This window comes from Chryseobacterium sp. CFS2, assembly GCF_036543225.1.
GTDB classification, from domain to species: Bacteria; Bacteroidota; Bacteroidia; order Flavobacteriales; family Weeksellaceae; genus Chryseobacterium; species Chryseobacterium culicis_A.
Window position 1 is genome coordinate 115,343 of record NZ_JAZHQU010000006.1, and the last position, 115,343, is coordinate 230,685.

The window sequence follows — 115,343 nt, forward strand, 5'->3', positions numbered from 1 at the left end:
TATGAAAGTAATCTTTTGCTTTTTCAACGCTGTCAAAAGTCACATCATCCGAGTTACTTAAAAAGTTTCCACAGAAATAAACCTGTGGAGAAATATTATATTTTTCTTTAAGGATTATGGATGAATGTAAAACATCCAGATAGCCTTTACTTTCAATAAGATTAGAAAGATACAAGATCACGGGTTTGTTGTGATTGTATTTTTTCTCTATCGGCTCGTCATTATCAAATTCAGGAATTCCATTAGGAACTACTTTAACTTTTCCTTTATAATTATCTACAAAATCAAAAAGGTCAATATACACTCTGGACAAAACAATAATACAGTCACATTGGCCATATGTCTTTTTGATAATCTTTTGAAGGAAAGGAGATTGTTCCAGATAGAACGTTTTAAAATTGCCTCCATGCAGATGGGCTACGATTTTCTTTCCAAATAATGCAGAAATCCAGACGAACACGAAATCCCTGTAAAAGCCCAGTTTGGATTGTGCAACTGCAATGTAGATCATCTTCGACTTACCTATTGTCATCATATAAAAGTAAATCAGCTTGATGCATGCTGTAATATATTCCAATATCTTCTGAAAATTACTGTCAGTATCTACACTTACGGTGATATATTTGAACGGAATCATTTGCTTTTTCAGTTCGTCCAAAAGCATATCAAAACATATAGACTGACCACTTATATTTTTAGGAGAGGATTTTACTCCCATTAAAACAAATTTCATCTTTGTAATTTTATATTACCCGGGCTAAAAATTCTGATAATAACAAATACAATTACCAGGGTAATAGAGTTAATAATAATATTAAGGAAACCAATATTCGAAAAGGCAACAGATCCAGAAATAAAGAGCGTATAGAAATAAATATACTTAAATCGTCCTTTCTTGCATCCCTGATAGAGTGTATTGGCAATTCCTCCAAGTAAAAAGTAAGCAATCAGTAAACCTATTGCTCCAAAGTTCATATAGGCTGCATAATTACCTACAGGAAAGGAAGTCATATAATCATCATCTACACGATAAGGTTTATCAATAAATCGTTTTTCGTTCGACATTACTGCGAGGTAAAGGCCATCATCTCCTTTTGGAAGCTTACTTACATCACTTCTTATAATAGGATGAAGTAAAATTTTTACGACATCTACATATCCTTCTCCATACCAGAAGCCATGTCTGTCAAACATATCTATGATAAATAAATACCTATCCAGTCCACTCATGTCAGAAAGCAGCTGATAAGACTGATAAGAGTTTTCGTCTTTAGTTGTCATCACAGATACCAATCCTTCATTATTCCAGGCGGCTGTTCCTCTGAATTTTGGGATGATGTACATTACTCCGAAGAAAAGTGCTATCAGTAAAATATATTTAGGCTTAAAGAATTGTTTAATGGATGCTGGTCTTTTTATTTGTATAACAATAAAACAGAATATAAGCATGTATAATATCTGAGTACGTCCTCCAGTAAGCAGAGAAGATAGCAGGAATGTAATAAAAAACGCTCCCAAGTTGATCTTTTGTACCAAGTTTAACCGGTCTCTTAAAAGATAGAGATATAATACATAATACCCGATAACCTGCTGGGTAAAATAGATATATCCCAGTTTACTTATATTTTCATTTCTATTGATAAAAATTTGAAAAAGATTATCAAGCTGTAAGGATTTAAAGTTATAAACAGAAAGTAAGTAAAATATAATACTTAATAAAAATAACAAATTCTTACTTTGCCCCACTGTAATTATATCCAGCTTTCCGATCAAAGAACTTAACATTTTTTTCATAAAAGATACAGTACCTATAATAAAAAAAATAATACAGCCTATGTGCAAAAGAATATACTTGAACAGTAAGTTATCTAAATTATCAGTATCAACAGGAGTATAGATAACATCAGGATGTTTCACTATATAAAACATATAGGGAGTAGCTAATACTGAAAAAAACAATATAATATTTATGGGTAAAAGAAAATCATACTTTTCATACCCAAAAAGTCTGTGATTCTTCTTAAAAAAGAAAAATACCAGAGTAAGAAATATTATATATAATATTATAAAAAAAGTCATCTAAGCTGTTTTAGAATTTTCTCATTGATAGAAAGAAACGCTGGCCATGAATATTTTTCTTCTGCCAGTTTTCTACATCTTGCAGGCATTCCATCCTTTTCGGAATTATTTAATATTTCCAACACTTTTAAAGCTATATTTTTAGGATCTGTGGTAGATATTCCGCCTACATTTTCATTACAATAAGTATCCAGGATCATAAATCTTTCTTCGTCATTATCTGCAAGCATAATAACCGGAACTCCCGAACTGAAAGCCTCAAGTGTTACCAATCCTAAATTAGGACCGTCTACAGTCTGTAGGTAAAGATCAAACATAGGAATAACCTCATTAACATTATCTATAAATGGTCTCAAAAAGACTTTATCTGATAATTTATAATCTTTTATCATACCAAGCAGTTTTTCTTTTTCAGGACCTTCTCCATAGATGACACCTATTGTATCTTCGTCCTCGATATGTCTGAAGGCTTCTACAAAAAGATCAACTCTTTTTATGGGGTAAAGTCTGCAACATATTCCAACAATTTTCTTATTGAGAGGTAAATTAAACTGTCCTCTGTTTTTTTTATCAGAAACATTAAATTTATCGATATCTACAGGAAGCCTGTTAATTATTACTTTGGAAGAATCGACTTTATTTTTTTGCTTTAGCTGTAAAGATAAGTATTCACTCAGTCCGATAAAAATATCTGTATTTCTATTAGGGAGCTTAGTTTTCCATATAAGTTTTTCTTTGGCATCTGCATTTTCATATACATGCATGGTAATATATATGATTTTAATTCTTTTATAAAAAATTTTCAATAACCAAAAAACCAGTGCGGAATCAGGCTGGCAACAGTATATTGTATCAATATTATGTTCTTTAAGGTATTTTTTTACTTTAAAGATCTTTGAAAGCATTTTAAAAGTACTGGTCTTATCAGAATCATCAAACTGAAATATTCTTTTTCTATCAATAGCCGGGAAACGGTCCAGTAAATCCATATTGCCGGAAAAAACAGCATAATGAAGATTATCATACTGCTGATCCAAATTTTCGAATAACTGTGCAGAAAAACTTTCTGCCCCTCCAAAACAAAGTGTATTAGAAACAATCAATATGTTATTCATTTCCTTTTGAAATTTGTTTATTAATAATATACATAGAAATACCAAATAAGCTACCACACCAAAGTATATTATATCCTAAAAAAGCAATTACAGACCCCGTAAGACCAAAATAAAATGTAAACGGATAATATAATAATGCCGCAACAATGATCATAAAGACTGAAAAGTATAGGGCCACTTTATTTTTATCCATCACCGTAAATAGATAGTTGTAAGGGATCTGAATGAAATAAACCAAAATTGAAATTAAAGATAGTTTCAATAACCACAAGTGGTTCATATCAAAATTCTTGAAGAGATAATTGATGTAGTCTGAGACAAAATAAGAAACCAATAAAATAACAAGTCCTGCCGCAAATAACGGAACCGCAAGTTTTATTGAATTTATTTTTAGCCTTTGAAGTGACACTTTATACCATTCTACCTGTTTATTAATCAGAAAGCTACTGATTGCACTTGTAAAAATAGAAAATATCCCCAGAATAGTAATAATTATACTAAACAGACCAAAATCTTCTGGACTGCATATCTTTTTTACAATAAATAAATTCAGTCTTGCAGATAATAAATATATCGTACTGCTCATTAACAGTGGTAATGTTCTTTTAAAAAGATCAGTCTGATAAGTATCAAGAAAAATGATTTTTTTGGCAATTCCTTTTTCAAAAAAAAGAAGAATAAAATTGACCAAACACCAGATTATACTGTTAAATAAAAATATATAGCTGATCTGATGCAGATCAAATCCTTTATAAATTCCAAGAACTACAAAAGATATAAGACTGATATAGTGTAAGCTTTTTAATATTGAAAATTTTAAAATTTCCTCCTTAGAAAGCAACGTATAATAATAGGTTTCAGACAAAGAATCGATTCCTCGGGAAACTATCATTAGCAATACAATTTCACTGAAAATATCCAGTTTCAATAGTACAAACGAAATAAGAAATATAGAGAATGAAATCAGGATTCTAATGATATATAAAGATATGGCATACTTATCCCTAAGTCTTGTTTTCAGTACAAAATCACGCCGCATTGTTGTTAACAACGCAACAGCTAAAACACTGGAAACCAACTGCCCCACAGTATTAGCAAATGTAAGTTCTCCAATTTCTGCGAGAGATGCCTTCTTGGAAAAAGAAATAAGGATAACAAAAACTGAAAATCCGGCAATATATTCCGGAGCAGACATCAATAGCATATTTTTGAAAGCTTTAATTTTATGTTTCATAAATCTTCTATTTAGTCTGATTTCTCGAAATATTCTTTTGCAGGATTACCTATTACAGTTTTATTATCTCCAATATTACCAACCACATTGCTTCCTATACCTATAAGACTTCCATTGCCTACTTTTACGCCATTTTTGAAATTTGAAGAAGCTCCTAAATAGCAGTTCTCTCCGATGATGACATCTCCACAAATAGTATTATTCGCTGCAACCAGGGTATAATCCCCAATTTTAGAATCATGGTGAACAACAGTATTGGGCAGAATACAAATATGATTTCCTATCTCTGCATTGGCAGTAGCTACTACTCCAGCCATAATAAGGACGTTCTTTCCTACCTTTACATTCCGTCCGATAACAGCTTTAGGATGTATAAGAGTTGTAAATCTGTTACTCTCTATTTCAAGTCCATCAATTATCTGTTTTCTTTTTTTATAAGAATCAGGACTGCCATTGACAGCCAAGATTTTGGCTTCAGGAAATTCCTGAAACGCCTCTCTGCTATAGATTTTAATGCCATACTGTTCCATTCCGATCATCGAAGGATTATCAGAAATAAAACCTATACAGCACTGTCCTTCAGACAGACAGTCTAGTGCCTCAATGCCAGTCCCGCTATAAGGAAATATTAATATTTCTTCTTTAGTTTTCAATAGTTTTAAAGTATTCAGCTGTTCTTAGGATACCTTCTTCCAGATCTACTTTTGCTTCAAAACCTAAAATTTCTTTTGATTTTGCTACACTTGGGATTCTCATTTCAATGTCTGCACTAAGGGCATCTTTGAAGATGATTTTACTGTTGCTCTTCAGTACTCTGCATACAGATTCAGCAAGTCCTAATGTTGTAATAACTGTTCTCTGATTACCCAGGTTGAAGCTTTCTCCAATAGCTTTCGGATCTTCAATACATCTGATCAGACAGTCTACGAAATCATCAACAAAGCACCAGGCTCTGATTGCCGTACCGTCTCCGTAGATATAGATATCTTCATCTTTAAGGGCTTTCTTAATGAAAATCTGTAGAGCACCTTCCCCGGTTTGTCCAGGACCATATACGTTGAAAGGTCTTACAGTAACCACTGGAAGTTTATGCTGCTTGTAATAGGCATGAGCCAAATGTTCTCCGGCTAGCTTACTTACTGCATATACCCATCTTGCTTCTCCTACGCTTCCTGCAACCGCAGTGTCTTCTTCTCTACTTTTGAAAGCGTGGCTACCAAAAATTTCAGAAGTACTGAAGTCTACAAATCTGTCTTTTATTCCGTTTATTTTTGCTGCTTCCAACGCATTCGCAGTTCCTATCATGTTTACGCTCATTGTTCTTACCGGATCTTTGATTACAGTATCAATACCTGCAATACCTGCTGCGTGAACAACAACATCAGCACCTTTCATGCTTTCTGTTAAAAATGGTAAGTCTAAAACATCTCCTTTGATGACCGTCAAATTCTGGTGATTTGCTAACCCACTTGAGCTTAATGTATCTCTGTGAAAGTTATCATACACCACAATTTTATTATTTTCTATGTAATGTTTAATCAGAGTATTGGCAATAAATCCTGCTCCTCCGGTAATAAAAATCGTTTTGTTAGTTATCATTTTAAATAATTTTTTTTGATTCGTTATATAGTTATATTCTGTTGACTATTTGTGAGATTTTGAAGACTGTATCTTCTGTAAGTTTTTCATACAATGGTAAAGCAATTCCCTTAGAGTATGCTCTGTAAGCATTCGGGAATTTTTCTTTATAATCCAGATCGTATTTGTCTACATAATATTTCATGGCAGGAATACATTGAGCACCATAGTTTGCCCCAATTTTGTTGCTTCTTAAAAACTCCAGTACCTGACTTTGCTGTAAACTATCGCCAATTAAGACATGAAAAGTCTGCCATGTATGATTTCTTCCTTCAGGTACTACGGGTAAGGTGATCTTTGGGTTTATAATTTCCGATAAATACACATCTGCCAGAGTTTGTTTCATCGTAAGGATATTATCCAGCCTCTGGATCTGGCTGTGAGCCAGTGCTGCCTGAAAGTCTGTCATTCTATAGTTGTATCCTGCTTCTACAAATTCCATTCTGCCATCCTGCATTTCAATACCATGATTTCTAAGTATTCTTACCTTCGCAGAATACCCGGCATTATTCGTTGTCAGAATTCCTCCCTCACCGCTGGTAATACTTTTACGGGGATGTAACGAGAATGAACCGAAATCACCAAATGTCCCTACTTTCTTATTATTCTGAGTTGCTCCCAAAGCACATGCAGCATCTTCAATGACATACAGATTATGCTCCCTGGCAATATTCATTACATTTTCTATATCGCAGGCTAAACCAAACTCATGAACCGGGATAATAGCTTTTGTATTCGGAGTAATAGCTTCCTTTATTTTATTGACATCCATATTAAATGTATTTTCATCAATATCTACAAAAATACATTTTGCACCCACAAGTTCCACTACATTGGCTGTAGCCACGTAACTGAATGCAGGTATAATGACTTCATCACCAGCACCAATTCCTAATGTAATTAATGCAAGATGTAAAGTAGAAGTTCCGTTACTCAGAGCTGAAGCATATTCTGCTCCCAAATAATCAGAGAAAAAGTTTTCTAATAAGCCTACATTCTCTCCCTGCACCAGCATTCCAGATTTTAAAACATCCACAACACGGTTAATATCTGTTTCATTAATATCCGGACTTGCCAGTGGAACAAAGTTTGACAACATAATTAGTTTTTTAATTGATAAATCCTTTCAATGATATCTACTACTTTTAACCCTTCCAAAGCATTGGTTGTAATAGTATTTCTTCCTTTTAATACATCTACTACATTTTCAATAATATAGTGATGATTGGCAGCAGAACCTTTATAGGCACCATAATCATTCCCAGGGTTTGTAGGTGGCAATTCTGGCATTATATAATCTTTCACATTGCACACCTCAACTTTATCCATATATTGGCCTCCAATTTTTATAGCACCGTTCTCTGCGATAATTGTCATTGAACTTTCAAGGTTCTGATTCCATACTGAAGTAGAATAGTTTAATGCTCCCATCCCACCGTTTACAAAATCGAAACTAATAAATCCTGAGTCTTCAAAATCGGTAAGAGTCTGGTGGTTAAAATCAGCAAATTTTGCCTGTATATTTGTTATATCACCGAACAACCAGTACATAATATCTATAAAATGAGAAAACTGAGTAAATAATGTACCACCATCCAGATCTTTCTTTCCATGCCATGATTCCGGCTTATAATATCTGTCATCACGATTCCAGTAGCAGTTAAGCTGAACCATGTATATTTCACCTAATTTTCCGTTTTCTACCATCTCTTTTACCCAGGCAGATGGTGGAGAATAACGGTTTTGCATTACAGCAAAAACCTGTTTGTGTTTGTGCAGGGCCTGAAAAATAAGTTTTTCCGCATCCTGCTTATTCAAAGTCATTGGTTTTTCCACAACAATATGCTTTCCGGCATCAATTGCTTTATAAGATTGTTCAAAGTGGAATCCGTTGGGAGTAGCGATATTGATAACATCTACTTCTATTCCTGATTTCAAAAATTCATCTAATGACTCAAAGAAAGGAATATCATAGCTTTCAATTCCTAAAGCAGATTTATCCTTTATGTCTATAAGAGCTACAAGCTCACATTCTGAATTTCTTGTGATCATTTCGGCATGTCTCTTTCCGATATGCCCGCAGCCCACTACTGCAAATTTTATTTTTTCACCCATTTGCATATTTAAATTTTTGAAACTTTATTATTTTCTAATTTGTATTTTTCTCCACTTTCTTCACAAATGGCCATATTTTCTGAGTCAAATTGAAGCCTATGTCCGAATTCGCTCATCCATCCCATTTGTCTGGCAGGATTTCCTACTACCAATGCATAATCCAGAACTTCTTTTGTAACCACAGCACCTGCACCGATAAAAGCATACTGACCTATATTATGGCCACAAACAATCGTTGCATTAGCTCCTATGGAAGCTCCTTTTCCTACATGTGTTTTAAGATATTCATTCTTTCTGTTTACAGCACTTCTTGGATTTATTACATTGGTAAAAACCATTGAAGGTCCTAAAAAGACATCATCATCACATGTTACTCCTTCATAGATAGAAACATTATTCTGGACTTTTACATTTTTTCCCAAAACTACCTGGGGAGAAATAACAACATTCTGTCCAATATTGCATTTTTCACCCAAAATGCAACCTGTCATAAGATGTGAAAAGTGCCAAATTCTGGTTCCGTTTCCTATTTGACATCCTTCGTCAATAACGGCTGTTTCGTGTGCAAAAAAATCCGACATATCTGTTTTATATTAATTAAAATAATTTTTAATTTCTGTTATAATATGATCCAGCACTTCCTGGTCAAATTCTGTATGTACAGGAAGAGAAATAACTTCTTTGCATAGTTGCTCCGTAACCGGAAGACTAAAGCCAACCTCTACATATTGATAAAAAGCTTCCTGTTTATACAGGGGCAAAGGATAATATATCATACTTGGGATATTCTTATCTGCCAAATATTTTTGTAATCCATCTCTTTTTCCATTCTTCACTCTAAGGGTATACTGATGAAATACATGGGTAGAATTTCCAGCTCTCTTAGGAGTCCGAATTTCAGCTATACCCGTAAGATTTTTATCATAATAGTCTGCCATTCTGTTTCTTGCAGCTGAATACTCATCCAAATGTTTAAGCTTAACTTTCAATACAGCGGCCTGAATGGTATCCAATCTTGAGTTACAACCTAAAACTTTGTGATAGTACTTCTTTTCCTGACCATGGTTGGCAATCATTCTGATTTTGAAAGCTAATTCATCATCATTGGTCATCAAAGCTCCTCCATCACCATAGCATCCCAGATTTTTTGACGGAAAAAATGAAGTGCATCCGATATGTCCGATAGTTCCAGTTTTTTTAACGGTTCCATCTGAAAACGTATAATCAGAGCCGATTGCCTGAGCATTATCTTCTATAACAAAAAGGTTGTGTTTTTTTGCAAATGTAAGAATTTGTTCCATATCAGCACTTTGTCCATATAAATGAACAGGAACAATCGCTTTGGTATTGGGTGTAAGATATTTTTCAAGATCTTCCGGCTGTATATCAAAAGTATCTTCGTTTACGTCTACCATTACAGGTTTTAATCCTAAAAGACCAATAACTTCCGCAGTCGCTACATAAGTGAAAGCAGGGCAGATTATCTCGTCGCCGGGCTGCAGATTAAGCGCCATCATGGCAATTTGAAGAGCATCTGTTCCATTGGCACATGGAATAACATGTTTTACTCCGAGATATTTTTCGAAATCATGCTGAAATTCTTTTACAGCAGGGCCATTGATAAATGCAGTATTGTCTATGCATTCCTGAATACCAGCATCTATGTCTTCTTTTATTTTCAGGTATTGACCTTTAAGATCAACCATTTGAATTTTCATATTTTAGTTTTTTGAGTGCGTATAGAGGTGCGTTTTTAACTTATGACAAGTTCACTGATTTTATTTCCTATGGAAAGGCAAGATGTAGCCGCCGGAGAGGGAGCATTTCTAACGTGGATAATATTTCCGTTTTTCACGATGTCAAAATCATCAATTAATCCTCCATTTCTGTCGCAAGCCTGGGCTCTTACCCCTGAACCTCCCGGCACAAGGTCATTTTCCTGTATTTCCGGTAAAAGTTTTTGAAGTGCTTTTGTAAACGCAGATTTGGAAAGTGAACGATGCATTTCTCCCATTCCTGTTTTTCCGTATTTCGCTACAATTTTTCTAAATCCCGGCCACAGCATCGTCTGCATAGCTTCATTGAAATTGAAATCGAAAAAATGGTATCCTTCTTTTTTAAAAGCCAGCACTGCATTAGGACCAGCTTCAATATTACCATCAATCATTCTGGTAAAGTGAACTCCAAGAAACGGAAAACTAGGGTCAGGTACAGGGTAAATAAGGTGTTTTACCAAATACTTTTTTTCATCCTTAATTTTATAATATTCTCCTCTGAAAGGAATAATGACCACATCATTTTTTTCATTGGTCATTTTGGTTATCTTATCAGAATATAATCCTGCACAGGAAATAAGTTTTTTAGTCTTAAATTCGGAAATATTAGTGCTGACAATAATTTCAGATCCTTTATCAGTAATGTTTTTTACTTCATGTTTGAATCTTACTTCACCACCTGCTTCTTCAAAAAGTTCTTTTATTTTTTTCGCTATTCCCGGGTAGTCGATAATTCCGGTTTGTGGAACTTTAATTGCTTTTACGCCTTCACAGTGGGGTTCAATTTCACGGAATTCTTCTCTGGAAAGATATTTTAAATCCTGAAGTCCGTTTTCAACTCCTCTTTTATAGATATTATCTAGAAGAGGTAATTCTTCCTGTGAAGTAGCTACAATGATCTTCCCGCAAAGGTCATATCGTATGCCATGTTTCTCAGCAAAGTTGATGACTGAGTTATACCCTTCAATACAGTTTTTAGCTTTAAGGCTTCCCGGTTTATAATAAATCCCGCTATGGATTACTCCACTGTTATGTCCCGATTGGTGCAATGCCACATCGTTTTCTTTTTCCAAAATCAGAATCTTAGAATCAGGATTTTTCAATTTAGTCTGATAGGCTGTAGCCAATCCTACCAGACCCGCACCAATGATTATGATATCATAGTTCATTATCTATTATAATCTTGCATCAACCAGATTTCTGTCCAAACATGCTTTGGTATCGAAAACCACAGCATTTTCTTTTTTAAGCTGATCCAGATCCATTTCCAGAAACTCGTTGTGAGATACCGCAATGATTAAAGAATCATATTTTTTGCCTTCCTGAAGAGTTTCGAGAATATCAATTCCATATTCATGCTTTACTTCTTCTTTGCTTGCCCATGGATCATATATTTCTACATTTATACCATAATCAGCAAGCTCCCGGTAGATATCCACTACTTTGGTATTTCTGACATCCGGACAGTTTTCTTTGAATGTAACTCCTAAAATCAGGGCATTTGAATTTTTAATCACTCCTCCTTTTGCAATAAGAAGTTTCACTACTTTAGCCGCAACAAACTTTGCAATGGAATCGTTTACACGTCTTCCAGATAAGATAACATCTGGATGATATCCCAGCTGTTCAGCTTTGTGTGCCAGGTAATAAGGATCTACGGAGATACAATGTCCACCTACCAATCCTGGTTTATATTTAAGGAAGTTATATTTTGTTCCAGCAGCTTCTAATACATCATTGGTATCGATACCTACTCTGTCAAAAATTAATGCTAATTCGTTAACAAAAGAAATGTTTACATCTCTTTGTGCATTTTCAATAGCTTTTGAAGCTTCTGCAACTTTAATGCTGGGTGCTTTGTGAGTTCCAGCTGTGATGATTTTTTTATATAAATTATCTACTTCTTCAGCAATCTTTTCGGTAGAACCTGAGGTTACTTTTTTAACACTGGTAAGAGTATTCACTTTATCTCCAGGATTAATTCTTTCCGGAGAATATCCTACAAAAAAGTCTTCGTTAAAAGTAAGTCCTGAATATTTTTCAAGAACCGGTACGCATTCTTCTTCTGTACATCCTGGAAAAACCGTAGATTCATAAATAACAATATCTCCTTTTTTAATGATTTCTCCTAACATCTTTGAGGCTGAAATCAGTGGATTAAGATCAGGAGCATTATATTTATCAATAGGGGTAGGAACTGTTACAATGAAAACATTAGCTTCCGCAATATCAGATAACAGGCTTGTTGCTTTATAGCCTAAAGAACCATTTGATTCATTATATTTTTTCAGTCCGTTATTTAATTTATCAACATCAGCTTCAAGCGTTATATCCTTTCCGTTATTAAGCTGTTCAACACGCTGTGTATTGATATCAAATCCAAAAACAGGATAGTGATCTGCAAATTCAAGAGAAAGAGGAAGACCCACATAGCCCTGGCCTATAACCGCTATTTTATATGTTGTTGTCATTAACTAAGTTTATTTTTTATTTTTTGAAACCAAGATTGTTCTGTATGCTGGTTATAACCATAACCATATTTGTTACTATATCCTAAATTTTCCCTGCTCACATCGTTAAGCACAAATCCTACATTTGTAATTTTTTTCTGATCAATATTACGGTTGGCAAATTCCAACAATGCTTTTTCTGTGTATTTAGATCTGGAAACGTAAATAGTTACATCAGAAAGTTCAGCAATAAGGAAAGTGTCGGTTACAAGAAGCAATGGTGCTGTATCCAGAATAATATATTCATATTTTTCTTTCAATTCTGCAAGAAGGATCTCATAACGCCCGTTAGATAGCAATTCTGTTGGGTTTGGAGGAATCATTCCTGAATAGATAACATCCAGGTAAGGATTAAAAGATGATACATGAATAATATCTTCAAGCTTAGTCTCATCATTGTAAAGATACTCCGTAAGCCCGGCAAGTCCTTTTCTGGCAGGATTATATCGCTGAAGCTGAGGGTTTCTGATATCAGACCCGATGATAATTGCTTTTTTCTTTGGATTCGCTAATGTCAAAGCTAAGTTGACAGATGTAAATGTTTTTCCTTCTCCTTTTACCGTTGAAGTAACAAATACTACTTTTCCTTTTTTCTCTTTTGAAAGCATGAAATTCATATTGGTAATAAGAATTCTGAATGCTTCCGCCATAGGAGTAATATCATTCATTTTAACAATCTCAGAATCTCCTTTTTCAAGACTTGGAAGTTCACCAATAATAGGTGCATGTACTAGCTTTTCAAGGTCATGTTTTGTAACAATCTTATTGTTGAAAATAGTAGATAGGTAGATAATCAAAAATGGAATTAAAAGTCCCAAAAACAATGTTGAAATAAGGACAATCTTTTTATTAGGTGCAATAGGATTTGATAATGCATATGCTTTATCTATTATTCTCGCTTTAGGAGCTGTAATAGATTCGGCAATTGCTGTTTCTTCTCTTTTTTGAAGTAACAACAAGTATAAATTTTCCTTGATCTGCTGCTGTCTTTCAATACTTCTGAACATTTTCTCAATAGAAGGAAGTTTAGATATTTTATCTGAAACTTTATTCTGCTCACCAAGATATTCATTTCGTGCCAGCTCAAGACCTACTCTGTTTCTTTGCAAACTCTGCTCAATAGACTGACGCATTGTATTGATCTGTTTGGTAATATCTACCACTGTCGGGTTTTCTACAGTTGCAGACTCTAAAAATCTGTTTCTCTGAAGAACAAGCTGATTATAAGTAGAAATTCCTGCAATGGCTTCAGGATTTTTTAGTCCTACATTGGATGGTAAAGCCTGATACTGACCCTGTCTACTTACAAAACTGATCAAAGCATTAGTAAGTTCCAGCTGTGCATCTACATCAAGCTGTTTTGCCCTTGCAGCGGCAGAACTTTCCAGACTAATTTTTGCCTCTGTTTCAAGATCTGTAAGGTTATTTTTAGATTTAAATATTTCTTTTTGACTTTCTACATCTCCAAGTTCTCCTGTAAGCCTTTTAATTCTGTCTTCGATAAAGTCAAGTGTCTTCTTAGATTCCGAATTCTTATCTAAAATAGCGTCATTGTTATATGCTACAACCAAAGCATTAAGTACATCTTGCGCTTTTGTAATCTGAGGATAGTTCATATCCAGTTTTAATACAGTAGCATCTTTATTAATTAAGCTTACTGCCAGCGTGTTTTGCAGCATGTCTACTTTACCATCTACTGTTGCAATGTAAAGTTCAAGATCATTCAGATTTACTTCTTTTAAAGCAGTCGGATTATACTTAACATTTTTAGTGATGATAATATTAGCAAAAGGAAGTCCTATTGTCTTACCATAACCGGTAACAATTTCTTTTTGAGGCTTGTCTGTACTTACAATAAGTTTCTCCCCTTCTATTTTAAGCAGAACAGGAGTGAAAATCCCACCCGGCTTCTCATTAATTACCCTTACTTCAATGGGTGAAGTATCCTTATAAAGTTCAATTTTTCTGAGTTTAGACTTTGCAAAAATATCGGTCTGAAGGTTTTTATTAATGACTACTTCTTTCATTAATCTTTTTGACTTCAGCATCTCAATTTCATTAGCAATACTGTTTGTTTTCAGACCTCCTAAATTCGAAAAGTCAGGTAAAACGCCTAAATCATTGTTTATGGGAGACGATGAGTTTTTGGCATCTTTTACAAGTACTGTTGTCTGTACATTGTAAACAGGAGTCATAAACTTCAATGCAACATAGCCTATTACCAAAGCGATAAAGGCACTTAGAGCAAACCATGGCCATTTTCTTAAATAGGGTTTTACTATTTCATTAATATCAATATTCCTTGAACTATTTTCTACTTCTAAAGGTGTTGAAGACTGTTGGGTGTTCATTAATTCTGTTATTTCTTAAATAAACTTATTACTACTGCTATTGCTGTGATAGCTATAGAAGCTGCCGTAAGGTAAAGAGTTGTATTTGGATTTTGTTTTGCTAAAACATCTTTGGTATTGCTTGAGGAAACAATAATGGCATCCCCTTGCTTAAGATTATAATATGGAGAATTAATTAAATTAGCATCCTGAATATTGATACGGCCATGAGAAACGACACCATTTTCTGTTCTTATAACCAATATGTCCTCTCTTTTCCCGTATTGTGTCAGATCACCAGCCATACCTAATGCGTTTAAAACAGTTGCCTGTCCGTTGGCTATAGTATAGTCTCCCTGCCTGTTGACTTCTCCAAGTACTGTAACTTTAAAATTCGAGAGTCGGATATTAATTGTCGGATTAATAACGTATCTGGTCATTTTTTCTCTAAGTTCATCTTTAAAAGCAGTCAAACTTTTGTCTGAAGTATTCAGTTTACCTAATATAGGAAAATCAATATCTCCATTTGCATCTACGATATAAGTGGGTCCTGAAAGTACTGTTGATCCCTGATTAGGAGTATTTCCGCCGGCCATAGCATTTGTCTGGATAAGTTCTGAGGAAGAATAATTCTGATTAAAAGGCTTTACAACATCCATATCTTTGGCAGTAATCAGAATAACCAACTGATCTCCAACCTGAATTGTGTTTGTTGAATTTTTAGCAGAGGCATTAATTGCAACCTGTTCGATATTCTGCATATAATTTAAATCATTCTTAGCATTAGGATTTACTTTACAGGAAATCACTAATGAAGATGCCAAAACTACTGCTAATATTTTTCCTTTCATTATCTTGTTAAATTATGCAAATATACATTTATATTTTATCTATTTATCGAGGGCCTCATAGATTGAATTATTGCTTCGGAATTCCGGCACTATTGTTTTAAGAATCCTTACAACTTCCACTTTATCTCTTCGCAGGGAAGCCTTGGTAATTTCTTTAGTAAGCCTGTCTATATCTTCAAATCCCATTGAAGGATCTTTAGAAATCATAATTTTATCATTATGAGTAGGAAGTGTTTTTGCATCATCACTCAAGAGTTCTTCATACAGCTTTTCTCCCGGTCTCAATCCAGTGTAGATGATCTTAATATCTATATTAGGTTCGAATCCTGATAATTTTATCATTCTTTTGGCAAGATCAATAATTTTAACGGGTTCCCCCATATCAAAAACAAAAATTTCACCTCCCTCTCCCATTGTTCCCGCCTGAAGTACCAGTTCACATGCCTCAGGAATCGTCATGAAATATCTTACAATCTCCGGATGGGTAATGGTTACCGGCCCTCCAGCTTCAATCTGCTTTTTAAAATGAGGAATTACAGAACCGTTGGATCCTAACACATTTCCGAATCTTGTTGTAATAAATTTGGTAACGTTTCCTTCTACATTCTGAAGTGATTGCACAAAAAGTTCTGCAGCACGTTTGGAAGCTCCCATTACGTTAGTTGGATTTACAGCTTTATCTGTAGATACCATTACGAACCTGTTTACTTTATACTTGCTGGATAGTTTTGCAACAATCTTAGAGCCTAATATATTAACAAAAATAGCTTCATGAGGGTTTTCCTCCACTAAAGGTACATGCTTGTAAGCAGCTGCATGGTATACCATTGAGAAATTATACGTCTGGAACAGAGATTCCATTCTGTGATGATTGGAAACATCTCCTAAAACAAATTTGAAAGCGATATGAGGAAATTTCTCTCTCATTTCAAGTTCAATTTCATAAAGCGGAGTTTCTGCCTGATCTAAAACGACAATCAATGAAGGATTGAAAAGAGCAACCTGTCTTACAATTTCACTTCCTATGGATCCTGCTCCACCGGTTACCAATACTGTTTTATCAGAATGTCTGCTTTTGACTTTTTCGTTCTGAATTTTGATAGGCTTTCTATTTAACAAATCCTCAATTTGAAGATTTCTGATAGATCCACCCAGATCACTGTCTCTAAGCTTTTGTACAGATGGTGCTTTAAAGACGTTAAGATCTTTCTCTAAAAACAGATTCACCCATGAATTCATCTCATCTCTGGCCATCATTTCTTTAACAACAAGAACGCCGTCAATGATAAGATCTTCTTTGGTGTTTTCTTCTATTTTTTCCTTTTCATAAATAGGCTTTCCCAGCAGGGACGCCCTTTTGGAGTCTGTTCTTTGTGTCAAAAAGCCTACTACCTGATAGGGAAGACTTGGATTATCAAGAATAGCACGTGCAATGGCAATAGATTGTTCATCAATTCCCAATACGAGAATTCTTTTTTTCAGTGCACTTCTTCTGTATTCCCTTACAATATGAAAAAATTCTTTCACATAAAGTCTGAAAAGAAATAGTCCCATAAATGAAATTACAAAATAAAGCATCAGATAAGGAGTAAGGATAAACTTACTTCCTGTGATCCAGAAATAGCAGATATTTATTGTTCCGATAGCCAGCATTGTGCAAAAACAGGAAATCAGAAGCTTAAATAAGTCTATAAATGTGGAATGGCGGATAATCCCGGCATAGGTCTTGAAGGCATACATAAAAGCAGCATTTACAAGAATAATAAAAGCAAAAATCAGACTTTTATCATCATGATATATAAATTCCTGCTTGGTAATTTTTGCGATAATGTAAGTAGAAAGAAATAAAGATATTACAAGAATAATAATGTCTATTACAAGAATTATCCATCTAGGAAGATATCTTACGTCTGAGAGATTGACAACATTATCCCCTCCAAATATTGTTTTTCTAAGAGAATTGTACATTGTCTGTATTGGTGTTCATATTTAATTAAGGTATAATATCTAATTATCCAGTCAAAGATAATTTTGACACAATCATACAAAAATAAATAAATTTATTTCAATATGCTGAAATCAAAAATAAATTTGATGTTATATTTATAAAATCTAACAATTTCATTGTGGTACAGCTAAAGCCACCGACAAAAATCATACCATAAGAATACTTATAAAAATGACATTTATTTGTGAATATTCTTTATTTCAGCTGTTTTTAAAAAAATTATTTATTAAATCTTTATGTATCAATCTTTTTCAATGAACTGATTATTTTTTTACGAAAAGTCATAAGTCAAGTTTTTTTTTAAATTCGTTAATATTCAGTCAAAAATATCAATTATTTTTTCATATTCAAAACCTTTACTCATTAAATGTTTTATTGTTTTGGTTTTTTTTTGATATTCTTTCAAGCCAGTTTGTCTGGAATAGTAATCTTCAAAAATCTTTCTGATCGTCTTCTCATAGTCTGAATCATCAATCTCATCAAAACATGAGTTGATTAACCTTTCAGAAATCTGTTTCTGCTTCAGATTCATTTTAATTTTGGTCTTTCCCCAGTGCTTGATATAAAACTTACCTCTGATATAGCTTCGGGTAAATCTTTCTTCGTTCAGATAATTTTCTTTCAGGAGAAATAAAATAATATCTTCTTTCGCTTCCTCAATAAGGAGAAACTCTCTCATCTTCTGCTCCACTTCCGCATGACAACGATCCTGGTAAACACAGTAATTTACCAGTTTCTGTTTAATTTCGTCAAAAGTATAGGATTTCTTTTCCATTTGAATAAAAAAAGAATGAGCAGTCTGCCCATTCTTTATATGATATTGGAATGCCTGTTAGTAATTAAACAGGGCTTTACCTTCCATTAATTCGTTTACCTTTTTTCTTACAGATCCAAGAACCTCTTCATTTTTGATATTGTCTACTACATCAGAAATTAGTCCGGCAATAGTATCCATATCATTTTCTTTTAATCCTCTTGTTGTAATGGCTGCAGTTCCCAATCTGATACCCGATGTTGTAAATGGAGATTTATCATCAAAAGGAACCATGTTTTTGTTACAAGTAATATCAGCAAGTACTAATGCTTTTTCAGTTTCCTTACCGTTTACTCCTTTGTTTCTAAGGTCTACCAGCATCAAGTGATTGTCTGTACCTCCACTAACGATATCAAATCCTCTGTCGATCATCGCTTTTGATAATGCCTGAGCGTTAGATTTAACCTGTTTTGCATATGTTTCGAACTGTACATCCAAGGCTTCACCGAAAGCTACCGCTTTACCAGCAATCACATGCTCAAGCGGTCCTCCCTGAATACCCGGGAATACAGCACCATCCAATACCTGGCTCATCATTTTGATTTCTCCTTTTGGAGTTTTGTGGCCGTATGTATTTTCAAAATCTTTACCCATCATGATCATCCCTCCTCGTGGTCCTCTAAGGGTTTTGTGAGTAGTGGTAGTTACTACATGACAGTGTTCGAATGGTGAGTTTAATAATCCTTTTGCTACTAATCCAGCCGGGTGAGCGATATCTGCCCAAAGAGTTGCTCCAACTTCATCTGCTACCTCTCTGAATTTAGCATAATCCAAATCTCTTGAATATGCTGAGAAACCTGCGATAAGCATTTTTGGTTTTTCTCTTAGTGCAACTTCTCTCATTTGGTCATAATCAATAAGGCCTGTTTCCTGCTGAACTCCGTAAGAAACTACGTTATACTGAATACCAGAAAAATTCACTGCAGAACCGTGAGTAAGGTGCCCTCCCATTGAAAGGTCCATCCCCATGATTTTATCACCTGGTTTCAAAACGGCAAGATAAATGGCAGCATTCGCCTGAGAACCGGAATGTGGCTGAACATTCACATAGTCTACTCCGAAAAGCTCTTTAGCTCTGTTAATTGCTAAAGTTTCAACCTCATCTACTACTTCACATCCTCCGTAATATCTTTTTCCGGGATATCCTTCAGCATATTTATTTGTCAGTACACTTCCCATTGCTTTCATCACGTTTTCAGAAACAAAGTTTTCTGATGCGATAAGCTCTAATCCATGAGTTTGTCTTTGTCTTTCCTTTTCAATCAGGTCGAAAATAATATCCATTTTACTTTTAGTTTTTGAAATTTTCACCCCAAATGTACGGAATTTTCGTTGAGATTTCTCTATTGAAAAAATGATTTTTAAACACTAAAAAATGAAAACGCACATGAATAAATCCAATATTATGATGGTTATAACGGTATAAAAAAGTCTTTAAAATTCTTCATCCGAAAGCTCTTTATTAACGACAGCACCAGCAAAACTTCCCTGTGCAACTGCATTGGCTACAGAACGCATCATGGTCACATTATCTCCACACGCAAAAACTCCTGGAACATTTGTTTTCTGCATCATATCTACTTTAATAAATCCCTGTTCTGTCAGTTCACATCCCAGATCATCGGATACATTGATATTTTGTTCAAAAGGAATTTTGGCATATAAAGCCTGTAAGGGAACTTCTTTTCCATTTTTGAAAATAATTTTCTGAATGGATCCGTTTTCATGTTTTATTTCTCCAATTTCCTCCTCGTTCAGAATGATTTTATTCTGCTTCAGTTTTTCAATCTGTTCATCAGTAAGAACAGCTTTTCCATTGGTGAATAAGGTGAGGCTTTTGGTCAGATTAAAAATCAGTTTTGAAAATTCGTAGGCCATGTCTCCATTGGAAAGAATTCCGGTTACTTCATTTTTCACTTCATAGCCGTGGCAGTAAGGGCAATGTATAACAGAGATTCCCCAGCATTCTGCAAATCCGGGAATATCCGGCACAAGATCTTTTACTCCTGATGCCAGGATTAGTTTTTTAGCCTGAAATTTTTCACCGGATGAAGTTTCAATTTCAAAACCTTCAGTTGTTTTTACTGTTTTGACTACTGTTCCATTATAAAACCGGACCGTACTGTATTTTTCTACATCTTCTTTTGCCAGCTTTGCAATTTCTGCGGGTGTTTTGCCATCGTGAGTAACAAAATTATGGGAATGTGGCGTTTGTCTGTTACAAGGTTTTCCGTTATCAATAATGAGAACATTTCTTAAAGATCTTCCTAGTGACATTCCTGCTGATAATCCTGAATAGCTCCCTCCTATTATGATGGCATCAAAGTTTTTGTTTTCCATAGTTCAGTTGATAGTTGATAGTTGATAGTTGATAGTTGATAGTTGATAGTTGATAGTTGATAGTTGATAGTTGATAGTGCAAAGTTAACATAAAATCAACTAATGCAATAAGGTTGCAATAGCATTTATCTATTAACTTTATCCTGTCTACAAATCATCATTTTTTATTCTTATCGAAAACTACTTCCACTCATTTTTGACTTCATCAATTTCGTCCTGAATTCTTTTATTGACATCTATTTTAGCTCCCTGCAAACTGAAAATTGCGGTACCTCTTTCTCTTGCATATGGATTGGCAATGGAATCTTTTAATCGGGCAACTTCAAAGAAAGAACCGGATTCATTCAGTTCTTTTCCTGCTTCGGAAGCATCTTTTACCCTTATAACATTTTTATATTTTTTACTCAGATCTATCCAATTGATATAGTCTGCATGAAATGACATTGCTTTTACGTCAATTTTTGAATAATAATTAATAGCTCCTGTCTGTCCGTAATTATCACACAATACCATGGTATTTCCGGACTTTGACAATTTAGAATATTCTTTATCCACTTTTTGAGCCAGTTCTTTCCAGCCCTGCATATCGGCAAAATCCTGTGGTAAAGGATGATCTTTTCCATCTTCCCAGCGAAGCAATCCTAATTTCCTGTACTGTTCCTGATGGGATTCAATATATTCGGGACTTTTATTTGGAAAGGCGACATGATATAAAGGGAGAAATAATAGTATGGGAATGAGAATACTGACAGGTTTCAAGAATCTCTTCCAGCCGTTTTCAAATACATTTCCAAGAAAAACAGCTCCAAAAGCAATATATACCGGATAAAGTCCTATTGCATAATAATCTTTTGCTTTAAAAAACAAAAACAGGGTGATCGTGATAATATAGCTCCAGAAGAAAAATCTGAACTTCTCAAAAGGTTTATACAACAACAATGCTCCCCATCCTGCAATAATTACAAAAGCAACTCCAATGAAGAATAATACCTGAGATTTCATAAAATCCATCCTATTTACATGGACAAGCTGTTTTTCTGAAAGCTCTTTCATATGATGAATAACCGGAAACTGGTTCTGATACTGCCAGAGAAGATTAGGAAAAATAATGATTAAAGCTAAAAGCGATGCCCAATACACATGGGGCTGCATAAAAATCTTTCTCTGCTCTGTTAATAATAATGCGGGAACAAGCCCCAATAATGAAAAAGCAATATTGTATTTGTTTAATATTCCAATTCCGAAAATAACGGCTCCTATGTAAATCCATTTTACTTTTTGGGAATCAAAATATTTAATCAAACTATAATAAAGAAACAGCCACAGAAAAATTTCTAAAGACGTTGGCTGAAAGAGCATATTTACCCTGAGAAGTACTGAGAATAGAATCCCTGAAGCGGCAAGTATTTTAGCAAACAGGCTTCCATTAAGTTCTTCAACGATCTTCCATGTCAGCACAATGGTTAAAGCTCCGAATAAAGCGGGAAAAAATTTAACCCAAAATATAGAATTCCCCAGCATTTTAATGATCCAGGCCAGCCAGGAATTAACCGGAGGAACTGAGAGATATCCCCATGCAAGATGGTTCGCCTGATCAAGATGCAGGTATTCATCTCTGTGCAGCTCATACTCAGGACTTATCAGTGAGTATTGGAGCGCAAACTTGGCAATGATAAAAAGAATCAGAATCCAGTAGTCTTTTTTCATGGAGGTATCGTTTGGAGTTTAAAAGTAAGACAGTTTAAATCTCTTTTTTGTTACACTTACATTATTTCAAAGCTATTATTACTCATTTCAGTTTTAATCTTCTGAATATTGCCAGACCAATACTTAATTTCTTCAATCTTCTTAGGACATTCTTCCAGAGGAATCTTCTGACAGGCTACTAAATATTTCTGATATGTTTTCAAAATAGTATTCAGGTAGGTTTCGTAGTCTTTAGGATTTTTAGGAATATAGCCTATTCCATCACAGCCACAGCTATGAAAGCATTTTCCAGTTTTAAAAAGACTTTCTATGATTTTCCATTCTTTGACCGCTGTTTTTTTAGGAGCCTTGAAATCTTTTCCAAGATCAGCCATCACACTCGTGCATTCAGGACATTTTATCGTTCTGTTTTCAATCTCTGAAACAATTTTCTGTAACTCTTGTGTTTCTGTTTTTGTAAAAACGTATCCTATTTTACGAATTGATTTCCCACTCGGTTCATGATATATTTTCTCTTCTTCAATCCGACGTAAGATATCAGCATTATCAGGTTGTTTAAATGATTTTCGGCATTTAAAACATACATAGTGTGATTTATAAGTTTTCGCAGCGTATCTGCACATTTTTATGGATTTATCTGATTCAAATATAGGAATTTACTCCTGTAAAAGGTTTTGATATAAAAAAAGAATCCCGGAGAACAAAAATTCTCCAGGATTCACAGTTTAAAAGTGTATAGTGTAGTTTATTATTTTTTATTCGCTTTTTCTTTTAGTTCTTCTTTGTCTTTATCAGAAGGGTTCCAAACTTTTATTTCAGTGTCTTTTGTAATGTTTGATCCCGGAAGAATCTGAACGTTGATACCGTCACTTGCTCCCAATTTCAAATATACTTTCTTGAATTTCCCATCTTTTTGTTTTACTTCCACGAAAGCTACATCTTTTCCTTGTTTCTTTTCATACTGAACTAAAGACTCATCCAATAATAAAGCATTTTTCTGAGAACTTAAAACAATTTCACCATTTGCAGAAAAACCTGCTCTAATATACTCATTATTAGGATTAGTTACGTTCCCTTCTACCGGAAATTTGATTGTTCCTGCATTATCTTTTCCTTTAGGAGCAATCATCGTCAGTTTTCCCGGGAAAGTTTTGTTTTGCAGGGCACCGATTACGATATTCATATCCATTCCCTCACTCAGTTTTCCAGCTTGTGCTTCATCAATTTCACCTTTAAAGATCAGAACATTCAGATCTGCTACGGAACAGATTGTAGTTCCTGCGTTAAAGTTATTGGCTTCAATTACCTGGCTTCCTGCTTTTACCGGAACTTCAAGTACAGTACCTGAAGCTTTGGAACGGATTTCAGTGGTCGCTAATCCCTGCCCTTTAAGTTCAGGAGTCGCTCCTGTCTTAGCGATCTGTAATCTTTTTTGAGCAGTATTCAATTGCTGTTGGGCATTTTTCAAAGTTTGTTGTTGAGAAAACAACTGCTGCTGAGCGTTCAGATACTCCTGTTTAGATGCTACTCCCTGCTTGTATAGTCTTTCCTGCATTTCAAACTGCTTCTGCATATTTCCTACATTCATCTGAGCATTACTGATCTGAATCTGCGCATTCTGAACTTCCTGTTGAGATGCGTTTACTTCAGAGATGCTTGGAACGATTTTAACGGTAGCAATCAACTGTCCTACTTCTACTTTATCTCCTTCTTTTACTAAGATTTTATCTATAATCCCTGCGATATTGGGTTTAATTTCAATTTCTTCTTTGGGAACAATTTTTCCCGTCGCCATTACCTTATCATCCATATTCTGAACAGTAGGTTTACGGGTAAGGAACTCCTCACCTTCTTTAGAGTTTGATTTTATAAGATAGCCAAGCCCCGAGAACAATGCCACTGCAAATAAAAGCCCCAACACAATATAAATGGCTTTTTTCCAGGTGAATTTCTTTTTCATATGTATAGTTTATTTTTTATTAAATAGATTGAAAAATTTAAAGATTAAAAGATTGATTCTGTGTATTTATTAATCATTTATCTTTATTTTCAAATTGTTTGATTTTCAAATTAATTACTCTGTTCTTAATGCTTCAATAGGTCTGATTTTTACGGCTCTCTGTGCAGGAATCATCCCGATTATCAGTCCCAGAATCACCATTACAGCCATCGCAGCAAATACATTCCCATAGTTGACTGTCGGATTATAGAAAGGAAATGAATCCTGTCCCTGGGTAACCGCATTAAGAATCATCAGCACAAAAATTCCAAACATAAAACCTAATAATCCCGAGGAGAGTGTGATAACCACACTTTCCAGCAAAATCTGATTTCTTACTTCTGCCGGTTTTGCTCCCAATGCTCTTCTGATTCCGATTTCTTTAGTTCTTTCTTTTACGGTAATCAACAGGATATTCGAAATGGCAATTACTCCCGCCAAAATGGTAAGTGTACCCACGATAATTGTTAACAACTGCATTCCCGTAAGAAAACCTGTCAGTTTTTTAAACTCTTTTCCAAGGTTGAAACTTCCGAAAGCATTGGTATCTTCAGGTGAAACTTTATTTTTTGTTTTTAAAACCTGCTTTACATCTTCTTCTACAGAGTTCACATTGGCATTGGGCTTACTGACAATGGCAAACAAGTCAATCTGATCTCCTGCATTATACATTTTTGTATAGGTAGAAAGCGGAATGAAAGCCGTTTGGTCATTTTCAAATCCTCCTCCTTTTTTCACTCTGAAAACTCCAATTACATTAAAGAATATCCCTTTAATATTGATTGATTTCCCAATGGGATTTTCTTTTTTCTTGGCATCAAAGAAGTTTTTATAAATTTCTTCTCCAATAACTACTACATTTTTATTTCCAGAAACATCAGCATCATTGATATAGCGTCCGAAGATCAGTTTCTTTTCCGAAATCTTATTTCCTACGGAGTAGTCTCCGGTAAGTGAATAGGTCCCGTTCTTCCCGTTTCTGGACATAGATTCTCCCGGTGTTCCGGTAAAGCTTCCCCTTGCATTTTGTGGTGATATATAGTCTATGGCTGTCACTTTTCTTTTCAGCATTTCCATGTCGTTCAAGTTCAGGTGAACTTCCCGTCCCTTAGGAAATCCTTCATAAGGAATAGAGGTTTTCTGTGCCCAGAGAAATATTGAGTTGGTGGCAAAACCGGAAAACAATTTATCAAAACCATTCTCCATTCCTTTGGCTGCTCCAAGAAGGCTTACATACAAAAACATCCCCCATCCTACGCCGATCATGGTAAGAAATGTTCGGAGTTTATTATTCCTCAATGAATAATAGATCTCCTGCCAAGTATCTTTTTTAAATATGATATTCACCTTTTTGAATTATAAGTTATAAATTATGAGTTATGAATTTCATTAATCCGTTTATCTTTTTTCTGTAAATTACTCTGTTCTCAATGCTTCAATCGGTTTGATTCTTGAAGCTCTGTATGCCGGAACAAATCCTGCAATTAATCCTGAGAAAATCAGGGCAATGAATGCCATAATAATGGCTCCCCAGCCTACACTTGGACTTTTGATGAAGAATTCTTCAAGACTATCACCAATAAGGCTCAATGTTAAAACTCCTACTCCTACTCCAATAAGTCCGGATACCACTGTGATTACAACACTTTCCTGAACAATCAGACCTACAATACCGCTTGGTTTTGCCCCAATAGCCTTTCGTACTCCAATCTCCTTGGTTCTTTCTTTTACGATATACACCATAATGTTACTGATCCCAATAATTCCGGCAAGCAACGTTCCCAGGCCAATGAATCCAACAATTGCTGTAAGAACCGCCATAAACATAAATGTGTCATTCATGTTTTGGGCATTATTCCATACCCGTATCCCTTTTTCATCATCAGGAGAAACACTTTTTCTCGCTTTTAATTTATCTTTAAGCTCATCACCATATTTAATGGCCTGTTCCGGAGTCAGTTTATCATTGTATGTAATATAGGCTATATTTACTGTATCAGAACCTTTTTTCATCTGCTGTAAAGTCGTAATAGGAACAGTAATATGTCTTTCATCCCGATCTCCTCCATCATCTGAAAAAACTCCAATAACCTTATACATCGTTCCATTAATATCGAGTTCTTTTCCTATCGGGCTCCCATTTTTGATCAAATCCCTCTGAACCATTCTTCCAATAACTGCAACATTTAATTTCCTTTCCAGATCCATCGCTGTCAGATACCTGCCATCAATCATTTTTCTGTTTTCAATGACTTGCTCTCCTGGTTCAGCCCCATTAATCTGATAAAGACCACTTTCTTTTCCATATTTCACCATTAAACTGGCAGTATATCTAGGGCTGGAAGGTCCGGCTTTTTCCTTATCTGCATTAATTAAAAAGTCATAGTCTGAGTTATTCATTGTTATACTTCGATCAGACTGAAGGCCTTTATAAGCTAAAGAAGTTTTTCCTGTAGAAAAAATAATAAGATTTTTAGCATCTCCTGCAAACCCTTCAGAAAATGCATTCTGAAGTCCTTTTCCAATTCCAAAAAGTACAATGAAAATAAACAGCCCCAAAGCCACAGTAAAGCCTGAAAGCACCGTCCTAAGTACATTACTCCGGATAGAACTGAATATTTCCTGCCAACGATCTAGGTCAAACATAGTTTTTATTTTTTTACCTTGTAAAAAAGTCAATTAGCTGCGCTCTCAATTTTCTTCGAAGTCAATTAACGTTGTTGTCAATTTTATTCTTCACCAGACTTTAATTACGACCTAATTACTTTTTACATTTCTAATCTCTTTTCAACATTTTACTCAATAAAATAAATGTCGTTTTTATTAAATTTTCAATTTTTGTCAATCCTTGTCTTTCAATATAATTACAATCTATAACAATATCAAAACAAGAATCCAACTCAATAACCGATCCTCTGGCAATTTCAAAATACCTTTTCCTTTCCAGTTCAGATTTTCTTGAACATCCTTCAGTAATATTTGATACTACAGAAGTAGAAGCTCTCCTTATCTGGTCGATTATATTAAACTTTTCATTATCCGGAATTTTTGATAAAATTTTATAACATTCTATTCTTAATTCTCTGGCTGACTGATAAACATCAAGCTTATAATGGTTCAGATTTAAAAACATTTTTATTTTTTTTCATATTCATTTGTGTGTGCATTTTATAAATTATTTGTCCTCCTCATTGTAAAATTCATTTGCGAAGCAAAATTGACCATTCACTATTCACTTATAGTACAATCTGCTTAATAAACTCATCACTTTCAATAATCCCGTCTTTCAGTACTACATTTCTTTTGGTTTGTGCAGCAACATCCGGTTCGTGGGTTACAACGATAATTGTTTTTCCTTCATTATTGATATCCTGAAGAAGCTTCATAATATCATGAGTGGTTTTGGAGTCCAGTGCTCCTGTAGGCTCATCTGCCAGCACTACTTTTGGATCGGTAATTAAAGCTCTTGCAATAGCTACCCTCTGTTTCTGCCCTCCGGAAAGTTCACTTGGAAGGTGATTGGCCCATTGTGCCAATCCTACTTTCTCCAGGTATTCCATCGCTTTCTGATTTCGCTCTTTTCTCGGTACATTCTGATAGTACAGAGGAAGGGCTACATTTTCCAACGCCGTTTTATAATTGATAAGGTTAAAAGACTGAAAAATAAATCCTAAAAACCTACTTCTGTATTCCGCAGCTTTTACTTCAGATAAATGTTCGATAGGAACTCCATCCAATTCATAGGTTCCTGAATCTTTTTCATCCAGAATACCAATAATATTAAGAAGTGTAGATTTTCCGGAGCCGGAACTTCCCATAATAGAAACAAACTCTCCTTCAGAAATATTCAGATTAATTCCTTTAAGGACATGAAGTTTGCTTTTCCCTGTATCGTATGACTTATTTAAATCCTGAATTACTAACATTAAGTGATGTATGTTTTATACCCAATAAGTAGATGATATTTTCAAATTGTTACAAGAATAAAAATTTATTCAAATATTTTTTTGTTTAACACTATAAGCCTTTATTAATAATACTTTACAATATTTTGTTTAACTGTAACTTGGTATTTCCATCTATTTATCCCCAGGATTGCTGTCCAGCCTATTATTCGAGCCCCTTTCATGTAAATGTGGAAAACTTTTCAAGCTAAAAGTCAGCCTATTAGTATTTACCTCTTTCAAAATCAGTTCTTTTTTTCGAACTTTGCTGTTAGTTCTTTACAAGAAATACTGATTGAGGAAAGTGAATAACTTTAATTCACAATATACAGACAAACAAAAAGTTAAGTATTTCCGGAACGTTATCCACAAGGATCTAAATTATTTAATTATAAAGATATTTAATATGGGAATTTTTGATAAAAGAGTAAGCTATAAGCCATTTGAATACCCGGAGGTTCTTCAGTTTGTAGAAGCCATCAACAAATCGTTCTGGGTGCATTCGGAAGTGGACTTTACTGCAGATGTTCAGGATTTTCATTCGCAGTTGGAACCACATGAAAAGCATGCTGTGAAAAATGCGCTGTTAGCCATTGCACAGATCGAGGTGTCTGTAAAGACATTCTGGGGGAATTTATACAACCACCTACCAAAGCCGGAATTCAATGGATTAGGATCTACTTTTGCAGAGTGCGAGTTTCGTCATTCTGAAGCATATTCCCGTTTATTAGAGGTACTAGGATATAACGACGAGTTTCTTAACGTAATCGAAATTCCTGCTGTAAAAGGAAGAATCGAGTTCTTAGGAAATGCGCTAAAGCATGCTAATTCTGCGACTCCGAAAGAGTATGTTTCTGCTTTATTGTTATTCAGTATTTTAGTGGAAAATGTGTCTCTTTTCTCGCAGTTTGCGATTATCCTTTCTTTCACAAGATTCAAAGGATTCATGAAAAATGTTTCCAATATCATCGCATGGACTTCAGTAGATGAGCAAATTCACGCGAATGCAGGAATCTACCTGATCAACAAAATCCGTGAGGAACAACCTGACTTATTAACAGACAGCGATATTGAAGATATCTACACCTTAGTAGACGAATCTATCGCAAGAGAAGGGGATATCCTTAGCTGGATCTTTGAATTGGGAGAAATCGACAACGTTTCTAAAGAAGATCTTCTTAACTTCATGAAATACCGTGTAGATGACAGCTTGAAGAAAATCAATATGAAAACAAGATACAACATCACTCCGGAACAATACAGACCAATGGTATGGTTCGAGGAAGAAGTTTTTGCCAATTCATTAGATGATTTCTTTGCAAAAAGACCTGTAGACTATACGAAGCACGATAAGAGTATTACTGCAAACGATTTGTTTTAATACAGAGGCGCGAGCGAAGCGAGCGTCAAAGCAGTCAGTATTAGGATTACCCTTTTTCTGACAATATAGTGGAATTGCTGTTCATGAATAAAGCACAAATACAAAAGAAATGATCAATGTAATAGTAACCTATACGGTAAACCCCGAATTTGTTCCAAACAATAAAACCAATATCCAAAAGTTTCTGGAAGATTTCAAGAATTTAGATACTTCCACCTTTGAATATAAAGTTTATGTAAAGGAAGACGGTGTTACTTTTGTACATTATTCAAACTACATCAATGAAGAAGTTCAGCATGAAGTTTTGAATGTTCCGTCTTTTAAAGAATTTCAGAGATTAAGAGATGAAAGCGGGCTGAACGGTTCCCACAAAGTAGAAATTTTACAATCAATACTATAAAAAAACAAAATTCCGGAGTGATTCTCTCATTCCGGAATTCGAAAATATAACATCTATGGAAGAGCAAAATTCAAATATATGGTGGCTCAATGAAGAGTCTGAGCAGATGCTGAACAGAGGATATCTGTTGAAAGGTGAAACGGTAGACGGAGCTATCGACAGAATTACCACTGCCGCTGCAAAAAGGTTATACAAACCTGAACTTCAACCGGCATTCAAAGAAATGATCACAAAAGGATGGATCAGTTTCTCTTCTCCTGTATGGGCGAATATGGGAACAGAAAGAGGTCTTCCTATCTCATGTTTCAACACTCACATTCCGGACAGCATTGAAGGTATTACTCACAAAATGGGTGAAGTAATCATGCAGACTAAAATCGGAGGAGGTACTTCAGGGTATTTCGGAGAATTGAGAAACAGAGGAACCGCTGTAACGGATAACGGAAAATCTTCAGGAGCAGTTTCATTCATGAAGCTTTTCGATACGGCAATGGATGTTGTTTCTCAGGGAGGTGTAAGAAGAGGTGCTTTTGCTGCTTACTTAGATATTGACCACGGAGATATTGAAGAATTTTTATCCATTAAAGATATCGGTAGCCCGATTCAGAACCTGTTTACCGGAGTATGTGTACCAGATTACTGGATGCAGGATATGATTGATGGTGATATGGAGAAACGTAAAGTTTGGGCAAGAGTATTGGAAAGCCGCCAGCAAAAAGGTCTTCCATATATTTTCTTCACAGACAACGTAAACAGAAATAAACCTCAGGTGTATAAAGATTTGGGAATGACGGTAAACGCAAGTAACCTTTGTTCTGAGATCATGCTTCCATCTACAATGGAAGAATCTTTCATCTGCTGTCTGTCTTCTATGAACCTTGAGTTGTACGATGAGTGGAAAGATACAGATGCTGTAAAATTAGCAGTATACTTCCTGGATGCTGTATTATCTGAGTTTATTGACAAAACTGAAGGTAATTATTATCTGCAGGGAGCAAGAAACTTCGCCATGCGTCACAGAGCTCTTGGATTAGGAGTTTTAGGATACCATTCTTATTTACAGAAAAATATGATTCCGTTTGAAAGCTTCGAAGCAACTCAGTTCAATGCAAGAGCATTCAGACATATTAAAGATCAGGCTGAGCAGGCTTCAAGAGAACTTGCCAACATCTATGGAGAACCGGAAGTATTGAAAGGATATGGATTAAGAAATACCACCACAATGGCTATTGCTCCTACCACTTCAAGTTCTGCAATCCTGGGACAAACTTCCCCTGGAATTGAGCCTTTCTCTTCAAACTATTATAAAGCAGGTCTTGCTAAAGGAAACTTTATGCGTAAGAACAAATACCTGGCAAAACTTTTGAAAGAAAAAGGACTGGATAATGAAGAAACGTGGAGAACCATCATGTTGAACCACGGATCTGTACAACACCTGAATGAGCTTACTCCTGAAGAAAAAGCAGTATTCAAAACATTTAAAGAAATCTCTCCAATGGAGATTATTTCTCAGGCGGCACAGAGACAGCAATATATTGACCAGGCACAATCACTGAATCTTCAGATTCCTTCTACAATGCCTGTAAAAGATGTCAACTATCTTTATATTGAAGCTTGGAAAAAAGGAGTAAAAACACTTTACTACCAAAGAAGTTCATCAGTTTCAAAAGAAATGATGGTTAACTTCGTTTCATGTTCAAGCTGTGAGGCATAGGACCAAGTAATAAACACGCTATATTTACAAAAGCATACCGAAAGGTGTGCTTTTGTCGTTTTCAAAGAAATGCTCTGAGATTTTTGGTTTATATTTGTGTTTATTGTTTAATACCAAAACTACAGATATGAAATTCGGACAAGTAGAAGACCCTTCAAAAATAGATTTCACATTACCTAAAGATCATCCCAGAACTAAAGAAATACTGGCACTCAATAAAAAAGGTCTGGAAAACATTTCTATCGGATGTGCAAAATGGAACAAAACAGACCTTAAAGGGTTTTATCCTAAAGGAACTAAAGACGAACTGACCTATTATGCCACTCAGTTTAATTCTATCGAACTGAATGCTACATTCTACGGAATGCCAACCCCTGAACAGGTAACAACATGGAAAGAAAAAACTCCGCCAGACTTTAAATTTTTTCCAAAGATCACCAATACGGTTTCCCATTTCAGAAGACTGATTGATGTAACAGATCCGGTGACGCAATTTGCATCTTCGGTGATCAATTTTGATGAAAAACTGGGAATGGCTTTCCTGCAGCTTCATGATAATTTTAAACCTAAGGATTATGACAGGCTGGAAAAATTTGTAAAGGAATGGCCTAAAGAAGTTCCTCTAGCAATCGAACTCCGAAATACGGAATGGTTTACTGATGAGGAAATCCTGAATACTACCTGTGAGCTCTTTGAAGCCCATAACATCACCAATATCATTGTAGATACTGCCGGAAGAAGAGATATGCTTCATATGCGCCTTACAACCCCCAACGCATTTATCCGCTATGTAGGAGCCAACGCAGAAAGTGACTACGAAAGACTGGATGACTGGTTGAAGCATCTCACAAAATGGAAAAAAGAAGGACTTCAGAATCTTTACTTTTTCGTACATCAGAATATTGAAAAAGCCTCTCCTTTATTATCTGCTTATTTCATCAAAAAAGTGAATGAGGAATGGAAAACGGATATTCATATTCCACAAATGGCAACGGAGAGTACAGGAACCCTTTTTTAAATTTAAATGGAATAAATTCGGTATAAGTAACTTCCTTTTCATCATGAAAAAATTCGTACCTTAGAGTATAATGTTTTCCAATAATCATTATACTTTAAAAAACATAAATCATGGAAAAGGAAATTTGTACAATCAGTATTGCCAATAACTGGCTTGGTGATGAATATATCTTTTATGAAAATCATACCATAAAAAGAGTATATGATAATCACAGTTTGAATTCCAATAAGAGCGAATGGCTCGAACCTAAAGAAATCAGTAAACAGAATAAGGATAAGCTGATCAAAGCCTGTCCTGAAGAATTTAAAGAACGGATTATGCAGATTCTGGATTATCCTTAACAAAAAAGGTAATGAGTATTTGAAACTCATTACCTTTTTTATTTATTTTTTCTAAGAAGCAATACCAGATTGAGAAATATAAGCAGAAAGTCCAGTGTAATCCAGATTCCTAATTTTGTATTCTCATAATTATAAGCATCTACCTGCTTTTTGGCGGCATCAGAAAGTTTCATACTTTGATTAATATAATTCTGTACTTCTACAATCTGATCGATATTCTTATTGGGTACGGAATGCTGAGAAAAGTACACCAGGTTTTTCTTTCCAAGATAGCCTGCAATCCAGTATTCATCAGACTTATCCATTTTCAGGTATTCTATCCTGTAATATTCCGGACGTATTTTCCCTATATGCTTAGGTTCAAGGTTTGTATTTTGCTCTGTTTTGTTTACTTTGATCAGGTAAAAATCCAGTGCCTGCGGAAGTTTATTAATCACCTGCAGCCCTACAGAATTATCCACAAATGCCACAGCACTTTTCTTGATAAACCAATACGTAAAAACAGAAATTGAAAAAACTACTGTTACGATACGAAACAGCTTCGCCCACTTGGCCACACTTCCTGATTTAACCTTAAACAGGATCAGAGAAAGAACACAAGCCAGAAATATTATAAAAATAATGAGTGTCATATTCTACAAAGATACTTCTTCTCTCTATTTTATCTATATCTGAGGTCATTTTTTTAATTTTACCCCATCATGAAAAAGAGCTTTTTCTCTTTCTTTTTGTTCGGATTATATTTTCTAATCTACATTCCATTCTTTATAAAACTGATCGAGGAAATTCATCATATACTGATGTCTTTCTTCTGCCATTTCCTTTCCTTTTTCAGTATTCATCATATCTTTCAGAAGCAATAACTTTTCATAGAAATGATTAATAGTTGTCCCATTAGATTTTTTATATTCTTGTTTGGACATTCCCAATTTGGGTTTCATATCCGGGTGGTACATCAGGTTATTTTTAAAACCTCCAAAGTTGAATGTTCTGGCAATTCCGATAGCTCCTATCGCATCAATACGGTCGGCATCCTGTACAATCTGAAGCTCAATGGGAGGATTCTCCGGTGCCTGATCTCTGTTTTTAAATGAAATATTTTCAATCACAAATAATACCTTACGGATGATTTCTTCAGAAACGCCCTGTTCTTCAAGAAATGCTCTGGATATTTGGGGAGCAATGGTTTCATCACCGTTATGAAATTTAGGATCGGCAATATCATGAAGAAGAGCAGACAATTCTACTACTTCTTTGTTACAATCTTCTGTTTCTGCTATTTTAGCGGCCAGCTTCCAGACTCTTTCAATATGAAACCAGTCGTGTCCTGCTTCTGCTCCTTCTAATTTTTCTTTTACAAATGCTATTGTGTTGTTAATCGTACTTTTCATTTATCTATCAGTTCATTTAAAATAATATCCCAAAGCTTGTTGTTGTAACTTCTAAAAAAATTGACATGTCCTATTTCTTTTTTATCAGATTCTGAAACATTTACTAACCGGTAAGTTGGTTTAAGATTAGGATAGGTGTCATTTAATAAACTCAACACACCTTTCTCTGTCAGCCAGACATCATCTTCCGCCCGAATTACAAATACTTTCTGGGTCAAATTTTCAGAAAAGTTATCAATTTTCTCCAACAATCTGTTGGTTGATTTCTTGTTTAAAATTAAGGTTCTCCAGTCATATGCGCAATTTTTTGGAAGACTTTCTCCCAGTCCGAACCAATGGGCGGGAAAATATCCTAACAATGAAGTCGTTAACGGTTGAGCAATTCCAAAGCCTAAATAGGCTTCAACTTTTGTCATCCCTTTAAGGTTTCCAACAAAGGCATTTTGGGTTCCCACAAAAACAAATTCTTCGAAGATGTTGGAATCTTCATTCATTCCCAGAATCAATGCGCCTACAGAATGGCCTAAACAGTATTTTTGGTGCTCTTTAAAAGTTGATTTAATATATTGAGTTACCGATTTATAATCTTTGGAACCCCATAACCTCATAGAAGCATGAAATCCTCTCATATCTTTCGGTTTGGAAAGACCAATTCCCCGGTAATCATAAGTAATGACAGTAAATCCCTGTTCAGAAAAATAGCTGGCAAAAGAAAAATACACCTGCTGTTTTACCCCTGTTGCTGAATTAATCAGTAGTAATTTCCCATTATCTTTTTCCGGTTTAAACAAATGGGCGGTCAGCGTGACATGATCTTCTGTGGTTAGTATTAGTTTTTCCATAGTATAAAAAGAAAAAATCCACTATAAAAGTGGACATTTTACTTATATTTTTATGTTAAGTTTCAGACTTTTGATATGTCGTAAATAGCTTTAGGAAAAGAAATCTGAGATTCTCGGAAGTCCTGTCTGAGAGCCTTTACCTCCGGAAACTCTTGATGAGACTTCATTTCCGAATTTTACACATTCTTCGATAGAATTCCCATGGCACATCGCAATGGCAAATCCTGACGTAAATGCATCACCCATTCCCATTTTATATACTTTTTCATCCTTATCGTTTCTGTAATATTTCATTTCTGTACCATCAAAATAAATGGTGGAATTGGTATCATCTCTTACAAAAACTTTATTGAAATATTTTTTAAGAACCTCTTCTCTTTTTTCTTCCCCGAAAATAACGTACAACTCATTGCTTTTAGCAACAATAAAGTCAACCAGTTCTAAAATTTCTTCACTGACTCTCATTGCAGGTGAAGCGTATAATCCTACTTTTTTTCCGTATTTCTTGGCTTTTCTAACGGTATGCTCTACAACATCCATAGAAACCTCAAGCTGTACCAGCACAAGATCTGTGGTATGAAAATACTTATCTGCCTCGTCTATATGTAATTTGCTAAGGTATTTATTGGCTGCCGGTACTACAACAATAGCTGCATTTCCGTGGGAAGTGGTTACATAGGCCGTTCCCGTAGCTTCTTTATCTGTTTCGTGAACAAATCCTACATTCACATTTTCACTTACCAGATTTCTCATAATCTGCTGCCCAAGAGGATCCATTCCTACACATCCGATAAAGTATACACTTGCTCCCAGCCTGGCTGTACCTACTGATTGATTAGCGCCCTTACCTCCAAAATAACTATCTGACTTAACGGCTAAAACCGTTTCATTAGGCAAAGGGAATTTTTCGGTTTCAAGAACCAAATCTATCGATGAGCTGCCCACAACAATAATACGGGGTTGTTCTGATGAGAAATTCATTGTGTTTTGTATTAGCTTTAAAATTTATAACTGACAAAAATTGCGTCTCAAAAATAGCTAATTTAAAATTAACTTATTTCTATAAATTCAGTAATTATTTTCACTGGCTGCTGATCTTTGTTATACGCTATATAGCTGGCATAAAATCCTTCTCCATATCCGGTTTCAAAAGCAAATATAGTTCCGGGATGTTCCTTTGCAGGTTTAAGAAAGGCATACTGATCTATTGCGCCCTTTTCATCAAAGAAGTAGTCATGGAAAAATTCTTCGTAGATTCCCATAAAATCACCTCCTTTATTTTGATACAACCTCTGTTCAAGTTCGTTCAGACTGTTTTGGGTATCCACATCCATGAAACATCCCATCCCGCTTTCTACAGGATATCCGAACACTTCTTCTTTCGCAAGATCTTTTATATTCTGTCCTGCTGTAGTGGCCATTTTCCATTCTTTAATTTCAGAATTACTGAATATAATTTCGGCATAGGCTACACAGTTGCTCTCTCTTTCTTTATGTATCATTACAGAAAAATCTCCTTTGGGAAATTCCGTGGTAAAAGGAAGCATATCATTAGTGATCAAAGGATCACAGGTAACAATCTTTCCACTTGAAAGGTAGATCTTCCCTACTTCAAAACTTTCCAGCAACGGACTTTCTACAAAGTCTTTCGAGAATAGTTTTTGTATGTTTTCTATATGTGTCATTTTTATTTATTCTTTTAAACCATCAGGCTGGATACAATTTTCATCTGTACCCAGCCTGAGATTTCTGACAAATTTATTGTCTATATTTTACAAACTTTTCAGTTTCTCTTCAAGGATAAAAATATCTATACTTTTTACCAACTGCTTGTTTCATCAAATATTTTAAATAATCCTTCTCTATATGGTTGCTTTAGCTGCTTTATTCTGTTTTTCAAAACTTCCCAGCTTTCTTCTGAATATGATTCCAAAACAGCTTTCAATTCCTCTTTATTATTATTAACATAGTCTACAGGAACTGGAAAAAAGTTATTCCAGTGGGGCTTTTCTTCAGAATTTTCATAAAGAGCAACTGTTCCTATCCTATCATTGAGTTTTCCTTTTCCTTTATAAGGTAAAACCTTTATGACAGGAAACTTACCTCCAAAACCTTTGGATAGATTGGTAGTAACAGCAATCATTTTAGGTTTTTCAGAAATGACTATTGCTCCGTTAGAATCTCCATATTTAAAATGTTCTTTTTGCCTTCTCCAATAAAAAATATTTACAAGTAAAAGAATAATAAAAGCAAATCCTCCCCATAGCCATGAAACATCCCATGCAAAAGCTAACGAAAACAATAAAGCAATTAACAAATAAATAGGTTTATAGATGTATTTTATCAATACAAATGGCATTACTCTAACCCTTCCAGGATTTGAAGCAACTGTTCTACTATCTAATGTTAAAATATCTCTATTGTCATCCATATTTTAAGGAGTATTAAATATTTTACAGACTTTTCAGTTTTTCTTCAAGGATCGCAATCTTATCCTGAGCATCTTTTTGCTTCTTACGTTCTCCCTCTACAACTTCAGGCTTAGCATTCGCAACAAATTTTTCATTGGAAAGCTTTTTTTCTACTGAAATTAAGAACCCTTTTAAATATTTTACTTCTTCTTCAGTTTTAGCTTTTTCCTCACCTAAATCCAAGTTTTCACTTAAAGGAATAGAAACTTCAGTAGCTCCTACCAGGAATGTAAAGCTTGGCTTATCTGTTTTCTGCCCGAAGTGAATTTCAGAGATATTTGCTAATTTTCTCACTACATCTTCATTGGCAAATTCAGTAGCATTGGTATATACCTCAGCGGCTTCTCTTGGTGAAATTCCTTTTGTCTGACGGTAATTTCTAACTCCTGAAATCAATTCTGCTGCAGTTTCAAAATTCTTAATAATAGTCTCATCAAACTTTCCAGCTTCTTTCTGCTGAGCAATCACTAAAGCTTCATCAATACTTCTTTCCGAAATAGTCTGCCATAATTCCTCTGTAAGGAAAGGCATGAACGGGTGAAGTAACTTCATCAGCTCTTCAAAGAAATATATTGTTTTGTTATAAACATCCTTAGAAATTCCTTCTCCATAATTTGGTTTGATCGCTTCAAGGTACCACCCACAAAAATCATCCCAAATTAATTTATAGATCAAATGCAGGGCATCAGAAATTCTGAATTTCTCGAACTGGTCATTAATTTCGGCAATTGTTTTATTCAGTTTATTTTCAAACCATTCAATAGCCTGATTATCTGTAGCAATAGCTGGCTTATCTTCATGATTCCACATGTTGATCAGACGGAATGCATTCCAGATCTTCGTCATGAAGTTTCTTCCCTGAAGCATTAAATCTTCATCAAAAAGAAGGTCATTTCCTGCTGCAGAGCTCAATAGAATTCCTACACGTACTCCATCTGCTCCATATTTATCCATTAATTCAAGAGGATCAGGAGAGTTTCCAAGAGATTTTGACATCTTTCTTCTCTGCTTATCTCTTACAATTCCTGTAAAATAAACATTCTTAAATGGAACTTCTTTTCTGTATTCCAATCCGGCCATAATCATTCTGGCTACCCAGAAGAAAATAATATCAGGACCTGTAACCAGATCAGATGTTGGATAGTAATAGTTGATATCTTTGTTTTCAGGATCAAGCAATCCGTCAAATACAGACATTGGCCATAACCAAGATGAGAACCATGTATCCAATGCATCATCATCCTGTCTAAGGTTTTCTATCGTCAGAGTTGAATTCCCTGTTTTTTGTTTTGCCAGTTCTAAAGCAGCTTCTTTAGTTTCTGCAACTACAAAATCTTCATCACCTTCTCCATAATAGTAAGCAGGAATCTGCTGTCCCCACCAAAGCTGACGGGAAATATTCCAGTCACGGATGTTTTCCATCCAGTGCTTATAAGTATTTTTAAACTTCTCCGGATAGAACTTCACTTCGTCATCCATTACTACATCCAAAGCGGGTTTAGCAATTTCAGCCATTTTAAGGAACCACTGTACTGAAATCTTAGGCTCAATAACAGCTCCTGTTCTCTCAGAAGTTCCTACTTTGTTTACATAATCTTCTGCCTTTAACAAAAGATCTTTCTCTTCAAGTTCTTTAGCGATCTGCTTTCTTACATCAAATCTGTTCTTTCCGGCATAATGTAAACCATGTTCGTTAAGATTTCCGTCATCATCCAGTGCATCAATCATTTTCAGCTGATGTTTCTGTCCGATTTCGTAGTCATTGATATCGTGGGCAGGTGTAATTTTCAAAGCCCCTGTTCCGAATTCTATATCAACATATTCATCCTCAATAATTGGGATTACTCGGTTAACGATCGGTACAATTACATTTTTACCTTTCAGGTGAGCATATCTTTCATCATTAGGATTGATACATACGGCGGTATCCCCAAAAATAGTTTCAGGACGCGTAGTCGCTACTGAAAGGAATTCTTCTGAACCTTCAATTTTATATTTAAGGAAATACAATTTCCCGTTCTGTTCTTTAAAGATTACTTCTTCGTCAGAAATATTGGTTTTCGCTTCCGGATCCCAGTTGACCATTCTGTAACCTCTGTAGATTAATCCTTTATTATAAAGGTCTACAAAACTTTTGATAACCTGCTGCGAAAGTTTGTCTTCCAAAGTGAAGCGGGTTCTGTCCCAATCACATGAACATCCTAACTTTTTCAACTGCTCAAGGATGGTTCCGCCATATTTATTGGTCCAGTCCCAGGCATGCGTTAAAAATTCTTCACGGGTAATATCTGACTTATTGACTCCTTCAGACTTCAGTTTAGCAACAACTTTAGCTTCAGTAGCAATTGAAGCGTGATCTGTTCCCGGAATCCAACAAGCATTAAATCCGCGCATTCTTGCACGACGGACCAGAACATCTTGAAGGGTATTATTCAACATATGCCCCATGTGTAATATCCCCGTCACGTTTGGCGGAGGAATGACCACGGTATACGGTGGTTTGTCATTAGGCTCTGAATGGAAAAATTTGTTTTCCAACCAGTAATTGTACCATTTTTGTTCTGTTTCCTGTGGATTGTACTTTTCTGAAATCTGCATAAATTCTATTTCTTTGGCTTGCAATTTGCAAAAATAGTCTAAAGAAAAAAATTTTTAAGTATGAATTAAAATAATTTTTAACTTTGTTTCACAAAATTTATCTAACAAACGTATTAACATTCAAGAATATGAAAAAATTAATTGCAGGAATTGCACTATTCGGGACATTTGCTCTGGCATCTGCACAAACAATTACATTTGATAAAACAACTTTCGATTATGGTACTATTAAGCCTAATGCTGACGGTACAAGATTCTTTACGGTAACGAACTCAGGTGATAAGCCTTTGATCCTTTCAAATGTAAAACCGTCTTGTGGATGTACAACTCCTGAATTCAGCCAAGATCCTATTATGCCTGGGAAATCAGCTAAGATCAAGGTTGGATACAACACCGCTATTCCTGGCCCTTTCAACAAAATGATTGAGGTTTTTTCTAACGATCCCGCTAACAACAGAAGTGTAATCTACATCAAAGGTAACGTAGATGCTAATGCTCCTGAACCAAAAGTATTGACTCCTGCTGAGCAGAAAGAAGCTGCTAAAGCTGAGAAAAAAGCTGCAAAACTTGCTAAAAAAGCTGCTGCGAAGTAATCTCTACTCAAAAAAAATAAAAGAACCGTCTCCAATGAGGCGGTTTTTTTATTACATTTATGTTTGATTAGGTGGCAGATGATAGGTAATAGATGGCAGTAAATGTATTGACGTTTATCAAATATATTATCTAGGTTTTAGCTGAAGCCTTCGGATTTTTTTTAAATGGCTGGGCCAAAGCCCCCCTTATTGAATTTAAAGAACAAGATCTTTTAATCTTTTAATCTTTTAATCTTTTAATCTTTTAATCTTTTAATCTTAAAAATATATGGATACCGATTTCTCAGATGACTTTAAGGTAAATGGAAAATTTTCGATAAAAAAAACGTCAACTTCTTATAAAGGAAAGCTTACTAAAGAAGAAGGAGAGCAAATGCTGATTCAGGAGAAAGAAAAACTTCGTGAACTGCAGGAAAAATTATATGCTGACGGAAGCCAGTCTTTGCTTGTTGTATTACAGGCTATGGATGCGGCAGGAAAAGACAGTATGATAGAGCATGTTTTCGGAGGAGTGAATCCTCAGGGATGCAATGTGACCAGTTTTAAAACCCCAAGTTCCAAAGAATATTCCCATGATTTTTTATGGCGACATTATCTTGCATTACCACAGAAAGGAATGATTGGAATTTTCAACCGTTCTCATTATGAAAGTGTTCTGGTTTGTAAGGTGCACCATGAATATAATTTGAGCGAAAAAACATGGTCTTCCGTAAAAGACTTTGACAGCAAATTCTGGGAAAACAGATATGAAAGCATCCGGAATTTTGAAAAACACCTTTCACAAAACGGAACTACAATCGTTAAGATCTTTTTGTATGTTTCCAAGGATGAACAGAAAAAAAGACTTCTGGACAGAATTGACGAACAGGAAAAAAACTGGAAATTCTCTGCTGGAGACCTTCCGGAAAGAGCATTATTCGATCAATATATGGAAGCTTACGAAAACGCAATCAACGAAACATCAAAAGACCATGCTCCCTGGTATGTGCTTCCCGCTGACAGCAAATGGTTTGCAAGAGTAGCTGCTATCCAGATTATTATTGATACGCTTGAAAAAATGAATCTTAAATATCCTACACTTTCTGATAAAGACAGACAGGAACTTCAGGAATCTAAAAAACAATTGGAAAGCGAATAAATGAGGTTGGAAGATGGAAGCATCAAGATGGAGGTTTTAAAAACTTCACTCTTCCAGCCTCTGACTTCCAGCTTTTTAAAAAAAAATCACGAGAAAATCTATAAGCCGGATTCTGTACTTCCGAAGAAGCGCCTGTTATTTATCTACGTGGTACATTGCTGCAACACTTGAGCTGATTACCCCTCGGTTTTCAGGACGAGCCGCCCCTATTTCCATTGCTGAAAAGAACCGATATACTTACCATTGCACCGCAAAGAGTTTACCTGGTTTCACTACAGCCGAACTGTACTTGCTTTCTGTTGCACTTGTCCTACCCTCACGGGTGACGGATGTTATCCGCTTTGCTGCTCTATGGTGTCCGGACTTTCCTACCTCCCGTAAAACGGGAAATCAACAAGCCGATTTTCTCGCGGAGGCAAAGGTACGCAAATTTTGCGGTAAAAAGGTAAAAGTTCAGAAAGCCTCAATGGTTTTAAGCGCTATGTAAATGAGTAGATATATAAATATTTTTCTTTTGTTTTTGATGAGAATATAAATTACATGCTACAAAATTCAAAGCATGTTCACTATTCTATGGTTTAGCTTTTACGATTTTTTGTTATAATTTTCACCAATTACCACTTTATTATTATCTTCGTGCCATTATATATCTATGGATTCCAGAGAAAAAGAATTTGCGCAGCTTATCAAGGATAATCAGGGACTGATTATTAAAGTATCGCGTCTGTACACAAATTCTCTGGAAGATGAAGAGGATCTTTTCCAGGAAATTGTGTTACAACTCTGGAGAAGCTATGATTCCTTTAAAGGAAATTCTAAAATTTCCACATGGATGTACCGTGTAGCGCTCAATACAGCCATTACCCTCTTTAGAAAAAAAAGCAAAAGCCTTCCTACGAATGAGCTGGACATCAACCATAAAGATTTTGTGGAAGATGACGATGAAAAACAGCAGCAGGTATCACTTTTGTATACTGTAATCAAGACTCTTCCGAATGTAGAAAGAGCCATTGTCATGATGTATCTTGACGATCTGCCTTACAAGGACATTGCAGAAAACCTCGGAATCACTGAAGTCAATGCACGCGTGAAAATGAACAGATTAAAGAAAACCCTTAAAGAACAGATGGAAAAATATGCCTGAATTTGATTTAGATAGCTTTAAGAAAACATGGCAGGAACAACCTGTACAAGATAAATATGACAACACTGAGATTCTTCAGATGCTGAATAGAAAATCACGTAACTATGTGAAATATATTTTCTGGATCAGTGTTATAGAATTTCTGTTCTTTTCGGTATTGGGACTGTTTTACCTTTTCCCGGAAGAGGAATCAGACAGCTTCCGTAAAATGCTGGAGCGATTAGGGGCTCAGGAATCTCCTGAAGCTGAAAACAATTTTGGTCATGCTTATCTGGCTATAAAAGTCTTAAGTTTATTAATTACAGCTTATTTTGTATTGAAATTCTATCAGAATTACCGAAAAATAAAGATTGAGGAAAATCTGAAAGGGCTTATTACCCGCATCATTAAATTCAAAACAACAGTCAATGCTTTTATTCTCATCAGCATTGTTTTATTGTTAATATTCACTTTTGTACTGATCGCTTTCATCTTTTATATATTAGATTCTCAGAATATACAGCCTAATGGCTCCAACCTTACGATTGTTATTGTTGGAATTGCCGTAAGCTCATTGCTTGCAGTCTCTATGATCTGGTTTTATTACAGACTGGTATATGGAACAATTATTAAAAAACTTGATAAAAATCTAAAGCAGCTTAAAGAAATAGATTCTCAGGAAAATTAATATACATAGGCATAGTTCGGGATATAATTGCTAATTTTATTCCACCAAATCTTAAACTATGCCCTTATCTTATGTGTATGGAACTTCTGAGGTTTCATTATTAGGACAGACTATCGGAGCGAATCTTAAAAGTACTGTCGAAAAATATCCCCATCAGGAAGCATTAGTCTGCGTTCATCAGAATTACAGAGCTACTTACCAGGAATTTTACAATCAGACAACAGCTGTTGCAAAAGCTTTATTGTTTTTAGGAGCAAAAGCGGGTGACAGAATCGGAACCTGGTCTTCCAACCGTTATGAATGGGTACTTTTGCAGTATGCCACTGCAAGAATAGGAACTATTTTAGTGAATATCAATCCAGCCTACAGAACTCATGAACTGACCTATGTTCTCAATCAGTCTGAAGTTCGTTTTATTTTTTCTTCTTTAAGTTTTAAATCCAGTAATTATAAAGAAATGGTTGAATATGCAAAAGAAGTGTGTCCAACCCTTGAGCACGAAATATTCTTTGATGAAAACTGGGAAGAATTTGTTAATAACGGCCAGGAAATATCAGATGAAATGCTTCACAGTTTTGAAGAACATGTACAGTTTGATGATCCTGTTAATATTCAATATACTTCCGGAACTACCGGTTTCCCGAAAGGCGTTACCCTTTCCCATCATAATATTCTCAACAATGGTTATTTCATTGGTATCAGGTTAAAATACACTCAGCAAGACCGTGTTTGTATTCCGGTCCCTTTTTACCATTGCTTCGGAATGGTGATCGGAAATATGTGCTGTACGGCACACGGAGCGTGTATGGTGATTCCCAATGACAGTTTTGATCCGGAGATTACTTTAAAAGCTGTTTCGGACGAAAAATGTACTTCTTTGTATGGAGTACCAACCATGTTTATTGCTGAACTGGCAGTAAAAGATTTTGACACCTATGATTTTTCAAGTTTAAGAACTGGTGTGATGGCCGGTTCCGTATGCCCGCCGGAAATCATGAAGAAAGTGGAAAATCTCATGAATATTAAAGAAATGAGCATCTGCTACGGAATGACGGAAACTTCACCTGTATCTACTCAGACTTTAATAGGAACACCTCTGGAGAAACAGGTGAGCACTGTAGGAACTGTTCAGGATCATCTAGAGATAAAAATTGTTGACGAAAATGGCAGGACTTTAAAACGTGGAGAACATGGTGAGCTCTGCACACGAGGCTATTCCGTAATGCTGAAATACTGGAATGATCCAGAAAATACGAAGAAAGTACTGGATGAAGCCCGCTGGATGCATACCGGAGATATGGCAGTAATGGATAAAGACGGCTATATTACCATTTCCGGAAGGATAAAAGACCTCATCATTCGTGGCGGAGAAAATATTTCGCCTAAGGAAATTGAGGACTTTTTATATACCTATACCCATATTCTGGATGTTCAGATCATAGGGGTTCCGAGTGAAAAATTTGGAGAAGAAGTTATGGCGTGGGTAAAAGTGAGAAAAGGATTTACCCTCACTGCAGAAGAACTTCAGGAATACTGCAAAGGAAGAATTGCCCACTATAAAGTTCCGAAATACTGGAAATTTGTAGATGAATTCCCAATGACTATTTCCGGAAAGATAAGAAAGGTAGAAATGAGAGAAATTTCTATGAGAGAACTAGGACTGGAAAATGTAAAACAGATTTGATGGAAAAGTAAAAGATTCCATGCCCAAAAGGCAAAGAACGAGTCCATCAATTTATTATAAAAAGCAAAAAGCATTTCAGATTGAAATGCTTTTTTATATTTTAAAGTTCTTTTCTTAACCTTGCTACAGGAATATTGAGCTGTTCACGATATTTGGCAATCGTTCTTCTGGCAATATTATAACCCTGTTCTTTCAGAATAACTACTAATGCATCATCTGTAAGCGGTTTTCTCTTATTTTCCTTATTGATAACTTCCTGAAGATGGGTTTTGATCTCTTTGGTAGAAACTTCTTCTCCATCATCATTCGTTAAACTGTCTGAGAACAGATCTTTAAGATATACAATACCATTAGGGGTATCTGCATACTTACTTTTTACGACTCTTGAAATGGTAGAAATATCAAATCCTGTAATATCTGCAACATCTTTCAGGATCATTGGCTTCAGTGATTTTTCGTCTCCTGTGATAAAGTAATCCTTCTGGAACTTTACAATCGCTGTAATGGTCTGTAATAAGGTATTCTGACGCTGATTAATCGCATCGATATACCATTTTGCAGCATCCAGTTTTTGTTTAATAAATAAAGCAGCCTGCTTGTGCTCCGATGAGTTCTTATCATGGGAATACGTAGTCAGAATATCTTTATATTCTTCAGAAACTCTTAAAGTAGGTGCATTTTTACTGTTCAGCATAGGAATTACCTGGCCGTCTTTCACCTGAATAACAAAATCCGGGATAATTTCCTGATTGATTGTAATCGTCTGTGTATCAAAGTTCCCTCCTACTTTAGGAGATAGTTTTGAGATTTCATCCAGGGCATCTTTCAGATCATCTTCTTCAATATCATATTTCTGAATGATTTTGTTATAATGCTTATTGGTTAAAGCTTCAAACTGATGTCTTAAGATATTGGCAGCCAAAGAAACCGCTTTATCTGAGCTTACTTTCTTTTCAATCTGTAATAGCAGACATTCCTGCAGACCTCTTGCTCCCACTCCGGGTGGATCCAGTTTCTGAACATAATTCTCAAGGATATCTTCCACTCTTTCTTTTGTGGTATAAATTCCCTGCGAGAAAGCTAAATCGTCAACAATAGACTTGATTTCTCTTCTCAGATATCCGTCTGTATCTAAATTCCCGATAAGGTATTCTGCAATCTTCAGATCTTCAGCACTGATATTCACCAAATGAATCTGTTCTCTAAGATAATCATATAAAGACTGTCCTTCCGTTAAAAGACTCTCGTTATCAAATTCTTCATCATCCGGAGAATAGTTGCTGGATGCGGTTTTATAGCTTGGCTCATCGTCATAGATATATTCATTGACGTCGAAATCTGTTTCAATGCTTTCCGTACCCTCATCCTGATAAGCGTCTTCAAGGGAAGAATATTCATCTTCCTTAGAATCTTCTTTTGCAATTTCCAAAGCTGGGTTTTCTTCTAACTCTCTCTCCAACTCCTCTTCAAATTCAAGAGTATGAAGCTGAATAAGCTTCATCAACTGGATCTGCTGAGGGGCCAGCTTCTGTCCTAATTTGAGTTGTAAGTGTTGTTTAAGCATATTCTTATTTGCGTTTTAACATAACATATTCTACGAATTTAATAAATTTATTTGATAAAAAACGCATTTAGCATGATTTTTGCATTACTTATCCTAATATAATAAACTATTAAATAATAAAAAAAGCCTTAACTTGTGATTAAGGCTTTTTTTATTGTGTTAGAATTCAGCGCTTTTCGGCGTTCTTGGGAAAGGAATTACATCTCTGATATTCGTCATTCCTGTTACGAAAAGAACTAATCTTTCCAGTCCTAAACCAAAGCCTGCATGTGGCACAGAACCGAATTTTCTGGTATCAAGATACCACCAAAGTTCATGCTCATCTACGTGCATATCTGCCATTTTCTGTTTTAAAACATCTAGTCTTGCTTCTCTTTCTGATCCACCGATGATCTCACCGATACCAGGGAAAAGAACATCCATAGCGGCAACGGTTTTGTTATCATCATTCAGTTTCATGTAGAAAGCTTTGATTTCTTTCGGATAATCAAATAAGACTACCGGGCTTTCAAAATGTTTCTCAACAAGGTATCTTTCATGCTCAGACTGAAGGTCAGTTCCCCAACTTTCAACCGGGTAAGCGAATTTTCCTTTTTTGTTTTCTTTAGAGTTCAATAAGATTTCGATGGCTTCCGTATAGCTTACACGTTTGAAACGCTTAGCCACTACATTCTGAAGTTTTTCGATAAGTCCTTCTTTTGCTCTTTCTTTCTCAGGTTTTGTTTTTTGCTCTTCTGCAAAACGGTTGTCTAAGAATTCAAGATCATCTTTACAGTTATCCAATACATACTGGATCACATATTTTAAGAAATCTTCCGCAAGATCGATATTGTCTTCAAGGTTGTTGAATGCCACTTCCGGCTCAATCATCCAGAATTCTGCAAGGTGTCTTGTTGTGTTGGAATTTTCAGCACGGAAAGTAGGTCCGAAAGTATAGATTCTTCCTAATCCCATGGCTGCAGTTTCTCCTTCAAGCTGTCCTGAAACGGTAAGGTTTGTTTTTTTACCGAAGAAATCCTGTGAAAAATCAATTTCTCCTTCTTCAGTTTTAGGCATGTTGTTCAGGTCAAAGTTGGTTACTCCGAACATTTCACCTGCTCCTTCTGCATCTGCTCCTGTAATAACCGGAGTGTTGATATAGAAGAACTGGTTTTGGTTGAAGAATGAGTGAACTGCAAAACTTACAGCGTGACGCACTCTGAATACAGCTCCGAAAAGGTTAGTTCTGAATCTTAAGTGTGCCTGCTCACGAAGCTTTTCAAGGCTGTGTTTCTTAGGCTGAAGAATCGTACTCTGAAGTTCTTCTGTAAAGTTATCTCCTAAAACAATAATCTTTTTAGCGATAATTTCCACAGACTGTCCTGCTCCCTGGCTTTCCACCACTTCACCTACTACTTTCAGAGAAGAAGCAGTACTGATATTCTTGATGATCGCTTCATCAAAATTTTCGAAATCAACAACTATCTGCAAATTATTAATCGTAGAACCATCATTAAGCGCAATAAAGCGATTTGCACGGAAGGATCTTACCCATCCGTAAACGGTAATGTCATGATGTAATACTTTCTTGTAATCCTTTAGGACTTCTTTGATCGTTTGCTTTTTCATTTGTTGATGATAAATTTTTTATATAAAAATTAATGTCTGCAAAGTTACAAAAAAACAGCGCAACTTAATGATTGCGCTGTCTTTAAAAATCATTTAACAGGTATTTAGACTTTCAGTTCAGGAAATTTACCTTTTTTCATCTGCCAACCCTTCTTCATTTTCAGGTTACATTTCCACTCAATATTGTCCTGAACTTCAATAAAATCCGTATTGACCCGGAATGAACACACTTACATTATCACCTTTAGAAAGAATAAATTTGATTTACTCTGAGCTTTCATGGAATTAGTTTTATTGAAATGGTTATTAGTTTTTAAGTGCTAAGTTCGTGGTAAATTACCAGGTCATACATCCATTTTTAGACTATACTATACTTTTAAACATTGTTGTGGATTCAACGGATTTTAATTTTAACTGTTTACGATTTTTTAAATGATCACTACACTTTTACATCTCTAAATTCTGAACAAATATTTCATTCTTTACATTTTGTTTTTTACTGGTTATTATTTCTCATTTCTACCAGCTTCGTTAATAATTTTGTTATCCAGTTCCTAGCCCTGATCTTTTAATTAACCATTAGTTTGGAATGATATCTTGTACTGTGTACATACAAAATAAAAGGTTGTGTTTTTACCTGAAGCAAAGATGCAGGAAGTAGAATAACGATACAAGTGAATGCTTTATAGATTCATAAATTTATATACCTAAAATCATGAATTTATAAATAATAAAATATTAAAAATCAATTAATTAACCCTGATTCAAAGACATGTTTTCGATTTCTTTCAGATAGATAGAAAGTGGTGTTCCGGTGCGTTTTTTGAAGGCTAAAGTGAAGGCCTGTTCATTATTATATCCTAATTCTTCGGCAATAAAAGGAATTTTATAAGACCTGAATTTTCTGTCATTGGCCAATCTGCTGATGGCATAATCAATACGGAGATCGTTGAGATAAGTAGCAAAGTTTTTTCCTTTGTAAGTATTGATAATTTCCGACAAATATTTCGAGTTTGTTTTTATTTTTTTGGCAAGACTTCCCAATGTAATTCCCTTGTTCAAAAACTGATCATTGTTTTCAAATATTTCAAGTTCTTTTAAAATATTCTGTGCAATATCTTCAGAAATAGTTCTGGATGTCTTGTCCTCAGAATTTTCCGTATTTGTTACCGGAAGAATCTCAGAATGAATTTCGATTGGGGTTTCCGGCTCTGCATTTTTCCCTACCCTATTTTCATTAACGGACTGAATAAGATCCTGAGCAATCTTTTTATAATTTTTCTCAGATTTTTTATATTTAAAATAAACGTTGATAAACAACAGGTGTGATATCAGTAAAAGACTCAGCACAATATAAAACAGACTCTTTCTTTTAGTCAGTTCATTGGTAATACTTTCTTTCTCCTGCTGTAGTTCCGGAGTATCATATCTTCTCGGAAGTTCTCTGGAAATATATCTGAACTGATTATCCAGCACTTGATCCACCTTTAAAAAGCGATCTACATAATACAGCTGTTGTTCTTTATCACTGTTTGCTTTATAATAATCAATCAGATAAGTGTATACATCCCTCAGCTCCGGATAGATATAACTTGTTTTAAGAACCAGAGAATCTATTTTCCTGAAAAAGCCTACTGCTTTTTCTTTTTCCTGAAGCCCCGCATAGGATTTCCCCAAATATAAAAGAGTATAATTCTGATCTCTTCTATCATTATTATTGGTAAAGAAATATTTTTTACACTCTAATAAACCGTCAATAGCTTTCTGATAATTTTTTGAATGCAGATTATAATATCCTAATAATCCAAGATTCTGATGATAACGGTAAACATCTCTATTTTTCTTGGAATCCTGTAAACCTTCCTGTATCAATGTATAAGCAGAATCCATTTTACTGATCTCGATATAGGCATCTGCCAGATTCAGTTTGAGAGAATTTATCTCATCTTCATTCATATAATCAACATCATAAGCATAGTGCCTCAGGACTTTTGCTGTCTCCTCATGTTTTCCTATATAATTATTCAGATAGGCAATATTGATATGTGCCATGGCAATCTGCCTTTTATTTCCTTTTTCTTTTGCATATTTCAGTCCCAAAATATAATTATTCAATGCAGACTGGAGATTATCATTTCTAAAATAAAGGTTTCCTTTTAAAAGATAAGTTCTTGCCGGATAGGTATTTTCTTTAGAATTTTGTGTAATATGTTGTAAGCTGTCAAGATATTTTAAAGCATTAGGTAAGTTCTCTTCGAAATGAAGCATAACATATCCCTCAGCAATCTGAGTTGTATTTTTTTCAGATTTTGCCTTTTTAAGATAACAATTGGCAATACTTTTACTGTTTCCTTCTCCTATACGGCTTTTATAGAATTCTTTACTCAACTCTTCATAAGTCCGTTTCTCTGGAATATTCTTTTCTATATTATTGGTCTGTGCCTTAAAGAACACATTTCCAATAATCAAAAACAGTAGTAAAGATTTTATTTTCATCATTCATCCTAGCTATATTACAAAAATATTATTTTTCTTCAGTAGATACACTACTCCTTTTGCTTTTTTCCATGTATTCATCCATATTTTCATTAAAATTTAAAATAATTCAACAAAAAGTGAATACATGTTAAAGATTATACTCATTTCAAATATCATTTCCATTCTACTTTACCTTCCAGATAATATACTTTTCCATTGTTTTCATACAAAAGATCGTATCCCTGAGATGTCAGGTAGAAATGACAGACTTTCATCTCGCCGTTTCTGTCTTTAAATTGAATAATAACAGGACACATTTTCGCGCGGTCCAATCTTTTTACAATCAGATCAAAATTTTTCCGGATATTTTTTTTACCGTAGAGAGATAACATTCTGTCATCAATAAAACGGACATACTTCAAAGAGGAAAGCGGGTAAGTAATTAACGTAAAAGGTTGTCCCGCCAGCTTCGCCGCATTCTCATTAAAAAAGTTTGTGATTGAAATACTATCCTGTGTAATTTTTTTTACCACACTTGATTCATATTTTTTCCCGTCATTAAACTCCATACTGTAGATGGCTTCCATTTTAATAGCAAAACCTTTCCCTGATTTTCTTAAATCTGTAAGGTCTGTAAATTCTTTTCCCTTTTTGATCACAATCAAAACATTTCCTTCTCCAAAATCACAGTCATAATATTTTTTATAATCAAAAGACTCTTCAATATTGGTCTTCAATGTATCTGTTGCAGTATTTTGTGAAAAAATAAGTACCGGAAACATCAATAAAAATAGGATCAGTTTATCATTTTTCATGGCTGAAGTATTTAATGGTTTAAAATCATTTACTTAATTTTTTGAGATATTGATAGTGGGAAACAACAGCTTTCACAATACTTTTCTCATGGTATGGAAAATTATTCCTGGCAGCTGCTTTTCGGATCGCCGGAGTAATAATGGTATAAACCGTGTGTGGTAAACCGGGAAAAAGATGATGGGCTGCGTGGGAATTGAATCCACCAAAAATCCAGTTAGCTAATCTGCTGGTTGGGTAATAATCCAATGAAACGGCTAACTGATGTTCATAATAATCATATGGCAGATACCCTTTATCATCCGCTTTGGGAAAATCTGTTTCAAGACTCAGGTGAGAAATGATCAGGGTCAGCACAAAAAACAATGAAATTGTCACATGCATGATGATAAAAGATGCAACAATCGTCATCACCGGAATATCAGTAAAAAGCACAGGCAAAATCAACATATAGCTGAAGTAAGCTAATTTCAACAGGATAACTTCAGCCACAGACAGTATAGAATGTCTCTGATTTCTGAGATTGGCCAATTCTTTTTTTCTGACATATATAAAATCTTTGATGACAATCCAATGCAAGGTGTAAAAACAATACAGTATGGTAGCATATAAATGCTGATAGGCGTGGATTCTCCTTTTGGGATGATGTGCAGACAACCGTAAAAAAATATTATCATCAATATCTGCATCACAGCCATCTACATTAGGAAATACATGATGGGATGCAATATGTCTTGTTCTCCACAATCTTGCATTCACTCCCTGCATGTTAAAGGTGATATAATAAATAATCTGATTCACCTTTTTATACCTGGAAAATGTGTTGTGTACACAGTCATGAGCACAATTAAAAGCCAATAGTATTCCCGTAAGACCCAGGACAACATAATTCAAAGCTACAGCCCAACTCTTATCTTCCATATAAGGATTAAAAAGATTAGCATATAAAAACAGGAAGCTCAAAGAATAAAACAGAAATTTCACAATCATCAATCTGCCGGCCTTTTTTGTCACTTCATCTGTCAGTAATACTTTCACCTCTTCACGCAATTCTGAATAAAAGGGAGAGGTTGCCTTTTTAAATCTGATTTTTGGTTTCATAATCATTGTATTAATTATTTAAAAGACGAGATTAATTCCCAAACCATATCGGAATCCTTTAATAGGAAAAGGCTTATAGGTGTTATATTCAAAGTTGTATCCGAATTCTGCACACAAGAAATGGTAGAAGTTGATTCCTGCTTTAGGCGAAACCGCATAAGGTGAAACTCCCACACCTGCATATAAGGCTGATATTTCTACCCCATCTTCAAAGGAAACCACTTTTCTGAAATAATCAAATTCGGGAATGACCAGCAGCCTTCTTTCGTCCCACCAGTTAAAGTGGCCTCTTAAGCTGTAATAATTCTTATCACCATCAGTAAGTTTTGTTCCTATTGACAGGAATGCCTTATTATCCAGTGAAGTTCCTTCAATTCTGGTGCTGAGAAGAATGACCAGCCATTTTTTCTCTTTGATTTCTTCAAATTGGGCTTTCAGAAAGCCACATAGAAATATTGCGGTGATGACAACGAGCCTTTTCATAACGCCTGATTTGTTTTTTGTTTCTTAAAATTCCAGTTGATAAGAGGGAGTTTTCTCCTTCCGTTTTCATTCCATCCGCCAATCTGTATTCCTCTGAAATCTTTGCATTTATTATACAAACCGATCTGTATTCCTCTGCATTTCTGCCCGATATTGGCTAATGGTGCTACAGAAACCCCTTTCATCTCATGATGCAGATTAAAAAATGGAGAAACAGACATGCCGTTCGTTACCGCATAAGTATGCACATTACTCGATATATTGATCTCAAGACCATTGGTGACCGTGGGTTCCATGTTGATCAATGAAAGCTGAAGTCCGTTAATGGTATTCATCTTTTCGCGGGGAAGAATTACATAATCATTATTAAGATTCCAATGATCCGGCTGTAAAGTAAAAAGCATTAATGGAGGAAGGAAAATACCCATAACGTTGAATCCCATTCCTAATCCATTTACTTTTTTAGGTTTAAAATGATCTTCTTCATCATAATATTTAAATAGAATCCCATTGATGTTCCGGACATTCTTTGAAGGCGAAGCTGCAATCAATCTTGGTTTCAAAGAATCTGCTTTTACACTGTCTGATGCATACATCAGGCTACTGAATAAAAGAACTGCTGCTAATAAAATTCGTGTTTTCATAACTCGTTATTTTAAAATTACAGTTCAAAATTATCAGCGAAGGGCTCAGTTCCGAATGTGAAAAAAAATTAAAAAAAATACTACATTTGTGAAAATCACAAAACTATGCACCAGGAAGCTCTCCTCAAGGAAATCCGAAGAAAAATCGGTGAAAAATCTTTAAATGATGAAATTGCCAACATCCTTAATATCAGCTATGATGCAGCTCACAGAAGAACTTCTTTGAAAGCGAAGTTTAGTTTTGAGGAAGCTCTGGAACTAGCCAAATACTATCAGATCTCACTGGATCAGTTTCTGGGAAAGGAAAACCAGTTGGTAGTCAAAAGAACACAGCCTGTAAAAACTACCGAAGATCTTCTCAACTATTTCGAGAACTCTTTACAAATTTTAAATGTTTTTCAGAATATTACCAATTCTAAAGTATTTTATTCAGCAAAAGACATCCCGTTTTTTTATACGATTTCAGATTCAGTGCTGTCCCGTTTCAAATTTTATGTCTGGATGAATCTACTGAATCAGGATAAATTCTTAAGTCCTTTTCACGAATTTAATATGGAGTACCATTCTGTAAAAAATGAAATGCTGAAAGATCTTTATGATAAACAAAATGTAACGGAAATATGGAATGACACCACCATTATGAGTGCATTGAGGCAAATTTCATTTTATTATGAAATGGGATTGTTAAAAAAGAATGATGTGGATCTCATTCTGGAGGATCTGAGAAAATTACTGGAAGGACTCGAAATCAAAACACTGGAAAAAACTAATTTCCAAATATATGTGAATGATTTAGTAATTTTAAACAACAGTATTTTATTCAAAAATGAAGAGCAATGTTCTTTTTTTGTTCCTTTCAGCATGTTCGGATATATGATGACCAATGATAAAATCACCTGTGAAGATTCTCTGAGCTATTTTGAACATCAGATCAAAAACTCAAGATCACTGAATGAATCCGGGAACAGAGAGAGGAAAATGTTTTTTAATAAAATGTATGAACAGATTGACCGATTAAAACAAAATTTATCATGAATACGCTTCGTAACGGCGAATATTTTGGAGAAACCAATCAAATGGTCAATTTAGAAGGATTAACCATCACTGATACGGAATATACACATCCTTACGTAGACTGGCATTATCATGAGAATGCTTACTTTACCTTCCTGCTTCAGGGCAATATGAAGGAAGGAAATAAAAAAGAAACTTACAGCTGTTCTGCCGGAACATTATTGTACCATCATTGGGAAGATCCGCATTACAATAGTAAACCTGATGTTTTTACAAGAGGTTTTCATATCGAGCTCTCCCAAAGCTGGTTTGACCGTTTTGATATTCAAAAAAATAAAGTGGAAGGCAGCATTAATATAAAAAATCCAGCCTTGAAACTATTGGTGTATCAGATGTTCAAAGAAACCAAAACTTACGATATTTCTTTTGAACTGGCCGTTAATCAGCTGTTAGTAAACCTTTTCAGCCAGTTAACCCATCAGAAGGAAAGTTCGGAAAGAAAACCCGTGTGGGTAAGCCAGATTAATGAAATTTTACATGAAAGCTTTACAGAAAACCTCAGTCTCACTGAACTTTCCAATATACTGGACATTCACCCTATTCATCTCAGCAGGGATTTCCACAAATATTTCCACTGTAATCTTGGCGAATACCTAAGAAAATTAAAACTTAATAAATCTCTGGAACTTCTTGCGCTACCTCATACTTTAACAGATGTTGCTCTGGAATGCGGTTTTTCAGACCAGAGTCATTTTATCCGGTGTTTTAAGGAAAACATTGGAATTACCCCTTTGAAATACAGGAATCTTTTGAAAATTCATTAAAATTTATCTGAATTTAAATGATATAAAATTACCATTCACGATTTGGATACATCATTCCCCGATTCGGCTACATTTACCCTTCTGTAAGTTTCCATCTTTGTACCATCATTTAAACAAAAAAATATTTACAAATGGAAACAAAAAAAGTATGGTTCGTGACAGGAGCTTCAAAAGGCTTAGGATTCGAGTTGGTAAAAAAATTACTATCCGAGGGATTTCAGGTTGCTGCCACAAGCCGTACCGTTGAATCCCTGATCTCCACTATCGGAGAAACATCAGTAAGCTTCCTTCCACTCAGCGTCAACATTACAGACAATAATGATATAAAATCTGCCATTGAAAAAACGGTTGAACATTTCGGACGAATTGATGTGGTTGTCAACAATGCGGGATATGGACAGATCGGAACGCTGGAAGAACTTACCGATGAAGAAGCAAGAGAAAATTATGCTGTGAATGTTTTCGGAACATTGAATGTGATCAGAAATGCTATGCCTTACCTTCGTGAACAAAGATCAGGAAACATCTTCAATATTTCTTCTGTTGGGGGATATTCTGCTAATTTTCCGGGCTGGGGAATTTACTGTTCTACAAAATTTGCAGTGGCCGGATTTACGGAAGCACTGGCCGAAGAAGTAAAAGATTTTGGAGTTCATGCCACTGTGGTTTATCCCGGATATTTCCGTACCGATTTTTTAACTAAAGATTCTGTAAAAACACCTTCAAATCCTATTCAGGCTTACGAAGCGGCAAGAAATTCTGAACAGGCACACCTCAATGAAATCAACGGAAACCAACCCAATGATCCAGAAAAGGCAGCTGATGTTCTCATCCAGATCAGTAAAGAGAAAAATCCTCCTGTACATTTATTATTGGGTGTAGGAACGATGGAGTTTCTCAATAATAAAATTGATATTTTAAAGAAAGATGCTGAGAAATGGGAAAGTTTGACTGTTTCTACTGCCATTTAATTTGATACTATCCTTCGACTCCGCTCAGGGTGACATTCCTAATACTTGATGTTTCAATTTATACAGATGAATTAAATATAAAGTGTTACAAAAGTCAGTCAGCGCGGAGCCGAAGACTTTTTAAGATCATGCAATACACTTTTTACAAAAACAACTAACTTAGCTCTTATGAAACAACCCGTTCGTTTTAATTCTATATCAGATTTTCATACTTTCTGTGGGCTTCCTAATCCTGAGCATCCGTTGATCAGTGTGATAGATTACAGCAAGGTTCGTTATATCGTTGACAATGAAGAGCTGAAGTGGATTCAGTGTTTTTATTCAATTGGTTTGAAAAAGAATGTCACTCCAAAATTCAATTATGGACAACAGCAATATGATTTTGATTCAGGAGTGTTGTGTTTTGTTTCGCCACAGCAATATTTAAGTCTTGAAATCAATCCGGATATTGAGGTAGAACCCACAGGATTTTTATTGCTCATTCATCCTGATTTTCTGTGGAATACTTCGTTAACCAGAAAAATAAAATCATATGATTTCTTCAGTTATCAGGTAAAAGAGGCACTTTTCCTTTCTGATAAGGAAGAGAAAATCCTTGTAGAGATTTTTAAAAATATTGAACGCGAATATCAGTCCAATACGGATAAATTTACCCAGGAATTGATTATCGCCCAGATTGAATTATTGCTGGTTTACTCTGACCGTTTTTATGAACGTCAATTTTTCACCAGAAAAAAATCAAGTCATGAATTATTGTACAAATTCGAAGATATCCTTTCTCAATATTTTGAAAACGGAAATCTCCTTGAAAATGGTATTCCATCTGTAAAAACCATTGCCGAACAAATGAATATCTCTCCAAACTATCTGGGAACACTGCTCCGTTTGCATACGCAGCAAAATACACAGCAGCATATTCAGAATAGATTAATTGATTCTGCCAAAGAGCGTTTGAGTACCACAAACTTATCGGTAAGTGAAATTGCTTATGAACTGGGATTTGAACATCCGCAGTCTTTCAGTAAACTCTTTAAACAAAAGACGAATCAGTCTCCGGGAGAATTTAGAAAACTGTTCAATTAGAATAGATCGCAAATAATAAAACAGTAATGTTAATTTCATTCTATTTTACCATGAAGAAGTTTGTTACTTTTGTTTAAATACTTCTAGCAATGAAACCTGTTCTATTATTGATCTTTATTTTTACATTTTATCTTTATCACGGACAAAACAAAAACATAGTCAATCCAGAGAAAACTGAGAATCCGATTCAAAAAAATAATGTTGGTAAGATTGTTTTCGTTAATAAAACTATAGCTCTTGAAAATCTGAAAGATTCGGATATTCTTAATTCTACAATATTTCATGAAAACGGAGATCTTGCCATTCATGCTTTCTTTGATAACTCTCTTGTCAACAATCTGCATCAGCTTGAACCCAACTGGACAGCAGAAGAACTTCTCAAAAAAGGAAATTATCAGTTCTCATTTTATGTGGACGGAAAGCTGATTTATACAGAAAATCTCAATACAGGAGCAGGTACAGCAGAAAATAAAAAACTCAAAACGACATTGCGAATTCCTCTTCTCAGCAGTAAAAATGAAGATTCATGGGGAAGGTATTTATGGATGCGTTTTTATATGGCCCATAATGGAATTGATGCACTTTCACCGGGAAACCATGTTCTAAACATTGAAATCCGGACTTATCTCCATGTTTCCACAATCAAAACAGGACCTGTTATTGCAGAAGGACAAATCAATCTTACTGTTCCTTCTCAAAATATTACGGAGCAGCAAATCGCTATTCAGCCTATTCAATCCAATAGCGGATGGAAGATTTCTCATGAGAAAATCAATACGGAGATCATCAAATCTCTGAACAGGAAAATTGCAGAAAACAGGTTTAAAAACATAACAGGAATTGTCATTATCAAAGAAGGAAAATTACTTCTTGAAGAATATTTCAACGGCTCCGGAAGAGATTCTCTGCAGGACACCCGCTCAGTAGGAAAATCATTTTCTTCGGCATTAACAGGAATTGCGATCAAAGAAGGATATTTAAAAAGTGAAGATCAAAATCTGAAGGAATTCTATAACCTGAATCAGTTTAAAAACAATTCTTCTCAAAAAGAAAATGTTACCCTAAAAAGCTTATTAACCATGAGTTCCGGATTTGATGGAAACGATGAGAATTATGATTCTCCCGGAAATGAAGAAAATATGTATCCGACTGAAAACTGGGTAAAATTTACTCTGGATCTGCCGATGACTGAGAATACGATAGGAAAAAACTGGAGTTATTTCACAGCCGGAGTTGTGTTAACCGGAGATATTTTAGATAAAACAGTTCCACAAGGTCTGAAAAACTATGCAGATAAAAAACTATTTCATCCTCTTGGAATTACGAATTACAAATGGCAGTTTACTCCACAGCAAAAGCCTTCTCTGGCCGGAGGATTACGCATGAGAGCTCTTGATTTTGCAAAATTCGGGCAGCTGTATAAAAATAACGGAATCTGGAATGGGAAAACGATTCTGACTCAGGATTGGATTAAGAAATCTTTCACCAATTACTTCACAGATAATCCTGATTTTGAAGGATATGGATATTTATTCTGGAGAAAAGTTTATACAGTAGGAAACAATAATTATGAAGCTTTCCAGTCCAGTGGAAATGGAGGGAACAAAATTATTATTTTTACGAAAATTCCTGTTGTCATCGTGATTACAGCGCAAGCTTACAACAAGCCTTATGCCCATCAGCAATCCGAAAAAATAGTACAGGATTATCTTTTACCCGCATTAAAAATGAGTAATGAATAATCAGTAATGAAAATAGTAATGTGAAAATAGTGAAAGAATAGCTTATTGCTTATTGCTTATTGCTTATTGCTTATTGCAAAACTATTCGTCTTTCTTTGAAGGAATAAGAAAAACATCAATAAGACCTTCAGGAAGTTCCATTTTGATGGTTCTTTCTTCTCTGTCAACTTCAAGAATCCAGTCTTTGATCATAGGAATAACCACTTCTTTTCCATCCAGATTGGTAATGAAATATACCTGTGCTGTCTGATCGTTTACAGATCTGATCACCCCACAGTTGCTATCATTTTGATCAAAAATTTCAAATCCGATGATCTCGTGGTAATAGAATTGTTTTCCTGAAAGTTTAGGCAGTGAAGTAAGCGGAAGGTAAACACTTTTACCCAACACCTGATCCACCATAGCCTCAGAAGAGTTTTTGAATGCAAGATTCAGAGCATCCAGTTTGCTCCATGATGATTTTTCAATAAAAAATGGAACCAATAATCCGTTGATTTCAACGAATATTGATTCCAATTTATTGTAAAGCTCGGGTTGATCGGTATCCAATTTAAGGATTACGTTACCCGCAAGTCCATGTCTGCGTGTGATTTTACCTAAAAAATAGCAATCTTCTTTACGCATAACAGGGTTTGTTCTTAAGCTTCAGTGTTTTCTTCAGTTTCAGCAGCAGGAGCTTCTCCTTCTGTAGCTTCAGCAACAACTTCTTCAGCAGGTGCGTTGGCAGCTTCTTCAGCAGCTTTAGCATCAGCTTCAACTTGTGCAGCAGCAGCAATTCTAGCTTCGTTTACTTTTACTTCAGCTTCTAAAGCAGCTTTCTTAGCGTCAGCTTTAGCAGTTGCTAAACCTTCTACTTTACCTTGTACTTTAGAATCTTTAGCTTCTACCCAAGCATTGAATCTTTTTTCAGCTTCAGCTTCGTCAAAAGCACCTTTAGCTACACCACCTTGTAAGTGTTTTTTGTAAAGAGCACCTTTGTAAGATAGAATAGCTCTAGCAGTATCAGTAGGCTGAGCACCGTTGTTTAACCACTGTACAGCAGAATCAACGTTCAATTCGATAGTTGCCGGATTAGTAATTGGGTTGTAAGTTCCTAGTTTTTCGATGAATCTACCATCTCTTCTAGCTCTAGAATCTGCAACCACGATGTGGAAAAAAGGTTTTCCTTTTTTACCGTGTCTTTGTAATCTGATTTTTACTGACATAATGTTTGAATTTTACGGGAACTCGTCCCAGTTAAATATTTAAGAGTGCAAAGATAAACAAAAATTCTAATTTAACAATTAATAAATATAACAATTTATCAATCTAATAGGGAAACAATATTTTGGTCCTTTTTTTAACTGATTGTTACATTGGTAAATTTTCAGATTGTTATATTAAAACCATATTATATTGTTCCCATATAGAAAAGTCCCAGACATTTCTGGTTTTCTTCAATGGTTAAAGAGTTTTTCAACTCCTCTACAATTTTAGGAGAACTCCAGTAGCATCCGATATTATTTGCAGTACAGGTAAGATACATGTTCTGAACTGCCATTGAGGTAGCCGCTATTTCTTCCCACTCAGGAACCATTCCGCTGAAATTGACAACAATGGAAACTACAGCATCAGCTTTATTGATTTTAAAACCAATATCGTTGTATTTTTTCTCTAAGAAAAGCTGTTCTGATGTAACTGCCTTATAGATGGCCTGCATTTCTGAAGCCAACTGTGCTTTTTCTTCTCCTTTGAATATTTTGAAACGCCAAGGTTTGGTACGTTTGTGATTGGGAGCAAATGTGGCAGCATTTAAAATTTCCTCCAACACTTCCTGAGATATCTCTGTATCAGTATAATCTTTTGGAAAAATACTTCTTCTTTGCTCTATGATTTCTTTTAAAATGGATGCATTATTCATACCTGCAAATTTACAACATGGAATTCAATCTCTTCCATTTAAAATGTTAAGTATTTACTTCCTGATGATGATTAACGTTTTCAGGATAAAAAAGACTAAAAAAAGAGTATAGAAAACCATTTCTCATAAGGTTTCCTATTCAAAGCCTGTATATAAAGATTTATATTCTACAATACTTCAACAATCTTCTGATGGATTTTGTTTAAAGTAAATTCATCACCGCTCTTTCTGCCCATCATCTCCTTAGCCATAGGACTTTCCGGAGATATGGCATAGAACCTGTCTCCTTCAAAAAAGAATTCTCCCAGTGACACAGAAATATAAAATCTGGCTTTATTGGTAATAACCAACGAACCGAGCTGTACTCTTTCAGTGGCCGTATTGAGAACTTTTGCCATATTTCTTTTAAGATCATTCAAAGCTCCCAATTGTCGCTGCATCTGATAGATCTCCTCCTGCATTTCTTCTCTCATGCTGTCATATTTCGGAGTTTTTTTGATGTCACGGCTGGCTTCCAGGGTAAATTCGATAAAGTTTTTCAATTTTTCAATTTTCTCTGCGATGGTAGTCTTTACAAAGTCTCTGATATCACTTTTTTCAAATACAATCTTCTCCATACAATCTATTCTTTATATAAAGATAATATTTTTAGAATAATATTTCTTTGGCTTTACAAAAATAACGCTTACAAAAATAAAGGAGAAAGAAAATGGGATTCAGTTCCAATAATGGACTGCAATAAAAAAGCCTTGTAAACTTTACAAGGCTTTTTATTATTTTTCAGCAAGTTTTTTCAGATCGCCCAGCCCCTGGCTGAACATTTTGTCCATATTGCCATTCATCAAAGGTTTCATAACCTTCATCATGGGAGTCAGTTCATTATCTATCATCCAGGTTACTTTGGTACCACTTCCTTCAGGAACCAACATGAAATTAGCTTTCATATCTCCTTCAAAAGGTTTTATAAAGTGAAGTTTTGTACTCATTTTCTGGTTCGGTATCAGTTCAGTAATGGATTGCTCTCCTTCACCTACATTTTTATCTCCTTTCCAGTGATAGGAATCTCCTACTTTATCTCCGTTTCCGGAATAGGTAATGACAATGTTTTTATCCGCTTTGGAGAAAGGATCCCATTGGTTATATCCTTTTAAATTCCCTGTATAGCTCCATACTTTTTCCTGTGGTGCATTGATTACAATAGATTTTTCATAGTGGTAATCTTTACTGAAAGTGAGCATGGCAATGACAGCATAGATAATAATCAGTACGATGATGGTACCAATAATTTTTAAGAGTGTTTTCATAGTCTATACATTTAAGGTTATTTATTTTAATGATGACTTTTAAATCTGTTCTCAAAATTAAATATTCCCACATCACTCCCTCTTTCCATATGACAAGATTAAATAAAGATAAGGTATTTTTGTCATAACCCGCCAGTGAGGCATTATTTTTGCGCGTTTCAGCTTTGATTCCCAATGAATCATTAAATTTACCTTATATAAAAAGATCAAAAATGAATATTTTAACAGAAAAATTTAACACTCCATACCATTCGGCACCATTCAATGCCATCAAAAATGAAGATTATCTTCCGGCATTTCAGGAATTGATTCAAAAATCTGAAGAAGAAATTGAGGCCATTGTCAACAATCCTGAATCACCTACTTTCGAAAACGTAATTGAAGCACTGGCCTATTCAGGAGAGCAGTTGGATGTAGTATCCAATATTTTTTTCAACTTAAATTCTGCGGAAACCAGCGACGAAATTCAGCAAATTGCTCAGGAAGTTTCCCCGATCTTAACAGAATATTCTTCAAAAATCTCTCAAAACGAAGCCCTTTTCAACAAAATCAAAAAAGTATATGATGAAAAGGAAAATTATAATCTCAACGAAGAGCAGGAAATGCTTTTGAATGAAACCTACAAAGGTTTTGTAAGAAGCGGAGCTTTATTGAATGAAGAAGACAAAGAAAAATTAAAGAAAATCAGTATGGATCTTTCTTTAAAGTCTTTACAGTTCGGACAAAATGTACTGGCTTCTACCAATGCCTATTTTAAACATATTACCAATAAAGAAGATCTTGCAGGAATTCCTGAAGCCATCATTGATCAATATGCGGAGGAAGCAAAAGAAAGAAATCTTGAAGGCTGGGTAGTGACGTTACAGTATCCAAGCTATATTCCGTTTATGACCTATGCCGAAAACCGTGAACTGAGAAAGGAACTCGCCTTAGCCAATGGTAAAAAATCTTTTGACGGCGGAGAATATGACAACCAGAATCTGATTAAAGAATTGCTTACTCTTAAACAACAGAAAGCTGAGCTTATCGGATATAAAAACTATGCAGATTTTGTTCTTGAAGAGAGAATGGCTAAGTCTCCGGTAAAAGTTATTGACTTTTTGAATGAACTTCTAACCAAAGCAAAACCTTATGCTGATAAAGAAATTGAAGAATTAAAATCTTTAGCAAAAGCTGACGGAATTGAAGAAATGCAGAGCTACGATCACGCATTTTATGCTGAAAAACTTCGTAAAGAGAAATATGACCTGAATGATGAGGAACTGAAACCTTATTTCCCGTTAGATCAGGTACAGGATGCTGTATTCGGGTTGGCAGAACAACTTTTCGGATTAACTTTTGAGGAAAGAAATGATATTCCGAAATACCACGAGGATGTAAAAGTATATGAAGTAAAAGAGAACGGGACTTACAAATCTCTTTTATACGTTGATTATTTTCCAAGAAAAGGAAAAAGAGCCGGTGCATGGATGACCAGCTACAAAAATCAGTACAAACAAAACGGTGAAAATTCCCGCCCGCATATTTCCATTGTCTGCAACTTCAGCAAACCGACAAAAGATATCCCTAGCTTACTGACATTCCAGGAAGTGACTACTTTGTTCCATGAATTCGGGCATGCTCTTCACGGAATGATGGCGGATACCCAATATCCTACCCTTTCCGGAACATCTGTAAAATGGGATTTTGTGGAACTTCCATCACAGTTTCTGGAAAACTTCTGTTATGAACCTGAGTTCTTAAAAACGTTTGCAAAGCATTATAAAACAGGAGAAGTACTTCCTGACGAAAAAATTGAAAAGATTGAGCAGTCTAAAAACTTTATGGAAGGCTACCAAACATTAAGACAATTAGGCTTCGGACTTCTGGATATGAACTATCATACGAAAGTTGAAGAATTACAGAATGAAAGTGTAAAAGAGTTTGAAGATAAGTATACCAAAGCAACCACACTTTATCCTTCAAATTCAGAAACGGCAATGAGTCCAAGTTTCTCTCATATTTTCCAGGGAGGATATTCTGCAGGATATTATTCTTACAAATGGGCAGAAGTTCTGGATGCTGATGCTTTCCAGTATTTCAAGGAAAACGGAATTTTCAATCCTGAGATTGCGGCCAAGTATAAAGTATTGCTGTCTTCAGGTGGAACAAAAGATCCAATGGAGCTTTATAAAAATTTCAGAGGCAGCGAGCCGAAAGTAGAGAGCTTATTGAAAAGAGCATTTGGATAGGATGTATATATTCAGATTGTGACAGAAAAAATAAATGTAAAAAGGACGGCGATTGCTGTTCTTTTTGTTTTAAATTAGTCGATCAATAATCTCAAACATTTCCTTATTTCATATGAATACCCAAGAACAAATCCAAAATTATATCCATAGCCAGCCAGAACCAAAACGTAATGATATGCAGGAACTTCATCAAATCATTCTTGAGCTCATGCCGGAATGCCAGCTATGGTTTCTTGATGGTAAAGACAGTGAAAATAAAACCGTTTCTAATCCTAATATCGGATATGGATTGTATACCTTGCAATATGCAGGTGGAAAAACAAGGGACTTTTACCAGATCGGAATGAGCGCCAATACAACCGGTATCTCAATCTATGTTATGAACATCAGTGATAAAAAATATTTATCCGAAACGTATGGAGAAAAAATAGGTAAAGCCAGCGTAACCGGATATTGTATTAAATTTAAATCTCTGAAAGATATCAACATTGAAATACTGAAAGCAGCGATACTGGATGGACTTAAAGAATAAAAAATACTGAAATTCTTTTTACTCTTAAAAAAACAGCATATCTATTCTAAGAAAGCTAAATTTGTACTTTATAAATAAACATCCATTCTGTAATTTTAAATAATGAGCAGCATAACACTAAGATTAGAAAACGTAAAAAAACTTCAGGCTAAAAGATGGGAAAATGAAGACCATTGGGACACCTTAAACGATCTATTGGTCAAAGAATTAGATGAAATTTTGCTTATTGAGCCTAAAAATACGGCAGCTTTAATTAGTATTGGTGCTGTTTATTCTGATATGGGTGAAAATGAAAAGGCCCTGGCCTACTTAAAAATGGCATTAGATTTGGGTTCTAAAGACAAAAATCTTTTTGTAAACCTGGCCATTGTGCTTATTTATATGGAGAAACATCAGGAAGAGTATCTGGAATATCTTGAAGAAGCCGAGGATACCATTGAAGATCCTCTTACTTTTAAAGCGTATTTTGATCCTCAGTCCCGGTAAAAAATCAGTTCAATTAAAAACTTAAAATCATGTTACTAGCCATATTACTTCCTTTCTTATCTTTCATGGTCCGTGGAAAAGTTCTCACCGGAATTATCTGTCTGATTTTACAGATCACTCTGATCGGATGGCTTCCTGCTGCAATCTGGGCAGTACTTTCTTTAAATAATGCAAGAGCTGATCAACGAAATGATAAACTCATTAAGCAATGCGGGAAAATAAACGCTAGACGCATGATCTGCAATTGAAAGTTCTATAATTTAAGGACTTTATTTGAATGCTGTACTTCCTTTTAAGTAACAGAAAAATTGCAAGCTATGAAAGAAAATAAATACGACCAGCCGTCATTTTTCGACCAATATGAAAAAATGCTTCGTTCTCAGATAGGATTGGAAGGAGCCGGAGAATGGCACACATTGAAAAATATGCTGCCGGATTTTCAAGGAAAAGATGTTCTTGACCTTGGCTGTGGTTTCGGATGGCATTGCCGCTATGCGATAGAAAACGGAGCTCAATCAGTCATCGGAATTGATCTTTCAGAAAAAATGCTGGCTAAAGCTCAGGAAATTAATAATATGAAAGGAATTCATTATGAAAGAAAAGCTCTGGAAGAAGTGGATTATCCTGCTGAAAAATTTGACATCATATTAAGTTCTCTCACCTTACATTATGTAGAATCATTCGATACCATCGCTCAGCTTATTTATAAATGGCTTATTCCTGGCGGATCATTTGTATTTTCAGTAGAGCATCCTGTTTTTACCGCAGAAGGTGGCCAGGATTGGCTATATGATAAAGACGGTCAGAAAATATGCTGGCCTGTCGACCGATATTTTATAGAAGGAAAGAGAAACACTACTTTTCTGGGAGAAAATGTAATCAAATACCACCGTACTTTAACTTCTTATTTAAATACATTATTAAAACATGGCTTCACCCTTAAAGAAGTTATTGAACCTGAACCAGTTCAGGAAATGCTTAAGGAGATTCCGGAGATGAAAGAGGAACTCCGCAGACCTATGATGTTAATCATCTCTGCTGTAAAATAGTTTTTAAAATATCAATATCATTTTTTTCAGGACACAATTACAAACAACTATATTGTATAACATAGTAATAAAAATAAATCATATCTTTGTATAACAAATTACATACTTATGATTATTAAAAAATTGATAACCGCTTTTGTTTTGCTGCCATTTTTAACTCAAACAATGGAAGCACAAACAAAAGGATATGAAAAGAAAATTGACAGTATTATCCAGACTGAATTTGGAAATAAAGAGGAACCGGGAGGTGTTTTTTTAATTTCTCAAAACGGAAAAAGTCTCTATCGTAAGGCATTTGGAAAAGCCAATCTCGAACTCAATGTCAATATGACATCGGATCAGGTTTTCCAGATCGGATCAATGACCAAACAGTTTACTGCTGTGGCGATTCTGATGCTTGAACAGCAGGGAAAACTTAATGTTAATGATCCCGTTTCGAAATACATCAAAGATTATCCTAACGGAGATAAAATTACCATTCACCACCTTCTGACCCATACTTCGGGAATTAAAGATTTTACGAAAATAAAATCTTTGCCTTCTATTGCTCAAAAAGAAATGAAGCCTGAAGAAATGGTCAATTTTTTCAAAAACGAACCTGTCGACTTTGCACCAGGAGAGAAGTTTGATTACAATAACTCCGGGTATGTCGTGTTGGGATACATCATTGAACTGGTTTCCGGAACTTCTTATGAGGATTTTATTAAGAAAAATATCTTTGATAAAGCAGGAATGAGCCATTCTTATTACGCTTCCGACAGAAAAGTAATTCCTCAGAGAGCTTACGGCTATCACAAAAAAGAACAGGGGTTTGTGAATAAAACCGTGATTAGTTTCAGTGTTCCGTTTTCTTCCGGTTCGTTGATGTCTACCGCAGATGATATGCTGAAATGGCAGCAAGCTCTGAATCAAAATACTTTACTGAATTCAAAAGAAACCCAAAAAGCTTTTCAAAAATATAAGCTGAACAATGGTGAAGAGTTTACCTATGGATACGGATGGCATCTGAAAGAAATTAACGGAACACCTGATCGTGAGCATGGAGGAAGTGTATTTGGATTTAAAAGCATGGGAGTTTACATTCCAGGTGAAGATCTCTATGTGATAGGGCTCAGCAATTGTGACTGCCACTCTCCTACAGAAGTTACCCGAAATATTGCTAAGGCTGTTTTACAAGAAATCAAAACCTCAGCAAAAAAACCTTAGTTTTATTTCCTGTTTTTCATTTCAGGAAGAACATAGTCCGGAACCTTAAAAATACAGGCCACTACAAAAATCAAACAGAGAATATTAATCAGTAAAGTAACGGAAAAGGCATTGTGATACTGCTGTACGGAAGGTTTTGTTCCCAGAAAATAATAGAAAATACTTCCTACAGCAACAATCCCGACTATAGCAGCAATCTGTTGAAAAGTATTATAAACCCCGGAAGCATTTCCAACAAGTTTTTCAGACATTCCTGACAAGGCAATAATCGCCAGTGAAGGAATAATAGATCCTATTCCCAGCCCATGCAAAAATAAAAGCAGGCAGAAAACAGGAAAACCAGTCTCCATTCTGAATAAAAATAACTGAAGCATAAGAATCAAAATAATAAAGCTAAGCCCTGCCATCAGGGCCTTTTTCCCATATTTCAAAATGAGTTTTACAGAAATGACTGAAGCTAAAATAAAACCCAATCCCTGAAAAACAATGATCTCTCCTGCCTCTAATGGACTCATCTTTAGTCCATCCTGAAAAAACAGAGACAGAATATAAAAATAGGAATCCAGCATAATAAAAAAGAAAGAAACCGCCACAATTCCCAAATTGAAATTTTGATAACGGAATACTTCAAAATCAATCAGATAGGAACGTTCATTTTGGATTCTCTTCTTCTGATTTTTTATAAAACTGAATAAAATTCCACCAGAAATAATCATTAATGAAACATTTTTGAAATGAAGACCTTCATGTTCAGACATTGTTAAAGCATAAGTTGCACAGAACAATCCTGCAGAAAGAATGAGAACTCCACCAGCATTGAAAGATTGTTTTACAGGCGTTTTAGATTCGTTCAATAATTTCAGGCTAAGAAAAATAGCGGGTAAACAGATGGGAATATTCATCAGAAAAATAAGTCTCCATGGCTCTTCCATAACAGTCAAAGATGAAAAGTATCCTCCGAGAAACTGTCCCAAAACGGTTCCAATCCCGATAGTAATTCCATACCATCCCATCGCCTTGGTGCGTTCCTGATGACCGGGAAATAAAATCTGTATCATGGAAAGTACCTGAGGCGCCATCATGGCAGCACTGATTCCTTGTACAAACCTTGAAATTACCAGCTGACCAGCTCCTACAGAAACTCCGCAGGCAATAGAACTTATCATAAAGGCAATCAATCCGAAAATATAAATCCTTTTTCTTCCGTACAGATCTCCCAATCTGCCTCCTGTAATCAGTAAAGAAGCAAATCCTATAAGATAAGCGGCAATCATAAACTGCATTTCTCCATGAGAAGCATGAAGGTCACGTTGTATGGAAGGTATAGACACATTGATGATAAAAATATCCATGATTGTTAACAACTGTCCCAACAGTATCACTAATAATTTCAAATACTTATGTTTCATTTTTATATAGATATATCTATTTTTAAATAATTAAAAAAAATTAGGGCAATAAACCCTGAACAATTTTTTTTATCTCGTCAAAAGAATCAGTTTGTTTGTTGATCGTAGAGGTAACAACAGCTCCTTCGATTAACAGAAAAATATGATCTGCTATTGAATCTGTGTCAGCCAGCTTTGCCTCTGTTCCATATTCATTGGCAAGTGTTCTGATCAAATCCTTTTGCTTTTCTTTATGCTGTATGGCAAAAGTGGAAACAGAAGGATTGCCCTCTCCTATTTCGGAGACAATTTTAATGAAATGACAGCCTGCAAATTTTGAGGCCTGCTGCAATTTTTTTCTGTAGTCAATAAGGGCAAGAAGTTTTTCTTTCGGGTCTGAAATCCTGGATATACTGTCTTCATATCCTTCAAACCAGCCAAGCTCCTCTTTGATAAGATAGGCCTGAAGAAGATCATTTTTGGATGAAAAATGATTGTACAAAGATCCAATGGCAATATCCGCTTCTGCAATAATCTGATTGATTCCCGTAGAATTATACCCTTGCTTATAAAATAATTCTGAAGCAACCCTGATAATCCTCTCGCGTACTTTTTCTTTTTTCATCGTGAAAATTTTTACAAATGTAGATAAAAAATAGATAAGTCTATCTATTTTTGAAATTGAGATAAAAACTTTATTTTAGATTCAGGAAATACCATCTGCCATTTAAACTTCCAATCATGAAATCACTGTCGCTCTTTTTGATATTTATATTGCTAACCGTATCTTGCAGTCAATCACAGAAACCTAATGCTTTAAAAATATGAAATCTTCCAATCCTGTCGTCTACTTTGAAATTCCCGTGCATGATCTGGCGCGAGCTGAAAAGTTCTATTCTGCTGTTTTCAACTTTAGTTTTGAGAAAGAAATCATAGACCGCTATGAGATGGCATTGTTTCCATTTGAAGAAAAAAACAGTGGCATTACAGGTGCATTAGCCAAAGGAGATGTCTACAAACCTTCCAAAAATGGTGTTATTATTTATTTTAAATCAGAAAATATTGACCAAACATTGGAAAAAGTTCTACAACAGGGAGGTTCTGTTCTTTACCCCAAAAGGATAGATGAAAAATACGGTTTTGCAGTAGCAGAATTTGAAGACTCGGAAGGCAACAGAATAGCGCTGCATGAAACAGTAAAATAGCCATACCATTCATTGCATATTATTTTTTTTCATGTGGTTGAAGCATATTTTGTATATTTAAATAACCATTTGAAATCTAATTTGGTAAATACCTATGGCGGAAGAACTGTATTTCATCAAAACCAATCCCATTATTGCCAAAATAAATTTGTACAATAAGCTCAGCCGTGAAGAAGAAAATATTCTGAAATTCCTTGCGCCTGAAGCGAAAAATACCCTTGAAACAATTAAAGAAAAAGTAAAAGATTCTGTTGAAGAACTTAGCCAGGAAGAACTTCTGCTTATTTTTCAATGGTTTCATAAGGTGTATTCTTCAGATCATGAGGAAACCAAAACACAGCTTTTCATCAATGGTATTGATCTTTTTTATGAAATTCCAACTAACATTCATGCCGAAAATTTCCTTCAGATTCTTTCAGATTATGAAAAACTTCTGAAGCAGGATATGAATTATATTGTAGATTCCAAAAATTTCAATCAATTCCTGATCTATGGGATTTTTCTGACAGAGATTATCAACAGAGAACAGCATCCGGATAATATCCTTTGTGAATATCTGAAACCGGATAACCAGTCTTTATATCTTCTGGCTGAAGACCAGTGTAATTTGAAAGATTTTGATCCTGCCATCATCCCGGATCTTCAGCATTATTTTACTGATCTGTATGATCTGACTAAGTTTTACAAAGGTTCTATCATCAAACTTGAGAATCAATAAAAAGAGGCTTCTTAAACCTCTCGCAGCATTTCAGGATTTTTCATGAGATACTCTAAAGCTTCTGTCACAGCCTGTTCAGGACTTTTAGGATTGAATCCTAATTCATTTCTCGCTTTAGAAATATCAAAATCCTGTTGTAATCCTGAAAACATGGCAATATCTTTTCGGGTAAGTACGGGTGGTTTTCCACTCAATTTTGCGGTAAGTTCCATGAGACCAGCAATCGTAAACAGGATTCCTTTGGGAACGGAACGGGGAATATTCAGCTTCAGTTCAGGATAGAGGGTATTGGCGAGAATAGTTGTATCCGTGATCGTCATGCATTTTTCATTGGCAAGAATATAACGTTCACCCGAACGTCCTTTTTCAGCGGCCAAAAAGCATCCTTCTGCAACATCCTTCACATCAATCCAGTTCAGCGTAATTTTAGTGTCTACCGGAATTTTTCTATTCAAAATTAATTTGAGAACTCCATAGGAAACATTTAACGGTAAAAATGCCTTACTACCAATCATCGCAGAAGGCATCACCGAAACTAATTCTATTCCTAGTTTTGAAGCCAGGTCAAATGCCAGTTTCTCCCCGTCATTCTTAGAGTTATAATACATATCTCTGCGATCCGGATTATAACCATTGCTTTCTCTGGTAGGTAAATTTGTATAATTGAGAGCAGCAATAGAACTTACATATATTATTTTTTTTACGCCTGCTTCTGCGGCTGCTTCAATAGTATTCCGGGTACCATTGATGTTTACTTCATAGATTTCCTTTTTAGGATCTTTAGCCCATAATTTGAAAGAAGCGCCTACAGCATAGAATGTTTCCACTCCCTGCAGTGCTTTTACAAAAGAAGCTTTATCGGTAATATCCGCTTGTACCAGCTCGCAATCCAATCCTTCAAAAGGTTTTTTGTTTTTTGTATTTCTTACAGCAGCTCTTACCGGAATCCCTTTTTCAAGTAAAAATCTGACTAAATTATTTCCCAGATGTCCATTGGCTCCTGAAACAAGACTTACATTATTCTTTGTCATTACATTAATTTTAATGCTGCAAAGTTCATCTTCCCTATTCCAGAACCACTTGACTTTTGTTAGTTAATTATTTTCCTCCGGATTCTGCTCAGGCTTTCCGGCTTCATTCCTAAAAATGATGCGATGTATTGAATAGGAACATTTTGAATGATGCCAGGATAATCATTCATGAGTTTCAGGTATCGCTGTTCAGCATTTAAAACAGATAACTCTCTGGAACGTTTTTCATTATAGGTAATCGACTGTTGGAAAATTGAAATACTAAAATCCTTCATCGCCTGGCTTTGGCTGATCAAATAATTCAGGTTTTCTTGGGAAATTCTCAAAAGTTGAACATCGGTGATCGCTTCTAAATTATTTTCAGAAACTGTACTGTTGATATAGTCTGAATAAGAAGTAAAAAATCCAGGCGGACAATTGATATGGGTGGTTACTTCATGACCATTTTCATCGGTATAAAAAAGTCTGAGGTAGCCTGAAACAATATAATATAGATATTGAGGTATTCTTCCCGCCTCTTCTATAATCGTATTTTTTGAAAATGATACAGGCTCAAAATATTTTTTGACTGCTTCCGTTTCTTCCTGACTCAAATCATGGCCGGAATAAATATGTTGTAAAAGCTTGTCATGCATTGAACTGAGTATGTTTTAATCTTTCACAAAAATACCAAAAGAAAACTTCAATATTTATGAACTTAAAAAATATTTACCTGTCTATGTAACATACTGGATTCAACAATTGTCTTCTATACATAACCGAAAGAAAATCTGCTGCTGAAAAAGGAAATAAAAACACTACAGGAACGAGTACAGAACCAGGATAAAAACTATAACACAGCCAGCAGTCTCCTTTTACGATGTGGAACTGTTGGCTCTTTTATTACCCTTCCGGAGAATAAGAAAGTAATATCCCATTCCACCTGCAAAATAAGCCACGCCATCCCAAAAATCTCCTGTAAAATGAGGGGATAGTTTCGGGCAAAGCACTTCAAACAAAAAAGACAGATAAAGCACTGAAGTCAATACAAATTTCAGATCAGGTTTCCAGTGATAGCCCAGCACAGAATTCATGATATATTCTATCAGATAACAATACATAGGAACAGTAATACAATCTGTAAAATGATCATTGATAACGGGAATAAAAATTCCGTTTCGTCTCAGCAGAATAATGAGTCCCCAAACTGCCAATCCCATCAGGAACCAAAATGAAATTCTTCTGCTCATCACATATGCAGTACTGCCATTATGATCCCAAGAATTACCTGCAGGATTTTTGATATAACTTCCTGGGAGTCTGTTGTATTTTCTTTTTCAGTTTGATCTGCTGATTCATAATTGAACTTTTGCTTCCCTTCCATTTTGATAAGATTTAATCCTGCAAATATATTAAATTAGAACAATTGTTCTAATTTTAAAAATATGATTTATATCCGTTCTGATATTCTTATCTTTGGATGATGAAGACCAAGGATAAAATTCTGTCTAAAGCACTGGAATTATATAATGACAAGGGGTACAACAATATTACCACCAGGCATATCGCAGCTGAACTCAATATCAGTGCGGGAAATCTGCATTATCATTTCAGGCATTCGGAAGACCTCATTAAAATCCTTTTCTCTGAGCTTACTCTGAAAATGGATGAGCTGCTGAACCAAATGAAAAAAACAGAGGATAAAACGCTGGATGATCTTTATCAGTTCACTTATTCTACCTGCAGAATTTTTTATTCTTATCGTTTCATCTTCATCAATTTTATAGATATTCTGAATCAAAATCCCGACATCAAAGCCAGCTATGAAGGGATTAATTTCAGCAGGAAAGAAGAATTTCAGCAGATCTTTTCAGATCTTCAGAAGAGCAATATATTTCAGAAAGATGTTCCTCATTTTATTATAGAGGGTCTTGTTGAACAGATTTTCATCATTGCAGATAACTGGCTTACCCACAACAGGCTTATATTAAAACTCAGTCAGAAAGAAGCCATACAGCACTATACACTTCTGCAGATGAATCTTTTTTATCCGATTCTCAATAAAGAACAGCAAAAACTTTATGAAGAACAATATATTCAACAGTCATAACATGACCGTCAGAAAAGGGATGAATGATGATCTCCCGGAGATGCTGCAGCTTTTTACCGCAACTATAGACGAGATATGTAAAAAAGATTATGATCTTCAACAGCTTGAAGCATGGAAATCCGGTACAGAGAACAAGGAAAGGTGGATGAAAGTGATGAGAGATGAACATGTTTTGATTGCTCTCACCGAAAATAAAATAGTAGGATTCTGTACTCTTGATCAGGGAAATTATATTGACCTGCTTTTTGTACACAAAGATTATCAGCATAAAGGAATTGCCTCAATGCTTTATAATTTGATTGAAAAAGAAGCCCTGCAGCATCATGAGAGAGAACTTACTGCTGATGTGAGCAAAACAGCCAGACCCTTTTTTGAAAAAAACGGTTTTCAGGTTGTTCTGGAGCAAACAGTGTATGTAAAAGGAATTGCGATGATGAATTATAAAATGGCAAAAACACTTATCTTTTAATGTTAAGATTGATGGAATTACAACCGGAATATAATGAGTATAGAATTTCAGTTCCTCAGGAATTTGAAAATGTATTTACTCATTTTTATTTTGCTGAAAATACTTCTGAAATATCAGTAACCAAAACACTTTTGCCAACTTATCAGACGATCCTGTTATTTTGTTTCGGAGAAAGTGCCACGATGTCTACACGGGAAAAAACCATCATAAGTATTGATAAATGTATGGTATTCGGTCCGGTGAGACAAGCTTTTGACTATACGCTTCCGGCAGGATGTTCTATTCTTGTCGCCAATTTTAAAGATGATGCATTCTTCAGATTTTTTGGAAAAATATCCATTATGCAATCGGTAAAACATCCGGATGAACTATTGAAAGAAAACTGTTTTACAGATCTGTGGCATCAGCTGACAGCATTACATTCTACTACAGAACAAGTGAATCATATCTTAGAATTCTGCAGACCTTATCTGCAGGATCGGGATATTACCAGCCAGCTTCTGAGCAACTTTGAGAATGATCTTCTAAACCCTGTTAAAGTTATTGCTGAACAGACTCATCAAACAGAAAGAAACATCCAGCGAAAACAGAAAGAGCAGTTTGGGTATTCTTTAAAAGAGCTTAACCGTTACAACCGTTTTTTAAAAGCCATCAAAATCATTGAAGAGGAAACCGAAAAACAAAATCAGGTTAAATGGTTTGTCATCATTGATGAGTGTGGTTATTATGATCAAAGCCAGCTTATTCATGATTTCAAGCATTTTATCAATATTTCTCCTGCTCAGTATTTAAAATTCCAGCAGGAGATCTGCAATCCAAAATCGAAATAGGTTATTTCGTTTTCTTACAATTTTCGAAGCGTACACCAGACTACTTTTGTCTCATTAATCTAAACAATCAAAGTAATGAGACATTTAATCATTTACGCACACCCTAATGATAACAGTTTAAATCACAATCTTTTAAACACTGTTGTAGAAACACTCCAATCCCGTAATCAGGAAGTTATTGTGAGAGATCTGTATACCATCGGTTTTGATCCGGTTCTTTCCTTGGCTGATATGCAGGAACAGCGTTTGGGAAAAGTATCAGATGATATAAAAATTGAGCAGGAGCACATTTCATGGGCAGAGCAGATTACCTTTATCTATCCTATCTGGTGGACAGGTCTTCCTGCAATCATGAAGGGCTATATAGACCGCGTTTTCAGTTATGGTTTTGCTTACCGCTATGATCAGGGCATCCAAAAAGGGCTTTTGAAAGGCAAAAAGACCGTTATTCTCAATACTCATGGGAAATCTCATGAAGAATATGAAAAAGCAGGCATGGATAAAGCTCTGACATTAACTTCTGATCATGGTATTTTCATGTACTCCGGACTGGAAATCATCAGACATTTATTTTTTGATAAAGCAGATAAAGCTTCTTCTGAAGATCTGGAAATCTGGAAAAGTCAGGTTAAAAATTTATTTTCCGAACCTGTATTTAACTATTAATTTTTACTTAATGAAAACATCTGTAGAAAAACAAGATATCAGTCCTGTTCTATTGGGTTCTTATAAACTAACGAAAAAAATAATAAAATACAGTTTTTATCTCTTTATCCTCTATTTTGTTTTTAAAGGATTTATGGCATGAAATTAGCTTCAAAAATCGCAAGTAAAATTGTTTTGAACCATTATTTTAAGCCATTAAGATTGATGGATGGTTAAGTTTTTATTTAAAAACAAATCTTGTTATAACCCTGCAATGCGTCTTAATGGTTTAAATATTGGATCCTCAGGAAATTCCTGTATATTTACCCAAAAATGAAACATCTAAACAGTATATTACGTCTTCCATTCTTCAGTGAATATTACACTCCGGGCTATCGTTCGGGAAGACTTTCTATATCTGTAATCCAATAAAATAATCTAACGTATATATAGAACCCGGACAGTCCCTGTCCGGGTTTTTTCATTTTAAAACTATTCAACATGATTCATTCATTACAAGAAAATGTGGCTATTATCCTGCCTGAAAATGGGCTGGAAGAAAAACTAGCCCAAGCCAAAAAGGAAAATAGAAAACTTTCCATCAAGTTAGGATTTGATCCTACGGCTCCTGATCTGCATCTGGGACATGCCGTGGTATTAAAAAAACTGAAGCAGTTTCAGGATCTGGGACATCAGATCATCATTGTGGTAGGAAGTTTTACGGCCAGAATTGGTGATCCTACCGGAAAAAACAAAGCACGAAAACCTTTAAGTACTGAAGATGTACAGCACAATGCCCAGACGTATATCAACCAACTTTCCAAGGTCATTGATGTTCAGAAGACAAAGATTGTCTTCAATTCTGACTGGCTGGACACACTGGACTTTTCTGAGGTAATCCAGTTACTTTCAAAAGTTACCGTTGCTCAGTTGATGCACCGCAATGATTTTAATAAAAGGTTTACAGAAAATACTCCCATCGCCATGCATGAACTGGTATACCCAATTCTTCAGGGTTTTGATTCTGTAAAAATTGAATGTGATATTGAAATGGGCGGCACAGACCAGCTTTTTAACTGTACCATGGGAAGACAGCTTCAGGAAGTACACCAGATGCCAGCTCAGATTGTGATGTGTATGCCATTGCTGAGAGGTCTTGACGGAAAGGAAAAGATGAGCAAATCTCTGAACAATATTATCGGACTTACGGATGAACCTAACGAGATGTTTGGAAAAACCATGTCTATTCCGGATGCATTGATTGAAGAATTCATCAACCTGGCCACCGATTTTTCGATGGAAGAAAAAAGAGCACTTTTTTCCGGAATAGCAAAAGGGGAAAATCCCATGGATATTAAAAAACAGATTGCTAAAAACATCATTACCCAATACCACGATGCTGCTTCAGCAGAAAATGCAGAACAGTTTTTTATCAATCAGTTTCAGAATAAAAATTTTGAAGAGAAAAAGTATGAGCCTGTTTCTATAAGTTCTTTGGGAAAGATTAAAAACAGGATATCTCTTGTTGAACTTTGTCATCATCTTAAAAGTGACCTCAGCAAATCGGCAATCCGGAGACTGATTGAGAATGGAGGAATTCAAATCAATAACAGTAAAATAACAGACTCTAATGAAGAAATGGAACTGATCCCTCAAACCAAAATAAAGATCGGGAAAAGGGGCTTTTTTGAGCTGATATAAAAGCGGGAAGATGGGAGCTGGAGGAGGGAAGTTTTTGAAAGACGATGAACTTATAAAGTTTTTTGATAGGAATATTTTTAAAACAAAAGCTAAAATTAAAAAACACAGAAGTTCTTTACAGTCCGAAAATAACTTCCAGCTTCCCTCTCCCATCTTCCATCCTTCAACTAATTTCAATATCTTCGTTTTCTAAAAACTATTTTCCAATGAGCTACATCATGGTCGACATAGAGTCAGACGGCCCGATTCCAGGAGATTTTTCCATGGTCTGCTTCGGAGCAGTACTTGTGAATGAGGAACTAGACACCACCTTTTATGGAAAACTGAAGCCGGTTTCTGAAAAATTCAACCCTGATGCTTTAGCGGTTTCCGGTTTCAGCAGAGAAGAAACAATGAATTTTGATGATCCGGAAAAGGTAATGCTTGCCTTTGAAGACTGGATTAAAATACATTCTAAAGGCAGACCAATATTCATCAGTGATAATAATGGTTTCGACTGGATGTTTATCTGCTGGTATTTCCATCATTTTATCGGACGGAATCCTTTTGGCTTTTCTTCGAGGAGACTTTCTGATCTTTATTGCGGACTGGAAAAAGATACTTTTGCCCAATGGAAACATCTGCGTAAAACCGAACATACCCACAATCCGGTAGATGATGCCAGAGGAAATGCCGAGGTTCTGCTCTACATGAAGGAAGAGATGGGACTGAAAATAAGTTTTAAATAACCTTTACAACTTATGGGAAAAGACACTTCAATTTATATGTTTGACAGTGAAAAGGCAGCAGTGAATCTCTATGAGGATCTACAGCACAGACTGTATCATACCCAAACATTCAGAGATTATATTAACGACAGAAAAAAGGCTCTGAATAATGATAAAATCAGCTTCGACAGAATACTGGAGACTATCAAAAATGATATCAACAATATTACGCCTGAAGATATGCTGGAAATCACGTTGTTCTTTAGAAGTCAGATTGAGCCTCTCTTTCATCATGATTCCTGGGAAGCAAGGAATGAATATTTTGAAACATTATATCAATATTTAGGAATTTTTTGGCTTTACGAGTTTCCTAATGCTGCTGCATATTATGGCTATATGCATCAATACGAAAATTACACTGAGTTCTTCCCCATGAGCATGCTGAAGAATTATCAGTCGGGTATCAGGATCTGCTCAGAAGATTTTCTGCTCTTCAACGATTATGTAATTTTGGTCACAAAGGAAATTCTTGACCGGAAAATACATGATCATGAGCATAAACTGACCGCAGAAGAGGAAAAAATCGTCAACACAATCAAAAAGGAAAATCAAGATAATAGCCTGCTCTTTGAAATCATTGAAGAGGAAGTACAGTTTCTTGCCAAAGTATTTTATCCCAGTGAAAAAAGTCCTTATAGTCATTCTGTTCTCCATTCTTATTCTTTCTTCCGGAAATCTATAGAAATGAAATCCAGAATTGATGCAAAAAAAAATCCAAAAATTCTTATCTTACAGTCTTATTAATGCTGATATAGCCTAAAATTGGAATTCTAAAAAATATGAGTACTTCCCTTATTTACCGAAAAGCTACTGACAACGACATCGATTATCTTCTTGATCTGAGAATGAAAACCATGAATCCTCATTATGAGACTTCAGGACTTTCTACCGACAGAGAAACCACCCTGCAAAGGGTTCTGTACCAGTTTGAAAAAGCAGATATTATTCTTTTAGACAATCAACCCATCGGACTGTTAAAAGTAGACCGAACATTTACTAACATTGAGGTTCTGCAACTTCAGATTGATCCCAGCCAACAAGGTAAAGGTCTTGGAAAAAAGATTTTGTCAGATATTCTGGAGGAAGCTTCATTAGCAGGAAAAACGGTGTCATTAAGTGTTTTAAAAACCAACAAGGCACAGCATCTTTACACAAGTCTTGGATTTAAGATTACCGGGGAAGATGAGTATTCATATTTTATGGAAACGGAAAGGCAGTAAATAATTTTTTTAAAATTTTTGGCTAAAGCGGTTGGAAGACTCTCTTTGATTTAAACACAAATCTCACAAATAAATGAGCACAAATAGTCACAATCATCTGCAGATCTGAAAATCTGAGATTGCTTCACTACGTTCGCAATGACGGTTTACTGATTTGCCATCGTTACATAGATCAGCCTTCCGCCTTCTTCTGCAGACAGCAGTATTTTTTTACCATCTGTCAGCTCAACCATAGAACCGGGTGGAATTTCTTTCTGCTCAGTGACATCTTTCATTCCTGATAAGCCTTGATTTACCAATACCCATTTTCCCTGGTGGAATGTGAAATACCCTACAGGCATTTTATCCTGCATTGTCAGGTTTTCATTTCTTATCACTTTCCTGGAAACATGCCATTTGAATAAATACTGATTATGATAAACCATCAGCCTGTGATTTTCCGGTTTCCATACCTCATCATCAAATTTGAAGTATAAATCTAATATAGGTAAAGTACCCTGATGCGGAGTTCCACAGAACGGACACTTCGGATTGCTGGTATTATCAAAAACATACCATTTTTCAGTACAGCCGGAATTATGGCAAGGCTGTATCAGATCTACGGTTTTCAATAAAGCGGTTTCCCATTCGTTGGCAGTAGGCCGCCTGATGGGATCATGTAATCCGTCTATAAATGTTTTGCGGAACAATTCTGAAATATAAGGTCCCGTAACGGTATAAGGAATCTGCTGAGGATCTCCCCAGAATGCATCCCATTTTCTAAGATGATCAGATTTTACCTGGTTGGAAGAGTTTTCCGGGTGTTCTACAAACATTGCTTTTTCACCCATGGATAATATTTCGTCATTTTCGGAATCCAGATCCCAGATTTTCCCTCCACGGAGCGGGTGTCTTCGTAGCAGATACATATAAATCAGGACAGCAAGGGCATGCAGATCTGTTTTTTGGTTAGGCAGATGTCTGTTTGAATCCTGAAGACTCAAATGTTTTGTTTTCAACACTTCAGGGGCAATAAAATCTGCTGTTCCTATCACTTCCGGCGGAAACAGCTTTGGAACAACAAGCCCGTCAATATCAATAATACAGGCAGATTTTGTAACGGGATCCACCAGAATATTATTATAAGATAAATCGGAATGTGCCAGCCCCATCTGATGCAGTTTTTTCACTCCCCGGCTGATGTTCACCGCAATCTGAAAATAACTCAGCCAATCTCCGAGTTCTGACTGATCCAGTCTTAAAGGATATTGTTGATTTCTGAACATAGGAGCTGTAAACCATTTTCCCACCTTATCCTGTCCCCGGATATTATCTGAACCGATATATCCTTTGGCAAAATAAAATTTATGATGGTAAACAGGCACCACAATTCCTGTGAGTTTATCTCTTTCAACAATATCGTAAGGCCATCTGAATATTTCGTTCAGAAAGTACTCTGGGGCATTTCCATTCTGTATGCTCTGCAGATAAGTAGAAACAATTCTCTTGATCCTTTCTTTTTGTCCCTCATCTAAAGGACTTCGGTAGAAAGCCACCACATATTCTTTATCGAGAGAAAAATAAACATCTTTCACTCCGCCCCTGATAGGGTTTTCATCTACATATTCATAGGATTTGGCTGTGTCCAGAACAGAAACAACTTTAATGGTCTTTTTCATGGGTATCAATAGATTATTGCCAATGTACGGTCATCGTGATTTCCTCTGCTCCAGAAATCACTCCAGATTAAAAGTTCTTCGTCAATTTTATCATCATTCATAAAATCAGCTTTCGTCCGGTCATCATTATTTCCGGCAAGGTCTTCAAAAAGTGATTTCCAGCTTTGAGTGTCTTCCAGTTTATTTTCTGTGATAAATTTAGGATCATAAATACCATCGGTCATCAGCACGAGGTATGAAAAATCCTTAACACAGGTAATCCTGAAGCGGGAAGCCATTGTATTGTTGAAAATTTCTTTCATGGTGATAAATCGGGTACCTCCACCCAACTCTCCCACATCCATTCTGTTTAAAAGTTTAACTTCAGAAAAGTGGGTATTGATGAGGTTAATTGGGCAGTCTCCTACTCCAAAACTTAGAATAACATATCCAAAACTAAATTTTTTAAGCAATGTAAAAATAAGCGTTGCATGCAGATCATTCACAGAAAGGGAGTTTTCTGCTGCTGTCTTTTCTAATCTCTGATAAACAGATAAAACAGCTTCGGATAAAATATTTATAACATTTTGTTTGGCTTCCGATTGTTCTTCATTAGAGGATTGGGCAGCATATAGACGATTGATATTATTTTCAATCTGATTTAAAATCTCCTCTGAACTGAAAAACTGATTGATTGTTGTTGTAGCCAGTTTTGAACCTTCTCTTGCTGCTGTTGCCGAACCTGCTCCATCAGAAATCGAAACAATATTCCAGCCTGCAGGGAAAGTATTTACGGCAAAATCATCTTCACGGAATTTCCCTTCATGCGCATGGGAGCGTCCTCTTTTGGAAGCCACAACAATTTTTTTATCTGAAAATGAACCTTTGAAAGAGGCTTCTTCAGATTTATAAAAAACGGCATTTTTATCACTTGGAAGATTTTTCCATAAGTCTTTTGGATCTGCGTTGACAAACAGTTGAATTTTCTTTGTTTCAATCTGGCTTTGATCATGTATGTGATAAAACTGAACGTCCAGATGGTACATATTGTTGGTTACAGGAGTTCCTGAAATGGTATTGTTTTCAAAAGTAAGTCCTGCTTCTTCGAGATTCCCGATATTCTGAATTTTGATGTTCGGAAAATCGTCCATGTCAAGAGGGAATTCATAAAACTGTTTAACACTGGCATTCTTCAATACCCAATGAACCTCTTTGAATTCTTCTTTTTCTTTATAAATAACAGCTTGTTCCACAGTCTTCGGTTTAGATTCACCGGCTGATTTCCGGAAAAATTTACCCATCATTAGCCCAAAGTTCGGTTAATATCAAATCCACCTCCGGAAAAACCGTAATAATCCGAAGTTCCACACCATGGACATTTACTGTATCCTTCTCCTCTCAGACAATGAATTCCTCCGCATGAGCAGGTAGCCAGTGCAATGGGATTGGCACAGTGAGGACATGAAGTTCCTCCATCCAGTTCTTCTATATTGATTTTAAGGTGGGTTTTCTGGTTTGAAGAAAGCCTGTAGTACGCTTTTTCATCAATTTTATAGGCACCATCCAGTCTGTAGTACCGTGTAGCCATTCCCGGTATGCTGGATTCCGCAAATGCTTTTTTAAACTTCATCAGATAAAGCTTTTCAGTTTCCTGGCATTTTCCGTTCAGTACAACAAAATTATTGTCCGGAAATTTCTGTTCCATTTCAGGATCTACTTTTTCCAGAATAAGGGAATCAATTTTAGATAAATTAATGCCTTCTTTTTTTGCTTCTGTAACACTCTGGCTGGTTGTTTTAATAGAGTCCGTTACCCACTTGAAAAACTCTTTATAGGAATTTTCATCTGAATTATTGAACAGCAAAACATGGTCTGCCAGAGAACCAAGAAGTTTATAATTGGTATTTTCCCCTATGGATACAGCAATCGTATTGGATTTTCCATTGTATTTGGTATTCCATCGTTCAATGGCTTTGGTAGCATCATCGGTAGGCACTCCGTCTGTAAACAGGAAAACAATAGGTTTCCAGTCGCCTTTTCTCTCATAGGTGGTTTTCACAATATCCCTGTCGATACAATCCATTACTTTGATTAAGCCCTGTGAAAGTGACGTTCCACTTCCAATTGGAATCTTAGGGGGATAAAAGCTGATAATATCCTGCATTGGAGTAATCACTTCAGCTTCTCCTGCAAAGCCAATAACAGAAATGTAAACAGTTTCGAGTGAATAGGGATCTTTTTTCAATTCCCTGATGATATTGGCGATACCTTCCTGTACCTGCTCAATAGGTTCTCCTACCATAGATTCGGAGATATCTACTAAAAAATAAATAGGCAGTCTTCTCATGGTGTAAAGACAATTTTTTAAATAATAATATTAAGTTCCGATGGTGGCGGAGGTAAGGTGATATTTTCTCCCGTACTCTGAGAATGTCCTCCCTGTGTAATGGAAGAACTCACCCATTTGAAAAAGGAAGAAAGCGTAATGGCATCTGTAGTATCCAGTTTTACCACATGATCCGTCAGTTCTTTCAGAAACTGCTCATCTGCTTTCGGACCAGCTGCACACCCTACGATGGCTCCAAATTCCAAACCTCTGATCACAGGGATCATTTGTCTGTATTTCTGGATATCGGAAGGTTTTCCATCCGTAAAAATAAAAAGCAGCGGCTGCCAGTCTCCTTTTGCATCGGCTGATTTTTTTACGAGTTCTTTCCGAACCAGTTCAGAAACCATTTCCAAAGCGGCTCCCGTATGGGTTGGTCCACTATCCGGACAGGTAATTTCCATAGGATAAAAACTCGCCAGATCTGTTAATGGTATCATGTTTTTAACCTCTCTATCGAAAGTAATAACACTTACATGTAAACTGTCCATCGCCTGCGGATCTGCACGCAGCATGCTGATAAGGCCGTTGAAACCGTTATTCAATGCCTGAATAGGTTCTCCGTTCATAGAACCTGAAGTATCCAATAAAAAATAAGCTAATAATCTCCTGCTCATTATAGACAAATATTAATTCTGAAGCCGGCGGAGGGAGTCGGAGACTTCCAAGCCGGCTTTTATTTGAGTTGAAAAAAAGTGAAAATCTAGTTGGAATAAGCGTACTGCTGTCTCAGAATATCGATAAAATTATCTGTATTATGCGCCTCACCTACAGCACGAAACTTCCAGTCACCATTATGTCGGTATGCCTCTGCAAAAACCATTGCACATTTTCCGTTCATACTTGAATCTCCGGAAAGGCTGTATTTTGTAATTTCTTTTCCTGAAGCATCCACCGCACGGATAAATGCATTTTCAATCATTCCGAAATGCTGGTTATTGGTTCTTCCCTGATAAATAGTAACAATGAATACAATTTTCTGATAGCTTTGATCCAGCTGATCCAGCCTTACAATAATCTGCTCATCATCTCCATCTCCAGCTCCGGTTCTGTTATCTCCTGTAAGCCAAACATTCCCGCTTGGGTGCTGCATAGAATTGAAGAAAACCACATCTCCCTGATAAAGTCCCATCTGTCTTCCGTCATTAGTCTGAACGGTTCTTCCAAGATTAGCTACTTTTCCGTTGCCATCTAAAAGAAATGCTACTGCATCAAGGTCATATTCAGCTTCTTTACTGAACAGTTTCCCAAAGAATCCACTGCTTTGTTTTCTGACATCCCATCCTAAACCGATGGTTACTTTTGAAAGATCATAAACGCTTTCTCCGCGGTCATTCTTTCTTAAATCTATCGTTTGTCCTTTCTGTAAATTAATTGCCATAGTTATCGTTTTTGTGTATTTGATGATTTATTTGATGATTTGTCCTTTGTAGTATTTCTCAAGAAAGAAGCCCAGATCTGCTCTGTATCCTATTCCCGAAGCTTCAAACTTCCAGCTTCCGTTTCTTTTGTACAGCCTTCCAAATTCTACTCCTGTTTCAATGGAGAAATCTTCATCCAGTTCATATTTTGCAATTTCCTGATTTGAATGATTATCTACTACTCTGATATAGGAGTTTCTAACCTGTCCGAAATTTTGTCTTCTTCTTTCAAAATCTTCAATAGTAACCACAAAAAGAATCTCTTCCACTCTTGAATCTACTTTATCAAGATCTATAACGATCGCTTCATCATCATCACCATCGCTGTTTTTACCACTGGGATCATCTCCTGTATGGGTAAGCGCTCCGTCCGGAGAATTCAGGTTATTGTAAAAAACAAAGTATTCTTCACTTACTAATTTTCTGTCAGAATCAATCATGATTGCAGAAGCATCCAGGTCAAAATCGTAGCCTGTTCCTTCATTCGGATCCCAGCCTAATCCAATCGTCATTTTCGTTAATCCTATCTCGATCTTTTGCCCTTTCTGTAGATTAATTGCCATAGTGTTTTATATTATGATTATTTTTTGCATTAAGATAGAAGTGATTTACGAATTGACCAAATTTATTGATAAAAAAATGATCTATACAGCTTCATTAAAACGATTTACGTCACAAAATGACCATAAAAAAAGGTTCAATTAAAAAATTGAACCTTGTATTGTATAAATGTATTTTGAATTACTTTTCAAATTCTTGATCCGAAACAGCAGCATTTCTTGCTTTTGCCAGCATAGGAATGGAAATCAGTCCCATCACCAGCATAATCACAATCTGCAGTGGTAAAGAAATAAAGGAATAGGTAAGCCCCATTTCCCCTCCAAAATCTGCGCTTTTTCCTACTGAAATAAAAAGGGCCATAAAACCGTACTTCATCGCAAGATTATAGGCTCCAATTCCTCCACTGGCTGGGATAATCATTCCCAATGTTCCCACTACAATAATGAAAAAGCCGTCTGCAAAGGTAAATCCTGAGGTTTCAGGAAGAGCAAAGCAGACAAGATAGGCTGCCAGATAATAGCAAATCCAGATTCCTAATGTATAAAGGATGAATTTTCCCTTTTCTTTTAATTTAAAGATAGAAGTTAATCCTTGAAAAATCCCATCAATAAAATTAACGACCTTTCCTAAAAACGGAATGCCTGAAAGTTTCTTTTTAAACACAAAAAACAAAACTGTTCCTCCTATCAGAATGGAAAGGATCAATACTATTTTATTAGGATTAATATTCACTCCGGAGTTTTTATAGAATGACAGAATCGCATCATATTTAAACAATAAAGTCAATCCTAAAAATCCCATCATACAAACCAGATCCACTACTCTTTCCAAAATGATTGTTCCAAAAGATTTGTCTACCGGTACTTTTTCCACTCCATATAAAGCTGTAGCTCTCGCTACTTCACCACTTCTCGGAATGGTAAGATTCATCAGGTACCCAAATGATATAGACCAAAGGGCATTGGAGTTCGAAATTCTGTGTCCCATGGGTTCCAGCATCAGATTCCAGCGGATGGCTCTGAACCAGTAAGCAAGAAGACCAAATACGGAGGCAAACAATACCCAGATATAATTAGCTTTAGCCAGTGACTTTTGAATGACTTTAAAATCCAGTCCCCTTAGGGCAAGCCATAAAAAAAAGCCTGCAAAAGCAAGCGATATTACGATTGTAAGTATTGATTTTACCGGACTTTTTGATTTTTTCTCCATGTCCTACGTAAGAAGGTTTGTTTTTTCATCCGGGAAAACGATCTTCGGCTGGAAGTCTTTTGCCTCCTCCGGGGTCATCTGAGCATAAGCAATAATGATGATGATATCATCTTTCTGTACTTTTCTTGCTGCAGGTCCGTTCAGACAAACTTCTCCTGATTTTCTTTTCCCTTTGATTACGTAGGTATCAAAACGTTCTCCGTTATTTACATTCACGATATAGACCCTTTCTCCCACTACCAGACCGGCAGCTTCTATAAGATCTTCATCAATCGTTATACTCCCTATATAATTAAGGTCAGAGGCTGTTACTCTCACCCTATGAATCTTAGACTTGAAAACTTCTATTAGCATGATGCAAATTTATTAATAAAAATTAATAAAACAGGTCTTTCCTATCATTTAAAAACTCCCACAAACACAGGGGTTTAATTTCACAAAATACAAGAAATATAAAAATTACTTATAAATTTAATAATCATATGATCAAAAATGTTAATTGTTTATATAGAATTTAGGATTTAATAAATACAAAAAATAATATTAACTTTTTGCTAAAGTCAATAAACATAAGCATTTGGCATGATTTTAGTAACCTGTAACGTAGATTTTCTGTGAAAAGTGGAATTATCATATTTTAACTGATTTGAGTGAAAAGCAAAAAAATTTTACAAGTTTTAATAAAAAAATTGCACAATTAGAAAATAGTACTATATTTGCTATAATTACGAACTAACTTTAATATTAAAAATTATGAACAAGTCTGAATTAATCGACGCAATCGCAAAAGATGCAGGTATCACTAAAGTTGCAGCAAAAGCTGCTTTAGAATCTTTCATCGGTAACGTTACAACTACTTTAAAGAAAAAAGATGGAAAAGTTTCTTTGGTAGGTTTTGGTACTTTCTCAGTAGCTGAGAGAGCAGCTAGACAAGGTATTAACCCTGCAACTAAAAAACCGATCAAGATCGCTGCTAAAAAAGTTGCTAAATTCAAAGCTGGAGCTGATTTATCAAATGCAGTTTCAGGTGCTAAGAAAAAATAATCATTCAGATTACGAAAATTCAAGGGCTGTTTCTTAGAAACAGCCTTTTTTTTGTTTTAAAGATGATAGAGAATTAAACCATTAAGAAGTTTTAAGGGCGTAAGAATTATTAAGTTGTGGCTAAAGCCTCTATCATTATGCATAATAAAAATAAGCGGGCTAAAGCCCGCTCCTATTGAATTACAGAGTTTATATTTTCAAGTGGTTTGTCTCATATTAAAAACCACCACTTCTAATTTCTAACTTCTAATTTCTAACTTCTAATTTCTAACTTCTAACTTCTAACTTCTAACCTCTGATTTTCCTATTAAGGTGCCAGTCTTGAAATTTTCCAGTCGAGATCTTCAAGCTGATAAATAATCCTGTCATGAAGACGGTTGGGTCTTCCCTGCCAGAATTCAATTTCATAAGGTCTGGCAAGATATCCGCCCCAATTGGCAGGTCTTGGCACCTCAGTATTTTCATATTCCTTTTCTAATTCTTTCAATTTTTCCTCTAAAAACTCCTTGTTAGGAATCACCTGGCTTTGCGGAGAAACAACAGCTCCCAGCTGGCTTCCTTTTGGTCTTGAATGAAAATAACCGTCACTCAGATTTTCTGCTACCTTTTCAAGATCCGCTTTGATAATAATCTGCCTTTCAAGATTGGGCCAGAAAAAATGCAGACATGCTTTATGATTATTTTCTATTGCTTTTCCCTTTCTGCTGTTGTAGTTGGTATAAAAAATAAACCCTTCATGGGTATATGCTTTAAGAAGTACCATTCTCGTTCTCGGACATCCATCTTCCTCTACTGTAGAAACCGCCATAGCATTAGCTTCTGAGATCATCGGGCTCTCACTTGCCTCCAAAAACCAGTCTCTAAACTGCTCAATTGGATTTTGTTTTATCTCACTTTCAATAAGTTGGGATTTATCGTACACTTTTCTTTTGTCGTGCAGGTTTTCCATAAATATTTTTTATTAAATTTGAGTATGAATCACTCATACAAAGGTAAAATATTAATCTCGACACCTGACATTTCCGGCGATATTTTTTCAAGATCGGTGGTATTGGTTATTGAACATAATGAAAGTGGTGCATTTGGTTTGATATTGAATAAAAAGAACAGCCAGATGAGTAGCAAGTTCAAAGATTTTTTTGACTTTAAAATTGAGGTTTATGATGGAGGTCCTGTAGAAAACGACAAGGTATTTTTCATCGTAAAAGGTAAAAGAGTCACAGAGATCTATACAGACATTACCGATGAATACTACCTTACAGAAGATATTGAACGGATCATTAACGCTGTTTTAAGCAGTGAACTGGATATTAATCATATCAAAATATTTTCAGGGTATTCCGGATGGTCTTCGAACCAGCTGGACACTGAGGTTCAAAGGAAAATGTGGACCGTAGTGGATGTTTACAATCTTGATTATACGTTACCCAATGATCAGACGCTTTGGAAGTCTATCATGCAAAATCTTGGAGGAGAATTTCTTCTCTGGGCCAATTCACCTGAAGACATCTCATTGAACTAAAGGCCTATTTTTCGTATCATTCTGATAATTAACAAACTTTAAGATTCCTTTAACCAATTTTAAACAAAGTTTTTCCGTTCTTTGAAAAACCAAAATCACTGATATGAAAGGTATTACATTACTTGCTTTATCAATATTTTCTACAGCGTTTTTATCATTTACTCCTATCAACAAAAAGTACATTGTCATAGATGCCGGCCATGGCGGAAATGATTTTGGGGCTACCCATGGTGAAATTCTGGAAAAAAATATTTCATTAAGTGTTGCTAAGGAAATACAGAAGATCAATGAAAGCCAGGATAAATATGAAGTTATTTTAACCAGGGATTCAGATAGCGCTCCTACTCTTGCCGAAAGAACAGATATGATCAATAAGCTGAACCCAGAAATGGTCATTTCTCTTCACGTTAACAGTTCTCCTCAAAAAGAAAGATATGACAACGGATTTGAAGTGTATGTTCAGAATTCTGATGTTTCAAAGGAGTTAGCCGGAAAAATCTATAAAAAATTTAATGCCCGTAAAATTGAAGAGCGTAATCTTCACATGCTAAGAGAAACCAAAGCAGCTGCTGTATTGGTAGAACTTGGGTTTATCAATAATTCTGATAACAGGAATTATATTACCAGTGAAAAGGGGCAGAAAGAAATTGCACAGAAATTTGTTGAGATCATCAACGAATATTAAATAAAAATAACAATTTCTGATTTACTCAGAATAAAACCCGGTAAAGGACTTCTGGAACTTTGTTGTTTACCGGGTTTGTCAATTTCTATTGATTAAAACTTTGTTTCCAGCTTTCTACCAATTCGGAGAAGCGGGTCGTTTCAAAAGTCTTATTTCTTATCTTACCTACAGAAAATATACCTTTCTCATCAGAAATCATTAAAATTTCTTCAGCTTTCTGAGATTCGAATGCGATAATTTCGTGTTCCTGGATATCCGCAAGATTATTCTTATGTAAAAAAGTAACAAAATTTTCCATCAAAGGAGAAATGTATGCTCCTTCAGTCTGCTTGGGTACTTTGATAACATCACCTTCTAAAAAGAGAAGATTTCCGGCAGTGGTACGTGCAATTCTTTTGTTTGGATTCAGAAGAATAACGTCGTCAAGGTCATTTTCCTGCGCATAGATCGCTCCGTAAATATTTTCCGGACAGTGAACCCTGATATTGCTCAGAAGATTGTTATTAACGTTAATTTCTTTAGTCAAATCCAATTCTAAAGGTCTTTGATGAACTGCAAGCACATCAGCCATTTCTGTTACTTCATAAAAATAAGAAACAGAAGATTTTGCCAATGTCACGCCATCATTATTTCTGAACACCTGGAAATTGATAATTCCGTTCTTAACTTCTTTCTCCTCTATAATTTCTTTTTGAAAAAGGGTCTGGAAAAACTCCAGCGTGTAAGTCAAAGGAATATTCATTCTCATCTTTCTCATGGAAGCCATCAGGAAGAAATAACATTCTTCGTCCATGATCAATCCACTATTTCTTACAAAAAAAGAAACCTTCACTGAGTCGCCCCAAAGAAAAGCTCTGTTCTTTACATTTAACTCGTCTGATGTAAAATATTGATTTTCCAATTTTTGATGTGATTTATTTACAAAAAAATAATGAACGATAAATCGTTCATCAGTTTTATCATTTAATATTGCCCGGTATTATGCCGCACCTAGTTTTATTCTTAGGTTCTCAATAAGATTTTCCCAATACATTGCATTTTCCTCTTCATCACCTTCTTCACAGAAATCTGTAATATTTAAAGCAAGATCTTCTGTAATATCATCAATTGTGATAGTCATTTCAAAGAAATTTTTTGTTCCTTCATCTTCTTCCCATCTGAAACGCACGAAACCTTCAGGCTTATATCTGATCAAAGTGGCCTTCTCAGCAGGTCCTCCGCCCCAGCTAAAAAAGAAATCATCGCCTTTCTCTGTTACCTCATCCGCAAACCATTCAGACAATCCTTCTGCAGTCGCCAGATATTCATATAAAATCTCTGATAAACAGTGCATTGGAAATTCGTAATGGACTTTATGTTTCGCCATATAATCTTTGTTTTATCGTCCCGCAATATATAAATTAATTTTTTTATTACGCAAAAAAACAATTACTTTTTTATAGAATCAGTATGATATTTATCACGGGATTCAAATCCTTATTATGTTAAATATTAGGGCTTAAAACTGCCATGCAAAACATAAAAAAATCTCTCCTTCCCGGAGAGACTTTATCTTTAATTTTCATTCAGTATCTCTAGAATAATCTGACATCCTTCTCTGATTTCGCCCAGAGATAATGTGAGAGGTGGAGAGATTCTCAGGTATTCATTTCTGTACAGCTGCCAGAAAACAATAAGTCCTCTTTCCATGCATTTTTTTGCCACTTCCAGTGTATATTCAGGAGTTCCTAAGTTCACGGCAAGCATCAGACCTTTACCGTTGATATTTTTAATTTTAGGATGAACCAAAAGTTCTCTGAACAACTTCTCTTTTTCTTCTACTTCATTCATTAAACCGCTTTCCAGCACTTCTTTTAAAGTAGCATAACTTGCTGCTGCAATCAATGGGTTTCCTCCAAAAGTAGTAATATGACCTAGCTTTGGTGAATGTGAAAGGGTTTCCATAATTTCTCTGGAACTCATAAAAGCTCCTACAGGAACTCCTCCTCCCATTCCTTTCCCCATTACCAGAATGTCCGGAACGATTCCAAAGTGTTCGAAAGAGAATAATTTCCCTGTTCTTCCAAATCCTGGCTGTATTTCATCTAAAATCAAAAGTGCTCCTACTTCTTCGCATCTTCTCTTCAGTTTGATCAGATAGTCGTTATTGGGCACCAGAAACCCTGCTGCTCCCTGAATGGTTTCAAGGATAACACATGCTGTTCTCTCTGTAATTTTATCGAAGTCATTTTCATTATTAAATTCAATGAAAGAAACCATTGGCAGTAAGGGACGGAATTCCCTTTTGTGGGTTTCATTTCCGGAAACGCTCAACGCTCCATGGGTATTTCCGTGATAAGAGTCTTTAAAGGAAACAATTTCTTCTCTCCCTGTATATCGTTTTGCCAGCTTCAAACTTCCGTCAATGGCTTCAGCACCACTATTGACAAGATAAGTAACTTCCAGTGGATCCGGAGTAGCTTCTGCCAGCAATCTGCATAACGCTGTAGGTTTTTCCTGGGCATATTCACCATACACCATTACGTGAAGGTATTTATCAGTCTGCTCTTTGATGGCATTCACAATTTTAGGATGCGAATGTCCCAAAGTATTGGCAGAAACTCCTGCTACAAAGTCAAGATATTTCTTTCCGTCTGTTCCATAAATATAGCTTCCTTCTGCTTTTTCAACTTCAAAACCTGCTGCAAACTTTGTGGTTTGTGCCTGATATAGAAAAAAATCTTTATGCATTTCCATTGTCTCCAAAAATTTCAGCAAAGCTATAAAAGATTCATTACATGCTAAAATTAATATATAAAAAAGACCAGTGCTTACTGGTCTTTTCTATTATTTTCTGGTTCGTTTAGGCTTTTTAGCTTCTTCTTTCGCTTTTTCGTCATCTATAGCTTTCTGAGCTTTATCGAATAGCTCACTATCAGCTGTATATTGTATTTCTTCGTTATTCGGAGTGTCTACAAGGATATCCTGCCATTTTCGGATCCGGTCTTTGGTATTCCAGTTAAAATCCGGGAATTTTCTTTTCGAAGGTTCTATCATACTCATAGGATAAGTATCTGATACAGCCCCAATACTACATGAAATTATTTGTAAAGCTCTTTCTTCAAACAATGCTCCGATAATTCCACATGTTGAAAGGGTGATCCCTATTCTTTCCTGTTTTTTTGTTTCCTGATCGGTATCATCAACATATACAATAGCCTGGGCATTCCCCACTACTCTTGCCTCTTTAATTGCATTTTTCTCATAGTAAACCGTCATGAATTTTCCTTTCACCTGGTTGAACTCATCTTTCAGCGTTAGTGAGTCTACTTTACTGATGGCAAAGGCATTTCCGATGACTTTTAATGAATCAATATCTTCCGTCTGGGTATTGAAGTAAGCTTCTACTTTATCTCCGGTAACCTGTTTTTCACCACTCCAAAGAATCGGATTGGTATACATATGCATAATTCCGTCTGTTTCATTGAAGGCAATAGAGTCTGCTCTTCCCTGTGCATTGGATTTATAAATACGGGCCTTTTTGAAGGCTCTCAGGTAACTTTTCTTAACTTTGATATCCAATGAGTCCGGTCTCTGATAAGAGATTATTTTTTCTGCGGCAAAATAAATGGAGTCTTTTTCCATTACTTTTACAGCATAAGGATTTTTAGTCATCATTGCGGAGTCTTTTTTCTCAAAAATCTCTCCGTAACCTCCTTTTATATATCTTTTTTCTTTAGGATCATCCAGGGTTACATTTCCTGTTGCTTTACCGAATCCGGAAATCTGATTGTAATACATATCATCACCGGTAAGAATTTTCTCATTATAATAAATCCTGGAGTTTTTGGTTAGAAAAGCTTCCTTGGAATCCATTTTATAAGTTCCCTTTTCGGTATAGATTCTGTTTCTCGGATTGGTTTTACTGGTAATAGTTGTAGGACCTAAAAAATCCGCAATTTTTGTATTTTGATTCTGCTTGATGTTGGGACCCTCTATGGTATATTGAGGGGTTTCAATTTTCACATTTCCGGTAAGATCCACCACGCGCGTATTCAGAAAGTAAGTTCCTACTTTGGCATAGGTTACATTCTGCCCGTCAGAGATTGTTCCTCCTGTATTAAAATAAGCCTGATTAGCCAGCCTGTCATAATAGAGGATATCTGTTTTTATGGTTTGCTTAGGATCGGTTAAGACCACATTTTTTCTGGCAACACCTTTTTGGGTATTGGCATCATATTCCATTTCTCCTGCCGTGATTACAGAGCCGTCAGTGTTTTGAAGTCTTGTATTGCCTATTGCTTTTACAAAGTTTTCCTCATTATATAGAATGACTTCATCTGCTGTAAGAATAGAGCCTTGGTGTTCGATCTGAACGTGACCGGTAAAATATTGATTCCCGTCGTATTTTTCAGGATCTTTCTTAATTTCGTCCGCGTGGATGATCTTTACTTTATCTTCAGGTCTTACCTGTTTAGGCTGAGCCGGTGAAGGAGCCTGCAAATAAGGATCTCTCTTCACAGGAGTTTTATCCTGCGCAAAACTTAGCGTAGAAATAAAGATTAACAGAAAAAAGGCTATTCTCATTAATTAGTCATTCTTAGTGCCATAGAAATATAGCGAATGAGAATCAATTTTTACGCCAAATGCTTCTTCAATGGCTTCTTTGATTCCTTGGATTCTTGGGTCGCAGAATTCAATAATTTCTTCAATCTCTTTATCAGAGTCTTTTTTGTAGATCACCAGGTGGTCATGCTGTTTGTCAAAATAAGACTTTTCATATGATGAAGAGGTCAATGTTTTTTCTCCGAACTGATGCTTACGGATCAAGCCTGCATCAAGGAAAATTTCAATCGTGTTGTAAATGGTTGCTTTGGAAACATGGTATTTCTTCTGCATCATCAGAAGATACAGATCATCAACATTAAAGTGATGATCCATATTATAAATCTCTTCCAATATCGTATATCTTTCAGGTGTGTTTCTGAACCCTTTTTCTAATAAGTAGTTTCTTAAAACATCCTTGATCAAAGCTATATTTTTTTCTTTTTGTATTGTATCCATTAAAAAAATTATCTACAAATTTATTGAATTTTATTTAAATAGATATTATGGTTAAATACTAGAGGATTAAGAATTGTGACGGAAATACCCGGATTGCTCAATCTTATTGTCATACACTGTAAGTTCTGTGATCGGTGCAGACTCCACTTCAACGTTATGGGAAGATACTCCCCAGGCCTTAAAGTCGTCACTTCCGATATACTTCACAAAGTTGTAAATATTAAGGGTAATCTTCTGTTTAACAGTTAAAAGAATATCGTTGATATAGGTGTTATCTATGATCACATATTTAAGATCCGGTGGTATATCGTGAGCTCTTAAAGAAGGATGGCTGCTTCTTGAAGGAATGGTTCCGTCTGCCATTAAATCTTTAAGTACCATGTTGAAATAATCATTGATTCTACGGTCTACTTTGAATCCTAAAAGGAAATTGATCTTATACACTGTACCCGGAAGAATTTCATCTACGGTATATCTGAAGGTATATGGATCTTCCTGGTTTACGATGCTCAGGATAAAGTAATGATCTGCTCTTTTTGGCTGCTTTTTGATGATGGAATAGATAATTTTTGATTCTACTTCATCATTTCTTTTTGCTCTGCTCAGGTAAGCAAGATTAGTAGCGTATTTCGGAATGGTTTCATCCAGCTTCATGTCTTTAAGGATAGACACATACTTTTCTATTTTCACAAACTGGATAAATCTTGTTTTGATCAGTCTTCCGTTATACCATGCATACATAGAAACCCCGATAGAACCTGCCAATACAACAGTAATCCATCCACCTTCCATGAACTTGATAATATTAGCACTGAAGAAACCTAATTCAATAGCCATATAAACAAAGGCAAAAAATAAAATTAATATTTTGCTTACTCTTTGTTTCAATAGCCAGAAGACTAACAGGATGGTAGTCATCAGCATTGTCACTGTAATGGAAAGTCCATAAGCGGCTTCCATTTTTCCAGATTCCCTGAAATGCAGCACAACAATAATACAAAGGATAAGAAGTCCCCAGTTGATTCTTGGGATATACATTTGTCCTTTCACCCCGGAAGGATAATCAATTTTCTGATTGGGCCAAAGGTTTAGAGACATTGCTTCTGAGAATATGGTGAAAGAACCTGTAATTAATGCCTGGCTGGCAATAATTGCAGCAGCTGTTGCCAGAATTACTCCCGGAATAATCATCCACTCTTCCATGATTCCAAAGAACGGGTTTACCACAGAGAATCCTGGTTTGTTATAATTAGTCAAAAGCCATGCTCCCTGTCCAAGGTAATTAAGAATAAGCATAATCTTAACGAATGCCCAGCTTACTCTGATATTTTTAGCCCCACAGTGTCCTAAGTCAGAATAAAGGGCTTCTGCTCCGGTTGTACAAAGAAAAACAGCTCCTAAAATAACAATGGCACTCGGTGAGTTGACAATAAGTTTATAAGCGTAATATGGATTGAATGATCTTAAAATCTCAAAATTCTCACTCAAATGCATTACTCCCAATCCTCCTAACACAAGGAACCAAACAACCATCACAGGACCAAAAAACTTTCCGATAAAGCTGGTTCCGAATTGTTGTACCACAAAAATGGCGATCAGGATTCCGATTGTAATGGGCACAACAGGAGTGTGAGGATTATAAATTTCAAGACCTTCAATAGCTGACATTACCGTCAGTGATGGGGTAATTACTCCGTCCGCAATAAGGGCAGCAGCACCAACAATTGCAATGAGGTACAACCATCCTTTCTTAAGGTTTCTTACCAATGAAAACAAGGCCAGAATTCCTCCTTCGCCTTTGTTATCTGCTCTCAAAGCAATGATCACATATTTGATTGTAGTCTGAAGGGTAAGCGTCCAAATAATACACGAGAGTGCTCCCTCTATATATTCATTGAAAGGCATATTGCTCCCTTGGGATCTTGCATTCACAATTGCTTTCATTACGTAAAGCGGAGAGGTACCAATATCTCCAAAAACTATTCCTAGAGACACTAAAACTCCAATAAAGGAAAGTTTCTTTATGTCGAAGTGGTAACCATCTTCTGTAACTTCTGCCATATCAGCTTAATTTATTTTAAAGGCGCAAATTTATACTAATTTTATGACGTCAAGAATTTTTCTTCATGAATATAATAAATGAAAAAACTTCCTTTCGGAAGTTTTTTTCTATAACTATTTTACGTACATCGCTTTTTTGATTTCCTCTTTTACTTTTTCAAGTTTAGGGAACCATTCTGCAAATAATGCAGCAGAGTAAGGTGCAGGTGCATCAGGAGTAGTAATTCTCTTGATAGGAGCATCTAAATAATCAAATGCTTTTTGCTGTACCATATAAGTAATTTCAGAAGATATAGAAGCAAATGGCCAAGCTTCTTCTAAAATAACCAGTCTGTTTGTTTTCTTCACAGATGCTAAAACAGTGTCAAAATCAAGAGGACGAACAGTTCTAAGGTCGATAACTTCTACAGAGATTCCTTCTTTAGCCATATCTTCAGCAGCCTGTAAAGCCAGCTTCATGATCTTACCAAAAGAAACCAAAGTAACGTCTGTACCTTCTCTCTTGATATCTGCTTTTCCTAATGGTAAATAATATTCTTCTTCAGGAATTTCCATCTTATCTCCATACATCTGCTCAGATTCCATAAAAATAACCGGATCATTATCCTGAATTGCAGTTTTCAACAACCCTTTCGCATCGTAAGGATTTGAAGGTACTACTACTTTAAGGCCGGGAATGTTTGCAAACCAGTTTTCAAAAGCCTGAGAATGGGTAGCTCCTAATTGACCTGCAGAAGCTGTAGGACCACGGAAAACAATTGGGCAATTCCATTGTCCACCACTCATCTGACGGATTTTAGCCGCATTATTGATAATCTGATCAATTCCTACCAATGAGAAATTGAATGTCATATACTCTACAATGGGTCTGTTACCATTCATCGCAGCACCCACAGCAATTCCTGTAAAACCAAGTTCTGCAATTGGGGTATCGATTACTCTTTTAGGACCAAACTCATCCAGCATTCCTTTTGAAGCTTTATAAGCACCATTGTATTCTGCAACTTCCTCCCCCATTAAAAAGATGGATTCGTCTTTACGCATTTCCTCGCTCATTGCCTGTGCAATTACCTCACGAAAAGTATATTCTGCCATATTTATTCGAAAAATTTAGACTACAAAAATAGTGTTTTTTTATTATACACATCATAAAAAGGCTTCTCATTTTGAATGGAAAGCTTTAATATTAATTTTATTTAAAACGGTTTTTCTTCGTGATTACACAGTTATTTGCCGTTTATCTAAAGCTATGAAGAAATTCCAGGTAATTCTTTTGGATACAAAAAATGACATCTCATTTCTGAAATGTCATCTAAATTCTATTTAAACTTAAATTAATTAGCTTTCTCCCAAACCTGGGTTCTTCCTAATAAAGATAATCCTAAGTAACCTCTTACATTCAGCTTATCACCGCTTCTTGTAATGGTACATTTATAAGTTTTTCCGGTTTTAGGATCCGTAATTGTTCCTCCTGTGAACTCATCACCGTCTTTTTTCAATCCTCTGATGATTTCTAATCCTAAAATGGGTTTTCCTTTTCTGTCATCCTTACAAGCTGTACAGTTTGGATCAGCTGGCTTTATCAACAACTGGGAAACCTTCCCATAATATTTACCATCTGATTTTTTGTACACTTCAACAATAGACTTTGCCTGTTTTGTTTCATCATCTATTGTTTTCCACTTACCTTCAATCTGGGCAAAAGTAAGCACACCACAAAAAGAAAGTGCGAACGTTAACAATATTTTTTTCATATTTCTTATAGTTTTAATTTTTATACAATATTCTTATCTACGTATTGATAAAAATATAAATTAATTTTCAACGAACAAAAACTTTTATTATACAAAGCATAAAGAGGTTAAAAAAGTAAACCAGTTTATTTATAACTTATCTTTTCTATCTTAATACAGCTTCCTGTTAATCACCCTATCCATATAATCCTGATACCAGGCTTTCGCAGTTTTCTTCCCAGCTTCCACTTCGGGGTTTTTAACCTCATTGATCAGATTTTTCTCAAGACTCAGATCAGATTGATTATACACTCCGATGATTTCTTTTCCATCAAAACGATAAATATAGTTTCCAATCATGAACTGATCTGTACTTCCATCTGAATTGACAACAATAAAAGGATATTTTTTATCACTTACCAAACTTCTGCCCCAGCTTCTGATGGGTTTGTTGTACCCAATAAGATCTGCTAATGTAGGATAAATATCTGCCTGTTGTGCTATATCCTGACTCACTCCTTTTAACTGATATTCAGGATTCGGAGAATAGAAAACCAATGGAACAGCATAGCGGTTCATGGCTCTTTCGTATTCCGGATAGTACACCTGATTGGTATGATCTCCTGTGAAAACAAAGATGGTATTGTTGTACCAAGGCTGTTTTTTAGCCGTTTCAAAATATTTTTTGATCGCATAATCCGTATACTGCATCGGTTCATGAATTTCAATTTTCCCTTTTTTAAATTTCCCGTTATACTTTTCAGGGATCTTAAAAGGGTGATGTGATGAAGCAGTAAACACAGTGGTCATGAAAGGCTGTTTCTTCCCGACATTTTTAGCAAAATACTGAAGGAATGGCTCATCCCAGATTGCCCACATTCCGTCAAAATCTTCATCATGATTGTATTCTGTTTTTCCGAAATAATGTTTAAATCCTAGAATATTTCCAAATCCAAGGAATCCCATAGATCCATTTGGGGCACCATGATAAAAAGAAGTATCATATCCCAGATCATTACAAACAGAAACAATAGACTGAATTTTCTGATTGGAATACGGAGATCCCGTAAATGCATCGGTAAGACTCGGAATTCCGGCCAACACACTGCTCATTCCATGAATAGACTGTCTTCCGTTCGCAAAAGTATTCGGAAAAATAAGACTCTGCGTCGCTAAACTATCCATGAAAGGAGTGTAAGAAACATAATCTTTAATATTTTTATCTTTATTAAAAGCTCCCGAATATTCTCTTCCGAAAGATTCTACAATGAAAATAACGATATTGGGACGGTTCTCTACTTTTCTGTCATACACTTTATAAGGCTGCACATTTTCTTCAATATATTTTTCATCTACGAAATGAACTTCCTTAAAGTTATTGGTATTTAAAGTCCTGAAAAAAGAAAATGTACTGTTAAGAACCATATTTCCCTGCAGAGGATTTGTTACAAAACGGGTAGCATCCACCATATTAATAGGTCTTGTACTGTGTTTAAAATCTCCTCTTATTCCTCCCACCACTAATACTGCCGTAATACACAAAGTAAGAATGGAAGTAATAAAGTAAGGAAGCAATTTCAAAGGTTTCACCTCTTCTACTTTCACTTTTTTGTAAAGGAAAACCCATAAGATCATCAAAACAACAAACCAGATCAGCACAAAAGGATGCTCTCCAACAGAGATCATCAGTGTTTTAGATACATTGGATTCATGTTCGGCCACTTGAAATACTGCCGAAGTAAGCCTTGCCTGAGAAAATTTATAGTAAATAAAATCTCCGAAATTCATGGCATAAGCAATACCGTTGGTAATGAAATACAGCCAGAAAAGAATTTTCTGAAAAACTTTCTTCGTATTGATTACTAAGGGTAATAAACTAAGGAGTATAAATAGTGCGTTGACATACAGAATAGCGGTGGTATCAAAAGCAGTACCATGGAAGGCCAGCTTTATATATTCTGAAACAGAATCAACTTTAATCAGATCTTTATTAAAATACCAGAATAAGAGTCTGGCAATCTGATAAAAAACATAGGCTAAAAAAATCCTGTAAACTAATGCCAGAACTTCCTGTTTTCTAAATCCTTTTAAAAATTTCATGGAGCAAATTTACATCAAAATCACTTTAATGCATTTTTTAGTTCAGATTATTTTGAGTTAGAATTTTTAAAAACTGTAATTTTGTACTTATGGATTTTATAAAGAATAATCTGGCCAATGCCTTAACCCTGGCTAACTTATTTGCAGGTTGTGTAGGGGCAATACATTTAATTTTAGGAGATTATCAGACTACGGCAATCTGCCTTGTGCTCTCTTCAATTTTTGATTTCTTTGACGGCTTTGTAGCCAGAGCTGTAAAATCAAACTCCAATCTGGGGCTTCAACTGGATTCTCTTGCAGATATGGTGAGCTTTGGGGTAATTCCAGGACTTACGATGTATAAAGCTCTTGAACCTTTTGGGGCAGAGCTGCTGGGAATTCATTTTCCGTTTGAGATCAAGTATCTGGGATTAATCGTTACCGTATTTTCCTGCCTGAGGCTTGCGATCTTCAATCTTGATGAAGAGCAGCGTTATTATTTCAAAGGATTGAATACACCTACAAACACCGTTTTATTGTTCGGTCTTTATTATGCCTTTAAAGAAACCGGAGCTTTCAGCTTTTTGTTTAATAATGAATTGCTGTTGATTCTGCTCACTCTTCTTACCTCATGGCTGCTGATCAGCCCGATTAAGATGATGGCCATGAAGTTCAAATCCAAACAATTAAAAGACAACTATCCTAAAGTAGTATTACTGGTAGGAGGAATTGCTATTCTTGCTATATTTCAGGTAGTAGGAATTCCTATGCTTGTTATTTATTATATATTGGTGTCTCTTATTTTTCAGGGACAGTTAAAATAATTTATTTAAATAAAACACATTTCAAATTATTAATGATCAACATGAATTTAAAACTCCATAAACCACTTTGTATTTTTGACCTGGAAACCACAGGAACAAACATCGGAAAAGACAGAATCGTTGAAATCTGTATTTTAAAAGTAAATCCGGATGCCTCCAGAGAAAGCAAAACATGGCGTGTAAATCCGGAAATGTCTATTCCCAAAGAAAGCAGTGAAATCCACGGAATTTATGATGAAGATGTAAAAGATGCTCCTACCTTCAGAGATATTGCTTCTAAAATTATGGAAATGATTACCGGAACGGATTTGGGAGGATTTAATTCCAACAGATTTGATGTTCCTCTTTTGGCAGAAGAACTTTTAAGAGTAGGAATGGATTTTGATCTGAGTAAGTTCAGATTGGTAGATGCACAGACTATTTTTCACAAGAAAGAACCCAGAAACTTAGGAGCTGCTTATCAGTTTTACTGTGGAAAAACATTGGAAAATGCCCATTCTGCAGAAGCTGATGTTATGGCAACATTTGAAGTTCTGGATGCTCAGGTGGGAAAATACGATGATATTCCGAATGAAATAGCACCGCTAAGTGAATTCACATTCCATAATAAGAATGCAGATCTTGCCGGATTTATCGGATATAATGAAAAAATGGAAGAAGTTTTCAACTTTGGAAAATACAAAGGCCAAGGGGTGAAAGCCGTGTTCCAAAAAGATTTAGGATATTTCGGATGGCTTCAGAATGCTGATTTTCCGTTGTATACCAAAAAGGTTTTCACTAAGATTCAACTTTCAAGCAGATTTTAACTATGTCTGAACTGGTTCGTTTTAAATTTTATGAAACTGCCCTGGAAGCCAACAGGGACAAGCAGATACTGGCCGAAAATGGCATCAACAGTTTCATTGCAAATGAGCAACTGATCCAGTCGGATTGGCTTTTGTCACAAGCTGTAGGAGGCATACAGCTTCAGGTATTTGAAGATGATCAGGAAAAGGCTCAGCAAATCCTGCAGGATTATAAAGAGAATGAGCAATATTCATTGGAAGTGGAACACACCATTGAGGATCCTGAATTTGATTTTGTCTGCCCGAAATGTGGTTCCAATCATATTTACAGGGATGACAGTGCGACCAGCTTCTTTGGGATTTCTTTTCTGACAAGTCATAAATTCAAATGTTATTATTGCGGGAATGAATTCACTCATTAAAGCTTGATATGATCAAAAGGATTGGAAAAATTTTACTCATCATTGTTCTTGGCTTTTCCGTTTTCATTATAGGAAAGTTCTTTTTAGTATGGAACAGTGTAGAAGTAGACAACAGTCTGAGCCAAAAAGATCTTTTCAAAGCATTTGACACACAAAAACAGCAAACGCTTTGGGACACTGGAGATATTAAATCCAATGATTTCAAAGTAAAAACGAAAACCGATGACCTGAGCCCGGAATATTACTGGTGTTCTATCCATAAAGACCCCATATTGACCGTAAGACTTTATGCCGGAGATGGTTTTAGCGGCGGTGGTTATGAAATTACTATTTTACAGAACAGATATAAAATTTCACCGTATTCATATACAGACACTATCAAGCCTTTTGATTTTTTGAATACGGAAGAATATTATAAAGTTTTGGACACCAAACTTATTCTGAATAAGGAATCTTATCAAAAAGGAGACAGTATCTTCGGATATACCGAACTTAAAATTCAAGAAGGGTACGGCCCTGCAAAATACATAGTAGAAGGAAAAGGATATTTTAAAGGTAAAGTAAATTAATTAAGTTATGAAAATAATCTGCATAGGAAGAAACTACAGCGAGCATGCGAAAGAATTAGGAAACGAAATTCCTGAGAATCCTGTTATCTTTATGAAGCCGGATACAGCCGTTTTAAAAGGAAACGATTTTTACATTCCTGAATTTTCGAATGATATTCACTACGAGCTTGAAGTGGTAATAAAAATTTCAAAGGGAGGAAAATACATTCAGAAAGAATCCGCGAATAAACATTATGAAGAAATAGGTCTTGGAATCGATTTTACTGCGAGAGATCTTCAGAGCGAACTGAAATCAAAAGGGCTTCCTTGGGAACTTGCCAAAGGTTTTGATGGTTCTGCCGTGGTAAGCAGTTTCTTGAAAAAAGAAAATTTTAATCTTGAGAATCTTCAGTTTTCATTGTTAAAAAATAAAGACAAGGTTCAGGATGGCAATACGAAAGATATGATGTTCAACTTTGATGATATTATTGCTTTCGCTTCCCAGTATTTTACGTTACGAGTAGGTGACCTGATATTTACCGGAACTCCAAAAGGGGTTGGAAAAGTAGAGGAAAATGATATTCTGGAAGCTTATCTACAGGATGAAAAAATCCTTGATATCCGAATATTATAAGTATTTAACATCAGAGTCTGGCAAATTTTTCCTATCTTTAGGTAACAAAATTAGAGGTTATGATAAACATTGTATTACCCGTAGATTTTGGGGACAAGACAGACCAATTGGTAGACGGTGCCATAAAATTTGCAAAACAGCTTAACGGCAGAATTTACCTGATCCACGTAGCACCATCAGATATCGGCTTTGCCATTGGTGATATGGGATTTCAATATTTCCCTGAAGTGGAAGCCAATGAAATCAGAGAAGAGCTGGTGCAGCTTAATAAAATTGAGCAAAGAATCATCGGCCATGATATCGACTGTGAGCACCTGTTAAAACAGGGACTTGCCAAAGATATTATTCTGGAACACGCAAAGGCAAAAAATGCAGATTATATTGTGATGGGATCACATGGCAGAAGCGGAATTTATGATGTATTCGTGGGAAGCTTAACAAAAGGGATTACGAAAAGTTCAAACATTCCTGTGCTGGTACTTCCAATTCACGACTAAGAAAAAGAAATTTTAATCGTTAGTAATAAAAAAACCGATCAAAGCATATTGTTTGATCGGTTTTTTACTATATAACCAATTAATTAACCTTCTTTTTTGTAGATATTCGGATCGTAGTAAGGGTTCTTACCTTCCGTTGGAGAATAATAGTCTTTATCTTTGTCTCCACCTAATGTTACTACAAGTACATAGCACCAGTAAGTAAATAATACACAGCAAACTGCAAACAAAATCCAGTTTAAAACATTACCGAAAGTATCAAAGAAACCGAAAGTCCATTTGAAAACTTTACTTAAGAATAGAAAGAAAGACGTCATTATTTTCCTTTTTTAAATTAACTTTGTACAAATTTATAAAAAATGTTTAAATTACTTTCAAAAGAAAGCAATATTTTTTCAATTCCTGTTTATATTGGTTTTCTTCTTTTAGTAGTCGTAATATTTAACATACTGAATTTCAATACTTACGAAGCTATAATTGCCGGAATAACTTTTCTGGGAATTGCTTTGGGATATTTTTGTTTTCATAGTATTGCCCTTAATTATCAGACCCATCTGCCTTTATTCCTGTATACATTTTTCATTTTTGGGTTATACCCCGGAAATCTGGATATAGGAATTGCTGTCTCGCTGCTTACGAACTCGTTTCTTATTCTGCTTCTGACCAGTGCAGATGAAGATATCAGAAAAAAATCCTACGTATTGGTAGGAGCTATTGTAGCGCTGAATTTTATTTTTCTTCCTACGACATGGCCGATGGCTGTTTTTGTGATTATCCACGTCATTGCTACCTCCGCCAAAATCGGGTTGAATCTTTTCAGATTTCTTTTAGGAATTGTTCTGATTACGTTCAGCTATTTTTCTGTCATGTATTTCGTTCAGTTCACTTCATGGAATATCGATTATTTCCCATTTGGAAAAATGAAACCGGTTACGGATTACACAGAGCTTTTACCATTGATTCCTGTGGTTCTGATGCTTATCTATGCGGTATATGACCATTTTAAAAACTATAACAAGAAAAGTCCGATAAGCAGATATAAATATACTTTTCTGCTGGTATTTTCTGTAGCGCAGCTTATTTCCATCATTTTATATATGAATAAAAGCTATGAATATCTGCTGCTTCTGGCATTTCCTTCAAGTATTATTCTGAGCAGGATGATGAGATTTTTACCCAAATACTGGATGCGGGAAGCCAGTGTATGGCTTATTATTATTAGTTTACTGACCTTTAAAGCAGGTACAGTTTTTGATTTATTTTAGAAAATTATGATTCAGATAGACGATAAATTGATTTCAGAGGAAATTTTTTCCGAAGAATTTGTTTGCAACCTTACGAAATGTAAAGGTGCATGTTGTGTGGAAGGAGATGTGGGAGCTCCGTTAGACAAAAACGAGCTTGAGATATTGGACCGTATTTTTGATCAGATAAAACCTTACCTTACCCAAGAGGGGATTAAAGCCCTTGAAGAGCAGGGAACATGGACTACTGATCCACACGACGGAATGTATGTTACTCCAATGGTGGAGAACCGCGAATGTGCCTATGTAACTTTCGATGAAAAAGGGATTACCAAATGTGGTATTGAAAAAGCGTACGAAGATGGTGCCGTGGACTGGCAAAAACCTATCTCCTGCCACCTTTACCCAATCCGTGTTACAGAATATTCAGCGTTTACCGCCTTGAATTATCACGAATGGAATGTATGCAGCGATGCATGTACACTCGGAAAAGAACTTCAGGTTCCTGTTTATAAGTTTTTAAAAACTCCATTGATCAGAAAATATGGCGAAGAATTCTACACGGTTCTGAGCGAAGCTGCTGACGAATGGAAAAAAGAATACGGTTCTTAACCGATATGTATTTTAATACAAAAACAAAAACCGCAGAGAGATCTGCGGTTTTTTATATTGGATAAAAAGCTGATTAAAAAAGCGGTTGTTTATTTAAAATCAGCATCTGTAACTCCTGAATTGATTACCACTTTCGTCGTTTTAATTGTCATTTTCTGACCTCCGCCTTCAGCATCTACTTCAGCAGGGAATTGTATTCCATCTACCGCCATATAGCTTTTAATGGTTGCTTTACCTTCTCCAGCATCCGTTTTGTACAAAAGTCCGGTTGCTGCATCGAAATAAAATTTTCCTTTGTCTGAAGACAAAACATTATAGTCTTTTCCGTCTAATTTCTCTGTACTTGCAGTCTGGAAATTAGAAGCATCAAAAGCCAGGGCATCAATAGGTTTTCCTTTCTTCAGCTCGGCAATTTTATCAGCAGGAATATCTGATTTAGTTCCCATCTGATCAAAGTAACCTTTCTCACCGTCAAACAACTGAACCATTTCTTTTCCCATGAAAGATTGTACAGACTTGAATTTATTTCCTAATTTCTTAGTCGTCATTTGAATTTCCATTCCCTGTACCGCAACCGTGTTATCCGTAATGGTAGATTTCACAGCGTCTAATTTATCTTTTCCACCTAGTGCTTTGAAATAATTATCAACAATTTCTTTAGGTGTCTGTTTTGATTTTACAGCTTCTGTTTTGGCAGATGCAGCCCCTTTTTTCTGAGCTGCTGCAGGCACTGAGAATAGTACAGCGCAGAAAAACGGAATGATGATCTTTTTCATATTTATATAAAGTTTAAAGGGTAAATATAGGAATATTGGCGGACATACAAATAAATAATGAGTAATGAGCAATTAGCAATGAATGATAATTGAGTGATAATGAGTGATGATGAGTAATAAATAATGAATTTTTAGGTGTGGATACATCATAAAAAAACCGCCAAAAAATTGACGGTTTTCAAATATTTATATCGGAGTATAATTATTTCTTAAGTTCTTCTAAAAATTCGTCGTGAGAAATTTTAGTTTCTTTTTTGCTTGCTTTTTCAAGAATTACATCTTTCAGTTTAGCCATAGCAACTTCAGAAGAAATTTGTCTTACCTGCTCCTGGTCTTTCAACATTTCAACAGCATATTTTTGAATTTCTTCATCCCCTAAGTGGTGGATTCCGTAGATTGCCAATTGGTTTTTCACCAACTGCTCAGCCTGACCTAATACATCAGCGTAGTCAAGGTTGATTTCGTTCTCAGTCATCAATTTACCTTCGATGATCTGGTATCTCAATTGGTTTTTCTCAGCTTCAAGAATTTCTTTAGCCTGATCTTCAGACTGGATGTTCTGGTTAGAGAATAACAACCACTTCACAAGGAAAGATTCAGGAAGTTTTACTTCTTCTTTCTCCGTTACTTGCTCCAATACTTTATTCACGAAGTGAACATCAGCATTCTGTTGGAAGTACTCGTCTAATTCAGTTTTCACTTTATCTTTAAGTTCATCTTCAGACTTGATGTTTCCTTCTCCGTATACTTTGTCGAATAGATCCTGGTTAAGCTCAGCTAAATCTAATGAATAGAAATCTTTTACTTTTACTTCTAGTTCATTGTGGTGTAGGTGCTCAACTTCTTCTTTGCTGAATCCTAATTCTTTAGCTAATTCTTCATCACCTGCAAGAGTTTCTTTTGTAACTTTTACAGATCCGTCCATTTTCAACCCTTTTACCAATTTGAAAGCTTCTTTGTTTTCAGCAGTAATGGTAAGGTTTTTTGGGTGGTGGTGGTGCTCTCCTTCAGCATCTTCTTCCACAACCTGAGAAACTTCTAAAGCAATGTAAGAATCTTTAGTGATTTTATCTTGAGGAACCTGCTCAGCGAAACGCTTCTGCATGTTTTCAATGCTCTTACCGATTTCTTTATCAGAAGCTTCTACTTTGTAGTGAGGAGCTTCATATTTAGCTAAATCTATAGTGAATTCAGGCTCAAATCCTACTTCGAAAGCAACTTCTAATTGATCAGCGTTGTAATCTAGTTCGTTTACTGGCTGAGGAATAGGCTGACCAACTAATCTTAATTTGTTTTCATTAACATAGTTGTTCAATGCATCAGAAACCTGTCTGTTGATTTCTTCAAATGCAATACCTGCTTCATATTGTTTTTTAACCATACTTAAAGGCACTTTCCCTTTTCTGAATCCAGGAACTTGCGCATTTTTAGCATAATTAATCAACTGCTTCTCTACTTTTTCTTTGTAGTCAGATTTTTCCAATGTTACTGTAAGCAATGCACTTACGTCATCATGGTTTTGTGCGGTAACCTTCATTATTGATTAAAATTTTAGGTTGCAAAAATATGAATTTTTTATGAAAAAAACCCATTTAAAATCAACTTATAAAGCCAAATATTGTTAAATAAAAAGCCACCGGAACATTCCGGTGGCCCAAACAAGATTAAAGGATATATTAATTCGTAATATTATAGTTAGCCTGTGCATCTGTTTCACCTCCTGTATGAGTTCCGTAAATCACTCCATTTCCGCTCACTGCAGAAGTTTCAGAAACCGTTACCGGCTCATGGAACAGGGTAAGAACCAATTGACTAGGTGCAGAAGCATTTTTTACAGCCGTATTTACGACCCATTTTGTTTTCAACCCTACGCGGTTTCCGTCTCCTCTTGTAGAGCTCGCATCATCTGTACGGGTTAAAGTGATATCTGAGTTTGGAAAGTTATACACTAAGAAATGTTCATCTTTTGCATCTTTGATTTCCTGAGTGGCATCTTCATCACCATTCTTGAAAATTACTTCCACATTATAGGTATGCCCGTTGATCAATTTAACATTTGGATTGGTAGTACTGTTCACCTGATAATCATACACCACCGGCGTTCCTGTAGCTACATCGGTAACTCTTAAGAGAACATCTGAAAGTTCTTCCTGAGGAAGGTCATCTGCTTCGTCATCGCTTCTGTTACATGAGGTTAAGCTTAATGAAACTGCGAAGAATAAAAGTCCTAAGATAAGAGTCGTATTTTTAAAAATATTTTTCATGTTTTTGATTTTAAATAATTAAAATTGATATTTAAGAGTTAAAATAAAGTTTCTTCCCATTTCGTTGGAAAAGAAACGAAGTCTGTTCAGATAATCTCTGTAAGACGTATTGAATACATTTCGGACTGAAAAATCAATTCCGAAATTTTTAGACAGATTCACCCCTGCCTGAAGGTTCCAAAGCGAATATCCGTTGGGAGGCGTAGAGATATCTACTTCTTCATTGTAAGCATTTCCATCTGAATCGAATAGTCTGATTGGAACATTATAAACCGGAAATCTTGTCTGCTTCAGATAGGTATTGTTACTTACTGAGACATAAAAGTTTTTCCATTCTTTTTTATTGAATTCCAATGAATTGTTAAAGTTCGGAGGCATCATGAGGATAAGGGGTACATTATGGGTTGTATCCTGTCCATACACATAGGAACCGCTTCCCTTATAGGTCAGATTATCTGTAATTTTCAGCTGAGCATCAATATCAATTCCATACATTTTTGCATTGATTTGCTGATAGTTGTAAACTACAAAAGCCCCACCCCATTGCGTATTCTGATATCCTGTAGGAATCTGGTTGATGAAATTCTGAGTATAAAAGAAATACGGGTTTACTGAAATACTTAATCCTTTTAAGACATGTGCTTTAACGTCTGCCACCAAATTAAACTGGTTTCCCGTCTCGCTTTTCATTCTCATATCTCCTCTTTCAATAATGGCTGCGGAATGGTGAAGCCCGTCTGCAAAGAGTTCGGCAATATTCGGAGATCTTGAAACTCTTGCATAGTTAAATTTCAGGTCAAAATATTCAGATGGATGATAGACAATCCCTCCGTTTACTGAAATGTTATTATAACTTAAAGATGGGTTGGTAAGAATTCTGTTTTGGTTGATTCTCACGACAAAGTCTGAATAATCTGCGGCATATTGTTTATTCCAGTCGCTCAGATCATACCATTTTGTTACATCATAATGATCATAATCGTATCGCCCTCCCAGTTCAAGATCCAGCTCAGGTGCAATTTTATATTTTAGTACGGAATAAATTCCTGCATAATATCTGTCATAGTTCGGGACAAGACGCCTTGCCTCGGTCTGAGTGTTGGAATAGTTATTCTGATATCCTGCATTAATCCCTGTTTCAAGATTCCATTTTCCTCTTTCGATCAGGTGGTTCACATTCAGATCATTGGTGATCAGCTCAAGATCCAGTGCAGGTTTTTTGCTAAGTGTTTCTGTACGTCTTATATCATATTCTTTTCTATGATTGTACTGGAAGCTATAGGTAGCCGTGATCTTTCCAAAATTTTCAAACCTTTTATAAGCAGAAACTTTAGCAATATGATGCTCGATTTCCTGTTTAGGATTATCGATATCATAACTAAAATCTCTTTGGTAGATTGGTTCTGATGAAGTAAGAGCATTACGCAGATCTTCAGAATTCCCTACGTGAGAACTTCTAAGAATCCCGACTGTGCTTTTCGTCAGATAATAATCAAATGAAAAACCTTTTTCAAATGTCATCTTCTGAACACCAAAATTAAATCCGGAGCTTTCAAGCCCTGTATTCATCAAGCCATAATCCGGAGCTTCAAGATCACCCAGTTTTTTATAGCTTCCATTGGTTTTTATGCCCCAGCCGTTTTCCCAGGTTTTGGCCAGTTTTACATTAAGATCAGCTCCTCTTCCGTTAGAAATTCCGGAAAGAGAAACATTTCCCATGATCGTATCTTTTTTAGGTAAAACCTGAGGCTGTAAAACAACCACTCCACCTACCGCTCCGGCTCCATACTTCAAAGCCGATGCTCCTTTAATCACGTCAATATGTTCAAAATTATTGACATCTACGTTAGGTGCATGTTCTACACCCCATTCCTGTTCGGCAAGCTTTACCCCATCATTCATAATAGAAACCCGGCTTCCATAAAGTCCATGGATAATAGGTTTTGCAATATTATTTCCTGTTTTAAGAACGTTAACACCGGAAATATTGGTTAGTAAATTTCCTAAGTTTTCGGTAACATTTCTTGAAATCATTGATTTATCAAGGGTTTTCACCACCATGCTTCCGTTGTTCTTGTGACTTCCGTGAACCGTCACTGTTTCGATGTCTCTCACGTGATGTTCCAGTGTAATCACCAGCTGAACATCCTTATCAACTCCTATATTTTCAGTATAATCATTGCAATCAGGATGTTGTGCAATGAGTGTATACTTCCCTGCAGGAATTTTGTCAAAAGAAAATTGACCTTTCTTGTTTGTTTTAGCTGTAAAGTTCCCGATTTTGATTACTGCATTTTCCAGCAATGTTTTATCATGAAAATCATGAACGGTTCCCTCTACAGTATAAGTTTTTTGTGCACTTGTAAATACTGATCCGCAAAAGATCAGCAGCAGGCAATATATCAATTTCATTGTAAATAGATTGATTGCGTACCCTTTTTCAATAAGGTACATTTTTCGTTAAAATTTGTGGGAAGGGTTGTGTTTGATTGTAAAATGTATTAATGATGAGAAGTTAGAGGTTAGAAATGAGAAGCTAGTAACTGGACATTATTTAATATTAATTACAAACTATCAGTTGTTTTCCAACAACTTAAAACTTTAAACCTAAAACTTTAAATTTTTAAGCATTAAACATTGAACTTAAAGTATCAAACTTTAAACCCTATAGAATCTGTGAATTATGAAAGTGCGGGCGGTCCCCGAAGCTGAAAAGTGAATTTGGTCTGTGACCAGATTTTCTCCTGGATGGCGATGATTTGTTCTACTTCATGGCTGTAATGCTCAAAAGTAAAATTGAATTCTTCAGGAGCTAATGTATGTCCGGTAACCAAAAAGTGGCAGGCCAGACAGTCGCCAGCTTTCTCTTTAGTAACGGCTTTCGTCATCGTATTCTCGACTTTTTTAAGATGAAATGCCTTAAAATAATCTACTGAATCGTGGTGGTGAAAGCTTTGAGAAAGCAGCGCAAGGAAATATACTCCAAACAATAGCTTGGAGATAAAACTCTTTAGGTTTCTGCTTTCTTTAAAAATCATGGTTCAAAATTATGAAAATAATTTAATTGTTTCCTTAAAGTTTTATTAAATTACTTAATGACTATTGATAATATGTAGAAATGAGTAAGATTTTGTTACAAAAAAATGCTTCATAATTTTTAGTTAATGAAGCATTTATATTTCGTTTAATCCAGTTGGGTTCCAAGATATTCCCATTCCTGCAAAGCAGTATCCAGCTCTTCCTTAGCTTTATTATATTGTTCTAAGGTTTCATCTGAAGGATTTTCTTTGGCAAAAGAGGCTTCCATTTCTTCTACTTTTGTTTCAAGCTCAGAAATTTTCTCTTCTACTTTCTTGATTTTATTCTGAATATTTTTTTGTTCTTTACTTACAATATTTGAAGACTGACTGCTTACAACAGGTTTTTCTTCCACTTTCTTTGGCTCTACCTTTACTTCGCTATGAAGTTTCGCCTTTTCTGCAGAAATCTCTCTGATGGTTTCTTTTTGTCTGTATTCAAGATATTCATTGATATCCCCAAGGAATTCTTTCATTTTCCCATCACGGAATTCGTAGATCTTATCACAAAGTCCCTGAAGAAATTCTCTGTCGTGCGAGATTACAATTAGGGTTCCTTCAAAATTCTGCAGCGCCAGCTTGATGATTTCCTTAGACTGGATGTCCAGGTGATTGGTAGGTTCATCCATGATCAACGTGTTGAAAGGACGAAGCAATAGTTTACAAAGCGCCAGACGGTTTCTTTCTCCTCCGGAAAGTACTTTTGTTTTCTTAGTAACGGCATCACCCTGGAAAAGGAAAGATCCTAATAAGTCTCTTACTCTAGGTCTTGTTTCTTCTGTTGCCGCATCTTCTGCTTCTTCCAGAACCGTTTTATTGGGGGTCAACACCTCTTCCTGATTCTGTGCGAAGTAACCGATGTTTACATTATGACCAAGATTCCAGGCTCCTGAGTAATCTTTAATATCTCCTGCTAAAATTTTAGCTAACGTTGTTTTTCCTTGTCCGTTCTGTCCTAAAAGAGCAATTCTGTCTCCTCTCTGAACGATAAAATCTACATTGTCAAAAATCTGTTTCTGCCCATATGCTTTTCCAAGATTTGCAGCTTCGAAGATTACTTTCCCCGGAACCATAGACTGTACGAAACGGATATTGAATTTTGAAACGTCCTCGTTATCCACTTCGATACGTTCAATTTTATCTAATTTCTTAATAAGCGACTGTGCAAAAGAGGCTTTGGTAGCACTGGCACGGAACTTATTAATATTGTCTTCCATCTGCTTGATCTCCGCATCCTGATTCTTTTTAGCCTGAATCAGTTTTTCACGGCGATCTTCTCTCATGACAAGATATTTAGAATAGTTCGCTTTATAATCGTCAACTTTTTTATTGTTGATATCAA

The 115,343-nt window shown here is 35.6% G+C and carries 117 protein-coding genes and 1 other RNA gene (2 of these 118 running past the window's edge); 42 read left to right on the plus strand and 76 right to left on the minus strand.

The features are described from left to right. From ODR02_RS15255 to ODR02_RS15375, 25 genes are all read right to left on the minus strand, one after another. Positions 1 to 733, minus strand: the 5' portion of a protein-coding gene (locus tag ODR02_RS15255; protein ID WP_309512692.1) for a glycosyltransferase family 4 protein. 398 nt of this gene lie to the left of the window's left edge; 733 of the gene's 1,131 nt are visible here — the first part of the coding sequence; it begins with the start codon at positions 731 to 733; its stop codon lies beyond the left edge, outside the window. Continuing rightward, the gene (locus ODR02_RS15260; RefSeq protein ID WP_209787712.1) at positions 730 to 1,794 is read right to left on the minus strand and encodes an O-antigen polymerase; all 1,065 of its coding nucleotides are present in this window, start codon (positions 1,792 to 1,794) and stop codon (positions 730 to 732) included. Before ODR02_RS15260 ends, ODR02_RS15255 begins: the two co-directional genes overlap by 4 nt. Before the next feature lie 281 nt (positions 1,795 to 2,075). Next, a complete protein-coding gene (locus tag ODR02_RS15265) occupies positions 2,076 to 3,194 on the minus strand; it encodes a glycosyltransferase family 4 protein (RefSeq protein WP_209787709.1) in 1,119 nt (372 codons plus the stop codon). Then, positions 3,187 to 4,428 carry a hypothetical protein gene (locus ODR02_RS15270; protein WP_209787706.1) on the minus strand — a complete coding sequence of 414 codons (1,242 nt, stop codon included), beginning with the start codon at positions 4,426 to 4,428 and terminating at the stop codon, positions 3,187 to 3,189. Before ODR02_RS15270 ends, ODR02_RS15265 begins: the two co-directional genes overlap by 8 nt. An 11-nt stretch (positions 4,429 to 4,439) precedes the next feature. Further along, positions 4,440 to 5,081, minus strand: coding sequence for an acetyltransferase (locus ODR02_RS15275; RefSeq protein ID WP_309512693.1), 642 nt, complete (start codon positions 5,079 to 5,081; stop codon positions 4,440 to 4,442). Continuing rightward, positions 5,071 to 6,027, minus strand: coding sequence for an NAD-dependent epimerase/dehydratase family protein (locus tag ODR02_RS15280; protein ID WP_209787703.1), 957 nt, complete (start codon positions 6,025 to 6,027; stop codon positions 5,071 to 5,073). The genes ODR02_RS15275 and ODR02_RS15280 overlap by 11 nt, the downstream gene beginning before the upstream one ends. A gap of 31 nt (positions 6,028 to 6,058) precedes the next feature. Next, positions 6,059 to 7,165 carry a DegT/DnrJ/EryC1/StrS family aminotransferase gene (locus tag ODR02_RS15285; RefSeq protein WP_209787699.1) on the minus strand — a complete coding sequence of 369 codons (1,107 nt, stop codon included), beginning with the start codon at positions 7,163 to 7,165 and terminating at the stop codon, positions 6,059 to 6,061. 2 nt (positions 7,166 to 7,167) lie between these two features. Next, positions 7,168 to 8,181: a Gfo/Idh/MocA family protein gene (locus ODR02_RS15290; RefSeq protein ID WP_209787696.1), complete on the minus strand. Its 1,014-nt coding sequence runs from the start codon at positions 8,179 to 8,181 to the stop codon at positions 7,168 to 7,170. Positions 8,182 to 8,189: 8 nt separating this feature from the next. Continuing rightward, on the minus strand, positions 8,190 to 8,762 hold the full coding sequence (locus ODR02_RS15295) for an acyltransferase (RefSeq protein ID WP_209787693.1): 573 nt from the start codon (positions 8,760 to 8,762) through the stop codon (positions 8,190 to 8,192). A 12-nt stretch (positions 8,763 to 8,774) separates the two neighbouring features. Then, complete coding sequence (locus ODR02_RS15300) at positions 8,775 to 9,899, minus strand: DegT/DnrJ/EryC1/StrS family aminotransferase (protein WP_309512694.1); 1,125 nt, start codon at positions 9,897 to 9,899, stop codon at positions 8,775 to 8,777. A gap of 35 nt (positions 9,900 to 9,934) precedes the next feature. Beyond that, a complete protein-coding gene (lhgO, locus tag ODR02_RS15305) occupies positions 9,935 to 11,125 on the minus strand; it encodes an L-2-hydroxyglutarate oxidase (RefSeq protein WP_209787689.1) in 1,191 nt (396 codons plus the stop codon). A gap of 6 nt (positions 11,126 to 11,131) precedes the next feature. Further along, complete coding sequence (locus tag ODR02_RS15310; RefSeq protein ID WP_209787686.1) at positions 11,132 to 12,427, minus strand: nucleotide sugar dehydrogenase; 1,296 nt, start codon at positions 12,425 to 12,427, stop codon at positions 11,132 to 11,134. Then, positions 12,427 to 14,817, minus strand: a complete 2,391-nt coding sequence (locus ODR02_RS15315; RefSeq protein ID WP_209787683.1) for a GumC family protein — start codon at positions 14,815 to 14,817, stop codon at positions 12,427 to 12,429. Before ODR02_RS15315 ends, ODR02_RS15310 begins: the two co-directional genes overlap by 1 nt. A gap of 8 nt (positions 14,818 to 14,825) precedes the next feature. Continuing rightward, positions 14,826 to 15,647 carry a polysaccharide biosynthesis/export family protein gene (locus ODR02_RS15320; protein ID WP_209787680.1) on the minus strand — a complete coding sequence of 274 codons (822 nt, stop codon included), beginning with the start codon at positions 15,645 to 15,647 and terminating at the stop codon, positions 14,826 to 14,828. Between the two features lie 39 nt (positions 15,648 to 15,686). Next, positions 15,687 to 17,615 (minus strand): polysaccharide biosynthesis protein, encoded by a 1,929-nt coding sequence (locus ODR02_RS15325; RefSeq protein ID WP_209787677.1) that lies wholly within the window; start codon positions 17,613 to 17,615, stop codon positions 15,687 to 15,689. A 356-nt stretch (positions 17,616 to 17,971) separates the two neighbouring features. After that, a complete protein-coding gene (locus ODR02_RS15330) occupies positions 17,972 to 18,430 on the minus strand; it encodes a regulatory protein RecX (RefSeq protein WP_209787675.1) in 459 nt (152 codons plus the stop codon). Positions 18,431 to 18,487: 57 nt separating this feature from the next. Next, positions 18,488 to 19,753, minus strand: a complete 1,266-nt coding sequence (gene glyA / locus ODR02_RS15335; protein WP_105681254.1) for a serine hydroxymethyltransferase — start codon at positions 19,751 to 19,753, stop codon at positions 18,488 to 18,490. 150 nt (positions 19,754 to 19,903) lie between these two features. Next, on the minus strand, positions 19,904 to 20,809 hold the full coding sequence (locus ODR02_RS15340) for an NAD(P)/FAD-dependent oxidoreductase (RefSeq protein WP_309512695.1): 906 nt from the start codon (positions 20,807 to 20,809) through the stop codon (positions 19,904 to 19,906). 180 nt (positions 20,810 to 20,989) lie between these two features. Next, a complete protein-coding gene (locus ODR02_RS15345; protein ID WP_309512696.1) occupies positions 20,990 to 22,516 on the minus strand; it encodes a glycosyltransferase family 39 protein in 1,527 nt (508 codons plus the stop codon). 56 nt (positions 22,517 to 22,572) lie between these two features. Further along, positions 22,573 to 23,139, minus strand: a complete 567-nt coding sequence (locus ODR02_RS15350; RefSeq protein WP_309512697.1) for a hypothetical protein — start codon at positions 23,137 to 23,139, stop codon at positions 22,573 to 22,575. 125 nt (positions 23,140 to 23,264) lie between these two features. Next, positions 23,265 to 24,476, minus strand: coding sequence for an efflux RND transporter periplasmic adaptor subunit (locus ODR02_RS15355; protein WP_209787665.1), 1,212 nt, complete (start codon positions 24,474 to 24,476; stop codon positions 23,265 to 23,267). Positions 24,477 to 24,590: 114 nt separating this feature from the next. After that, positions 24,591 to 25,862: an ABC transporter permease gene (locus tag ODR02_RS15360; RefSeq protein WP_209787662.1), complete on the minus strand. Its 1,272-nt coding sequence runs from the start codon at positions 25,860 to 25,862 to the stop codon at positions 24,591 to 24,593. A 69-nt stretch (positions 25,863 to 25,931) separates the two neighbouring features. Beyond that, entirely contained in the window at positions 25,932 to 27,161 is a 1,230-nt protein-coding gene (locus ODR02_RS15365) for an ABC transporter permease (protein WP_105681261.1), read from the minus strand. 130 nt (positions 27,162 to 27,291) lie between these two features. Then, the gene (locus tag ODR02_RS15370) at positions 27,292 to 27,648 is read right to left on the minus strand and encodes a four helix bundle protein (RefSeq protein WP_209787659.1); all 357 of its coding nucleotides are present in this window, start codon (positions 27,646 to 27,648) and stop codon (positions 27,292 to 27,294) included. 103 nt (positions 27,649 to 27,751) lie between these two features. Continuing rightward, positions 27,752 to 28,441 carry an ABC transporter ATP-binding protein gene (locus ODR02_RS15375; RefSeq protein WP_034699055.1) on the minus strand — a complete coding sequence of 230 codons (690 nt, stop codon included), beginning with the start codon at positions 28,439 to 28,441 and terminating at the stop codon, positions 27,752 to 27,754. 424 nt (positions 28,442 to 28,865) lie between these two features. On the opposite strand from ODR02_RS15375, the gene ODR02_RS15380 reads away from it, so the two are divergent. The 5 genes from ODR02_RS15380 (at position 28,866) to ODR02_RS15400 (ending at position 33,313) form a co-directional block, all read left to right on the plus strand. Then, complete coding sequence (locus ODR02_RS15380) at positions 28,866 to 29,840, plus strand: ribonucleotide-diphosphate reductase subunit beta (RefSeq protein ID WP_041461620.1); 975 nt, start codon at positions 28,866 to 28,868, stop codon at positions 29,838 to 29,840. 109 nt (positions 29,841 to 29,949) lie between these two features. Further along, complete coding sequence (locus ODR02_RS15385; RefSeq protein WP_309512698.1) at positions 29,950 to 30,240, plus strand: hypothetical protein; 291 nt, start codon at positions 29,950 to 29,952, stop codon at positions 30,238 to 30,240. A gap of 55 nt (positions 30,241 to 30,295) precedes the next feature. Continuing rightward, a complete protein-coding gene (locus tag ODR02_RS15390) occupies positions 30,296 to 31,954 on the plus strand; it encodes a ribonucleoside-diphosphate reductase subunit alpha (protein WP_149833340.1) in 1,659 nt (552 codons plus the stop codon). Positions 31,955 to 32,081: 127 nt separating this feature from the next. Continuing rightward, on the plus strand, positions 32,082 to 32,972 hold the full coding sequence (locus tag ODR02_RS15395) for a DUF72 domain-containing protein (protein ID WP_209787651.1): 891 nt from the start codon (positions 32,082 to 32,084) through the stop codon (positions 32,970 to 32,972). A 110-nt stretch (positions 32,973 to 33,082) separates the two neighbouring features. After that, positions 33,083 to 33,313, plus strand: coding sequence for a hypothetical protein (locus tag ODR02_RS15400; protein ID WP_209787649.1), 231 nt, complete (start codon positions 33,083 to 33,085; stop codon positions 33,311 to 33,313). A 38-nt stretch (positions 33,314 to 33,351) separates the two neighbouring features. Here ODR02_RS15400 and ODR02_RS15405 read toward each other — a convergent pair whose 3' ends face one another. The 7 genes from ODR02_RS15405 to ODR02_RS15435 form a co-directional block, all read right to left on the minus strand. Further along, entirely contained in the window at positions 33,352 to 33,945 is a 594-nt protein-coding gene (locus ODR02_RS15405; RefSeq protein WP_309512699.1) for a hypothetical protein, read from the minus strand. 114 nt (positions 33,946 to 34,059) lie between these two features. Further along, on the minus strand, positions 34,060 to 34,704 hold the full coding sequence (locus tag ODR02_RS15410; protein WP_309512700.1) for an HD domain-containing protein: 645 nt from the start codon (positions 34,702 to 34,704) through the stop codon (positions 34,060 to 34,062). After that, positions 34,701 to 35,546: an alpha/beta hydrolase family protein gene (locus ODR02_RS15415; protein ID WP_209787644.1), complete on the minus strand. Its 846-nt coding sequence runs from the start codon at positions 35,544 to 35,546 to the stop codon at positions 34,701 to 34,703. The genes ODR02_RS15410 and ODR02_RS15415 overlap by 4 nt, the downstream gene beginning before the upstream one ends. Positions 35,547 to 35,636: 90 nt before the next feature. Next, positions 35,637 to 36,527 carry a ribokinase gene (locus tag ODR02_RS15420; protein WP_309512701.1) on the minus strand — a complete coding sequence of 297 codons (891 nt, stop codon included), beginning with the start codon at positions 36,525 to 36,527 and terminating at the stop codon, positions 35,637 to 35,639. A 68-nt stretch (positions 36,528 to 36,595) separates the two neighbouring features. Further along, on the minus strand, positions 36,596 to 37,231 hold the full coding sequence (locus tag ODR02_RS15425) for a DUF4241 domain-containing protein (RefSeq protein WP_309512702.1): 636 nt from the start codon (positions 37,229 to 37,231) through the stop codon (positions 36,596 to 36,598). A 134-nt stretch (positions 37,232 to 37,365) separates the two neighbouring features. Continuing rightward, positions 37,366 to 37,977: a DUF3239 domain-containing protein gene (locus ODR02_RS15430; RefSeq protein WP_209787639.1), complete on the minus strand. Its 612-nt coding sequence runs from the start codon at positions 37,975 to 37,977 to the stop codon at positions 37,366 to 37,368. A gap of 22 nt (positions 37,978 to 37,999) precedes the next feature. Further along, on the minus strand, positions 38,000 to 40,615 hold the full coding sequence (locus ODR02_RS15435; protein WP_309512703.1) for a valine--tRNA ligase: 2,616 nt from the start codon (positions 40,613 to 40,615) through the stop codon (positions 38,000 to 38,002). Positions 40,616 to 40,743: 128 nt separating this feature from the next. Here ODR02_RS15435 and ODR02_RS15440 point away from each other — a divergent pair, with 128 nt between their 5' ends. Together ODR02_RS15440 and ODR02_RS15445 are read left to right on the plus strand one after the other, a co-directional pair. Then, positions 40,744 to 41,208: a DUF1573 domain-containing protein gene (locus ODR02_RS15440; RefSeq protein WP_002977002.1), complete on the plus strand. Its 465-nt coding sequence runs from the start codon at positions 40,744 to 40,746 to the stop codon at positions 41,206 to 41,208. Positions 41,209 to 41,476: 268 nt separating this feature from the next. Next, positions 41,477 to 42,346 carry a polyphosphate kinase 2 family protein gene (locus tag ODR02_RS15445; protein WP_309512704.1) on the plus strand — a complete coding sequence of 290 codons (870 nt, stop codon included), beginning with the start codon at positions 41,477 to 41,479 and terminating at the stop codon, positions 42,344 to 42,346. Positions 42,347 to 42,431: 85 nt separating this feature from the next. Here the strand turns inward: ODR02_RS15445 and rnpB are convergent. Next, an RNA gene (gene rnpB, locus ODR02_RS15450) (RNase P RNA component class A) lies at positions 42,432 to 42,756 on the minus strand. Between the two features lie 242 nt (positions 42,757 to 42,998). On the opposite strand from rnpB, the gene ODR02_RS15455 reads away from it, so the two are divergent. The 3 genes from ODR02_RS15455 to ODR02_RS15465 are packed head-to-tail and all read left to right on the plus strand — an operon-like array spanning position 42,999 to position 45,841. Then, on the plus strand, positions 42,999 to 43,490 hold the full coding sequence (locus ODR02_RS15455; protein ID WP_062673949.1) for an RNA polymerase sigma factor: 492 nt from the start codon (positions 42,999 to 43,001) through the stop codon (positions 43,488 to 43,490). Beyond that, positions 43,483 to 44,157, plus strand: coding sequence for a beta-carotene 15,15'-monooxygenase (locus ODR02_RS15460; RefSeq protein ID WP_309512705.1), 675 nt, complete (start codon positions 43,483 to 43,485; stop codon positions 44,155 to 44,157). The genes ODR02_RS15455 and ODR02_RS15460 overlap by 8 nt, the downstream gene beginning before the upstream one ends. Positions 44,158 to 44,215: 58 nt before the next feature. Continuing rightward, the gene (locus tag ODR02_RS15465; RefSeq protein ID WP_309512706.1) at positions 44,216 to 45,841 is read left to right on the plus strand and encodes an AMP-binding protein; all 1,626 of its coding nucleotides are present in this window, start codon (positions 44,216 to 44,218) and stop codon (positions 45,839 to 45,841) included. A gap of 100 nt (positions 45,842 to 45,941) precedes the next feature. On the opposite strand, the gene rpoN is transcribed toward ODR02_RS15465, so the two are convergent. From rpoN to ODR02_RS15500, 7 genes are all read right to left on the minus strand, one after another. After that, on the minus strand, positions 45,942 to 47,405 hold the full coding sequence (rpoN, locus tag ODR02_RS15470) for an RNA polymerase factor sigma-54 (protein WP_209787627.1): 1,464 nt from the start codon (positions 47,403 to 47,405) through the stop codon (positions 45,942 to 45,944). A 159-nt stretch (positions 47,406 to 47,564) separates the two neighbouring features. After that, the gene (gene asnS / locus ODR02_RS15475) at positions 47,565 to 49,013 is read right to left on the minus strand and encodes an asparagine--tRNA ligase (protein WP_309512707.1); all 1,449 of its coding nucleotides are present in this window, start codon (positions 49,011 to 49,013) and stop codon (positions 47,565 to 47,567) included. A 753-nt stretch (positions 49,014 to 49,766) separates the two neighbouring features. Continuing rightward, positions 49,767 to 51,512, minus strand: a complete 1,746-nt coding sequence (locus tag ODR02_RS15480) for a helix-turn-helix domain-containing protein (RefSeq protein WP_309512708.1) — start codon at positions 51,510 to 51,512, stop codon at positions 49,767 to 49,769. Between the two features lie 152 nt (positions 51,513 to 51,664). Further along, positions 51,665 to 52,306 carry a hypothetical protein gene (locus ODR02_RS15485; RefSeq protein ID WP_309512709.1) on the minus strand — a complete coding sequence of 214 codons (642 nt, stop codon included), beginning with the start codon at positions 52,304 to 52,306 and terminating at the stop codon, positions 51,665 to 51,667. Positions 52,307 to 52,331: 25 nt separating this feature from the next. Then, positions 52,332 to 53,405 carry a fatty acid desaturase family protein gene (locus ODR02_RS15490; RefSeq protein WP_309512710.1) on the minus strand — a complete coding sequence of 358 codons (1,074 nt, stop codon included), beginning with the start codon at positions 53,403 to 53,405 and terminating at the stop codon, positions 52,332 to 52,334. Between the two features lie 18 nt (positions 53,406 to 53,423). Next, entirely contained in the window at positions 53,424 to 53,888 is a 465-nt protein-coding gene (locus ODR02_RS15495) for a hypothetical protein (RefSeq protein ID WP_209787613.1), read from the minus strand. Beyond that, positions 53,885 to 54,532 (minus strand): LA_2272 family surface repeat-containing protein, encoded by a 648-nt coding sequence (locus ODR02_RS15500; protein WP_309512711.1) that lies wholly within the window; start codon positions 54,530 to 54,532, stop codon positions 53,885 to 53,887. Before ODR02_RS15500 ends, ODR02_RS15495 begins: the two co-directional genes overlap by 4 nt. Before the next feature lie 105 nt (positions 54,533 to 54,637). Between ODR02_RS15500 and ODR02_RS15505 the strand changes: the two genes are divergently transcribed. From ODR02_RS15505 to ODR02_RS15525, 5 genes are all read left to right on the plus strand, one after another. Then, the gene (locus ODR02_RS15505) at positions 54,638 to 55,567 is read left to right on the plus strand and encodes a helix-turn-helix domain-containing protein (RefSeq protein WP_309512712.1); all 930 of its coding nucleotides are present in this window, start codon (positions 54,638 to 54,640) and stop codon (positions 55,565 to 55,567) included. Continuing rightward, positions 55,564 to 56,370: a helix-turn-helix domain-containing protein gene (locus tag ODR02_RS15510; RefSeq protein WP_209787593.1), complete on the plus strand. Its 807-nt coding sequence runs from the start codon at positions 55,564 to 55,566 to the stop codon at positions 56,368 to 56,370. The genes ODR02_RS15505 and ODR02_RS15510 overlap by 4 nt, the downstream gene beginning before the upstream one ends. A 131-nt stretch (positions 56,371 to 56,501) precedes the next feature. Beyond that, positions 56,502 to 57,341 carry an SDR family oxidoreductase gene (locus ODR02_RS15515; RefSeq protein ID WP_209787590.1) on the plus strand — a complete coding sequence of 280 codons (840 nt, stop codon included), beginning with the start codon at positions 56,502 to 56,504 and terminating at the stop codon, positions 57,339 to 57,341. Between the two features lie 168 nt (positions 57,342 to 57,509). Further along, entirely contained in the window at positions 57,510 to 58,424 is a 915-nt protein-coding gene (locus tag ODR02_RS15520) for a helix-turn-helix domain-containing protein (protein ID WP_209787585.1), read from the plus strand. 89 nt (positions 58,425 to 58,513) lie between these two features. Next, positions 58,514 to 60,166, plus strand: coding sequence for a serine hydrolase domain-containing protein (locus tag ODR02_RS15525; RefSeq protein WP_309512713.1), 1,653 nt, complete (start codon positions 58,514 to 58,516; stop codon positions 60,164 to 60,166). 81 nt (positions 60,167 to 60,247) lie between these two features. Here ODR02_RS15525 and rimM read toward each other — a convergent pair whose 3' ends face one another. From rimM to ODR02_RS15550, 5 genes are all read right to left on the minus strand, one after another. Next, a complete protein-coding gene (gene rimM, locus ODR02_RS15530; RefSeq protein WP_209787579.1) occupies positions 60,248 to 60,790 on the minus strand; it encodes a ribosome maturation factor RimM in 543 nt (180 codons plus the stop codon). A gap of 14 nt (positions 60,791 to 60,804) precedes the next feature. Further along, positions 60,805 to 61,371 (minus strand): 30S ribosomal protein S16, encoded by a 567-nt coding sequence (locus ODR02_RS15535; protein WP_209787576.1) that lies wholly within the window; start codon positions 61,369 to 61,371, stop codon positions 60,805 to 60,807. Positions 61,372 to 61,556: 185 nt separating this feature from the next. Beyond that, the gene (locus ODR02_RS15540; protein WP_309512715.1) at positions 61,557 to 62,066 is read right to left on the minus strand and encodes a nitroreductase family protein; all 510 of its coding nucleotides are present in this window, start codon (positions 62,064 to 62,066) and stop codon (positions 61,557 to 61,559) included. A 167-nt stretch (positions 62,067 to 62,233) separates the two neighbouring features. Continuing rightward, on the minus strand, positions 62,234 to 62,683 hold the full coding sequence (locus ODR02_RS15545) for a GreA/GreB family elongation factor (protein ID WP_209787570.1): 450 nt from the start codon (positions 62,681 to 62,683) through the stop codon (positions 62,234 to 62,236). Between the two features lie 156 nt (positions 62,684 to 62,839). Beyond that, positions 62,840 to 63,370 (minus strand): SRPBCC family protein, encoded by a 531-nt coding sequence (locus ODR02_RS15550; RefSeq protein WP_209787567.1) that lies wholly within the window; start codon positions 63,368 to 63,370, stop codon positions 62,840 to 62,842. A gap of 212 nt (positions 63,371 to 63,582) precedes the next feature. Between ODR02_RS15550 and ODR02_RS15555 the strand changes: the two genes are divergently transcribed. The 6 genes from ODR02_RS15555 (at position 63,583) to ODR02_RS15580 (ending at position 68,874) form a co-directional block, all read left to right on the plus strand. Then, positions 63,583 to 65,601, plus strand: a complete 2,019-nt coding sequence (locus tag ODR02_RS15555) for a M3 family metallopeptidase (RefSeq protein WP_309512716.1) — start codon at positions 63,583 to 63,585, stop codon at positions 65,599 to 65,601. 112 nt (positions 65,602 to 65,713) lie between these two features. Next, a complete protein-coding gene (locus tag ODR02_RS15560) occupies positions 65,714 to 66,133 on the plus strand; it encodes a DUF1801 domain-containing protein (RefSeq protein ID WP_309512717.1) in 420 nt (139 codons plus the stop codon). 102 nt (positions 66,134 to 66,235) lie between these two features. Further along, complete coding sequence (locus tag ODR02_RS15565; protein ID WP_309512718.1) at positions 66,236 to 66,619, plus strand: hypothetical protein; 384 nt, start codon at positions 66,236 to 66,238, stop codon at positions 66,617 to 66,619. A 29-nt stretch (positions 66,620 to 66,648) separates the two neighbouring features. Next, entirely contained in the window at positions 66,649 to 66,867 is a 219-nt protein-coding gene (locus ODR02_RS15570) for a YqaE/Pmp3 family membrane protein (RefSeq protein ID WP_309512719.1), read from the plus strand. Positions 66,868 to 66,936: 69 nt separating this feature from the next. After that, the gene (locus ODR02_RS15575; protein WP_309512720.1) at positions 66,937 to 67,668 is read left to right on the plus strand and encodes a class I SAM-dependent methyltransferase; all 732 of its coding nucleotides are present in this window, start codon (positions 66,937 to 66,939) and stop codon (positions 67,666 to 67,668) included. Positions 67,669 to 67,833: 165 nt separating this feature from the next. Continuing rightward, positions 67,834 to 68,874 (plus strand): serine hydrolase domain-containing protein, encoded by a 1,041-nt coding sequence (locus ODR02_RS15580; RefSeq protein WP_309512721.1) that lies wholly within the window; start codon positions 67,834 to 67,836, stop codon positions 68,872 to 68,874. A 2-nt stretch (positions 68,875 to 68,876) separates the two neighbouring features. Here the strand turns inward: ODR02_RS15580 and ODR02_RS15585 are convergent, their stop codons facing one another. Then, entirely contained in the window at positions 68,877 to 70,283 is a 1,407-nt protein-coding gene (locus tag ODR02_RS15585; RefSeq protein ID WP_309512722.1) for an MFS transporter, read from the minus strand. 40 nt (positions 70,284 to 70,323) lie between these two features. Beyond that, entirely contained in the window at positions 70,324 to 70,887 is a 564-nt protein-coding gene (locus ODR02_RS15590) for a TetR/AcrR family transcriptional regulator (RefSeq protein ID WP_309512723.1), read from the minus strand. Positions 70,888 to 71,086: 199 nt separating this feature from the next. On the opposite strand from ODR02_RS15590, the gene ODR02_RS15595 reads away from it, so the two are divergent. Both ODR02_RS15595 and ODR02_RS15600 read left to right on the plus strand, forming a co-directional pair. Further along, positions 71,087 to 71,467 carry a VOC family protein gene (locus tag ODR02_RS15595; protein WP_309512724.1) on the plus strand — a complete coding sequence of 127 codons (381 nt, stop codon included), beginning with the start codon at positions 71,087 to 71,089 and terminating at the stop codon, positions 71,465 to 71,467. A gap of 94 nt (positions 71,468 to 71,561) precedes the next feature. Then, positions 71,562 to 72,185 carry a hypothetical protein gene (locus ODR02_RS15600; RefSeq protein WP_309512725.1) on the plus strand — a complete coding sequence of 208 codons (624 nt, stop codon included), beginning with the start codon at positions 71,562 to 71,564 and terminating at the stop codon, positions 72,183 to 72,185. A gap of 11 nt (positions 72,186 to 72,196) precedes the next feature. On the opposite strand, the gene ODR02_RS15605 is transcribed toward ODR02_RS15600, so the two are convergent. From ODR02_RS15605 to ODR02_RS15620, 4 genes are all read right to left on the minus strand, one after another. Beyond that, positions 72,197 to 73,216, minus strand: coding sequence for an NAD-dependent epimerase/dehydratase family protein (locus ODR02_RS15605; protein ID WP_309512726.1), 1,020 nt, complete (start codon positions 73,214 to 73,216; stop codon positions 72,197 to 72,199). 59 nt (positions 73,217 to 73,275) lie between these two features. Next, on the minus strand, positions 73,276 to 73,851 hold the full coding sequence (locus tag ODR02_RS15610) for a Crp/Fnr family transcriptional regulator (protein ID WP_309512727.1): 576 nt from the start codon (positions 73,849 to 73,851) through the stop codon (positions 73,276 to 73,278). A gap of 219 nt (positions 73,852 to 74,070) precedes the next feature. Beyond that, a complete protein-coding gene (locus tag ODR02_RS15615; protein ID WP_309512728.1) occupies positions 74,071 to 74,445 on the minus strand; it encodes a hypothetical protein in 375 nt (124 codons plus the stop codon). Continuing rightward, positions 74,445 to 74,579, minus strand: a complete 135-nt coding sequence (locus tag ODR02_RS15620) for a hypothetical protein (RefSeq protein ID WP_280895238.1) — start codon at positions 74,577 to 74,579, stop codon at positions 74,445 to 74,447. The genes ODR02_RS15615 and ODR02_RS15620 overlap by 1 nt, the downstream gene beginning before the upstream one ends. Before the next feature lie 96 nt (positions 74,580 to 74,675). Here ODR02_RS15620 and ODR02_RS15625 point away from each other — a divergent pair, with 96 nt between their 5' ends. The 8 genes from ODR02_RS15625 (at position 74,676) to ODR02_RS15660 (ending at position 80,937) form a co-directional block, all read left to right on the plus strand. Continuing rightward, entirely contained in the window at positions 74,676 to 75,305 is a 630-nt protein-coding gene (locus ODR02_RS15625; protein WP_309512729.1) for a TetR/AcrR family transcriptional regulator, read from the plus strand. After that, on the plus strand, positions 75,277 to 75,774 hold the full coding sequence (locus tag ODR02_RS15630) for a GNAT family N-acetyltransferase (RefSeq protein WP_309512730.1): 498 nt from the start codon (positions 75,277 to 75,279) through the stop codon (positions 75,772 to 75,774). Before ODR02_RS15625 ends, ODR02_RS15630 begins: the two co-directional genes overlap by 29 nt. A gap of 11 nt (positions 75,775 to 75,785) precedes the next feature. Next, positions 75,786 to 76,604 (plus strand): helix-turn-helix domain-containing protein, encoded by an 819-nt coding sequence (locus ODR02_RS15635; protein WP_309512731.1) that lies wholly within the window; start codon positions 75,786 to 75,788, stop codon positions 76,602 to 76,604. A gap of 75 nt (positions 76,605 to 76,679) precedes the next feature. Continuing rightward, the gene (locus ODR02_RS15640; protein WP_309512732.1) at positions 76,680 to 77,270 is read left to right on the plus strand and encodes an NAD(P)H-dependent oxidoreductase; all 591 of its coding nucleotides are present in this window, start codon (positions 76,680 to 76,682) and stop codon (positions 77,268 to 77,270) included. Between the two features lie 480 nt (positions 77,271 to 77,750). Continuing rightward, the gene (tyrS, locus tag ODR02_RS15645) at positions 77,751 to 78,950 is read left to right on the plus strand and encodes a tyrosine--tRNA ligase (protein ID WP_309512733.1); all 1,200 of its coding nucleotides are present in this window, start codon (positions 77,751 to 77,753) and stop codon (positions 78,948 to 78,950) included. A 206-nt stretch (positions 78,951 to 79,156) separates the two neighbouring features. Then, complete coding sequence (locus ODR02_RS15650; RefSeq protein ID WP_309512734.1) at positions 79,157 to 79,678, plus strand: 3'-5' exonuclease; 522 nt, start codon at positions 79,157 to 79,159, stop codon at positions 79,676 to 79,678. Positions 79,679 to 79,690: 12 nt separating this feature from the next. Next, the gene (locus ODR02_RS15655; RefSeq protein WP_309512735.1) at positions 79,691 to 80,461 is read left to right on the plus strand and encodes a hypothetical protein; all 771 of its coding nucleotides are present in this window, start codon (positions 79,691 to 79,693) and stop codon (positions 80,459 to 80,461) included. 35 nt (positions 80,462 to 80,496) lie between these two features. Continuing rightward, positions 80,497 to 80,937 (plus strand): GNAT family N-acetyltransferase, encoded by a 441-nt coding sequence (locus ODR02_RS15660; protein ID WP_209787523.1) that lies wholly within the window; start codon positions 80,497 to 80,499, stop codon positions 80,935 to 80,937. A gap of 146 nt (positions 80,938 to 81,083) precedes the next feature. Here the strand turns inward: ODR02_RS15660 and ODR02_RS15665 are convergent, their stop codons facing one another. The 8 genes from ODR02_RS15665 to panD all read right to left on the minus strand — a co-directional run bounded on the left by ODR02_RS15665 (position 81,084) and on the right by panD (position 88,505). Then, positions 81,084 to 82,595 (minus strand): helix-hairpin-helix domain-containing protein, encoded by a 1,512-nt coding sequence (locus tag ODR02_RS15665; protein ID WP_309512736.1) that lies wholly within the window; start codon positions 82,593 to 82,595, stop codon positions 81,084 to 81,086. Between the two features lie 5 nt (positions 82,596 to 82,600). Further along, a complete protein-coding gene (locus ODR02_RS15670; RefSeq protein ID WP_309512737.1) occupies positions 82,601 to 83,878 on the minus strand; it encodes a PP2C family serine/threonine-protein phosphatase in 1,278 nt (425 codons plus the stop codon). Then, a complete protein-coding gene (locus ODR02_RS15675) occupies positions 83,878 to 84,921 on the minus strand; it encodes a TerY-C metal binding domain-containing protein (RefSeq protein WP_309512738.1) in 1,044 nt (347 codons plus the stop codon). Before ODR02_RS15675 ends, ODR02_RS15670 begins: the two co-directional genes overlap by 1 nt. A gap of 17 nt (positions 84,922 to 84,938) precedes the next feature. Next, positions 84,939 to 85,577 (minus strand): vWA domain-containing protein, encoded by a 639-nt coding sequence (locus tag ODR02_RS15680; protein ID WP_309512739.1) that lies wholly within the window; start codon positions 85,575 to 85,577, stop codon positions 84,939 to 84,941. An 86-nt stretch (positions 85,578 to 85,663) separates the two neighbouring features. Further along, positions 85,664 to 86,341, minus strand: coding sequence for a TerD family protein (locus tag ODR02_RS15685; protein ID WP_309512740.1), 678 nt, complete (start codon positions 86,339 to 86,341; stop codon positions 85,664 to 85,666). 27 nt (positions 86,342 to 86,368) lie between these two features. Then, positions 86,369 to 86,944 carry a TerD family protein gene (locus ODR02_RS15690; protein ID WP_103232447.1) on the minus strand — a complete coding sequence of 192 codons (576 nt, stop codon included), beginning with the start codon at positions 86,942 to 86,944 and terminating at the stop codon, positions 86,369 to 86,371. Between the two features lie 178 nt (positions 86,945 to 87,122). Then, positions 87,123 to 88,151 (minus strand): lysylphosphatidylglycerol synthase transmembrane domain-containing protein, encoded by a 1,029-nt coding sequence (locus ODR02_RS15695; RefSeq protein ID WP_309512741.1) that lies wholly within the window; start codon positions 88,149 to 88,151, stop codon positions 87,123 to 87,125. A 3-nt stretch (positions 88,152 to 88,154) separates the two neighbouring features. Beyond that, on the minus strand, positions 88,155 to 88,505 hold the full coding sequence (gene panD / locus ODR02_RS15700) for an aspartate 1-decarboxylase (RefSeq protein WP_002976902.1): 351 nt from the start codon (positions 88,503 to 88,505) through the stop codon (positions 88,155 to 88,157). 399 nt (positions 88,506 to 88,904) lie between these two features. Here panD and ODR02_RS15705 point away from each other — a divergent pair, with 399 nt between their 5' ends. Beyond that, positions 88,905 to 89,195 (plus strand): HU family DNA-binding protein, encoded by a 291-nt coding sequence (locus ODR02_RS15705; protein ID WP_002976900.1) that lies wholly within the window; start codon positions 88,905 to 88,907, stop codon positions 89,193 to 89,195. Between the two features lie 307 nt (positions 89,196 to 89,502). Here ODR02_RS15705 and pdxH read toward each other — a convergent pair whose 3' ends face one another. Continuing rightward, positions 89,503 to 90,144 (minus strand): pyridoxamine 5'-phosphate oxidase, encoded by a 642-nt coding sequence (pdxH, locus tag ODR02_RS15710; RefSeq protein WP_105681321.1) that lies wholly within the window; start codon positions 90,142 to 90,144, stop codon positions 89,503 to 89,505. 24 nt (positions 90,145 to 90,168) lie between these two features. On the opposite strand from pdxH, the gene ODR02_RS15715 reads away from it, so the two are divergent. Together ODR02_RS15715 and ODR02_RS15720 are read left to right on the plus strand one after the other, a co-directional pair. Further along, positions 90,169 to 90,717, plus strand: a complete 549-nt coding sequence (locus ODR02_RS15715; RefSeq protein ID WP_114820398.1) for a YqgE/AlgH family protein — start codon at positions 90,169 to 90,171, stop codon at positions 90,715 to 90,717. 103 nt (positions 90,718 to 90,820) lie between these two features. After that, positions 90,821 to 91,402, plus strand: a complete 582-nt coding sequence (locus tag ODR02_RS15720) for an N-acetylmuramoyl-L-alanine amidase family protein (RefSeq protein WP_309512742.1) — start codon at positions 90,821 to 90,823, stop codon at positions 91,400 to 91,402. 85 nt (positions 91,403 to 91,487) lie between these two features. Here ODR02_RS15720 and ODR02_RS15725 read toward each other — a convergent pair whose 3' ends face one another. From ODR02_RS15725 to ODR02_RS15765, 9 genes are all read right to left on the minus strand, one after another. Then, complete coding sequence (locus tag ODR02_RS15725) at positions 91,488 to 92,303, minus strand: aminotransferase class IV (protein ID WP_309512743.1); 816 nt, start codon at positions 92,301 to 92,303, stop codon at positions 91,488 to 91,490. 78 nt (positions 92,304 to 92,381) lie between these two features. Further along, positions 92,382 to 92,768: an START-like domain-containing protein gene (locus ODR02_RS15730; RefSeq protein ID WP_034696870.1), complete on the minus strand. Its 387-nt coding sequence runs from the start codon at positions 92,766 to 92,768 to the stop codon at positions 92,382 to 92,384. Positions 92,769 to 92,956: 188 nt separating this feature from the next. Continuing rightward, positions 92,957 to 94,132, minus strand: a complete 1,176-nt coding sequence (locus ODR02_RS15735) for an aspartate aminotransferase family protein (RefSeq protein ID WP_309512797.1) — start codon at positions 94,130 to 94,132, stop codon at positions 92,957 to 92,959. Between the two features lie 96 nt (positions 94,133 to 94,228). Continuing rightward, positions 94,229 to 95,968 (minus strand): OstA-like protein, encoded by a 1,740-nt coding sequence (locus ODR02_RS15740; protein ID WP_309512744.1) that lies wholly within the window; start codon positions 95,966 to 95,968, stop codon positions 94,229 to 94,231. Between the two features lie 3 nt (positions 95,969 to 95,971). After that, positions 95,972 to 96,445 carry a Fur family transcriptional regulator gene (locus tag ODR02_RS15745; RefSeq protein WP_002976876.1) on the minus strand — a complete coding sequence of 158 codons (474 nt, stop codon included), beginning with the start codon at positions 96,443 to 96,445 and terminating at the stop codon, positions 95,972 to 95,974. Between the two features lie 66 nt (positions 96,446 to 96,511). Further along, the gene (locus ODR02_RS15750) at positions 96,512 to 98,506 is read right to left on the minus strand and encodes a KUP/HAK/KT family potassium transporter (protein WP_309512745.1); all 1,995 of its coding nucleotides are present in this window, start codon (positions 98,504 to 98,506) and stop codon (positions 96,512 to 96,514) included. A gap of 114 nt (positions 98,507 to 98,620) precedes the next feature. After that, complete coding sequence (locus tag ODR02_RS15755; RefSeq protein ID WP_034696867.1) at positions 98,621 to 99,601, minus strand: pyruvate dehydrogenase complex E1 component subunit beta; 981 nt, start codon at positions 99,599 to 99,601, stop codon at positions 98,621 to 98,623. 239 nt (positions 99,602 to 99,840) lie between these two features. Next, positions 99,841 to 100,260: a DUF2147 domain-containing protein gene (locus ODR02_RS15760; RefSeq protein ID WP_149386930.1), complete on the minus strand. Its 420-nt coding sequence runs from the start codon at positions 100,258 to 100,260 to the stop codon at positions 99,841 to 99,843. Between the two features lie 150 nt (positions 100,261 to 100,410). Next, complete coding sequence (locus tag ODR02_RS15765; protein ID WP_309512746.1) at positions 100,411 to 102,339, minus strand: LTA synthase family protein; 1,929 nt, start codon at positions 102,337 to 102,339, stop codon at positions 100,411 to 100,413. 89 nt (positions 102,340 to 102,428) lie between these two features. Here ODR02_RS15765 and ODR02_RS15770 point away from each other — a divergent pair, with 89 nt between their 5' ends. The 6 genes from ODR02_RS15770 to ODR02_RS15795 are packed head-to-tail and all read left to right on the plus strand — an operon-like array spanning position 102,429 to position 106,028. Continuing rightward, entirely contained in the window at positions 102,429 to 103,142 is a 714-nt protein-coding gene (locus ODR02_RS15770; protein WP_209787504.1) for a CDP-alcohol phosphatidyltransferase family protein, read from the plus strand. A gap of 41 nt (positions 103,143 to 103,183) precedes the next feature. Next, on the plus strand, positions 103,184 to 103,948 hold the full coding sequence (locus ODR02_RS15775) for a 3'-5' exonuclease (protein ID WP_105681331.1): 765 nt from the start codon (positions 103,184 to 103,186) through the stop codon (positions 103,946 to 103,948). A gap of 2 nt (positions 103,949 to 103,950) precedes the next feature. Continuing rightward, on the plus strand, positions 103,951 to 104,349 hold the full coding sequence (locus ODR02_RS15780) for a putative signal transducing protein (protein WP_105681332.1): 399 nt from the start codon (positions 103,951 to 103,953) through the stop codon (positions 104,347 to 104,349). Positions 104,350 to 104,357: 8 nt separating this feature from the next. Continuing rightward, positions 104,358 to 104,918, plus strand: a complete 561-nt coding sequence (locus ODR02_RS15785) for a hypothetical protein (RefSeq protein WP_309512747.1) — start codon at positions 104,358 to 104,360, stop codon at positions 104,916 to 104,918. 7 nt (positions 104,919 to 104,925) lie between these two features. Further along, positions 104,926 to 105,531, plus strand: a complete 606-nt coding sequence (locus tag ODR02_RS15790; protein WP_309512748.1) for a fumarylacetoacetate hydrolase family protein — start codon at positions 104,926 to 104,928, stop codon at positions 105,529 to 105,531. Positions 105,532 to 105,590: 59 nt separating this feature from the next. Beyond that, a complete protein-coding gene (locus ODR02_RS15795) occupies positions 105,591 to 106,028 on the plus strand; it encodes a universal stress protein (protein WP_209787500.1) in 438 nt (145 codons plus the stop codon). 83 nt (positions 106,029 to 106,111) lie between these two features. Here ODR02_RS15795 and ODR02_RS15800 read toward each other — a convergent pair whose 3' ends face one another. Continuing rightward, complete coding sequence (locus ODR02_RS15800; protein ID WP_047386641.1) at positions 106,112 to 106,345, minus strand: DUF6341 family protein; 234 nt, start codon at positions 106,343 to 106,345, stop codon at positions 106,112 to 106,114. A 42-nt stretch (positions 106,346 to 106,387) separates the two neighbouring features. Between ODR02_RS15800 and ODR02_RS15805 the strand changes: the two genes are divergently transcribed. Beyond that, the gene (locus tag ODR02_RS15805) at positions 106,388 to 107,293 is read left to right on the plus strand and encodes a DUF6427 family protein (RefSeq protein WP_209787498.1); all 906 of its coding nucleotides are present in this window, start codon (positions 106,388 to 106,390) and stop codon (positions 107,291 to 107,293) included. A 6-nt stretch (positions 107,294 to 107,299) separates the two neighbouring features. Next, a complete protein-coding gene (locus tag ODR02_RS15810; protein WP_209787497.1) occupies positions 107,300 to 107,884 on the plus strand; it encodes a DUF3109 family protein in 585 nt (194 codons plus the stop codon). Positions 107,885 to 107,973: 89 nt separating this feature from the next. Here ODR02_RS15810 and ODR02_RS15815 read toward each other — a convergent pair whose 3' ends face one another. From ODR02_RS15815 to ODR02_RS15840, 6 genes are all read right to left on the minus strand, one after another. Next, positions 107,974 to 108,660, minus strand: coding sequence for a hypothetical protein (locus ODR02_RS15815; RefSeq protein WP_209787496.1), 687 nt, complete (start codon positions 108,658 to 108,660; stop codon positions 107,974 to 107,976). A gap of 202 nt (positions 108,661 to 108,862) precedes the next feature. Continuing rightward, positions 108,863 to 110,197 (minus strand): trigger factor, encoded by a 1,335-nt coding sequence (locus tag ODR02_RS15820; RefSeq protein ID WP_209787495.1) that lies wholly within the window; start codon positions 110,195 to 110,197, stop codon positions 108,863 to 108,865. A 139-nt stretch (positions 110,198 to 110,336) separates the two neighbouring features. Beyond that, the gene (locus ODR02_RS15825; protein ID WP_209787494.1) at positions 110,337 to 110,924 is read right to left on the minus strand and encodes a hypothetical protein; all 588 of its coding nucleotides are present in this window, start codon (positions 110,922 to 110,924) and stop codon (positions 110,337 to 110,339) included. Positions 110,925 to 110,942: 18 nt separating this feature from the next. Continuing rightward, a complete protein-coding gene (locus tag ODR02_RS15830) occupies positions 110,943 to 113,336 on the minus strand; it encodes a TonB-dependent receptor (protein WP_309512749.1) in 2,394 nt (797 codons plus the stop codon). 269 nt (positions 113,337 to 113,605) lie between these two features. Further along, positions 113,606 to 113,962, minus strand: a complete 357-nt coding sequence (locus ODR02_RS15835) for a hypothetical protein (RefSeq protein ID WP_245169843.1) — start codon at positions 113,960 to 113,962, stop codon at positions 113,606 to 113,608. 146 nt (positions 113,963 to 114,108) lie between these two features. Beyond that, on the minus strand, positions 114,109 to 115,343 hold the 3' portion of the coding sequence (locus tag ODR02_RS15840) for an ABC-F family ATP-binding cassette domain-containing protein (protein ID WP_105681342.1). It continues 691 nt past the right edge of the window; only the last 1,235 of its 1,926 coding nucleotides appear in the window; its start codon lies off the right edge, out of view — the gene reads right to left on this strand; the stop codon is at positions 114,109 to 114,111.

Coding starts and splice junctions, on each gene's coding strand:
- ODR02_RS15720 (WP_309512742.1), top strand. CDS start 90,821: ATGAAAGGTATTACATTACTTGCTTTATCAATATTTTCTACAGCGTTT.
- ODR02_RS15405 (WP_309512699.1), bottom strand. CDS start 33,945: ATGACACTCATTATTTTTATAATATTTCTGGCTTGTGTTCTTTCTCTG.
- ODR02_RS15565 (WP_309512718.1), top strand. CDS start 66,236: ATGAGCAGCATAACACTAAGATTAGAAAACGTAAAAAAACTTCAGGCT.
- ODR02_RS15790 (WP_309512748.1), top strand. CDS start 104,926: ATGAAAATAATCTGCATAGGAAGAAACTACAGCGAGCATGCGAAAGAA.
- ODR02_RS15435 (WP_309512703.1), bottom strand. CDS start 40,615: ATGCAGATTTCAGAAAAGTACAATCCACAGGAAACAGAACAAAAATGG.
- ODR02_RS15660 (WP_209787523.1), top strand. CDS start 80,497: ATGAGTACTTCCCTTATTTACCGAAAAGCTACTGACAACGACATCGAT.
- ODR02_RS15500 (WP_309512711.1), bottom strand. CDS start 54,532: ATGAAAACACGAATTTTATTAGCAGCAGTTCTTTTATTCAGTAGCCTG.
- ODR02_RS15595 (WP_309512724.1), top strand. CDS start 71,087: ATGAAATCTTCCAATCCTGTCGTCTACTTTGAAATTCCCGTGCATGAT.
- ODR02_RS15350 (WP_309512697.1), bottom strand. CDS start 23,139: ATGTGCAGATACGCTGCGAAAACTTATAAATCACACTATGTATGTTTT.
- lhgO (WP_209787689.1), bottom strand. CDS start 11,125: ATGAACTATGATATCATAATCATTGGTGCGGGTCTGGTAGGATTGGCT.
- ODR02_RS15420 (WP_309512701.1), bottom strand. CDS start 36,527: ATGAATTTCTCATCAGAACAACCCCGTATTATTGTTGTGGGCAGCTCA.
- ODR02_RS15680 (WP_309512739.1), bottom strand. CDS start 85,577: ATGAGCAGGAGATTATTAGCTTATTTTTTATTGGATACTTCAGGTTCT.
- ODR02_RS15765 (WP_309512746.1), bottom strand. CDS start 102,339: ATGAAATTTTTAAAAGGATTTAGAAAACAGGAAGTTCTGGCATTAGTT.
- ODR02_RS15310 (WP_209787686.1), bottom strand. CDS start 12,427: ATGACAACAACATATAAAATAGCGGTTATAGGCCAGGGCTATGTGGGT.
- ODR02_RS15560 (WP_309512717.1), top strand. CDS start 65,714: ATGAATACCCAAGAACAAATCCAAAATTATATCCATAGCCAGCCAGAA.
- ODR02_RS15440 (WP_002977002.1), top strand. CDS start 40,744: ATGAAAAAATTAATTGCAGGAATTGCACTATTCGGGACATTTGCTCTG.
- ODR02_RS15665 (WP_309512736.1), bottom strand. CDS start 82,595: ATGAAAAAGACCATTAAAGTTGTTTCTGTTCTGGACACAGCCAAATCC.
- ODR02_RS15525 (WP_309512713.1), top strand. CDS start 58,514: ATGAAACCTGTTCTATTATTGATCTTTATTTTTACATTTTATCTTTAT.
- ODR02_RS15685 (WP_309512740.1), bottom strand. CDS start 86,341: ATGGCAATTAATTTACAGAAAGGACAAACGATAGATTTAAGAAAGAAT.
- ODR02_RS15505 (WP_309512712.1), top strand. CDS start 54,638: ATGCACCAGGAAGCTCTCCTCAAGGAAATCCGAAGAAAAATCGGTGAA.
- ODR02_RS15795 (WP_209787500.1), top strand. CDS start 105,591: ATGATAAACATTGTATTACCCGTAGATTTTGGGGACAAGACAGACCAA.
- ODR02_RS15320 (WP_209787680.1), bottom strand. CDS start 15,647: ATGAAAGGAAAAATATTAGCAGTAGTTTTGGCATCTTCATTAGTGATT.
- ODR02_RS15670 (WP_309512737.1), bottom strand. CDS start 83,878: ATGATGGGTAAATTTTTCCGGAAATCAGCCGGTGAATCTAAACCGAAG.
- ODR02_RS15495 (WP_209787613.1), bottom strand. CDS start 53,888: ATGAAAAGGCTCGTTGTCATCACCGCAATATTTCTATGTGGCTTTCTG.
- ODR02_RS15625 (WP_309512729.1), top strand. CDS start 74,676: ATGATGAAGACCAAGGATAAAATTCTGTCTAAAGCACTGGAATTATAT.
- ODR02_RS15380 (WP_041461620.1), top strand. CDS start 28,866: ATGGGAATTTTTGATAAAAGAGTAAGCTATAAGCCATTTGAATACCCG.
- ODR02_RS15810 (WP_209787497.1), top strand. CDS start 107,300: ATGATTCAGATAGACGATAAATTGATTTCAGAGGAAATTTTTTCCGAA.
- ODR02_RS15555 (WP_309512716.1), top strand. CDS start 63,583: ATGAATATTTTAACAGAAAAATTTAACACTCCATACCATTCGGCACCA.
- ODR02_RS15265 (WP_209787709.1), bottom strand. CDS start 3,194: ATGAATAACATATTGATTGTTTCTAATACACTTTGTTTTGGAGGGGCA.
- ODR02_RS15630 (WP_309512730.1), top strand. CDS start 75,277: ATGAAGAACAATATATTCAACAGTCATAACATGACCGTCAGAAAAGGG.
- ODR02_RS15460 (WP_309512705.1), top strand. CDS start 43,483: ATGCCTGAATTTGATTTAGATAGCTTTAAGAAAACATGGCAGGAACAA.
- ODR02_RS15775 (WP_105681331.1), top strand. CDS start 103,184: ATGAATTTAAAACTCCATAAACCACTTTGTATTTTTGACCTGGAAACC.
- ODR02_RS15695 (WP_309512741.1), bottom strand. CDS start 88,151: ATGGAGAAAAAATCAAAAAGTCCGGTAAAATCAATACTTACAATCGTA.
- ODR02_RS15260 (WP_209787712.1), bottom strand. CDS start 1,794: ATGAAAAAAATGTTAAGTTCTTTGATCGGAAAGCTGGATATAATTACA.
- ODR02_RS15610 (WP_309512727.1), bottom strand. CDS start 73,851: ATGCATGACAAGCTTTTACAACATATTTATTCCGGCCATGATTTGAGT.
- ODR02_RS15415 (WP_209787644.1), bottom strand. CDS start 35,546: ATGGAAAAACTAATACTAACCACAGAAGATCATGTCACGCTGACCGCC.
- ODR02_RS15295 (WP_209787693.1), bottom strand. CDS start 8,762: ATGTCGGATTTTTTTGCACACGAAACAGCCGTTATTGACGAAGGATGT.
- ODR02_RS15390 (WP_149833340.1), top strand. CDS start 30,296: ATGGAAGAGCAAAATTCAAATATATGGTGGCTCAATGAAGAGTCTGAG.
- ODR02_RS15540 (WP_309512715.1), bottom strand. CDS start 62,066: ATGAATAATGCATCCATTTTAAAAGAAATCATAGAGCAAAGAAGAAGT.
- pdxH (WP_105681321.1), bottom strand. CDS start 90,144: ATGGAAAACCTGCACGACAAAAGAAAAGTGTACGATAAATCCCAACTT.
- ODR02_RS15735 (WP_309512797.1), bottom strand. CDS start 94,132: ATGCATAAAGATTTTTTTCTATATCAGGCACAAACCACAAAGTTTGCA.
- ODR02_RS15805 (WP_209787498.1), top strand. CDS start 106,388: ATGTTTAAATTACTTTCAAAAGAAAGCAATATTTTTTCAATTCCTGTT.
- ODR02_RS15800 (WP_047386641.1), bottom strand. CDS start 106,345: ATGACGTCTTTCTTTCTATTCTTAAGTAAAGTTTTCAAATGGACTTTC.
- ODR02_RS15465 (WP_309512706.1), top strand. CDS start 44,216: ATGCCCTTATCTTATGTGTATGGAACTTCTGAGGTTTCATTATTAGGA.
- glyA (WP_105681254.1), bottom strand. CDS start 19,753: ATGGATATTATTTTCGACCTGATTGAAAAGGAAAGACAAAGACAAACT.
- ODR02_RS15730 (WP_034696870.1), bottom strand. CDS start 92,768: ATGGCGAAACATAAAGTCCATTACGAATTTCCAATGCACTGTTTATCA.
- ODR02_RS15355 (WP_209787665.1), bottom strand. CDS start 24,476: ATGAAAAAGAAATTCACCTGGAAAAAAGCCATTTATATTGTGTTGGGG.
- ODR02_RS15750 (WP_309512745.1), bottom strand. CDS start 98,506: ATGGCAGAAGTTACAGAAGATGGTTACCACTTCGACATAAAGAAACTT.
- ODR02_RS15605 (WP_309512726.1), bottom strand. CDS start 73,216: ATGACAAAGAATAATGTAAGTCTTGTTTCAGGAGCCAATGGACATCTG.
- ODR02_RS15385 (WP_309512698.1), top strand. CDS start 29,950: ATGATCAATGTAATAGTAACCTATACGGTAAACCCCGAATTTGTTCCA.
- ODR02_RS15490 (WP_309512710.1), bottom strand. CDS start 53,405: ATGAAACCAAAAATCAGATTTAAAAAGGCAACCTCTCCCTTTTATTCA.
- ODR02_RS15635 (WP_309512731.1), top strand. CDS start 75,786: ATGGAATTACAACCGGAATATAATGAGTATAGAATTTCAGTTCCTCAG.
- ODR02_RS15755 (WP_034696867.1), bottom strand. CDS start 99,601: ATGGCAGAATATACTTTTCGTGAGGTAATTGCACAGGCAATGAGCGAG.
- ODR02_RS15820 (WP_209787495.1), bottom strand. CDS start 110,197: ATGAAGGTTACCGCACAAAACCATGATGACGTAAGTGCATTGCTTACA.
- ODR02_RS15570 (WP_309512719.1), top strand. CDS start 66,649: ATGTTACTAGCCATATTACTTCCTTTCTTATCTTTCATGGTCCGTGGA.
- ODR02_RS15655 (WP_309512735.1), top strand. CDS start 79,691: ATGGGAAAAGACACTTCAATTTATATGTTTGACAGTGAAAAGGCAGCA.
- ODR02_RS15270 (WP_209787706.1), bottom strand. CDS start 4,428: ATGAAACATAAAATTAAAGCTTTCAAAAATATGCTATTGATGTCTGCT.
- ODR02_RS15760 (WP_149386930.1), bottom strand. CDS start 100,260: ATGAAAAAAATATTGTTAACGTTCGCACTTTCTTTTTGTGGTGTGCTT.
- ODR02_RS15425 (WP_309512702.1), bottom strand. CDS start 37,231: ATGACACATATAGAAAACATACAAAAACTATTCTCGAAAGACTTTGTA.
- tyrS (WP_309512733.1), top strand. CDS start 77,751: ATGATTCATTCATTACAAGAAAATGTGGCTATTATCCTGCCTGAAAAT.
- ODR02_RS15370 (WP_209787659.1), bottom strand. CDS start 27,648: ATGTTTTTAAATCTGAACCATTATAAGCTTGATGTTTATCAGTCAGCC.
- ODR02_RS15785 (WP_309512747.1), top strand. CDS start 104,358: ATGATCAAAAGGATTGGAAAAATTTTACTCATCATTGTTCTTGGCTTT.
- ODR02_RS15325 (WP_209787677.1), bottom strand. CDS start 17,615: ATGTACAATTCTCTTAGAAAAACAATATTTGGAGGGGATAATGTTGTC.
- ODR02_RS15285 (WP_209787699.1), bottom strand. CDS start 7,165: ATGTTGTCAAACTTTGTTCCACTGGCAAGTCCGGATATTAATGAAACA.
- ODR02_RS15485 (WP_309512709.1), bottom strand. CDS start 52,306: ATGAAAAATGATAAACTGATCCTATTTTTATTGATGTTTCCGGTACTT.
- ODR02_RS15575 (WP_309512720.1), top strand. CDS start 66,937: ATGAAAGAAAATAAATACGACCAGCCGTCATTTTTCGACCAATATGAA.
- ODR02_RS15515 (WP_209787590.1), top strand. CDS start 56,502: ATGGAAACAAAAAAAGTATGGTTCGTGACAGGAGCTTCAAAAGGCTTA.
- ODR02_RS15395 (WP_209787651.1), top strand. CDS start 32,082: ATGAAATTCGGACAAGTAGAAGACCCTTCAAAAATAGATTTCACATTA.
- ODR02_RS15365 (WP_105681261.1), bottom strand. CDS start 27,161: ATGTTTGACCTAGATCGTTGGCAGGAAATATTCAGTTCTATCCGGAGT.
- ODR02_RS15580 (WP_309512721.1), top strand. CDS start 67,834: ATGGAAGCACAAACAAAAGGATATGAAAAGAAAATTGACAGTATTATC.
- ODR02_RS15550 (WP_209787567.1), bottom strand. CDS start 63,370: ATGAAAACACTCTTAAAAATTATTGGTACCATCATCGTACTGATTATT.
- ODR02_RS15400 (WP_209787649.1), top strand. CDS start 33,083: ATGGAAAAGGAAATTTGTACAATCAGTATTGCCAATAACTGGCTTGGT.
- ODR02_RS15445 (WP_309512704.1), top strand. CDS start 41,477: ATGGATACCGATTTCTCAGATGACTTTAAGGTAAATGGAAAATTTTCG.
- ODR02_RS15835 (WP_245169843.1), bottom strand. CDS start 113,962: ATGATTTTTAAAGAAAGCAGAAACCTAAAGAGTTTTATCTCCAAGCTA.
- ODR02_RS15330 (WP_209787675.1), bottom strand. CDS start 18,430: ATGGAAAAGAAATCCTATACTTTTGACGAAATTAAACAGAAACTGGTA.
- ODR02_RS15455 (WP_062673949.1), top strand. CDS start 42,999: ATGGATTCCAGAGAAAAAGAATTTGCGCAGCTTATCAAGGATAATCAG.
- rpoN (WP_209787627.1), bottom strand. CDS start 47,405: ATGCTTAAACAACACTTACAACTCAAATTAGGACAGAAGCTGGCCCCT.
- ODR02_RS15640 (WP_309512732.1), top strand. CDS start 76,680: ATGAGACATTTAATCATTTACGCACACCCTAATGATAACAGTTTAAAT.
- ODR02_RS15780 (WP_105681332.1), top strand. CDS start 103,951: ATGTCTGAACTGGTTCGTTTTAAATTTTATGAAACTGCCCTGGAAGCC.
- ODR02_RS15300 (WP_309512694.1), bottom strand. CDS start 9,899: ATGAAAATTCAAATGGTTGATCTTAAAGGTCAATACCTGAAAATAAAA.
- ODR02_RS15745 (WP_002976876.1), bottom strand. CDS start 96,445: ATGGATACAATACAAAAAGAAAAAAATATAGCTTTGATCAAGGATGTT.
- ODR02_RS15410 (WP_309512700.1), bottom strand. CDS start 34,704: ATGAAAAGTACGATTAACAACACAATAGCATTTGTAAAAGAAAAATTA.
- ODR02_RS15340 (WP_309512695.1), bottom strand. CDS start 20,809: ATGGAAAACAAAAACTTTGATGCCATCATAATAGGAGGGAGCTATTCA.
- ODR02_RS15590 (WP_309512723.1), bottom strand. CDS start 70,887: ATGAAAAAAGAAAAAGTACGCGAGAGGATTATCAGGGTTGCTTCAGAA.
- ODR02_RS15280 (WP_209787703.1), bottom strand. CDS start 6,027: ATGATAACTAACAAAACGATTTTTATTACCGGAGGAGCAGGATTTATT.
- ODR02_RS15675 (WP_309512738.1), bottom strand. CDS start 84,921: ATGAGAAGACTGCCTATTTATTTTTTAGTAGATATCTCCGAATCTATG.
- ODR02_RS15650 (WP_309512734.1), top strand. CDS start 79,157: ATGAGCTACATCATGGTCGACATAGAGTCAGACGGCCCGATTCCAGGA.
- ODR02_RS15600 (WP_309512725.1), top strand. CDS start 71,562: ATGGCGGAAGAACTGTATTTCATCAAAACCAATCCCATTATTGCCAAA.
- rimM (WP_209787579.1), bottom strand. CDS start 60,790: ATGCGTAAAGAAGATTGCTATTTTTTAGGTAAAATCACACGCAGACAT.
- ODR02_RS15375 (WP_034699055.1), bottom strand. CDS start 28,441: ATGTTAGTAATTCAGGATTTAAATAAGTCATACGATACAGGGAAAAGC.
- ODR02_RS15815 (WP_209787496.1), bottom strand. CDS start 108,660: ATGAAAAAGATCATCATTCCGTTTTTCTGCGCTGTACTATTCTCAGTG.
- ODR02_RS15520 (WP_209787585.1), top strand. CDS start 57,510: ATGAAACAACCCGTTCGTTTTAATTCTATATCAGATTTTCATACTTTC.
- ODR02_RS15705 (WP_002976900.1), top strand. CDS start 88,905: ATGAACAAGTCTGAATTAATCGACGCAATCGCAAAAGATGCAGGTATC.
- asnS (WP_309512707.1), bottom strand. CDS start 49,013: ATGAAAAAGCAAACGATCAAAGAAGTCCTAAAGGATTACAAGAAAGTA.
- ODR02_RS15620 (WP_280895238.1), bottom strand. CDS start 74,579: ATGGAAGGGAAGCAAAAGTTCAATTATGAATCAGCAGATCAAACTGAA.
- panD (WP_002976902.1), bottom strand. CDS start 88,505: ATGCTAATAGAAGTTTTCAAGTCTAAGATTCATAGGGTGAGAGTAACA.
- ODR02_RS15770 (WP_209787504.1), top strand. CDS start 102,429: ATGGATTTTATAAAGAATAATCTGGCCAATGCCTTAACCCTGGCTAAC.
- ODR02_RS15315 (WP_209787683.1), bottom strand. CDS start 14,817: ATGAACACCCAACAGTCTTCAACACCTTTAGAAGTAGAAAATAGTTCA.
- ODR02_RS15615 (WP_309512728.1), bottom strand. CDS start 74,445: ATGAGCAGAAGAATTTCATTTTGGTTCCTGATGGGATTGGCAGTTTGG.
- ODR02_RS15690 (WP_103232447.1), bottom strand. CDS start 86,944: ATGGCAATTAATCTACAGAAAGGGCAAAAGATCGAGATAGGATTAACG.
- ODR02_RS15715 (WP_114820398.1), top strand. CDS start 90,169: ATGAATCACTCATACAAAGGTAAAATATTAATCTCGACACCTGACATT.
- ODR02_RS15480 (WP_309512708.1), bottom strand. CDS start 51,512: ATGATGAAAATAAAATCTTTACTACTGTTTTTGATTATTGGAAATGTG.
- ODR02_RS15825 (WP_209787494.1), bottom strand. CDS start 110,924: ATGAAAAATATTTTTAAAAATACGACTCTTATCTTAGGACTTTTATTC.
- ODR02_RS15545 (WP_209787570.1), bottom strand. CDS start 62,683: ATGGAGAAGATTGTATTTGAAAAAAGTGATATCAGAGACTTTGTAAAG.
- ODR02_RS15290 (WP_209787696.1), bottom strand. CDS start 8,181: ATGGGTGAAAAAATAAAATTTGCAGTAGTGGGCTGCGGGCATATCGGA.
- ODR02_RS15345 (WP_309512696.1), bottom strand. CDS start 22,516: ATGAAAAAAGACTACTGGATTCTGATTCTTTTTATCATTGCCAAGTTT.
- ODR02_RS15740 (WP_309512744.1), bottom strand. CDS start 95,968: ATGAGAATAGCCTTTTTTCTGTTAATCTTTATTTCTACGCTAAGTTTT.
- ODR02_RS15830 (WP_309512749.1), bottom strand. CDS start 113,336: ATGAAATTGATATATTGCCTGCTGCTGATCTTTTGCGGATCAGTATTT.
- ODR02_RS15510 (WP_209787593.1), top strand. CDS start 55,564: ATGAATACGCTTCGTAACGGCGAATATTTTGGAGAAACCAATCAAATG.
- ODR02_RS15535 (WP_209787576.1), bottom strand. CDS start 61,371: ATGTCAGTAAAAATCAGATTACAAAGACACGGTAAAAAAGGAAAACCT.
- ODR02_RS15430 (WP_209787639.1), bottom strand. CDS start 37,977: ATGGATGACAATAGAGATATTTTAACATTAGATAGTAGAACAGTTGCT.
- ODR02_RS15585 (WP_309512722.1), bottom strand. CDS start 70,283: ATGAAACATAAGTATTTGAAATTATTAGTGATACTGTTGGGACAGTTG.